Source organism: Pseudomonas sp. VMV1 (genome assembly GCF_056790235.1).
On the sequence record NZ_JBXGSE010000007.1, the window covers coordinates 110,267 to 222,387 of the forward strand.

Below are 112,121 nucleotides of genomic sequence, written 5' to 3' on the forward strand. Positions count from 1 at the left end.
CAGCAGGGCACTCACCGGCACCCCGTGCTCGTGCAGGGTACGCATGGCGCGCAAGCGAGCCTGGGGCGCCGCGGTGCGGGGTTCGAGGACGCGCTTGAGGTCATCGTCCAGCGTGGTGAGGCTGAAGGCGACGCAGACCAGATTTCGCTCGGCGAGCTGCACGAAGAGATCCAGATCACGCAGGATCAGCGCGCTCTTGGTGATGATCGTCACCGGATGGCGATAGCGCAGCAGGATCTCCAGCGCCTGGCGGGTCAGCTGGTACTCGCGCTCGATGGGCTGGTAGCCGTCGGTGTTGATGCCCAGGGCGATGGGTTGCGGCTGGTAGCCCGGCTTGCTCAGCTCCGCCTCCAGGCGCTCGGCCAGGTTGGTCTTGGCGATCAGCTGGGTCTCGAAGTCGATGCCTGGCGAGAGATCCCAGTAGGCGTGGGAGGGGCGGGCGAAGCAGTAGATGCAGCCGTGCTCGCAGCCACGATAGGGATTCACCGAGCGATCGAAGCCGACATCCGGGGACTGGTTGCGGCTGATCACGGTCTTCGCCGTTTCCTGGCGGACGCTGGTGGTGAAGGTCAGCGGGGTGGCCTCTTCGTACCAGCCGTCATGCTCGGCCTCGCTGCGGGTGGCGGCGAAGCGATTGTGCGGATTGCTGGCGGTGCCGCGACCCCGTGGCGGGCGCTGGGGCTGGGTCATGTGGAGGCCTCGAAAGCTGTATCTTTGTACAGTATAAGGCCTGAGGGATCGGGGCAAGGGTGCAGCGGTCGGCTGGACTGTAGGAACGGCTACCAACGAGTCCAGTCGGCGCGAGCGGCGGCCACCCGGGCCGCCGCCGAAACTGCGCCCTACAACACCGAGATCGGATAGTTGAGGATGATGCGGTTCTCGTCGAAGGAGCCGCTGGCGCTGTAGTCGCGTCTCATGCTGGAGTTGCGCCAGCGAATCAGCAGCTTCTTCAGCGGACCGCTCTGCACCTCGTATTGCACCTCGGACTCGCGACCCCATTCCTTGCCGTCGGTGATGGTGCCGGTGTGCACGTTGTCGCCGCTGATGTAGCGGTTCATCAGGGTCAGGCCCGGCACGCCGAAGGCGGCGAAGTTGTGGTCGTAGCGCACCTGCCAGGAGCGTTCCCGGGCGTTGTCGTAGCTGGAGTTGTAGCTGTCGTTGCCCAGGGTGCCACCGCTGGTGCCGTTGACCCTCATCCAGGGGCTGTCGCCGCTGACGCGCTGCAGGCCGACGTAGAAGGTGCCGCCGCCCTGCTTGGCGGAGAGCAGGGCATAGGCGGTGCGGTTGTCCAGGGCACCCGCGCGGGCCGAGCCGTCGTCGTCGCCAATGAAGTAGCCGAGGTTGGCGCCCAGGGTCCAGCTGCCCACCGGCTGGTAGTGGACCAGGTTGATGAACTTCTGGTTGTAGATGTCTTCGAGTTGGGCGTACCAGAGGCCGATCTGGGTGCGCTTCTCGTTGAACTTGTATTCGCCACCGACGTAGTTGAAGCGGTCGGACGTGGCATTGGCGCGGCCCTGCATGAACATGTCTTCCATGCTGGCATCGTTGCGCGGGCTGTTCTGGCGCATCTGGCCACCCCAGAGTTCCAGATTCTGGATCTCGGTGGAGTGGAGCTGGGCACCCTGGAAGGTCTGCGGCAGCGAGCGACCATCGTCGGATCTGAGGATCGGCAGCACGGCGAACCATTCGCCGACCTTGATATCGGTCTTGGAAACCTTGGCCTTGGCCGCCACCGCCAGGCGCCCGAAGTCCTTGGCGGGTTCGTTGCCGGCGTGGGTCGGCAGCAACCCGGTGCCATAGGTGCCGGCGCCGCCATCGAGCTTGACCGAGTAGAGACCCAGGGCATCGATGCCGAAGCCCACCGGCCCCTGGGTGTAGCCGGAGGTCAGGCCGAAGATGAAGCTCTGGGTCCATTCCTCGGCCTTGTCCTGCGCGGTGTAGGCCGGATCGACGAAGTTGCGATTGATGTAGTAATTGCGCAGGTTGAGGTTGGCCTTGGTGCCTTCGATGAAACCGTTGTCGGCGGCCCACAGCGGCGTGGTGCTGGCCAGGGCGGCGAAGGCGGCGCAGGCACGGCCGAGCCGGCCGGAAGCGAGTCGAGTGCTCATGAGGTTCCTTGTTATTGTGGGTAAGGGGTGCCCTGCCGGCACAGGGGGCGGCATCTGACGAGGGCGGGGGAGCGGGACGAGGCGAGGTGGCGCTAGGAAGGGGCAGGCGACATGACGGATTCCTTTCTTATTGGAATTATTGGAAAGCAGTGGCCGATACGAGCGGCTGAGTAGTTATATGACAACGTATGTCTTGGGGCAAGACTACCAAGGTAGCAGGCTGGAGCCCTCGGCTGGCGAGGGCTCCAAGCGGATCAGGCGCTGGCTTTGAAGCTGTCCTGACGGGCCGTGTCGTAGGCGTGCTTGTCCATCTGCTGGGCGCCTGGCTTGCCCAGGTCGCTCATGGGCACCCGGTAGGTTTCCGGCGACAGGTAGGCGGCCAGGGCCGACAGGCAGGTCACGGCGAAGGCCAGGCCACCGACCACGATCCAGATGTTGTCGGTACCGGGCGGGGCGACCAGGGCGAACAGCGCCGGCAGCAGGGCGGTGAGCATGGTGCCGATGTTCTGGGCGATGGCCATGGCCGAGACGCGATAGCGGGTCTGGAACTGCTCCGGGTAGAAGCTGGGGAACACCGCGTTGTAGCCCTGGTAGACCACACCCCACATCAGCAGCGACATCAGGAAGGCCAGCGGCATGCTGTGGATGCTGATGGCGTAGAGGTAGCCGAAGGCCAGCAGCCCCGAACCCAGGGCACCGCCGATCATGGTCGGTCGCCGGCCGATGCGATCGGAAAGGTTGCCGACCAGGGGGATCACCAGCACGGCGACGATGTTGCCCACCACCGGTATCCACAGGTAGACGCTTTTGTCGAAGCCGATGCCATAGGCCGGCTGCACCGCATAGGCTGCGCCAAAGATGGTCGCCACCACGGGGATCACGTTCATCAGCGCCATCAGGCCGACCAGGATCATGGCCTTCCAGCTGGTGGTCAGGGCTTCACCGATGGGCGAGCGTCTGGCCACGGTCTCGGTCTTGGCTTCTTCTTTGACGAAGGCGGGCGTCTCCTGGACTTCGCGGCGGATGATGAAGCCGGCTAGCAGCACGAAGGCGCTGAGCAGGAAGGGAATCCGCCAGCCCCAGCTGTTGAAGGCATCGGCGGGCATGAAGTAGGCCAGCGGCAGGAACACAGCGGCGGCCATCACCTGGCCGGCCTGCACCCCCTGCAGGGTAAAGCTCGCATAGTAGCCACGCCGGCCGAAGGGCGCGTGTTCGAGCACCATGGAACTGGCGCCGGAGATCTCCCCGGCCACGGCGAAGCCCTGGATCAGCCGCAGCACCACCAGCAGGATGGGGGCGAGGATGCCGATCTGGTGATAGGTGGGCAGCAGGCCCACGGCCATGGTGGCGATGCCCATGAGGAACATGCACAGCAGCAGGACGTTCTTGCGACCGCGGGTATCACCCCAGTGACCGAGCACGAAGGCGCCGACCGGGCGGGCCAGATAACCCACGCCATAGGTGGCGAGGGAGGCGACGATGGCCATCTTGGGATCGGTGGAGGGGAAGAAGATCTGCGGGAAGATCAGCGCCGCCGCCTGGGCGTAGATGAAGAAATCGTAGTATTCCAGCGCCGAGCCGATCCAGCCGCTGGCAGTGGCCTTCTTGGCTTGGGAGCTGGACGTGTGGGAGGCGGTATTGGCCATGGTTGTCTCCGTAATTATTGTCAGGCCAGGGGAAGCTTCGGCATGGCGTGCAGGTCCGTGCGGGCTGCCGTGGGCCGAAGGTGCGAGGGGGTGGATGACCTAGCCTGACCGTCGCCGACTGAGCGCCAGGGGGCTACAGACGAGACGGGGGGCGGAGGATAGCGTGGATAGCAGAGGCATGGACGCACACTCTTGTTTGTCTTGTTATGGTCGACGCGGTGGAAGCAAGCACGAGGGCTCTGCAATCCATAGTGCGAGGCGCCACGGCGGTGGGTCAATTCGCCAGAGACCCATTTGTTCGATCAGCGAACAGAAACTAACCAGTTCGTACATAATCCGTTGTTGGCCTGGCCGGCGCCAAGAATAATCGTCTCCAGACCCGACGAACCAGAGCCGCTCCGCTACAGTCAGCCAGTGGAGACAGCCGTTCAACACAGGAGCACCGGCATGCAGCGTTCCATCGCGACCGTATCCATCAGTGGCACCCTGACCGAGAAGCTCGAAGCGATCGCCGCGGCGGGCTTCGACGGTGTGGAGATCTTCGAGAACGACCTGCTGTATTCCGGTGCCAGCCCGCGCGAGATCCGCCAGCGTACCCAGGACCTGGGGCTGGCCATCACCCTGTTCCAGCCGTTCCGCGACTTCGAGGGCGGACGCCGCGAGCGGCTGCAGCGCAATCTCGACCGCGCCGAGCGCAAGTTCGACCTCATGCAGGAGTTGGGCACCGATCTCATCCTGGTGTGCAGCAACACCGCCGCCGACAGCCTCGGCGATGAGCGTCTGATCGCCGATGACCTGCAGCTGCTGGCCGAACACGCCGCCCGGCGCGACCTGCGCATCGGCTACGAAGCCCTGGCCTGGGGGCGCCACGTCAACAGCTGGCAGCAGGTCTGGCGCCTGGTGAAGGCGGTCGACCACCCCAATCTCGGCGTCTTGCTCGACAGTTTCCACACCCTGTCCATAGGTGGCGATCCGGCGGGCATCGCCCAGATTCCCGGGGACAAGATCTTTTTCGTGCAGATGGCCGATGCACCGCTGCTGCAGATGGACGTGCTGGAGTGGAGCCGGCATTTCCGCTGCTTCCCGGGGCAGGGTGAGTTCGACCTGGCCGGCTTTCTCGCGCCCATCCTGCAGACCGGTTACCAGGGGCCGCTGTCGCTGGAGATCTTCAACGACGGCTTCCGCGCCGCCCAGACCCGTGCCACCGCCGCCGATGGCCTGAGATCCCTGCTCTACCTGGAAGAGCAGACCGCGGCTCGCCTGCAGCGTGAGGAAACGCCGGTGGCGGCGCCCCTGTTCGCCCCGCCCGAGGCGCCGCGTCTGGAAGGCACCGAATTCCTCGAATTCGCCGTGGACGACGCCCACGGTGCCGAACTGGCCCGTTGGCTGGGCAAGCTGGGCTTCGCCCAGGCCGGGCGGCACCGCTCCAAGAACGTCACCCTGCTGCGCCAGGGCGAAATCAATCTGGTGCTCAACGCCGAACCCTATTCCTTTGGCCACAACTTCTTCGAGGCCCACGGTCCCTCGCTGTGCGCCATGGCGCTACGGGTGCCCGACAGTCACGCGGCGTTGGAACGCGCCCAGCAGTACCGGGCACAGCCCTATCGCGGCCTGGTCGGGCCGAACGAACGGGAGATCCCCGCGATGCGAGCGCCGGACGGCAGTCTGATCTATCTCGCCGATCGCGGCGCCGACGGGCGCAGCCTCTATGACACCGACTTCGATGTCAGCGCCGGCGCCAGCGGTGGCCTCGGCCTGACCCACGTCGACCACGTCGCCATCGCCCTGCCGGCCGATGCGCTGGACAGCTGGGTGCTGTTCTACAAGAGCCTGTTCGACTTCAGCGCCGATGACGAGGTGGTGGTCCCCGACCCCTATGGCCTGGTGAAAAGCCGTGCGCTGAAGAATCGCGAGAGCAACGTGCGCCTGGCGCTGAACATCTCCGAGAATCGCAACACCGCCATCGCCCGGGCGCTTTCCAGCTACCGGGGCTCGGGGGTGCACCACATCGCCTTCGCCTGTCGGGACATCTTCCAGGCGGTGGAGCAGGCCAAGGCCGCCGGGGTGCCCTTGCTGGAGATCCCGATGAACTACTACGACGACCTGGGGGCACGCTTCGATTTCGACGACGACTTCCTCAGTCGCCTGGCCTACTACAACGTGCTCTACGACCGCGATGCCCAGGGTGGCGAGCTGTTCCACGTCTACACCGAATCCTTCGCCGACCGATTCTTCTTCGAAATCCTGGAGCGCAAGGATTACAGTGGCTACGGCGCCGCCAACAGTCCGGTACGCCTGGCCGCCATGCTGCAAGCCCGCCAGGGTCGCCCGGCACCCCTGGAATTCTGAGCCAGGCGGGTACCTGCGGGTACCCGCGTCTCTCCCCAGCCAAGAGTCAGACCCGATGCAGGAAACCCCGGCGCTCGCGCCCGCGCTCCGTACGCCGCGCAAGAACAATCCCGAAAAGACCCGCCAGGCCATCCTCGCCGCCGCCGTGGCCGAGTTCGCCGACCTGGGCCTGAGCGGTGCGCGGGTGGACGCCATCGCCGAGCGCACCCATACCTCCAAACGGATGATCTACTACTACTTCGGCAGCAAGGAGCAGCTCTACCTGACGGTGCTGGAAAAGCTCTACAGCGATGTACGCGGCGACGAAGCCGAGCTGCCGCTTGATCGTCTGCCACCGCTGGAAGCGATTCGCACCCTGGCCGAGTTCCTCTTCGAGCACCACCGCAGCCACGACGACTTCATCCGCGTGGTAAGCATCGAGAACATCCATCGCGGCCGCCACCTGGCGCAGTCCGAGACCATCTCCAGCCTCAACTCCTCGGCCCTGGAGGCTCTGCGCCGCATCCTGGCGCGCGGCGAGGCGAGCGGTGACATCCGCAGCGGTCTCGACGCCGTGGATGTGCACCTGCTGATGTGTTCGTTCTGCTTCTACCGCGTCTCCAACCGCCACACCTTCGGCCGCATCCACGACATCGACATGGAGGCACCGGCGGTGTTGCGGCGGCACAAGAACATGATCGGCGATGCGATGGTGCGCTACCTGCAGCCGTAGCGTGGAAAACCGCATGGCGTTTTCCACCTGGGCGTTCGGGCGGCCCTCACCCCGACCCTCTCCCAGAGGGAGAGGGGGCGTTTGACCAATGCGTTCGGTTGCCGGCATAGATTCGTAGGGTGGAAAACCGCATAGCGTTTTCCACGCGAGTGCCTGCGCGATCTTTTCATGGAGAAGAAGGACAAACCTCGTAGGTTGGGTTGAGACAGCTTCATCGTCGAAGCCCAACGCTGCTGGCTATCCCATGTTGGACTTCGCTGCGCTCAACCCAACCTACGGACCCGCCAAGCCCTCTCCCTTGGGGAGAGGGCTGGGGTGAGGAGAAACTCAGATTCGTAGGGTGGAAAACCGCGCAGCGTTTTCCACGCGATGCCTGAGCGGGCCTCATCGTCGAAGCCCAATGCTGCTGGCTATCCCGCGTTGGGCTTCGCTGCGCTCAACCCAACCTACAGACCTGCCAAGCCTTCGCGCCCAACCAACCCCTCTCCTTCTGGGAGAAGGCTGGGGTGAGGAGAAACTCAGATTCGTAGGGTGGAAAACCGCGCAGCGTTTTCCACGCGGTGCCTGAGCGGGCCTCATCGTCGAAGCCCAACGCTGCTGGCTATCCCGCGTTGGGCTTCGCTGCGCTCAACCCAACCTACTGACCCGCCAACCTCCTCTCCCTTGGGGAGAGGGCTGGGGTGAGGAGAAACTCAGATTCGTAGGGTGGAAAACCGCGCAGCGTTTTCCACACGGTGCCTAAGTGGGCCTCATCGTCGAAGCCCAACGCTGCTGGCTATCCCGCGTTGGGCTTCGCTGCGCTCAAACCAACCTACGGAATTTCCAACCCCTCTCCCTTGGGGAGAGGGCTGGGGTGAGGGCAAACCCGGGCACCCCAGCAAACCGTTAAAGTACCGGCATCCCGCCCGTCACCGGCAGCATGGCGCCGGAGATGTAGCTCGCTTCATCCGATGCCAGCAGCACATAGGCCGGTGACAGCTCCACCGGCTGGCCGGGACGCCCCAGGGGCGTGCTGCTACCGAATTGCTCCGGCTCGTCCGGCTTCATGGTGCTGACGATCAGCGGCGTCCAGATCGGGCCGGGGGCGACGCTGTTGGCACGGATACCTTTCTCGCCGAGCAGCTGCGCCAGACCGGCAGTGAAGTTGGCGATGGCGCCCTTGGTGGCCGAATAGGCCAGCAGGGTCGGGGGCGCGATGTCGGCGTTGATCGAGGCGGTGTTGATGATGGAGCCGCCACGCGGCATGTGCTTCAGCGCCGCCTGGGTGATGCGGAACATCCCATGGATGTTCACGTTGAAGGTATGCACCCATTCCTCGTCGGGAATCTCGTCGAGGCTGTCACGTACCTGCTGGAAGGCAGCGTTGTTGACCAGTACGTCGATGCGGCCAAAGGCCTCGACGGTCTTCTGCACCACGTCCAGGCAGGTCTGGCGCTCGGCCAGATCGCCGGGCAAGAGCACGGCCTGGCGACCCGCCTCGGTGACCAGGCGGGCGGTTTCCTGGGCATCCTCGTGCTCGTCCAGATAAGCGATGGCGACATCGGCGCCCTCTCGGGCGTAGGCGATGGCCACGGCGCGGCCAATGCCGCTGTCAGCGCCGGTGATCAGCGCCTTCTTGCCTTGCAGGCGACCTGAGCCGTGGTAGCTCGCGGCACCGCTGTCGGGCTGTGGCTCCATGCGCGCTTCGGAGCCGGGAAAGGTCTGGGGTTGGGGTTTCAATGGGGGCTTGGGATGCTCGCTCACGGAGGGCTCCGATGCAAAAAAGGGGAAAGGCGACCCCGGCTCGCGCCAGGGTGCAGGTACTTCGCGGGCGCTTAGAGGATCGGCTTGCCACCGGTGACGGCGATACGCGCACCTGAGGTGTAGCTGGATTCGTCCGAGGCCAGCATTACGTAGACCGGCGCCAGCTCCACCGGCTGGCCGGGGCGGCCGAGCGGGGTGTTGCCACCGAATTCCTTGACCTGCTCAGGCGGCATGGTGGCGGGAATCAGCGGGGTCCAGATGGGACCGGGTGCCACGCTGTTGGCGCGGATACCCTTCTCACCGAGCAGCTGGGCCAGTCCCGCGGTGAAGTTGGCGATGGCGCCCTTGGTGGTGGCATAGGCCAGCAGCGTCGGCCGCGGCATGTCCGAGTTCACCGAGGTGGTGTTGATGATGGAGCCACCCTGGCCCATGTGCTTTATCGCGGCCTGGGTGATGCGAAACATGGCGGTGATGTTCACATCGAAGGTGTAGACCCACTCGTCGTCGGGAATCTCTTCGAGGGTCTCGTGGGTCATCTGGAAGGCGGCGTTGTTGACCAGCACATCTATGCGGCCAAAGGCGGCCACGGTCTCGTCCACCACCGCCAGGCACTGCTCGCGCTTGGACAGGCACCCCGGTAGCAACAGGGCCTCGCGGCCGGCTTCGCGCACCAGGCGGGCGGTGTCCTCGGCGTCTTCGTGTTCGTTCAGGTAGCTGATGGCGACATCGGCGCCCTCGCGGGCGAAGGCGATGGCCACGGCGCGGCCGATGCCACTGTCGCCACCGGTGATCAGGGCCTTCTTGCCCGTCAGGCGGCCGGAGCCCTTGTAGCTCTGTTCGCCGCAATCCGGGACCGGATTCATGCGCGATTGCAGGCCGGGAACCTCTTGCTGCTGTTCCGGCATGGGGGATTTGGGGAAATCGGTCATGGGAGAATCCTCGTCGCTCTTGAAACGTTTGCGGGCCTGTCAGTACCGACAGGCCACAAGCGGCGAGGGTTCTAGATCCGGGACGGGCGGTGTAGTCGAACTAGCGCGGCGCGGGTTCCGCCCAGCGTGGCGGTGCGGTGGGCTGCCAGGCGGCGAGGGCGTCCAGCAGGGCGGTCGGCGAGTCTTCCACCTGCAGCATGGCGCGATGCGGCGCGGCGACGAAGCCCTGGGCCACCAGGTGATCGAGGAAGCCCTCCAATTGGGCATAGAAGCCGTCGACCTCCAGGAGGCCCATGGGCTTGGCATGGTAGCCGAGCTGGCCCCAGGTCCAGACCTCGAAGAGTTCTTCCAGGGTGCCCAGGCCACCGGGAAGGGCGATGAAGGCATCGGCCAGCTCGGCCATGCGTGCCTTGCGCGCGTGCATGCCGTCGACCACTTCCAGACGGGTGCAGCCGGTATGGCCCAGCTCGGCGGTCTTGAGGCTCTGGGGAATGATGCCGATCACCTCGCCACCGGCGGCCAGGGCGGCATCGGCGACCACGCCCATCAGGCCGACCTTGCCACCGCCGTAGACCAGGGTGAGACCCCGTTCGGCGAGGGCACGGCCGAGTTGCGCAGCGGCTTGCTCGAAGACAGGCGAGGCGCCGGACTTGGCGCCACAGAAGACACAGACGGCTTTCAGCGACATGAGGACTCCTAGGCAGGCAAAACGCCTAGCCTAGCCGTCCGTTCCGCCGGATCAAAGCTTCGTCATCGCGCGAGGAACGCTTCCTCCGGCGCATTGCCACTGGCGGCCTGGGCATAGCTGGCGAACAACTCGTGCAGCAGGGCGGTAAGGGTCATGGCGGGCGTCCTTGGCTGGCGGATGATGGGAGCATGGTACGCAGAGATTGGGCACGGCCACCTGGCAAAGGTTTCGATGGGGGCGATAGAGCGAAGCGCAGCGGCCTGCTTGCCAGCGCGCTCGGAACCCGCCACCCTCGCATCGGTCTGACTGGCGACTTTCACGCATCCGGAGGGTTCATGAAATCCAAGCTTTTTGCCGCCGCGCTGTTCGCCCTGGGAAGTACCGGCGCCTGGGCCGCCGACAGTTGCACCACCCAGATCGAAGCCGGCGACCAGATGACCTACAGCCGCGCCTCGATCCAGGTCCCGGCCTCGTGCAAGACCTTTACCGTCGAGCTGATCCACAGCGGGAGCCTGCCCAAGAACGTCATGGGCCACAACTGGGTGCTGACCCGCTCCACCGACGCCTCGGCCGTCGACGCCGCTGGCATGAACGCAGGCGAAGACAAGGGCTACCTGCCCGAGGGCGACGAACGCATCATCGCCCACACCCGCATGCTGGGCGGTGGCGAGAAGGACTCGGTGACCTTCGACACCGGGGTCCTGGAAGCGGGCAAGGAATACACCTTCTTCTGTTCCTTCCCGGGGCATTTCGGGTCTATGCGCGGGGTGTTGCAGCGGGGGTAGACCTGCTGTCATAGCCCGATCGCGCAGGAGCTCCAGGCACTTACCGTAGGTTGGGCTGAGCGTCAGCGAAGCCCAACATTTTGGATATCAGGCGCCTTAGCGGGTTATCGAGTGTCCTGATGGCTTTTGTTTCGCCCAACCGGGCGAGTCACTTTTTTCAAACGCGGCTGCGCGCCCCGAAAAAAGTAACCAAAGACGCTTGTCCCCACGTTTCGGCCCTCCGCTACGCTCCGGGTGATTCGCTTCGCTCACCCTTCGGGCCAGCTTGCGGCTGTTACTTCGCTTCGCTACGTCTCCCTCGCTCCAGCGCCGCTCCGAGGGCACGGCACGAAGGGGCCTCCTGCCCCTCGCGCCTTGCTCGGCGTCCTGCCTTGCATCCCCCTGCGCGACACCTGCACTCGGCCTCACTGACGGGGACGAAGCGCAAGCCTGATGCTTGGGTGTTCAGGTGTAGTGTGGAAAACCGCGCAGCGTTTTCCACTTGAGGAGCAACGCTTAACGCGTGGACAAGGCTGCGCCGTTGTCCACCCTACCGGCTCTTCAGCCAAAACTTTCAGGCTGGCGAATCGCCCCGTTCAGGAGGGCGAACGCCAGTGTCGTGGAGTGGGTCGAGCCGCATGGAGGCGGCGAGAGGTCTAACGGGCCATGGACGGCCCGTGTAGGCCGACCCCGGAACGGCGCTGGCGTGAGTGGCTCCGAAGCGCAGCGTAGGGCCGGATGTCCGGGGCAAGCGTTTTTGCTTACTTTTTTCGCGATTGAAAAAAGTGAGTCGCTCGGGTGGGCGAAACAAAAAACATCAGCAGAACTCGGTAAGTAGCAAGGCACCGATCAGCCCAAGCATGCGGGCAAACCCCGGCATCGTTGGGCTTCGCTAACGCTCAACCCAACCTACTGGCACCCCGACTTCACCCCTTCGCCAACTCCCTCTCGATGGCCTCCAGCAACCGCGGATCCTCCGCCGTCACGTCGGGCGCGAAACGACCCACCACCTCGCCATTGCGCCCAATCAGGAATTTCTCGAAATTCCACAGCACCTCGGGCTTGGGATTGGGGGTGCCCCCACGGCTCAGCATGCGCTCGCGGAAGGGGCCATCGCCAGTCGTCTCGGGCTGCGCCTGGGTCAGCTCCGCATAGAGCGGATGCTGGTCTTCACCCACCACGCTGAGCTTGGCGAACAGCGGAAATTGCACACCGTAGGTGAGGGAGCAGAATTCCTTGATCTCGGCATCGCTGCCCGGCTCCTGCTGCTTGAAGTCGTTGGCGGGAAAGCCGAGCACCTCCAGGCCGCGCTCGCGCTGGGTCTCGTAAAGGCGTTCCAGGCCTTCGTACTGGCTGGTAAGGCCGCACTTGGAGGCGACGTTCACCACCAGCAGCACCTTGCCCAGGTAGCGTTCCAGGGTCAGGGTTTCGCCGTCGATGGATTGCAGCGGGAGTTTCATCAGGGTCGCGGTCATGGTCGGCTTCCTCGGGGAGAAGTTGCCAGCCTAGCGCAAAAACGCCGCCCGGGTGGGCGGCGCCTGTCGGTCGCGGAAGGCTCAGCGCTTGAGCTTGACCACGTCGCCGGAAACGGTGGTGGTGTAGCCGTTCAGGACATAGGCCCAGAACCAGTTTTCCTGCACCTGGGCGTTGATCAGGGCATCGCCGCCGCGGGACTTGATGGCGGCCTGCTGGGCGCGCACGAAGCGGTCGTTCTGCTGGACCGGGATGAAACCCAGGATCATCAGACCGGTGGCCTTGCCTTCGCCATGACCGACGACGGTGTACTGCGACGGATCCAGGTTCTGCGTCTTCATCGCGGTGCCGGTGCAGCCAGCGACGGCGGCGGCGAGGGCGAAAGAGGCGGCGAGCTTGGCGAAACGTTGCATGAGGTGACTCCTTTTCTGGTTGGCAGGGTCGGGCTTCGTTTCCCGACGCGGCGCACTCTAGCAGTGCAGAGCACCGCGGAAATACCGTTCGCTCCGGCGATAGAACCGCTCCGCCCAGGGTCCCAGGGTTATCAGGTGATAGCGCCTCGATCTAAGCCCGGGCGGCCTGAACTGATACCATCGCCCGCCTCTCGTCCGGCGGCCGCGCCGGGCGCCGTTTCGGAGACCTCGTGTGAATCTGCCTCTCGTCCTCAACCTCGTCGCCTTCGCCGTGCTGCTCGGCCTGCTGGCGCGTACCCGCAATACCGGCTGGAGCCTGGCCGTGCGCGTCTTCATCGGCCTCGCCCTGGGCGTCGCCTTCGGCCTGGTGCTGCAACTCGTCTATGGTCACGACGCCCCGGTGCTCAAGACCTCCATCAGCTGGTTCAACCTGGTCGGCAACGGCTATGTACAGCTGCTGCAGATGAGCATCATGCCACTGGTGTTCGCCTCCATCCTGGCGGCCGTGGCGCGGTTGCGCGAGGCCTCGTCCATGGGCCGCATCAGCCTGCTGACCCTGGGCACGCTGCTGTTCACCACCGCCATCGCCGCCCTGGTCGGGGTGCTGGTGACCTGGCTGTTCGGCCTGAGCGCCGAGGGCCTGGTGCAGGGCGCCCAGGAGACCGCGCGCCTGACCACCCTGCAGAACAGCTATGTCGGCAAGGTGGCGGACCTGTCGGTGCCCCAGCTGCTGCTGTCCTTCATTCCGAAGAATCCCTTCGCCGACCTCACGGGCGCCAGTCCCACCTCCATCATCAGCGTGGTGATCTTCGCCGCCTTCCTCGGCGTCGCCGCCTTGCGCCTGCAGCGCGACGATCCGGTCCGCGGCGAGAAGGTGCTGGCTGGCATCGACGTGCTCCAGGCCTGGGTGATGAAGCTGGTACGCCTGCTGCTGCAACTGACCCCCTATGGCGTGCTGGCGCTGATGACCAAGATGGTCGCTACCGCCAGCCCCCAGGACGTGCTCAAGCTGGGCACCTTCCTGATCGCCTCCTACCTGGGCCTGGCCATCCTCTTCGGCGTGCATGCGCTGCTGCTGACCCTGAGCGGCCTGTCGCCAGCGCGCTTCTTTCCCAAGGTCTGGACGGTGTTGAGCTTCGCCTTCACCAGCCGCTCCAGCGCGGCGACCATCCCGCTGAACATCGAGGCCCAGACCGAGCGCCTCGGCGTACCGCCGGCCATCGCCAGTTTCGCCGCCTCCTTTGGCGCCACCATCGGCCAGAACGGTTGCGCCGGTCTCTATCCGGCCATGCTGGCGGTGATGATCGCGCCCACCATGGGCATCGATCCCTTCGATCCGCTATGGATCGCCACGCTCGTGGGCATCGTCACCCTGAGTTCGGCGGGCGTGGCGGGCGTAGGTGGTGGTGCCACCTTCGCCGCCCTGATCGTATTGCCGGCCCTGGGCCTGCCGGTCACCCTGGTGGCGCTGCTGGTGTCCATCGAACCGCTGATCGACATGGGCCGCACCGCGCTCAACGTCAACGGCTCCATGACCGCCGGCACCCTGACCGCGCGCTGGATGGGCCAGCTGGACAAGGCCGCCTACGACCGCGACGACCGCGCGGAAGCCCCGGCGGCGCCAGTCAGTCGCGGCTGAGCGCCGGCGGGTTTCGTGTAGGTTGGGTTGAGCGAAAGCGAAGCCCAACGGTGCCCATGCTTGCCGTGGTGTGTTGGGCTTCGGCGATGGAGCTGCCTCAGCCCAACCTACGGGTGCCCCATGTTGATTGGGTACAACGTGGATGGTTGAGCCGCGCAGGTTGGCGCTGAGCGCAGCGAAGCCCAACACGACCAACCCCAACGATGCCCATGCCTGCTACGGCATGTTGGGCTTCGGCGATAGAGCCGCCTCAGCCCAACCTACGGGTGCCCAATGTTGATTGGGTACAACGTGGATGGTTGAACCGCGTAGGTTGGCGCTGAGCGCAGCGAAGCCCAACACAACCAACTCTCACCGCTCGCCCACCGCCCATTCCTCATCGCGCTGTCCTGCCCACTCCGCTGGCAGGACGCCTGCTCGCACATAGCGATGGATGGACGAATAGGGCCACTCCACCGCGCTTCGCGCATGACCATGCTTCACTGGATTGAAATGGATGTAGTCGAGATGCCGCTGCAGATCCTGCTCATCCCGGATCTGGTGCTCCCAATAGCGTCTTTGCCAGACGCCGCGTTCGCGTTTTAGCCGTCGCGACAGGTTTACCGTCTCAAGCGGCGGTAACTGACGGGAGAAGCCTGCCTTGATCAGGCTCCAGCGCAGGGGATAGTTCCAGTCGCCCTCCGGCAGGCACCAGAGCGCGTGCAAGTGATCGGGCAGGACCACCATGGCAAGAATGTCGAAGGGATGCTGGGCTTTCACCTGGCGTATCGCCTGCCGCAGCGCGCCGATGTGATCGACGAGTAGAGTAGAGGAGCGGTCGTTGAGGTTGACCGTGAAGAAGAACGTACCACCCGCGGCACGGTTGCGTCGATAGTCCAAGATCACCGTCCTTGGTGAATGGAAAGTCGCAGTTTAGAGGCTTTGGCTACGCCTGGCATAGCCATGCGCATCGTTGGGCTTCGGCGATGGAGCTGCCTCAGCGCCAACCTACGGAGCGCGCAATGTAGGTTGGCGCTGAGCGCAGCGAAGCCCAACAGGCCGTGCCGTTGGAACAGGCCCTCTAGAAAAGAAAATACCGCTGCGCCATCGGCAGGACCTCGGCCGGTTCGCACCAGAGCAGCTGGCCGTCGGCCCTGACCTGGTAGTTCTGCGGATCGACCTCGATGGTCGGCAGATAGTCGTTGTGGATGAGGTCGCTCTTCTGCGCGGTGCGGCAGCCCCTGACCACGCCGATGCGCTTCTTCAGCCCCAGTTGCTCGGGCACCCCCGCCTCGAAGGCGGCCTGGCTGATGAAGGTCAGGCTGGTGTCGTGGAGCATGCCGGCGTAGCTGCCGAACATGGGGCGGTAGTGCACCGGTTGCGGGGTGGGGATGGAAGCGTTGGCGTCGCCCATCAGACTGGCCGCGATGGCGCCGCCCTTGAGGATCAGCGTCGGCTTCACACCGAAGAACGCCGGGCGCCAGAGCACCAGGTCGGCGAACTTGCCCACCTCGATGGAACCCACCTCGTGGCTGATGCCATGGGTGATCGCGGGGTTGATGGTGTACTTGGCGATGTAGCGCTTGACCCGGAAGTTGTCGTTACCGGCGCCATCCTCGGGCAGCGGGCCGCGCTGCTTCTTCATCTTGTCGGCGGTCTGCCAGGTGCGGGTGATGACCTCGCCGACGCGGCCCATGGCCTGGCTGTCGGAGCTGATCATGGCGAAGGCGCCGAGGTCGTGGAGGATGTCCTCGGCGGCGATGGTTTCGCGGCGGATGCGGCTCTCGGCAAAGGCCACGTCCTCGGCGATGCTCGGGTCCAGGTGATGGCAGACCATGAGCATGTCCAGGTGCTCGTCGATGGTGTTCCTGGTGAAGGGCCGCGTCGGATTGGTGGAGCTGGGCAGTACGTTGGGGAAGCCGCAGGCCTTGATGATGTCCGGCGCGTGGCCGCCGCCGGCACCCTCGGTGTGATAGGTGTGGATGGTGCGGCCCTTGAAGGCGCCCAGGGTGGTCTCGACGAAACCGGATTCGTTGAGGGTATCGGTGTGGATGGCTACCTGGATGTCGAAGCGATCGGCCACCGCCAGGCAGTTGTCGATGGCGGCGGGGGTGGTGCCCCAGTCTTCGTGCAGCTTTAGGCCGATGGCGCCGGCGCGCACCTGTTCCTCTAGCGGTCCGGGCAGGCTGGCGTTGCCCTTGCCGGTGAAGCCGATGTTCATCGGGAAGGCATCGGCGGCCTTGAGCATCTGCGCCATGTGCCAGGGACCGGGGGTCACGGTGGTGGCATAGGTGCCGGTGGCCGGGCCGGTGCCGCCGCCGATCATGGTGGTGGTGCCGCTCATGAGCGCCTCTTCGATCTGCTGCGGGCAGATGAAGTGGATGTGGGAGTCGATGCCGCCCGCGGTGAGGATCATGCCTTCGCCGGCGATGACTTCTGTGGCCGCGCCGATGGGTACGCTGACGCCGGGCTGGATGTCCGGGTTGCCGGCCTTGCCGATGGCCTGGATGCGCCCGTTCTTGAGGCCGACATCTGCCTTGACGATGCCCCAGTGATCGACGATCAGGGCGTTGGTGATGACGGTGTCGACCACCTCGGCCGCCAGCAGCTGGCTCTGACCCATGCCGTCGCGGATGACCTTGCCGCCACCGAATTTCACTTCTTCGCCGTAGACGGTGTGGTCCTCTTCGACCTCGATCCAGAGCTCGGTATCGGCCAGGCGCACCCGGTCGCCGGTGGTGGGGCCGAACATGTCGGCATAGGCTTGGCGGGAGATTTTCATAGGCGTTGATCCCGAATAGAAATGGTCCGGTTTGCCCTCACCCCCGCCCTCTCCCGGAGGGAGAGGGGGAAGAGCGGGTGTTCTGGTTGGGGCCTTCACGCCCACCATTTCTCAGGCAGAAAAGGGAAGGGCGAAAGGCATGGTGTCTGCTTTTGGCCCCCTCTCCCTGAGGGAGAGGGTTGGGGTGAGGGGCTGTCCCTACAACCTGCCCATCACCCGCCCGGCGAAGCCGTAGACGGTGCGGGCGCCGGCCAGGTCGACCAGCTCCACCTCGCGGCTCTGGCCCGGCTCGAAGCGCACGGCGGTGCCGGCGGCAATGTTGAGGCGCATGCCACGGGCCAGGGCGCGGTCGAACACCAGGGCGTCGTTAGTTTCGTGGAAGTGGTAGTGCGAGCCCACCTGGATCGGTCGGTCGCCGCTGTTGGCAACGGTCAGGCTCAAGGTACGGCGGCTGGCATTGAGTTCGATGTCGCCGTCCTGGATCTGGTATTCGCCGGGGATCATGGGCGCTGCTCCAGCATCAGTTGCATGAAGGTGAGGTCCAGCCAGCGTCCGAACTTGATGCCGACCTGGGGCATCTGCCCAGTGGTGATGAAGCCCAGGCGCTCGTGCAGGCGGATCGAGGCCTGGTTGCCACTCTCGATGGCGGCCACCATCACGTGCTTGTCACAGGCGCGGGCACGTTCGATGAGCGGCATCATCAGCTGCGGGCCGATGCCCTGGCCGCGCTGGTCAGGATGGATATAGACCGAGTGCTCGACGGTGTGGCGAAAGCCCTCGAAGGGCCGCCAGTCACCGAAGGAGGCGTAGCCCACCACCGTCCCTTCGGCGTTCTCGGCGACCAGGATCGGATAGCCCTGGGTAGCGCGTAGGTCGAACCAGGCCTGGCGGTTGGCCAGGTCCACCGGGGTTTCGTTCCAGATCGCCGTGGTGTTGCTGACGGCGTCGTTGTAGATGTGCAGCACCGCCGGCAGGTCGGCAGGGGTGGCGTCGCGGACGATCAGACTCATGGTGGTCTCCCTAGGCAATCGGCTGGTGGACGGTGACCAGCTTGGTCCCGTCGGGGAAGGTGGCTTCCACCTGGATCTCCGGGATCATCTCCGGAATGCCTTCCATCACCTGGTCGCGGGTCAGCAGGGTGGTGCCGTAGTGCATCAGGTCGGCCACGGTGCGACCGTCACGGGCGCCTTCGAGCAGGGCGGCGGAGATCAGCGCCATGGCTTCCGGGTAGTTGAGCTTCACCCCGCGCGCCAGGCGGCGTTCGGCCACCAGGCCGGCAGTGAAGATGAGCAGTTTGTCTTTTTCGCGGGGTGTCAGGTCCATGGGTGTTCCGGTTGGCAGATGCGGTCAAGGGATGTCGGTCGATCATCGCGGCCATGGGCCGCGCCTACAAGGGCGGCGCTGCCTCAGGTACTCCAGATCCGTGGCGGCATGGCCACGCGGCCGAGCAGGGCCGGGCGCAGCAGGCGCCACACCTCGATCAGCCAGGCGCGGGCCTGAAGGGATTCGGCGGCCAGGCAGCGGGCGACCACCAGGCCGGGTAGCTGGGTCAGGTCGCCGCGTACCGGCAGGGCGAGGTCACGGCAGCGCGCCAGGGTGTCGGCGTCCAGGGTGCCGGTGATCAGCAGGGTAGCGAACACCGGCTGGCCGGCCAGGCCGATGGGCGAGTCCAGCAGGCGGTCCGCGCCGACCAGGCGCTGGCGCTCGTGCCACAGCGGGGTGCCGTCGCGACGGATGTCCAGGTGTGCCTGGAACAGGCCTTCGGTGAAGCGCTCGGCACTGGCCGGGCGGCCCAGGGCGACGATGTCCCAGTAGCAGAGGCGGGCATCGCCTTCCAGCTCGATGCGGGTGGCGAGATGGGCCTGGGCGCCGGAGAAGACGATGGTCTCCTGGGGCAACCATTCCAGGGTGGCGCCAGCGGCCACGCGCAGGTCGATCTGCTGGTGGGCCGCGCTGTCAGCGCGATACCACTTGGCTGCCCCAGGGCTGGTGAGCTGAGCCCAGGCGTTTTCGCCGACGCTGACGTCGATGTCCAGCCGATCCCCGCCAGCGATGCCGCCCGGTGGATGCACCAGGATGTGCTGGCAGACTTCGGGGCCTTCGGCGTGCAGATGCTTCTGGACGCGCAAGGGACCGAGGTGGCGGCGGGTGGTGGGCCGGGTCCAGTCGCCCTGGCGGGCATAGGCCAGCTCCAGGCGCGCCGGCCAGGCCGGGGTGAAGAGGGCAGGGGGCAGGGCAGAGGTCATCGGGCGGTCGTTGTTCTGGTTGGGGCTGTTTGGGGCAAGGCCTTGCAAGAATCTGACCGGCTAAGCAGGAGTTGCCGTTGGGCTTCGCTACGCTCAACACCAACCTACCGATGCCGGTGCTTGGATGGCCGCTCGACGTAGGGCTTCGCTGGCGCTCAAGGATCCAACCTCTACGAAAGGCCCCGCCATTGCCGCGGACTCACCTGAAACCACCGCCGAAACGCCCGCGAAAAGGCACTCGTCTCCGAGTAGCCCAGCAGCGGCGCCAGGTCGGTGATCGGCAGCCGCTGCCGCAGGTAGTGCTGAGCCAGGTCGCGGCGGACGCCTTCGACCAGCGCCGAGAAACTCGCGCCCTGGTCGCGCAGGCGGCGTTGCAGCTGGCTGGTGGACAGGTCCAGGCGCTGGGCGATGGTCTCCAGGCTGGGTTCGCCCAGGGGCAGTGCCAGGCGTACCGAGGCGCGGACCTCTTCGAGCAGTTCCAGCTGCGGCAAGCGCTGGCCGAGTTGGCGAATGGCGTCCTGCACCACCAGCAGGAGCAGTGGGTCGTGGTCGGGCATGGTGCGGTCGCGCAGGTCGGCCTTGGGCACCAGCATGGCGTTGTAGGGGTGACCGAAGCTTACCGCGGCATCGAACAGCCGGCGATGCTCGTGCCAGCCCTCGGGCCGGGGATGTTCGAATTGCACCGCCCGCGGCGCCCAGGTCGGGCCGAGCACATGGCGCAAGAGGTTGAGCAGCATGCCCAGGGTCAGCTCGGCGTCCTGGCGGCGGGCAACGATGGCGCCGTGGCGCACCTGGTAGTCGAAGCGCCAGCAGTCACCGGCGTCCACCAGCTGGATCAGGGTGCTGTGCTGGTGGAAGGGAAAGGCGGCGGCGAAGTTCTGCAGCGCTGCCTCGGCGGTGGGCGAGCAGAGCCCCACGTAGCCCAGCAGGCCGAGCATCTGCGGTTTGAATTGCTGCCCGTAGTGCAGCCCGAAATTGTCGCAGCCGGACTGGGCGGCGGCTTCTTCGAGGACCCGGCAGTAGTTGCCCAGCCCCAGGCTCAGGGTGGGGTGCTGCAGCTGTTCGGGGTCGATGCCGGCGGTGCCGAAGATGCGATCGACATCGCCGCCGTGGCTGGTGATGACGGTATCCAGCCCGCTGGCGGCGGCAGAGAGCACGCCGAGGTTGCGCGACGGTGAGGTCAGGGCGGCTAAGCCGGAAGCGGCCAGGGGCATGGGGCGGGTCCAGGGAGGGGATCGGCATGAGTGAAGCAAAGGCTGTGCCCCGGGCCAGACGTCGACCCGGTACAGGTGCCGTAACGTCGAGGGCTTCACGGTATTCGGCCCTTGGCATGCCTCATTGCGGGGCGCGAGGGTGGGTGTCGCACCGAGCTGGTGCGGTCGCGGGTAGCAGCCTGGGAAGAGGGGTAACGCCGACTTGACCCTGGGTCGCACCGGCCGTGCCGAGCGGTCAAGTCGGCGCGGTCCTGGTCTGTTTAAGCTCGAAAAAGCCGGGCATCGCGGGATCGCGGTCGCCCATTCGGATCACGTCGCTACAAGGGGAGTGGCCTGTCATGACCAACGAAAAACTCAAGCCGACCCTCGGCACCCTGCACCTCTGGGGTATCGCCGTGGGTCTGGTGATCTCCGGGGAGTACTTCGGCTGGAGCTATGGCTGGGGCGTCGCCGGGACCCTGGGCTTTCTGGTCACCGCGCTGGTGGTGGCGGTGATGTACACCTGCTTCATCTTCAGCTTCACCGAGCTGACCACCGCCATTCCCCATGCCGGCGGCCCCTTCGCCTACAGCCGCCGCGCCTTCGGTCCCCGGGGCGGTACCATCGCCGGGATCGCGACGCTGATCGAGTTCGTCTTCGCGCCACCGGCCATCGCCATGGCCATCGGCGCCTACCTCAATGTGCAGTTTCCCACCCTTGATCCCAAGCTGTGCGCGGTGGCGGCCTATTTCATCTTCATGACCCTGAACATCCTCGGGGTAAGCATCGCCGCGACCTTCGAGCTGGTGGTCACGGTGCTGGCGGTGATCGAGCTGCTGATCTTCATGGGTGTGGTAGCGCCGGGCTTCAGTGTGGCCAACTTCACCAGTGGCGGCTGGGCCGGGCAGGACCAGTTCTCGCTGGCGGCGGTGGGCGGCATGTTCGCCGCCATCCCCTTCGCCATCTGGTTCTTTCTCGCCATCGAGGGCGCGGCCATGGCGGCCGAGGAAGCCAAGGACCCCAAGCGCACCATTCCCAAGGCCTATATCGCCGGCATCCTCACCCTGGTGACCCTGGCCATCGGCGTGATGATCTTCGCTGGCGGCGTGGGCGACTGGCGGGCACTGTCCAACATCAACGATCCGCTGCCCCAGGCCATGAAGGGGGTGGTGGGCGAAGGCTCCGTGTGGCTGCACCTGCTGGTGGGCATCGGCCTGTTCGGGCTGGTGGCCAGCTTCCACGGCATCATCCTTGGCTATTCGCGGCAGTTCTTCGCCCTGGCCCGCGCCGGCTTCCTGCCCCACGGCCTGGCCAAGCTGTCGCGCTTCCAGACGCCGCACCGAGCGGTGCTGGCCGGCGGCGTGGTGGGCATCGCCGCCATCTTCAGCGACGGGGTGATCAGCCTGCAGGGCATGACCCTGACCGCCGCCATGATCACCATGAGCGTGTTCGGCGCCATCGTCATGTACATCATGAGCATGCTCAGCCTGTTCAAGCTGCGCCGCAGCGAGCCCCACCTGGAGCGTACCTTCCGCGCCCCTGGCTATCCGGTGGTGCCAGCCATCGCCCTGGTGCTGGCGGTGGTCTGCCTGATCGCCATGGTCTGGTACAACCCGGTGATCGCCAGCGTCTTCGTGGTGCTGATGGTGATAGGGGCGCTGGTCTGCGGTCTCAGCCGTAGACAGGGCGACATTGCACCCGACGCTGCCTTCGGCGAGGCCTGAGCAGCGCAACCCGGGAGGTAGCATGAGCGGTTTCCAGCACAGTGTGGGCGGCCAGACCTGGCGTTTCGCCGATCTCAAGGCGCTCATGGCCAAGGCCACTCCAGCGCGGTCGGGAGATGTTCTGGCCGGAGTCGCCGCGAGTAGCGATGTGGAGCGGGTGGCGGCGCAGATGGCCCTGGCCGAGCTGCCGCTCAAGCACTTTCTCAGCGAGGCGGTGATTCCCTACGAGGCCGACGAAGTCACCCGGCTGATCGTCGACAGCCACGATGCCGAGGCCTTTGCCCCGGTCGCCCACCTCACCGTGGGCGGCTTCCGCGACTGGCTGCTAGGTGCGGCGGCCGACGAGACCAGTCTCGCTGCGCTGGCCCCGGGACTGACCCCGGAGATGGTCGCCGCGGTGTCCAAGATCATGCGCATCCAGGATCTGATCCTGGTAGCCCAGAAGGTCCGCGTGGTGACCCGTTTCCGCAACACCATCGGCTTGCGTGGGCGGCTGTCGACCCGGCTGCAGCCCAATCACCCCACCGACGATCCGGCCGGCATCGCCGCCAGCGTCCTCGACGGCCTGCTTTACGGTAACGGCGACGCGGTGATCGGCATCAATCCGGCCACCGACAGCACGGGCGGCATCTGCGAGCTGCTGAAGATGCTCGATGCGGTCATCCAGCGCTACGAGATCCCCACCCAGTCCTGCGTGCTGACCCACGTCACCACTAGCATCGCCGCCATCGAACGCGGCGCGCCGGTGGACTTGGTGTTCCAGTCCATCGCCGGCACCCAGGGCGCCAACGAGAGCTTCGGCATCAGCCTGGCGCTGCTGCAGGAAGGCTATGAAGCGGGGCTGTCGCAGCGTCGCGGCACCCTGGGCGACAACCTCATGTATTTCGAGACGGGGCAGGGCAGTGCTCTTTCTGCAGGCGCCCACCATGGCGTCGATCAGCAGACCTGCGAGGTGCGCGCCTACGCCGTGGCGCGCAAATTCCAGCCGCTGCTGGTGAACACCGTGGTCGGCTTCATCGGCCCCGAGTACCTCTACAACGGCAAGCAGATCATTCGCGCCGGGCTCGAAGATCACTTCTGCGGCAAGCTGCTCGGCGTGCCCATGGGCTGCGACATCTGCTACACCAACCATGCCGAAGCGGACCAGGACGACATGGACATGCTGCTGACCCTGCTGGGCGCGGCGGGCATCAATTTCATCATGGGCATCCCGGGCTCGGACGACGTGATGCTCAACTACCAGACCACCTCCTTCCACGACGCCCTCTACGCCCGCCAGGTGCTGGGCCTGCAACCGGCGCCGGAATTCGCCGCCTGGCTCGATCGCCTTGGCATCCTGCGCCTGGAAGACGGTCGCTTCCGCCTCGGCGAGGGCTTGCCCGCGCCGTTCCAGCAGGTGTTGGCGCAGATTTGAATGGTTTTTCGTAGGTTGGGCTGAGCGTTAGCGAAGCCCAACGTTGCCAGGCTCGACTCGTGCCTGTTGGGCTTCGACGGTGGAGCTATCTCAACCCAACCTACGAAAGGGCCGAGTGCCAGCCCCAATCCTTGCTTGTCGGGCTTCGACGATGAAGCCGTCTCAACCCAACCTACCGAGGAGGTTGCCATGAAGGACTCCGACACCGCCCGCCCCGATCCCTGGGCCGAATTGCGTCGCCTGACTCCGGCGCGCATCGCCCTGGGCCGCGCCGGCACCAGCCTGCCCACCGCTGCCCAGCTGGACTTCCAGGCCGCCCATGCCCAGGCGCGCGATGCCGTGCACCTGGCCTTCGATCACCAGGCGCTACGTGAAGGCCTGACCGCCCAGGGCCGCGAGACCCTGGTGCTCAAGAGCGCCGCGCCGGATCGACACACCTATCTGCAGCGCCCCGACCTGGGACGCAAGCTGTCGGAGGAATCCGCCCGCGAACTCCAGGCCTATGCCGCCGAGCATCCGGATGGCTTCGACGTCGCCGTGGTCATCGCCGACGGCCTCTCGGCCCTGGCAGTGCATCGCCATGCCCTGCCGTTCCTGGAGCGGCTGGCCGACCAGGCCAAGGCCGACGGTTGGCGCTGGGCGCCGGTCACCCTGGTGGAACAGGGCCGGGTGGCGGTGGGTGACGAGATCGGCGGTTTGCTCAAGGCGCGGCTGCTGGTGATGCTGATCGGCGAGCGCCCCGGTCTCAGCTCACCCGACAGCCTCGGCCTCTATTTCACCTATGGTCCGCGCCCGGGCCTCAACGATGCCGGTCGCAACTGCATCTCCAACGTGCGCCTGGAGGGCCTCGCCTATGGCCTGGCGGCGCACAAGCTGCTTTACCTGATGCGCGAGGCCGATCGCCGTAAGCTCTCCGGGGTTCAGCTAAAGGACGAAGCCGAGGTGCCCCTGCTGGAGGGTGGGGAAGAGAACGCCCGGGTGGGGAATTTCCTGACCGCGTTCTAGCGACTTCAGGGGCGCGCGGCGCGCTGGCGATGCTCGTCCAGCAAGCGGTCGATGGCACTGCGATCAAGGGGCCGCTTCTGCTTCAGGAAGGCCTGGAGCTGGTAGGCATTCCAGCCGTCCGATGCCTTGCCAGGTCGCTCGATACGTCGCTCCGGATCGGCGCCGTAGCGCAACAGCAGGGCGACCAGGTCCGGCCGATTGAACAGGATGGCGGCGTTGAGCGGCGTCAGGCCTCCGGCGTCGACAGGTTCGTCGGCCGGACAGCCGGCGGCCAGGGCGGTCTGCGCCATCTGCAAGAGCACCTCCCGGCGAATTTCTGGCTTATCGTACAGGGCGCCGACGAAGGCCAGCGTCGGCTGAGTCTGGGTCTGCTCACCCGTGGTGAGGCCCAGCAGGCAGCCGCGCCCGTCGATGACCCTGAAGCCTGGTTCGGCCCGGCTGTTGCCCGCCAGCGCCAGCAGCGCTACCAGACCCATCGTTCGAAAGGATAAGGCTCGCATGGTCCCTCGGTAGCCGGCCGCTCAGACCAGCGCCTTGCGCAGGAAATACCGCGCAAAGCCCGGCGGATAGTCTGCCAGCTCGCCGAACACTTCATAGCCCAGGCGCTCGTAGAAGCTGCGGGCCTGGAATTCGTGGGTGTCGAGCCAGGCACCGTGGCAGCCGCGGCTGCTCGCCTCGGCCTCGGCGCGCAGCATCAGCTCGCGGCCAGCACCCTGACCGCGGGCGGCTTCGTCCACCGCCAGCAACTGCACATAGAGCCAGCCATAGCTGGTGTAGCCCCAGAGTCCGCCCAGGGGCTGGCCGTCGCGGCTCAGGCTGATGACCAAGGCCCGATAACCGCTCGGGCCGACCTGGGCTTCGTTGTACTGTCGCAGCGGCACACCGATGGCCTGGCGCAGCTCTTCGCGCGCCTCATCGGTAAGGTGGTACTCCAGTGGCGCTGCAGGCATGGCCGTGGTCTCAGGTAGAGGGTCGCCTGAGCATAGCGCACCGCTGCTGCGTGACCGTCGGGTTCTACCGCTTTGCTCGCGCTGGCCTTGGAGTAGCATGAACCTTTACCGATTTCGCGGGGGAGCCATGGACATACGTGAAGGTCGCGCCCGGGTTGGCGCCCTCGAACTGGCTTACGAAGACTGGGGCGATCCCGCCGATCCGGCGCTGCTGCTGATCATGGGCTTTGGCGCCCAGCTGCTGCTCTGGCCGGAAGGCTTCTGCGAAGCCCTGGTCCGGCGTGGACTGCGGGTGATCCGCTTCGACAATCGCGACGTCGGCCAGTCTTCGCGGCTGAGCTGGCCCGGTGGGCGACCGCCGTCGTTGTGGCCCGTGCTGGGCCGGGCGCAGCTGGGCAAGCCCAGCGCGGTGCCCTATCGCCTGGAAGCCATGGCCGCCGATGCGGTCGGGCTGCTCGATCACCTGGGGCTGGAGCGCGCCCATGTGCTGGGCGGCTCCATGGGGGGCATGATCGCCCAGATCCTCGCCGCCGACTGGCCGCAGCGGGTCGCGCGCCTGGGTATCCTGTTCTCGTCCACGAATCAGCCGCTGTTGCCGCCGCCCTCGTTCAAGCTGCTTGGCAGCCTGCTGCTGCGGCCGCCGACCGACCTGCCGGCCGATGCGGCGCTCGCCCGACAGAAGAACCTGCTGCGCGGTATCGAGAGCCCCAGCTACCGCCAGAGCGACGCTGATCTCGAACGCCTGGTGCAGCGTATCCTGGCGCGCGGGGTGGACGTGGACGGGGTGCAGCGGCAGCTGTTCGCCCTGCTGGGCAGTGGCGACCTGCGCCCCTTCGCCCGGCGCATCCAGGCGCCGGCTCTGGTAGTACATGGCGCGCGGGATCCGCTCCTGCGCCCAGCCTGTGGGCGCGCCGTGGCCAGGGCCATTCCCGGTGCCCGCTTCGAGCTCATTGCCGAGATGGCTCACGATCTGCCGGCACCGCTCTGGCCCTTGCTGAGCGAGTTGTTCGCCGACTTCTTCCTGACGCCCTGAGGCGTGCTCAGGCGGCCGGACGTGGACGCAGGCCGTCGATGATCAGGGTTTCCAGGCCGCGCAGGACCTCGTCGAAGAAGACCGGATCCTTCAGCGTGCGGCCGCACAGGGCCTGTACCTGTACCCGGAAGTCCGCATAGTGCTGGGTGGTGGCCCAGATACTGAACATCAGCTGATGCGGATCCACCGGTGCCAGGCGGCCGGCGTCGATCCAGGCGCGGATCACCCGGACCTTCTCGTCCATCAGGGCGTGCAGGCTGCTGCTCTGCAATTCGGGCAGCAGCAAGGGTGCGCCCTGGACCATCTCCAGGCAGAACAACCGGGATTCGGCGGGGTGGTCGCGGGACATCTCCAGCTTCTGCCGCAGATAGTCGCGTAGGGCGTCGAGGGGCTCCTGGTCTTCGCTGAAGATGCGCAGGGGCCGCAGCCAGGTGGCGAGCAGCTGGCGCAGCACCGCGAGATAGAGTTCTTCCTTGTTGCTGAAATAGTAGAGCAGGTTGGTCTTGGAGACGTCCGCCTGCAGCGCCACCTGATCCAGGCTGGCGCCATGCAGGCCGAAGCGGGAAAAGATGTCGAGGGCGGCGCTGAGGATCTGGGTACGCTTGGCCTCGATCTGGCGCTGTCGTCGCAGCTGGGCGGCGGGACTGGGTTGACGAGGTTTGCGTGGCGGGGAATCGCTGGCCTGATTCACGAACTGCTCCTTGGGCCTTTTCAGCGTCTGATCCGTGCCGACTGCGCCGGAACGCGAGCGGCTCCGGCAGCACGGTCGTTCGGGTTCGCACCGTCCTGGTCGACGAACCTTCGGTCGAGCGTCGCAGCGTCGATCCGTTTTTTTCACTCTAGCATGTCAAGAGCACAGCCATGGCCCGGGCACGGCCGTCTGGCAGCGCAGAGCCGTTTCGCCTGAAATCCGCAGGCTAGAGCTTGTCGTGGCAAGGTTAAACGATTCAGCTCGCCTGTCCAGGGCTACGGGTTTTTCATGTTCGAGCGGGCCCTTCACGGCCTCGACCGCCTGCCCGGGTAGCGAGCCGAGACTAGGGGCTGAGCCGAAAGGCGCGAAAGCGCTCCTTGCGATTGCCGGGGCGGGCGCCCTGCCAGAGCTCCTGCCAGCCCGTGGGCATGGCCACCGCTTCGTGTCTTTCGTCCTGGACCACCAGGACTCGACAGGGCACCTGGGCGAGGTCGGATATCTCCTGCGGCGGATAGCCGGTATAGACATGCACCATGGCGCGTTCCGACTCGCCCAGGCCATAGCTGGCCAGGCAAGCCGTGGGCGGGAGTACCCGCTGCAGCTCGCTGAAGGGCCGCGCATAGCTGTTGCCCAGATCGACCCAGGGTAGCCAGAGGCTGTTGGCCAGACTCCAGCTGACGGTCAGGCCGACGAACCAGACACTGGCCGGCGTCAGTCGACGGCACACACCCAGCACCAGTCCCCAGGCGACCAGGGCCAGCAGGGCCAGGGTCCAGGCCAGAAGACTCACCGGCAGGCGTTCTCCTATCGGCAGGTGATCGCGGATCAAGGCTGGCCAGGGCAGCGGCCAGCCCCGCGCCAGGCCGAGGCCACCCAGGGCCAGCAGGGCGATGAGAGGCGTCCAGACGCCCAGGCCAAGAACGCGCCCGAACCGAGCGAGAGGGGGCGGCGGCTGCAGGCGTGCCGCCAGCAGCGCCAGGGCCGGAAACAGCGGCAGTAGATAGAGACTGCGAAACACCGCTGATTTGAGCAGGACCGCCAGGCAGACGATCGTGTAGAGCACCACCGTAGCCAGGCCGGGATGGCGGCCCAGCCGTCGCAAGGGGCTGCCGCCGCGGTGGTGCAGTTGCCAGAGCGTGGCGCCGAGCAGGATCGGTCCGGTGGGAAAGGACAGCGCCACCAGGTCCGCCAGGCTGGAGACCAGGCCGTCGCTGTCGCTGTTGCGTGCTTCCAGGCCGAAGAAGCGGCCGATATTGTTGGTCCACAACCAGGTATGGAACAGTTCCGGAGCCCGGTGCCAGAGCAGCCATGGCCAGATTAGCAGCCAGGGCAGGGCGGCCAGGCTGGCGGCGAGCAGCCAGCGGCGACCTTCCGGCTCGACCAAGCGCCTGGGCCAGCAGAGCGCGCAGAGTCCTCCCGTGAGCCCCAGTACCCCAGGTACCAGCAGGCCCTTGCTCATGAAGGCGATGCCGAGACCGCTGCCACACAGCAGGCCATGACGCCAGGGGTGGCGCCGGTCGTGCAACTGCGCGGCGAGGCCAGCCAGGCCGAGGGTGGCGCCGGCCAGCTGGGGCACGTCGGCGATCAGCAGATGGCTGTGCTGCACGATGCCGAGCATGCCCAACAGGGCGAGTACGGCCTGGCGCCTACGCCCGGGCAGCACCCTCTGGGTAAGCCAGGCCAGGGCGGCCAGGGTCACCAGCATCCAGGCCAGCACCGCCAGCCGGGCACCGTCCGGTGCACTCAACCAGGGCGAAGGCAGCCGCGCGGCCAGGGCGCCGGTCCAGTACATCAGCGGCGGCTTTTCCATGAAGGGCGCGGTACCGACCCGCGGGATCAGCCAGTCCGGCGTGGTGAGGAAATTCCACACCATGCCGAAGGAGTAGGGCTCGTCGGCCTTCCATAGGCCACGGCCGAATAGACCGGCGAGCAGGTAGGCAACCAGGCAGCAGAGCAGCAGTACCCGCTCCAGACGCGCGGCGCGTGGCGAGGCAGGGGAGGAGGAGGGGAGCAAGGCAATGACTCTTGGCGGAATCCTGCCGGTATACGGGGTTTGGCTTAGAGGGGGCTTAAGGAGGTTATCCGAGGCGACGTGCATGGGTACGGCGGGGCTGACTGATTGTCCGCCGATATCGCCATTCCTACGGAAAATGGAGCATCGCCAATCGCGGCCATGGGCCGCTCCTACAGGTCTAGTCCTAACCTGTAGGAGCGGCCCATGGCCGCGATTGCTGAGGATTAGCTATAGGGCCCTGGTGGGTTATAGGGGCTGCCGGTGGTTCTAGCATCTCCCCCCAAACCTCGCTAAGCAGCCAGAGCGCCCATAAGCCAGGCTGGACGCACTGTAATGTTGGGCTTCGCTGCGCTCGGCGCCAACCTACGAAAGTGGGCGTCCTAGGCCAGGTGCTTGAGCCGCTCCACCAACTGCGCATGCAGCGCCGGATCACCGCAGGCGAGGATGGCACCACCCTGCTGGGCATCGCCGCCGTCCCAGGCGGTCATGCGGCCGCCAGCGCCTTCGATGATGGGGATCAGCGCCTGGACATCGTAGGGCTGCAGGCCCGCCTCGATGATGACGTCGACGAAGCCCGAGGCCAGCATGCAGTAGGCGTAGCAGTCACCGCCGAAGCGGGCCAGCTGCACCTCGGCGGCCACGGCGTCGAAGGCCGCCAGGCGCTCGGGGGTGTCGAAGATGTCGCGGCTGGTGCACATCAGCCGGGCCTGGGCCAGGCTGGCGCAGGCGCGGGTGCGCAGGGCCGCGCCGTTGCGCCAGGCGCCGGCCGGGGTGCCCAGGTAGCGTTCGCCGGTGAAGGGCTGGTTCATCACCCCGATCACCGGGCGGCTACCGTCGTTGAGCGCCACCAGGGTGCCCCACAGCGGCAGGCCGGTGATGAAGGCACGGGTGCCGTCGATGGGGTCCAGCACCCAGCTCAGGGGACTGCTGCCGGCGACGTTCTCTTCTTCCTCGCCGAGGATGCCGTGATCCGGGTGTTCGGCCTGGATGAGTTCACGCATGGCCCGTTCGGCGGCCTTGTCGGCGATGGTCACCGGGTCATAGCGGCGGCCGGCGATGGCGGCGTCGCCCTTGTCGTCCACTGCCAGCTGGGCGCGGAAATAGGGCTGGATGGCCACGGCGGCGGCATCGGCCAGGCGCTCGGCGAAGCGTTCGTAGTAGGAGATCTCGGCAGCGGTCAGGCTCATGCTCATTTCACCAGGCGGGCGTCGAGGCTGTTCTGCGCCAGACGCTGGGCCTGCGCCTGGGTCATGCCCAGGCCTTCGTGCAGGGCCATGAAGTTCTCGGTGACGTAGCCACCGAAGTAGGCCGGATCGTCCGAGTTGACGGTGACCTTGAGGCCGCGGTCGAGCATCTTGAGGATGGTGTGCTGGCTCATGTCGTCGAACACGCAGAGCTTGGTGTTGGACAGCGGGCACACGGTGAGCGGGATCTGCTGGTCGACCAGGCGATCCATCAGGCGCTCGTCCTCGAAGGCGCGCACGCCATGGTCGATCCGCACCACGCCGAGCTGGTCCAGGGCTTCCCAGATGTACTCCGGCGGGCCTTCCTCGCCCGCATGGGCCACGGCCGGGAAACCCTCGGCGCGAGCTCGGGCGAAGACGCGCTTGAACTTGCTCGGTGGATGCCCCTTCTCGGAGCTGTCCAGGCCGACGGCGACGAAGTGGTCGCGGAATGGCAGCGCCTGGTCCAGGGTGGCCTGGGCGGCGTCTTCGGAGAGGTGACGCAGGAAGCTCAGGATCAGCCCGCTGGTCACGCCCAGCTGCTTCTCGCCGTCGGTCAGCGCCTGGGTGATGCCGCGTACCACCACCTCGAAGGGAATGCCGCGATCGGTGTGGGTCTGGGGATCGAAGAAGGGCTCGGTGTGGATGACGTTCTGCTCCTTGCACTTGAGCAGATAGGCCCAGGTCAGGTCGTAGAAGTCCTGCTCGGTACGCAGCACGTCGGCGCCGGCGTAGTAGAGGTCGAGGAATTCCTGCAGGTTGCCGAAGTTGTAAGCGGCGCGCAGGGCCTCGACGTCCGGCCAGGCCAGGGCGACGCCATGGCGCTCGGCCAGCTTGAACAGCAACTCGGGCTCCAGGGTGCCTTCCAGGTGCAGGTGCAGTTCGGCCTTGGGCAGGGCATTGAGCCAGTCGTACATGGGATCCTCGGGATAGCTTGAATCGGAAAAAGATGGACGATTGTCGCACGCTTTGCACCGGTTTCCGCAGGCATCCGGGTTCCCGCTGACCGATGTACGGTGGTTTGGGCGGTCAGAAATTCCCAGCATTCCACGCTTTGGGCCAGCAAAGGGCCATAAGGCCTGCATTGGGTCTGGATCTGACTACAATCGGGACGCATGGCTCCAAACACCAGACGTGAGGTATCCGTGCAGACCGTTCAGGATTACGTTGGCGGCAAGAACAACAATCTCAATTTGATTCGCATGATCGCGGCGCTCGCCGTGGTCTTCAGCCACAGCTTCGCCATTTCCAGCGGCACCGCCACGGCAGAACCCGGACGCGAGAGCCTGGGCATGACCCTGGGCGACATCGCGGTCGACATCTTCTTCATCACCAGTGGCTTTCTGGTCACCAAGAGTCTGCTCAGCCGCGCCGACATCATCGACTTCGTCTGGGGCCGTGCCCTGCGCGTGGTGCCAGGGCTGCTGGTGATGCTGGTGCTGACGGTGCTGGGCCTGGGCGCCTGGCTGACCCGGGCACCGTTGCACGACTATCTGAGCGATCCCCAGACCTGGTTCTATCTGTTCAAGAACACCGGCCTGATCGCTGGCGCCGAATTCGACCTGCCCGGTCTGTTCGAGGGCAATCCGCTGCAGGCCATCGTCAATGGCTCGCTGTGGACGCTGCCCTTCGAGGTGGGCATGTACGGCGCCCTGGCGCTGCTCTGGTTGTTCGTGCTCTGGCTGCGGCTGGACAGTCGCCACTTCCAGCGCGCCATCCTGCTGTTCGCCGCGGGCGCCGCGCTGTTCAAGCTGTTCGCCTACTACTTCTTCGCCAGCGAATCGCACCTGCTGCGGCTGTTTCAGATGTTCTTCCTGGGCGGTGCCTTCTATGTGCTGCGTGGCTACATCCCCCTGTCGCGGGCGGCCTTCGTCGCCGCCGTGGCGCTGCTGGCGGTGGCGATGCCCGACCGCGACAGCTTCTACCTGGTCTACAACCTGACGTTGGGCTATGTGCTGCTCTACCTTGCCTTCGTGCCGGCCGGGCGCATCCGCGCCTTCAATGAAGTAGGCGACTACTCCTACGGCCTCTACATCTATTCCTTCCCGGTGCAGCAGACCCTGGCGGCGGTGATTCCCGGCATCGAGGCCTGGACCATGGTGCTGCTCTCCATCGGCATCACCCTGCCGCTGGCGGTGGTGTCCTGGTTCCTGGTGGAACGCCATGCCCTGGGCTATCGCCAGGCCTGCGCGACCGGCACCAAGGCGGTGTGGAAGCGGCTGGTGCCGCCTGCTCGCGTGGGTTGAGCCCGCCTGGGGCGGCGATCTCCGGCTGGATGCAGGTGCCTGCGAGCGTTTTGCCGTCTACGGCGGTCGTAACAAGGCATTGCTCAACCAAGGACGCCCTTTTCCATGCTCGCCGCTCTCAAAGACGAAACCCTGCTGCTGGTCGCCATTGGCGCCACGGTGCTGGCCTATGTGTTCGAACACGCGCTGCTCGGCGGTGGCCAGACCCTGGCGCTGATCGCGGCAGGCGGTCTGATCGCCGCCATCATCTGCGCGGCCATGCGTGTGGCCCACCACGCCGAACTGCTGGCGGAAAAGGTCGGCGATCCCTATGGGACCATGATCCTGACACTCTCCGCCGTGCTGGTGGAGGTGATCATCCTGGCGATCATGATGAGCCACGACCACTCGCCGACCCTGGCCCGCGACACCATCTATGCCGCGGTCATGCTGGACATGAACGGCATCATCGGCCTGGCCGCGCTGCTCGGGGGCCTCAAGCACGGCGAGCAGGCCTACAACGATGACTCCAGCCGCAGCTACGGGGTGATGATCATCACCGCGGTGAGCATCTCCATGCTGGTGCCGGAATTCATTCCCTCGGCCCAGTGGCACGTCTATTCCTTCTTCACCATCGGTGCCATGGCGCTGCTCTATGCCCTGTTCCTGCGCATGCAGACCGGCCCGCACAGCTATTTCTTCAGCTACAACTACCCGGACAAGAAGCGCAAGCGCCCGGTTGCCGAGGGCGAAGCTGCCACCGCCGGCCATGGTGAAAGCAGCGCCACCCTGTCCATCGCCATGCTGATCGTCGGCATCGTCGCCACCGGAGCCCTGGCCGAGGTGATGTCCAAGTCGCTGGATACCGGGCTGGAAGGTCTGGCTGTTCCCGCCCTGGTCCCAGCGCTGGTGGTGGCGGTGATCTCCGCCAGCCCCGAGATCCTCACCGCCCTGCGCGCGGCCATGGCCAATCGCATGCAGTCGGTGATCAACATCGCCCTGGGCGCCAGCCTGTCCACCGTGATCCTCACCGTACCGGTGGTGGAGGCCATCGCCCTGTACAACGGCCAGCCGATCCAGATGGCCATGACGCCGGTGCAGACGGTGATGATGGCCGTGACCCTGATTGTCGCCGCCATCAACCTCAACGACGGCGAGACCAACGCCATCGAGGGCATGACCCATTTCGTGCTGTTCGGCACCTTCATCATGCTGACCATCCTCGGTCTCTAGGACGGCCCCATGATCGACAGCGAGGTGATCAGCAACTACGGCTACGGCGCCGCCGTCCTGGGCGCGCTGGTGGAGGGCGACGGCGTCGCCATCCTGGCCGGCATCGCCGCGCGACATGGCTACCTGCTGTTTCCGCTTACGGCGCTGTGCGTGGCCCTGGGCGGCTTCATCGGCGATCAGACGCTGTTCTATCTCGGCCGTCGCTATGGCGACAGCATCCTCAGCCGCTTCAAGCGCCAGCAAGCGCGCATCGACTGGCTGCGCAGCCGCATCCATCGCCACGAGGCGTTGTGGATCATCGGCATCCGTTTCGCCTATGGCTTCCGCCTGATCGGCCCGCTGCTGATCGGTGCCAGCGGCGTGCGGCCGCGGCGGTTCCTGTTCTTCAACATCATCGGCGCCCTGCTGTGGGGCTTCGTCATGACCGGCATCGGTTATGCGGTAGGGGAGATCCTGCGAGATTTCTTCGCCGAGCATCATGTGTCGAAGCGCTGGCTGGTCGCGGCGGCGATCTGCGTGGTGGTGCTGTTCATTGGCGCCCGCGCCATCCTGCGGCGGCGAGACGGGGCGTAGGGGGAGGGCTGCGTAGGTTGGGTTGAGCGGAGCGAAGCCCAACGGTGCGTAGACCTAGACCTCGCTGGAATCGCGGCCATGGGCCGCTCCTACAGCAGCCGGCTATCCGTAGGAGCGGCCCATGGCCGCGATAAGGACGGTTGCTCCTATGGATGTTGGGCTTCGGCGGTTAAGGGTTGCCAGTGGGAAACGCTCTGCGGTTTCCCACGCTACGGCCTGAGCCTTTGTAGGTTGGGTTGAGCGCAAGCGAAGCCCAACGTTGGATAGACCTGAGCCTTGCTGAAATCGCGACCATGGGCCGCTCCTACAGCAGCTAGTCATCCTGTAGGAGCGGCCCATGGCCGCGATAGGTGAGTTGCTGGCGAGGCGAAATAAGTTTCGGCAGATCGCTCGATAAGCAGTTGTGTCAGCAATCCGGTCTACCCAAACGAAAAAGGCGCCCTGAGGCGCCTTCTTCACACTAAACCAACCTCAAGTCAGACCTTGACGATCCAGCCCTCCGGAGCCGGCTTGTCGCCGGTCTGGATGCCGGTCAGTTCCTCGTACAGCTTGCGCGTCACCGGGCCGACGTCGGTCAGGCTGTGGAAGACGTGCAGCTTCTCGCCGTACTGGATGCCGCCAATGGGGGTAATGACCGCCGCGGTGCCGCAGGCGCCGGCTTCGACGAACTGGTCGAGCTGGTCGATATAGACGTCGCCCTCGACCACTTCCAGGTTCAGCCGCTCGCGGGCCAGTTCCATCAGCGACATGCGGGTCACGCCCGGCAGCACGGATTCGGAGCGCGGGGTGACGAACTTGCCGTCGCCCGTGATGGCGAAGAAGTTGGCCGAGCCGACTTCCTCGATCTTGCGATGGGTCAGGGGATCCAGGTAGATGCAATCGGCGAAGCCTTCGGCCTTGGCCTGGGCGCCGGGCATCAGGCTGGCGGCGTAGTTGCCGCCGACCTTGGCGGCACCGGTGCCCTGGGGCGCGGCGCGGTCGTAGCCGGAGATGACGAAGTTGTGCGGGGTCATGCCGCCCTTGAAGTAGGCGCCGACCGGGATGCCGAATACCACGAAGTGGAATTCGGGGGCGGTGCGCACGCCGATGTTGTCACCGACGCCGATGACGAAGGGTCTCAGGTAGAAGGCGCCGCCGGTGCCGTGGGGCGGAATCCAGGCCTCGTTAGCCTTGACCACCTGCTGGCAGGCATCGATGAACATCTCGGTGGGGACCGGCGGCATCAGCAGGCGGGCGCAGCTCTTGTGCATGCGCGCGGCGTTGCGGTCGGGACGGAACAGGTTGATGGAGCCGTCCTGGCAGCGATAGGCCTTGAGGCCCTCGAAGCACTGCTGGCCGTAGTGGATGGCCGTGGAGCCTTCGCTGATGTGCAGCTGGTTGTCGCGAGTCAGCTCGCCGGGTCCCCAGCTGCCGTTGCGATAGGTGGCGATATAGCGGAAGTCGGTCTTGATGTAGTCGAAACCGAGGGTCTTCCAATCGATGTCCGCAGCGCTCATAGATCCTCGCAGTGCTCTCCGGCGGTTTGGCCGGTCGTTTCGTGGTCGGGCCGTACGCCTCGCTGGCGACGGTTCAAGGGATGGACGAGCCTGGCTCGTCGCTAGACTGTGAAAGATACCGCTTATCCGGACCGCTGGGGGCACCTTTCAGCCAATCGGGTCTCCAAAGACTGAAGCTGGCCCTTTGCCGCCTCTGCCTGTTGCTTCAGGCTGGGTGTGCGGGTCGCCACCAGGAGTCTGTTTTGAAAACAATGATGGCGTTGCTGGGTGCCCTGACCCTGCCAACGCTCACGGCGCAGGCCGCCGGCATCTTCACCGACAAGTTCGACACGGCGCTCAATCGCCGGGTCATCGAATGGCGTGGGGCGCCCTCGCCCGATGGGATCGTCTTCAGCGTGATCGCCAGCCAGTTCAAGACCAGTGCTGGCAACGCCACCACCGATTTCCGCACCCAGCTGTCCACCTTTGGCGACAAGGTGCGCTTCCATGGTTGCAGCGCCAGTCGCTGGGAAATGAACGGTCAGCTCTACCTGCCGCTCAAGGGCCAGTACCGCATGGCCGGGCTGGATGAGCGCTACGGCGAGTACTTCATCGGCCAGCCTAGCCGCCAGGACCTGGAATGGGTGGCGATGAATACCCGGGTCAATTATCGCCTCTGCCGTCTGCGCGCAACCCTGTCCGCCGAGGACCTGCAGGGGCTGCGCTGGGTGTTGCAGGCGGCGGAGTCCGGCTAGCGCCCTAGTCGAAGCGGGTGATGACGGTCACGCCGGTACCCTCGAACCTGTCCATGTGCATCAGGGCTTCGCTGGACTCGGCCAGGCTGATTTCGCGACCGATCAACCGCTCCGGTGCCAGGGTGCCCTGGCGCAGCATGTCCATCAGCACGTCGTAGCGATGGGCCTGCATGCCGTGGCTGCCGAGGATTTCCAACTCCTTGGCGATCACCAGGTTCATCGGCAGCGCCGGCGTCGCCTGGTCGCCCAGCAGCAACCCGACCTGAACGTGCTTGCCGCGCTTGCGCAGGCTGGCGATGGAATTGAAGCAGGTGGTGGGATGCCCCAGAGCGTCGAGGGAGACATGGGCACCGCCGCCAGTGATCTCCTGCACCGCCTCGGGCACGCTGGCCACCTGGGTGGCATCGAGAGTGGCCACGGCCCCGAGGCTGCGGGCCAGGGCCAGCTTGTCGGCGGTGATGTCGATGGCCACCACCTGGGCACCCAGAGCGCTGGCGATCATGATCGCCGAGAGCCCGACGCCCCCGCAGCCGTGTACCGCCACCCATTGGCCGGCGCTGACCTTGCCCTGGTCGACCACGGCGCGAAAGGACGTCACGAAGCGACAACCCAGGCTCGCCGCCGTGGCGAAATCCAGCTGCTCGGGCAGCCCGACCAGGTTGAGATCGGCCTGGTGGATGCCGACGTACTGGGCGAAGGAGCCCCAGTGGGTGAAGCCGGGCTGGAACTGATGGTCGCAGACCTGCTGGTGGCCGGCATGGCACTGCGGGCAGGCGCCGCAGCCACCGACGAAGGGCACCGTTACCCGGTCGCCGACCCGCCAGCGCCTGACGTCCTTGCCTACCGCCTCGACCACCCCGGCCAATTCGTGGCCCGGCACATGGGGCAGTTCGATGTCGGTGTCATGGCCGACCCAGCCGTGCCAGTCGCTACGGCAGACGCCGGTGGCCATGACCTTGAGCACCACGCCGTGCGGCTCGGGGGTAGGGTCCGGCACGATGCACAGGCGGGGTGGCGCGGAAAAGGCTTCGTAGACGACGGCTTTCATGGCGGGGCCTCGGGTGGGATGAGACCTCCAGTATGGCGAGCCGCGCGGAATTAGCCTGTCTGATTGGCTTCTCGGAAGTCGCCAAGTTGAAATAGTCTTTCGTGCCAGCAACCTAATTAGAAAGGATCCTTCCATGCCTCACTTCGATCGTCAGGATGTCGCCATCGTCGAGCGCCTGCAGCGCGATGGCCGGCTGTCCAATGCACGGCTGGCCGAGCAGCTGTCGATGAGCGAGGCCTCCTGCTGGCGGCGGCAGAAGCGCCTGGAGGAGGCAGGGGTGATCGAGGGTTATCAGGCGGTGCTCAATCGCAGGCGGCTGGGCATCGGCGTCATGGCCTTCGTGCAGATCGGCTGCACCCAGCACAGTGAAGAGGTCACGGCGCAATTCGAGGCCATCATCGGTGCCTCGACCCATGTACTCGCCTGCTACAACGTCACCGGGGAAGCGGACTTCCTGCTGCATGTGGTGGCGCGGGATCTGGACGACTACAGCCGCTTCGTCGAGCAGGTGCTGCGCAAGCTGCCAGGGGTGTTCAACATCCGCTCCAACCTCTGCCTGCGGGAGATGAAGCTCGACCGCCAACTGCCGGTGGACTACCTGCTCGGTTAGCCGGCCAGGGCCTGCACGCCATGCCAGGTGGCCGGCGCTTCGTCGGCCAGGGCCTGGACCAGGGCGGCCTTGAGGCGACAATCGGGCAGGGCGCGGTGGGTCTCCTGCACGGCGACGCCCTGCTGGCGCGCAGCCGTGGCCAGGGACTTGCGCCGCCAGCCGTCCTGGCTCCGGCTGTCCAGGCTCGGCTCCTGCCAGAACTGGGCATAGAGCTGCATCAGGCAGTGCAGGCGGGTGCCATCCACCAGTTGCACCGGCGGCGTCTCCCGCTCCAGTTCCGGCGGCAGTGCCTGGCCATGCAAGCCCGCGTTATGGGCCAGCAGGCGATAGTCGAAGGCCATGCCATAGGCCAGCACGGTGCGGCCCTGCAGCAGCGACCAGAGCTGGGCGAACACCTCGGGAAAGGACGGCGCCTGGCTCAGGTGGGCATCGGTCAGGCCGTGGATCAGGGTCGCCTCGCGCGGTACGGCGATGCTAGAGCGGACCAGGGTATCGAGCAGCACCCGGCCGCTGAGGGTCATCACCGCCACCTCGATCAGCTGGGCGTCCTCGCCCAGGCCGGTCGCCTCGGTATCCAGCACCAGCACATCCTGCTCCAGCCAGCGGCGCGCCTGTTCGCGCACCCGCACTTGCTGGGCGTTGTAGCCGGGGACGGCAGTGGCAGGAAAAGACGACGACAACAGGTTCATGACACGGCCTGACAGGTGAAACCAAGGAGGCGCCCAGAAGCCGACAGGGTCGGCTCTACGACGGGTGTGGGCATTCGATGCAAGATCATCGCCACAGGACACAGGCCGTTCGGCGGTGGCGACGAGCGGACCATCTGGCGCGCCGGGGTCGCCGGTCGTAGCCGGTCTTGCGAGAATGAGCCCTTCATTCACGTCGAGGAGCGCTGCTGCTTTGGTCGCCGCCCAGGGTTTCTTGCTGACACGCCTCTGGCGCGAGACGTCCACCGGGATGGAGCTGGTGTTCTGGTTCGCCACCGACAGCGGTCCGCGCCAGCTGCGGGTGCCGGCGCAACAGGCCGTGGCCTTTGCGCCGGCCGCGCGACGGGCGGACATCGAGCGCCTGCTGCCGGCCGGGGTGGAGATTCGCGAGCTGGCGCTGCAGGACTTCCAGCGGCGCCCCGTCCTGGGGCTCTATGCGCCCCGCTATCGCACCCTGCGCGAACTGGAGCAGCGCCTCCCCGCCGCCGGCATCGACCTCTACGAAGCCGATATCACCCCGGCGGATCGCTTCCTCATGGAGCGCTTCATCACCGCGCCGGTGACGCTGCCCACGGCAGACGGCGGGCCACTGCGGCCCGATCCCGACTATCGCCCCACGCTGCGCACCCTGTCGCTGGACATCGAGACCAGCGAGCGCGGCGAGCTCTACAGCATCGGCCTGCACGGCTGCGGCCAGCGCCAGGTGTACATGCTCGGCCCGCCCACTGGCGAGGACGCGGCCGTGGACTTCGACCTGGAATACGTCGACGACCGCGCCACCCTGCTCCAGCGTCTCAACGCCTGGATGGCGCGCCATGATCCCGACGTCATCATCGGTTGGAGCGTGCTGCAGTTCGACATCCGCGTGCTCCACGAACACGCGCGCAAACTGGGCGTGCCCCTGCACCTGGGGCGTGGTGCACTGGAGGACGATCGCTACGAACCCGGCGGCCAGGGCCGGCAATTCCACGCCCTGCTGGCCGGACGGCCGATCATCGACGGGGTGGAGGCGCTCAAGTCGGCGACCTGGGTGTTTCCTTCCTACAGCCTGGAGAACGTCAGCCGCAGCCTCCTGGGCGAAGGCAAGGCCATCGACAATCCCCACGACCGCATGGCCTCCATCAACCGCATGTTCGCGGGCGAGAAGAGCGCCCTGGCGCGCTACAACCTGGTGGACTGCGAACTGGTCACCCGCATCTTCGCCAAGACCGAGCTGCTGCGCTTCCTGCTGGAGCGCGCCAGCGTCACCGGCCTGCCGCTGGAGCGCCACGGCGCGTCCATTGCCGCCTTCTACCACCTCTATCTGCCGCTGATGCACCGCCAGGGCTTCGTCGCCCCCGGTCTCGGTGCCCAGCCGCCCGAGGCCAGCCCGGGCGGCTTCGTCATGGATTCCCGGCCCGGGCTCTACGATTCGGTGCTGGTGCTGGACTACAAGAGCCTCTATCCCTCACTGATTCGCACCTTTCTCATCGATCCGGTGGGCCTGGTGGAAGGACTGGCGCTACCCGAGGACGAGACCGTACCGGGCTTTCGCGGCGCGCGCTTCCATCGCACCCGGCATTGCCTGCCGGAGATGGTAGCGCGGGTCTGGGACGGCCGTGACGCCGCCAAGCGTGCCGGCAACGCGCCCCTGGCCCAGGCGCTGAAGATCATCATGAACAGCTTCTACGGGGTGCTGGGTACGCCGCACTGCCGTTTCTTCGATCACCGCCTGGCCTCGTCCATCACCCTGCGCGGCCACGCGGTGATGCACCAGACCCGCGAGCTGATCGAGGCACGTGGCCATCGGGTGATCTATGGCGACACCGACTCCACCTTCGTCTGGCTCGGAGCTGCCCATGAGGAGGCCGAGGCCGAGCGTATCGGTCGCGAGCTGGTGGCGGCGGTCAACACCCACTGGCGCGAACGGCTACAGGCGGAGCTGGGGCTGGAAAGCCATCTGGAGCTGCAGTACGAGACCCACTTCAGCCGCTTTCTCATGCCTACCATCCGCGGCGCGGAAGAGGGCAGCAAGAAGCGATACGCCGGGTTGCGGCCCGGGGCGGACGGCGCGCCCGAGCTGGTGTTCAAAGGGCTGGAAACGGTGCGCAGCGACTGGTCACCGCTGGCCCAGCGCTTCCAGCGTGAGCTGTACCTGCGCATCTTCACTGGCGAACCGCACGAAGACTACGTACGCGACTTCGTGGCCCGGACGCGCGCCGGCGACTTCGACGACCTGCTGGTCTATCGCAAGCGCCTGCGCCGACCGCTGGAGGAGTACCAGAGCAACCTCTCGCCCCAGGTCCGCGCCGCGCGCCTGCTGGAGGCGGAAAACGCCCGGCTGGGACGCCGCAGCCGCTTTCGCCGCGGCGGTTGGATCAGCTACCTGATCACCACCGCCGGCGCCGAACCGGTCGAGCTGCCCCATGCGCCGCCCGACTATGACCACTATGTACAGCGCCAGCTGGCGCCGGTGGCCGACGCCATCCTGCCCTTCGTCGGCGACCGCTTCGACCGACTGCTGGATCGGCAAATGGGGTTGTTCTGATGCGGGAAGCCAACGATGGAGTGGATGCCGAAGGTTTTATCCGACAGGTGCCCAGGGTGCCATTCCAGGTGGAGTATCGGGCACTGCTGGCTACCGTGCGGTGCCAGTTGCCAGCCCTTCTGGGCCGCCATCTGATAGCCCTCTATGTCTATGGCAGCGTGGCCGAAGGCCGCGCCCGACCGGGGCAATCGGACCTGGATCTCACCCTGGTCCTGAGCGATGCCTGCCCCGCAGGGCTGCTGGTACAACTGGAGCGGCGTCGCCGTCTGCTGGAACGCTGCCATGGCGAGGTCAGTAAGATTGACTTCGATATCGGCCGCCGGGCCGAAGCCCTGGCCCCCGGTAACCGTCTCAGCTGGGGCTTCTGGCTCAGACATCACTGCCGCTGGCTGTGGGGCGAAGACCTGGCGCGGCGCTACGCGCCCTTCAAACCGGAGGTCGGCATCGCCCAGGCGGTGAATGGCGACGTGCTGCCCGTGATGCAGCGCTACCTCCTGGCCCACGCCAGCTGTGCGAGTCCGGTCGAGCGCCTGGGCATACAGCGCGAGGCGGCGCGGCGGCTGCTCCGGGCGATACAGGTGCTGCGCCGGCCAGACGAGATGGTCTGGCCCTGGACGCTGGAAGACCATTACAGCCGAGCCCGGCGGCTGCATCCCGAGCAGTGCACCGCGTTGGATTTCTTCTATGCCGAAGCCCGGCAGCCTCAGGCGGCAGCGGTCGAGTTCGCGCAGCAGCTGGGCGCCGTCCTGCTCTGGTTCGAACGCCAGCTTCGGCAGGGGTAACCCCAGGGGGATGACGGCGCAGAAGAACAGACTCGTTGGCGTGACCACTTTCTTCCGCGGCCGTGAGGCCTCCATAAGCGCCAGGTTGGTCAATTCGAGGCGCTGATCGCCGTGCTGCACGCCTTGTGGCGTCAGGGAGAGTCGGTGGCATAGTCTGACGATTCGCGGCACACTCGGGAGCCACCGGGGCGCCTACCCAGCTGGGTCGAGCGCTCCGTTTCCCGCCAGAGGAGCGCCGCGATGACCCGTCTCACCGCCAAGGATTTCTCGCCCGAACTGCTCGAACTCTATGACTTCTATGTCCACGGTCGCATTAGCCGGCGCGACTTCCTCGACCGCGCCGGGGCCTGCGCCGCGGTGCTGGGGCTGTCGGCCACCGGGGTGCTGGCGGCACTGAGCCCCAACTATGCCCTGGCCAGCCAGGTGGAATTCACCGATCCGGATATCGTCGCCGAATACGTCTACTACCCTTCGCCCCAGGGCCATGGCCGAGTGCGCGGCTACCTGGTGCGCCCGGCCAAGGCCAGCGGCAAGGTACCGGCCGTGGTGGTGGTGCACGAGAACCGCGGCCTCAATCCCTATATCGAAGACGTGGCGCGGCGTCTGGCCAAGGCTGGCTACCTGGCCCTGGCGCCGGATGGCCTGACGTCCATGGGCGGCTATCCCGGCAACGACGACAAGGGGCGCGAGCTGCAGCAGCAGGTCGACCCCGAAAAGCTGATGAACGACTTCTTCGCCGCCGTGGAAACCCTGATAAGCCATGAATTCAGCACCGGCAAGGTCGGCATCACCGGCTTCTGCTATGGCGGCGGCGTGGCCAACGCGGCTGCCGTCGCCTATCCCGAGCTGGCCGCTGCGGTGCCCTTCTACGGCCGCCAGGCGCGGGCGGAGGAGGTCGCGCGCATCAAGGCCCCATTGCTGATCCACTACGCCGAGAACGATCCGCGCATCAACGAAGGCGCCGCCGCCTACGAAGAGGCACTCAAGGCCGCGGGCAGGACCTACGAGGTGCACCGCTATCCCGGCACCAACCACGGCTTCCATAACGACTCCACCCCGCGCTACGACGAGGCGGCCGCCCAGCTGGCCTGGCAGCGCACCCTGGACTGGTTCGGCCGCTATCTCGCCTGATTCCCTCACCGGAGAAACCGATGCCGCAACTGCGTATTCCTGCCGTCTACATGCGTGGCGGTTCCAGCAAGGGCGTGTTCTTTCATGCCCGTGACCTGCCGCCCGCCGGTCCAGCGCGTGATGCCCTGCTGTTGCGGGTGATCGGCAGTCCCGATCCCTATGGCAAGCAGATCGATGGCATGGGTGGCGCCACCTCCAGCACCAGCAAGGTGGTGGTGATCACGCCCTCCTGTCGGCCGGACTGCGATGTCGACTACCTCTTCGGCGCTCCGGCCATCGAGTCGCCGGTAATCGACTGGTCGGGCAACTGCGGCAATCTCAGCGCCGCCGTCGGTCCCTTCGCGATCAGCGAAGGCCTGGTCGAGGCGCCCCGCGACGGCCTGGCCATGGTGCGCATCTGGCAGGCCAATCTCGGCAAGCGCATCCTTGCCCACGTTCCCATGGTCAATGGCGAGGTGCAGGAGGAGGGCGATTTCCGCTTCGACGGCGTGGCCTTTCCGGCCGCCGAGGTGGTGCTCGACTTCCTCGATCCCGCCGGCACCGATGGCAGCGTCTTACCTAGCGGGCAGCTGGTCGACGAGCTGGATGTCCCCGGGCTGGGCCGGCTGCCGGTGACCCTGCTCAAAGCCGGCAACCCCACTATTTTCGCCTATGCCGAATCGTTCGGCCTCAGCGGCACCGAGACCCAGGCGCAGGTCAATGGCGATGCGGCGCTGCTGGAGCGCCTGGAAGCCGTCCGCGCCACTGGCGCAGTAGCCATGGGCCTGGCCAGGACCGCGGCTCAGGCCACCGCCGAACGTCCGCATACACCCAAGTTGTGCCTGATCGCGCCGCCCCAGACCTACCAGGTGGCGGGTGGCAAGCAGGTGCCGGTCGAGGCTATCGACGTCATCGCGCGGATGATCTCCATGGGCAAGCTGCACCATGCCATCCCCGGTACCGGCGCGGTCGCCGTGGCGGTGGCCGCTGCGCTGCCGGGGACCCTGGTCAATCAGCTGACGGGTAACCTGGGCGGCCGTCAGGTGCGCATGGGACATACCGCGGGCGCCGTGGCTGTCGGTGCCCAGGCGCGCGAGATCGACGGCAGCTGGCAGGTGGAAAAAGCCAGCATGAGTCGCAGTGCCCGGCGGTTGATGGAAGGCTGGGTACGGGTACCGGCGGCGGTTGAGTAGGACGGATGTTGGGCTGAGCCCAGCGTATCCTGGCCCCTCACCCCAGCCCTCTCCCGGAGGGAGAGGGGGCGATTTAGCCCAGTGCAAGTTGTGGCGCGATGGTGTGAGCCGGAACGAGCGCTTCCATCGCTCCCGTAGGAGCGGCCCATGGCCGCGATCCAAGCAAGGCCATGACGTAGCGTGGAAAACCGCGCAGCGTTTTCCACTGTTTAAACCCGGCGCACCCGCGTGGAGGTAGGTTGGGCTGAGCCCGGCGAAGCCCAACAAAAAGCGACCCCCCAGCGCATCCTGGCCCCTCATCCCAGCCCTCTCCCGGAGGGAGAGGGGTCGATATAGCCCGGTGCAGGTTGTGGCGCAATGGTGTGAGCCTACGTGAGCGCTTCCATTGCTCCCGTAGGAGCGGCCCATGGCCGCGATCCGAGCCATGACGGAGCATGGAAAACCACGCAGCGTTTTCCACTGTTTAAACTCTGCACACTCGCGTGGATAAGGCTGCGCCGTTATCCACCCTACGCCTGGAGGTAGGTTGGGCTGAGCGCAGCGAAGCCCAACAAAAAGCGACCCCCGGCGTATCCTGGCCCCTTACCCTAGCCCTCTCCCGGAGGGAAAGGGCGCGATTGAGCCTGGTGCAAATTGTGGCTTGATGGCGTGAGCCGGAGTGAGCGGTTCCATCGCCCCGTAGGAGCGGCCCATGGCCGCGATCCGAGCAAGGCCATGACATAGCGTGGAAAGCCGCGCAGCGTTTTCTACTGTTTAAACCCGGCACACCCGCGTGGATAAGGCTGCGCCGTTATCCACCCTACGGCTCCTGCCACCCCACGGCTTCACGTGCCCTCGATCAGCTCGCGGATGCGCAAGGCGAGGGCGTCCATGGCGAAGGGCTTGGTCATCACGTGCATGCCTGGTTCCAGGTGGCCGTTGCCGACCACGGCGTTCTCGGCGTAGCCGGTGATGAACAGTACCTTCAACCCCGGGCGGCGCTGCCGCGCGGCGTCGGCCATCTGCCTGCCATTCATGCCGCCAGGCAGGCCGACGTCGCTGACCAGCAGGTCGATGCGCACGTCGGACTCCAGCAGTCGCAGCCCGGAGCTGGCATCCGCCGCCTCCAGGGCCGCGTAGCCCAGCTCTTCCAGTACCTCGACGACCAACATCCGCACCGTGGGCTCGTCATCCACCACCAGCACCGTCTCGCCATGACCGACTCGGGGCAGGGCCGGCTGGGCGATGGCGGAGTCGGCGCTGGCTGCGGCTTCGCGATGCCGTGGCAGGAACAGGGTGACGCTGGTGCCCTGGTCGACCTGGGAATGGATGCGCGCCTGGCCACCGGACTGGCGGACGAAACCATAGATCATCGACAGGCCCAGGCCAGTGCCCACGCCGATCGGCTTGGTGGTGAAGAAGGGATCGAAGGCCTTGGCGATCACCTCGGGTGGCATGCCGCAGCCGTTGTCGGTCACGCTCAGGGCGATGTATTCACCCGGCTCCAGATCACGCACCCGGGCCATGCGGGAATCCAGTACCCGGTTGGCGGTTTCGATGAAGATGCGCCCGCCTTCGGGCATGGCGTCGCGGGCGTTGATGCAGAGGTTGAGCAGGGCGTTTTCCAGCTGAGGCGGATCGACCAGGGTTGACCAGAGATCGCTGCTGGCCACCACCTCGATCTGGATCGCCGGACCCACCGTGCGGCGGATCAGGTCTTCCATGCCGGCCACCAGGCGATTGACGTCGGTGGGCTTGGGATCCAGCGTCTGCCGGCGGGAAAAGGCCAGCAGGCGGTGGGTCAGGGCGGCGGCGCGGATGGCGGCGCCCTGGGCCGCCGTGGTGTAGCGCTCGAGATTGTTCAGCCGACCCTGGCCGATGCGCAGCGTGAGCAGATCCAGGCTGCCGACGATGCCGGCGAGCAGGTTGTTGAAATCGTGGGCCAGGCCACCGGTGAGTTGGCCGACCGCTTCCATCTTCTGCGACTGCCGCAGCTGCTCTTCCAGCACGGCCTGGGTCTCCATGGCCTCCTTTTCCCGGGTTATGTCGCGACCGGCCCCGGTAAGGTGCTCCTGATCGAGGTCCAGCGACAGGGTCCAAGCCAGCCAGCGCCAGCTGCCATTCGCCGCCTGGACCCGATTCTCCACCCGGGTCGGCAGCCCGCTGCGGCGCAGTTCATCCAGCGCTGCCAGGACCCCGGGAAGATCGTCAGGATGGATGAGCTCGGGATAGGGACGGCTCAGCAGATCGGCTTCGGAATAGCCCAGCCCGCGTGACCAGGACGGACTCACCCGGAGCAGTTGCCCGGTGAAGTCGGCGGTGAGCAGCAGGTCCTCGCTGAGCGCCCAGAGGCGGTCACGCTCGGCGGTACGTGCCTGGACTTCCTGGCTGAGGCTGAAATTCTGCGCCTGGATCAGCGCCTGGGCGTCGCGCTGGACAGTGACGTCCTGGGCGAAGACATAGAAGCCATCCACCGCGCCCCGGGCGTCGCGCCGTGGGCGATAGTGGATGTCGGCGATGCGCCGGCGGCCGTCTGGCCAGGCCCAGGGCAGGTCGAGCCGTGCCGGGGTACCGTCCAGCGCGGCCTGGATGGCCGGGCGGCGGGCGGCGAACAGCTCTGGCGCGAAGACCTCCGCCATGCTGCGGCCGAGGATGCTGTCCGGGGCGTTCTTGAACCACTTGGGCGCCTCGGCGTTGGCGAAGCGATACACCAGCGCACGGTCGACGAAGGCGATCAGGCAGGGCAGGGTGTCGGCCACCAGGCGCAGGTTGAGCTCACTGTCGTGCAGGGCATGTTCGGCGGTCAGCCGTGCCGTTGCCGAGCGAGTGCGATTGGCCACCTCGCCGATGAAGCGCAATTCGGCCGCCGTCCAGCGCCGTGGATGGCGGGAGCTTACATAGAGCAGGGCGACGAAGTGCCCGTGTTCGAACAGCGGGGTGTTGACGAAGGCACGGGTGTCCAGCTGCTCCAGGGCCGCGAGATTGGCCCGGGTGCGCGGATCTTCGCGGACCTCTTCGATCACCACGGTTTCGCCGCGTTTGAAATCCTCGATGCAGCTGCCGTAGTCGCGGAAATTCAGGGTGCCGATCAGGCTGCGGGTGCCCGGCGCCGTCCAGTCGCGTTCCACCCGGATGGTTTCAGCGTCGTCATCCACCAGCCCATAGCCCACCAGATGGGCATCCAGGGTAGTGCCCAGGGTGGCACAGGCGAGTTCGGTGACGGCGTCGGTGTCGTTCAGGTGGCTGAAACCTTCAGCCAGTTCGGCGAGCGCCCGGCGATAGCCTTCTTCGTCGTGCTTGGCCTGGCCCGCCAGGTGCTGGGCGGTGCGGTCCCGCAGGATCTTGACGTAGCCGGTATGACGCCCGGCGTCATCGTGCAGCGGATGCATTTCGCCGCTGGCCCAGAAGCGGCTGCCGTCGCGCCGCAGATGCCAGCGTTCGTCTTCGGCGCGGCCATCTCGCAGGGCCAGTTGCATTTCCAGCGTCGCCCGGCCGATCTGGTTGTCTTCCGGGGTGAAGAAGCGCTCGGCTGGGGCGCCGCGGATCTCCTCCGCCGTCCAGCCCAGCAGGCGTTCGGCACCGCTGTTCCAGTCGCTGATTATTCCGGCCGAGTCGAGCACGACCATGGCGAAGTCGATGGCGCCGTCGAAGATCGCCAGGCGCCGCTGGGCGTCCTGGGCGGGCAACGCGGTGCACTGGTCGAGCGCGGCACGGAGGCGGCGGACTTCAGCCTGGAGTTCAGCGTAGGACAGATCGGATTCAGCCATGAGGTCGTTCGAACGCGTTAGCAGCAGAGGGAGGACGCCAACAGCGTCCAGCGAGAGCCTTAGAGTTAAAGAGTCCGAGGACGGCCAGGGATTCACTGACTCTTTTTTCGAGCGACTGGGAATTAAGTCGTCGCGCGGGCATCAGACAAGTGCTAGCGGAAAGCGACCAGCCGCCTATCCGAGTGTTGTGATCCAATTCGAGTAAATTCGGTCTAATTAGTCGTACTAATGAAGTAGCGTTGCCATGACCGATGTAGTTTCTTCCGCAGCCGTTACCACTGTGCTGGTCGTCGAAGACGATCCCGTACTGCGATCGCTGGCGACGGAGGTGTTCGAAATGGAAGGTTATGCCGTCCAGTCGTTCGACACCGCCGATGCCGCCTGGTGCTGGTTCGAAGCCGACCCGCTGCCACCTGATCTGCTGTTCACCGACGTGCGCATGCCCGGTCAGCTGGACGGGCTCGCCCTGGCCAAACAGGTCCGCCAACGGTTTCCGCAGTTGCCCATCCTGGTGTCCTCCGGGTATACCGGCCAGCAATATGCCGAACGTGAAGACCGGGCGCTGTTCCTGCCCAAGCCCTGGACCATCGACCAGTTGCTGAAGGCCTGCGGCCAGTTGGGCGTCTAACCGACCGCCTGACGCGCTCGTGCGAGGCGTACCGCCGAATCCACTTCATCCAGCGTCCAGGGCTTCTGCAGGAAGATCACCTGGGGTGGCAACGCCGTGGTGATTTCGTAGCCATAGCCGGACGTGATCACCATCGGCAATTCGGGCCAGCGCTGCAACAGCATCTGCGCCAGTTCGCCGCCGCGCAATTGACCGGGCATCAGGTGATCGGTGATCACCAGGGCAGGAGCGTCCTGCTGCTGCAGTAGATGCACCAGGGCATCGTCGGCATTGTCGAAGCGCGTGCAGGCCCACTGCAGTCGTTCTTCGAGATGGCTGCCCAGCAGTTCGGCGAGCATCCCGTTGTCTTCGATGACGACGACGTAGGGCGGGGAGGAGGGCAGGGTCATCGGGACTTCCGGAACACGCGATGCGGCGGTTCCGGAAGTCTAGCAGAGCTGTTTCACCTTACGCCCTGCATTCGTCTGACGATTTTTAGAACTCCAGAACGATCTTGCCGAAATGGCTGCCATCCTTCTGGAAGGCGAAGGCCTGGGCGATCTCCTCCAGCGGGTAGCTGCGATCGATGACCGGCTTGATTGCGGTGCTTTCCAGCGCGCGGATCATGTCCTGCTGGTGACGGCGGCTGCCGACGATCAGGCCTTGCAGTCGCTGGTGACGGCGCATCAGGTTGGCGGTGGGCACCTGCCCCTCGACGCCGGTCAACACGCCGATCAGCGCCAGGTGACCATGGATGCGCGCGGCCTGGATGGATTGCGCCAGGGTTGCAGGACCGCCGACTTCCACCACGATGTCGACGCCGCGTCCGCCGGTGATGGCCTGGACCTTGGCGCCCCACTCGGGTTCGCTGCGATAGTTGATCAGGTGATCGGCACCCAGGGCATAGGCGCGCTGCAGCTTTTCGTCCGAGGAGGAGGTCGCGATCACCGTGGCGCCCATGGCCTTGGCGATCTGCAGGGCGAAGATGGAGACGCCGCCGGTACCCATCACCAGCACGCTGTCACCGGCCTTGAGATTGCCGTCCACCACCAGGGCGCGCCAGGCAGTGAGACCGGCAGTGGTCAAGGTCGCCGCCTCGGCATGGCTGTAGCCCTTGGGCGCTCGGGTGAAGGCGGTGGCCGGTCGCACCACTACCTCGCAGGCGAAGCCGTCGACGCCATCGCCGGGGGTGGTGGAAAAGTCGTCGATGGGCGGCTCGCCGTCCAGCCAGTGCGGAAAGAAGGTCGAGACCACGTGATCGCCCACGGCGAACTCACTGACGTCGGCGCCCACCGCCTCGACGACACCGGCGCCATCGGACATGGGAATGCGACCGTCGGCAGCGGGCATCTTGCCCAGCACCACGCCCAGGTCATGGAAATTCAGCGAGCTGGCCTTGATCCGCACACGGATCTCGCCGGCTCCGGGCTGACCGGGATCGGGCAGTTCACAGCGTTCCAGCTGGTCCAGACCGCCGGGTTTGCGTAGGCGTATGGCGTGCATCAGGTGAGATCCTCCAGAGCGATGGCGAGCAGAGGGCTCGCGGGTCTGTAGAGGACCACGGTAGGGGGTGCAGGATTCCCGTAAGGGTCCTGCACCCGTCGGCCTTACTTGATGGCCTTCTGCAGTTGCTGCAGCTGCTCGGTGCGGGTGTTCAGGCGGGTTTCGCCGCGCTGGGCGTCGACCTTCTTCAGCTCGGCCTCGGCCATGCGCAGCTTGATGGTCTGCATGGCGGTCTGGATGCGTTGCTGGGTCAGGTAGGCCAGCTGGTCGACGGTACGTTCGTTCTCACCGTCCTTGTAGGCCTTGTCGGTCTTGGCCAGCCAGGTGCCGGCGTCCTTGGTTTCCAGAGCCGCCAGCTGGGTGGCCTGCGGCTGGGATTCCAGGGCGGCATAGTCGTTGCGCGCCTTTTCCAGGTTGGGGTTGGGCGGGGTGGCGCAGGCGGCCAGGGTAAGGGTCAGCGCCGACAGTACCGGAAGCAGAAAACGTTTACGCATGGGTTTCGTCCTTCAAGAGAGCGGGGCAGCCTTACTGCTGCACCTTTTTCTGGAGATTCTGTTGCAGCTGGAGGTTGATCTGACCTTCCTCACGAATCTGCTGGATGCTGTTTTGCGCATCCTGGAGTGCCGCACCGGCCTTGGCGGCCTGGGTCTTGCGGGTCGCCAGGCGGGCGTCCCACTCGGCTTGTTCGGCCAGGCGCTTGGCGTCGTCGTATTTCTCGTTGGACAGTGCCGCCTGGGCCTGGGTCCACTTGTCCTGGGCGGACTTGGTCTCGACCGGGGCGAACTGGTTGCCGCCGCTGCTCACGGCTTCGTCGACGGCGGACTGGGTCACGGCCATCTGCTCGGTCGGCGGATTGCCGGCGCAGCCTGCGAGCAGCAGACCGCCACCCAGGACCAGGCTGGCGAGCAGCGCACGGGGCGCGGAGAACGGGGAGGCGCGAGAGGGACCGGTTTTCATCCGTACATTCCTGGCAGGTCGCCCGGAATGGGCGACAGTGCCTGTGAGACGGCGAAAACGCGGCGAGGTTCGCTGCAACCGCTGCGCTAAAGAGCAGGGTGTCCTGGCCGATATACGTTGTCAGACAACAACAGGGCCAGCGGCCACGGAGATTTCCATGCTGTTACGCAACTGCAACATCGCGCCCCGCGCGGCCTTGGGCTTCGGCCTGATCGCCCTGATGGTTGCCTTTCTCGGCTTGTTTTCCCTGGCACAGATGGCCGGCATCCGCGAACGTCAGGTGCTGGTGGAGCGCGACTGGGTGCCGAGCATCCGTGCGGTGGATGCCATCCGCGAAAACATGCTGCGGGTGCGTACCATCTCCCTGCGCCTGGCGCTGGACCCGGATCCGCGCAATATCGACACCTATGTCGGCCAGTACGAGGCGCGCAACAAGGTGCTCATGGAGGGCATCAAGGCCTATGAGGCCTTCGTCGACACCCCCGAGGAGCACCAGCGCTGGGACCTGTTCAAGCGTGACTTCGCCACCTATCAGCAGGGCATGACCTCTTCCTTCGCCCTGGCGCGCCAGGGTGACACGGCCGCGCTCAACAAGCTGACCCTGGTGGACATGAAGCCGGTGGTCGACGGCACCGGCAAGCAGCTCGGCGAGCTGGGCGACTTCTATGCCGAAGGCATCGAGCGGGATGGAAAGGTCTCCGCGGACCGCTACGAGGCGTCGCGGCTGATCGTCATCGCGGTGATCGCCCTGGCCGCCCTGGCCACGGTGCTCATGGCTTGGCTCCTGACCCGCAGCATCGTCGGACCGTTGCGTGAAGCGCTACTGGCCGCCCGCCGGGTCGCCCAAGGTGACCTGACCCAGACCCTGGCGGTGCAGGGGCGCGACGAAGTGAGCGAGTTGCAGCGCGCCTTGCAGCAGATGCAGGGGCAGCTGCGCGAGACCCTCTCGCGCATCGCCGGCTCTTCCACCCAGCTGGCCACCGCCGCCGAAGAACTCAATGCGGTCACCGAAGCCGCCGGACAGGGCTTGCAGCGCCAGAACGACGAGATTGAACAGGCTGCCACCGCCGTCACCGAGATGAGCACCGCGGTGGACGAGGTGGCGCGCAACGCCGTCTCCACCTCCGAGGCCTCGCGTGCCTCCAGCCAGGCGGCGCAGCAGGGCCAGACCCGCGTCGCCGAGACCCTGGGCGCCATCGAGGCGTTGTCCGACGAGGTGGCGGCCACCGGGACGGTGGTCCAGCGCCTGGCCGAGCAGTCCCAGGACATCGGCAAGGTGCTCGACGTCATTCGCGCCATTGCCGAGCAGACAAACCTGCTGGCGCTCAATGCCGCCATCGAGGCGGCGCGGGCGGGCGAGGCCGGGCGTGGTTTCGCCGTGGTGGCCGACGAGGTGCGTGCCCTGGCCAGCCGCACCCAGCAGTCCACCCACGAGATCGAGCAGATGGTCTCGGGCATGCGCAGCGGTGCCAGTCAGGCCCTGGGCTCCATGCACAGCAGCAGTGAACGCGCCCAGGCCACGCGCGCCCTGGCAGAAACCGCCGGGGTGGCGCTGGAAGAGATCAATACCCGCATTGGCGAGATGTACGAGCGCAACCTGGTGATTGCCAGCGCGGCCGAGGAGCAGGCCCAGGTGGCCCGCGAGGTGGATCGCAACCTGGTCAACATTCGCGATCTTTCCACCCAGTCCGCCGACGGTGCCCACCAGACCAGTGCCGCCAGCCAGGAATTGTCACGGCTGGCGGTGGATCTGCAGGGCCTGGTGAACCGCTTCCAGGTCTGAGCCCTAGACGCGCACCGCCTGGTACAGCGCCCGGATCAGATCCGACTGGGTGATGATGCCCACCAGGCGGCGCGAGCCGTCGATGATGGGGATGTGGCGGTGGCCATTCTCGGAAAACACCGGCACCAGGTCGATCAGCAGGCGATCGGCGCTGGCCACCCGCACGGTGCGGGTCATGATGTGGCCGACGGTATGGTCGTCCTGGCGTGCCTTCGGCCGGACCAGGGTGCGCAGGCGCCAGCCGAGGCCTTCATGAACGTCCAGGTCGATCTGCCGCATGAAGTCGGCCACGGTGACGATACCCAGCAGGTAGCCCTGGCGATCGATCACGGGCAGCGCCTTGATGCGGCGGGCGCGCATCAGTGCCCAGGCTTCCTGCAGCGGCATCTCGGCGCGGGCCGTCACCGGCTCCTGGCTCATGACGTCGGCGCAGCGCAACTCGCCCATCTTGCGCTGGTAGGCCAGGGCTTCCACCTGTTCGAGCAGTTCGGCCAGGTCGTCGCGGCTGATGTCCAGCACCTGGTTGTAGCGCGCCAGCACGGCATCCAGGTCGGCCCGCTGCAGAAGGGTCTCGCCGCCTGGTTCGGCGGGGCGCGGCACATGGGGCCAGGGGCGGCGGGTCAGGTTGTTGTAGATCAAGCCGGCGGCGACCAGCAGCAGTGAATCCACCGCCACCGGACTCCAGGCATAGCTGAAATCCTGGGCGCCGATGAGCACCATCAGCAGTGCCGAGGCGCCGCCCGGGGGATGCAGGCAGCGCAGGGTGAACATGGCGGCGATGGCCAGGGCGACCGCTGCGGCGGCGGCCAGGTTGGCTTCGGGAATCCACAGCGCGCAGGCGATGCCGATCAGCGCCGACAGGGTGTTGCCGCCCACCACCGACCAGGGTTGCGCCAGGGGGCTGGAAGGCAGGGCGAACACCAGCACCGCACTGGCGCCCAGCGGGGCCACCAGCGCCAGCGCCAGGGCACCGTGCTGATGCACCGGCTGGCCCTCCAGCCACCAGGCCGCCAGCAGGGCGGCGAGCAGGATGCCGATCCCGGCACCCAGGCTGGCACGCAGCCGCTCGCGGGCGTCGATGGGCAAGGGGGCCGGCCAGAAGGCACGCAGGCCCTGGCCGAGGCGGGTAAGGGGGCTGGAGGAGGGGGGCGTGACGGGTTCCTGGGACATGCGAAAGGCAGCTGCTGGGCAGAACGGGGGAGTGATGGTCCTCCGTGCGCAAGTCACTGGCAAGACCGGAACAGATCGGGCGTGGCCCTGCGAGTGAGTGGGCGGGCTGGCATTTTCTGCTGCGACGGGCGGGGAGGCCGTAGTAACATCGAGGGCTGGGTGTCGCCGCAATAGCGCGGTAGGACAGGTTGAACAGAGCGCAGGTCGGGCCGCCGCGCGGAGTGCTGCTGCCCATGCCAACCCCGGTTTCCCCTGCCAAGGCCCTGGCCTATCTCAATCGCTTCGTCGCCGCCGAAGCGGCCAGTGGCGTGGTGCTGATGATCGCCGCGGCCATCGCCATCATCGTCGCCAACTCACCGCTGGCCGAAGGCTACTTCGCCAGCCTGCACTGGTACATCGGTGGTCTGTCGCTCGGTCACTGGATCAACGACGGCCTGATGGCCATCTTCTTTCTGCTGGTCGGCCTGGAGATCAAGCGCGAGATGGCGGTCGGCCAACTCTCCAGTTGGGGTGATCGCGCCCTGCCGGGCCTCGCGGCCCTGGGCGGCATGCTGGTGCCGGCGCTGCTCTATGTCCTGGTCAATCGCCACGATCCCCAGACCCTGTCGGGCTGGGCGATTCCCGCCGCTACCGACATCGCCTTCGCCCTCGGCGTGCTGTCGCTGCTGGGTTCGCGGGTCCCGGTATCGCTCAAGGTCTTCCTTTCGGCCCTGGCGATCCTCGACGACCTCGGCGCCGTGCTGATCATCGCCCTGTTCTATACCAGCGATCTCTCCACCAGCATGCTGCTGGCCGCGGCTGGGCTGGTGGCGGTGCTGTTCGTGCTCAACCGCCTCAAGGTCACCGCCTTGCTGCCCTATCTGCTGGTCGGGGCGCTGCTGTGGTTCTGCATGCTGCGCTCGGGTATCCATGCGACCCTGGCCGGAGTGATCCTGGCGCTGTTCATTCCCCTGGGTGATACCGAGGCCGACGACGCCTCGCCGCTGCTCAAGCTGGAGACCACGCTGCATCCCTGGGTGGCCTTCCTCATCGTGCCCGTGTTCGGTTTCGCCAATGCCGGGGTCTCCCTGGCCGGCATTTCTCCTGGCAATCTGCTGGACCCGGTCCCGCTGGGTGTCGCCTTGGGGCTGTTCCTCGGCAAGCAGGTCGGCATCTCGCTGATGGCGATGCTGGCCATCCGCAGTGGCCTGGCGCGCCTGCCGGAAGGCGCCAACTGGATGCAGCTCTATGGTGTGGCCCTGCTTTGCGGGATTGGCTTTACCATGAGCCTGTTCATCGGCGCCCTGGCCTTTCCCGGCGCGCCCTTCCTGGTCGACGAGGTCAAGATCGGTGTGCTGCTGGGCTCGCTGCTGTCAGCCCTGGCCGGCGTCGCCGTGCTGCTCCTGGCTGCCCGTCGTCGTTAAGAGGAGTTCGAGATGCCCTATGCGCTGTTCGCGGTGATGTTCGGCGGTGCCCTGGGGAGCGCCTGCCGCTGGTGGGTCGGTCTGCGGCTGAATGCGCTGTTCCCGCTGCTGCCGATGGGCACGCTGCTGGTGAACCTGGTTGGCGGCTTCGTCATAGGTCTGGCGCTGGGGCTGTTCGCCCGCTATCCGGAAGTGGATGTGCAGTGGAAGCTGCTCCTGGTGACCGGCTTTTGCGGCGGTTTCACCACCTTCTCGACCTTTTCCGCAGAGGTGGTGACGTTGCTGCAGAGCGGTCGCCTGGGCTGGGCGGCACTGACCATCACCATCCATGTGCTGGGGTCGTTGCTGCTGACCCTGGCCGGTTTCGCCCTGGCCGGCCGACTCGGCTGAGTCGACCGGCCGCCGGCATCAGGCCGGTGCCACGGGGGCGGTCGGAACCTTGCGCCGCGGCTTGAACTTGAGCGCGGGCGCCTCGATCAGGTGCCACGACAGTATCGCGATGCCCAGGGTGAGCACATAGCTCACCACCAGGAAGCCACCCAGCGAGAAGCTGTCGGGAAACCAGTGCATGAGCAGCTGCTGGACCGGGAAGTTGAACAGGTAGAGGCCGTAGGAATAGTCGCCGAAGCGGCCAAAGCCATGCAGCACCGGCACCTGCACCTGGGCCAGGTAGATGATCACGTAGGACAGCGACACCAGGTGGATCACCGGCGCGATCTTCCAGACGATGGCCGATAGCGACAGCAGGCACAGCGCCAGGGCCAGATCCAGCCGCCAGGGGATGCGCGGCCCCGCCAGCTGCAGCAAGGCGCCGGCGAAAAAGAACATGCCCAGGCTGAACACCTTGTGCAGCACGAAGCTGGCGACGCCCATCTGCGGCAGCAGCAGGAAGTTGCCAAGCACCAGCACCACCAGGGTGGCCATGACCACCGAGCGGGTCAGCAGCCCCAGCACCCCGATGATCAGCAGCGACAGGTACATGAACACCTCGTAGGGCAAGGTCCAGTAGCTGCCGTTCACCGTGTCGGGATAGGGATTGCCGGTAAAGACGCCGGGCAGTTCGAAGCGCGTCATCAGGAAGATGTTCTTGAAGAAGCCCAGGGTCTGACGGTCGCTGAAATATGCGCCGGTCTCGCGACTGGTGGCGAGCCAGCCCACCACCAGTACGGAGAAGAGTACCGAAACGATCAGGGCCGGAAAGATCCGCAGGGCGCGCTTGGCGAGAAAGTCCAGCGGATTGCGACTGCGCTGGAAGGAGGCCGTGATCAAAAAGCCGCTGATCACGAAGAACACATAGACGGCGATGTTGGCCGCGTCGGTGAAGCCGGTGAAGTTGAGGATGGGTTCGGCGCCGATGTGCCCCGAGAGCCAGAAGCCGTGGCCGATCACCACGGTGGAGGCCGCGGCGAATCTCAGGAAATCGAAGTTGTTGCGTCCATGGGGGACGTGAGCGGTGGTCATGTCTGCTCCTCGCAGCCGTGGCCCATGCCGCGGCCACCACCCTGGACGAACGCCAGGCAGGCGGTGACGCGGACGGCATTGGCAGGAACGCCCGTCAGCGAGACGGACGCAGGCAAAGGCCGCTGCCGGATCTACCGGCAACGAAGGGGCGGCAGCCAGCGCGATCCACAGGATCGTCCGGCCGGCCAGCGAGGGCAGGAGCTATGGGGGGCTGAGCGGGGCGAAAGCGGGCGTCATGCGCCAGGACTCCGGAAAAGCACTACCGCGGGGACGAGCAGGGACGGGTGACGCGCGCAGGCGAAAGGGGACTGGGGCCTCCCGGCCGCCCCTTTCCCTGCGCACGTCACGCGCATCAGGCGCTGGCCTGCAGCGGCTGGTCTTGCAGGTCTTCCTGCGGATGTTCCTGGGCGAAATAGAGCGCGGCGCTCTGGCGGGCGTGGTCGCCGAATTCCTGGGGATGACGCATGACGATACGCTCGAAGGCACCAGGCTCCAGGCCGTCTTCATAGAAGCCGTTATGGCACTGCAGGATGCCCGAGGCGCAGACGCTGCGCTCGACGGCGGCGATCAGGCCACCGGCGCGGAGGCTCTTGACGATGTTGTGCGGCAGGCGGTGACGGCGACGCAGATTGGCGGCGGTCTCGCTTAGGGTATCGAGGATCTCGGTCTCGGCAGGCGTCAGCTTGCGCACATCCAGCTTGGACTTCTGCACCAGATAGCGACGGGAGAGCAGGCGGGCCTGGTCATTGAGTGCCTTGAGCACCACGCCGCTGAGTTCACCACGGGTGAACAGGCCGGTTTCCAGAGCGATCAGGTAGGACCAATCGTTGATGAGCGGGATCTTGCTGATGTCACGTTCCATGTGAATGCCTGCGTCCATATAAGTTGGCTAATTGAGGATGAGACGCCTCAATGGTTCCAGTTCGCCAGTATAAGGTGACGAATGGCATGAAAATTGACGCTCCTGACAAGAATTGTCGGTTTTTTGTCGAAGTGGGTCACGAGTTGGAGATGCAACCTCAACGCTGCGCTTGGGGTCCCTAACTAGAGCCTGGCGTGAGTCGGGTTAACCCTTCGCAACGTCAGGTGATGTGATGAGTGACCCCGCACAGCGTTCGACTTCCCCGGATCTTTATTGCGACGTCGCCGTGATCGGTGCCGGGACCGCTGGCCTCGCCGCCGAACGCGCCGCCCGGCGCCAGGGTGCCCGCACCCTGCTGATCGACGACCACTGGGCCGGCACCACCTGTGCCTCGGTGGGTTGCATGCCGTCTAAGCTGCTGATCATCGCGGGGGAGGCCCATCATGCCGTCCAGCGCGCCGCGACCTTTGGCATCGAGGTGGGCGATGTCCACGTCGATGGCGCCGCCGTCATGGCGCGGGTGCGCCGCGAACGCGATCACTTCGTTGCGGCGACCAAGCAGGGTTTCGAGAAATTACCCGAGGGTGTGGCTCAGCGCGCCACCGCCCGCTTCATCGCGCCAGATCGACTTCAACTGAATAATGGTAAAACTATTCAGGCCAAAAGTATCATCATCGCCACGGGCTCCTATCCGCTGGTGCCCGCGCCCTTCGACGCCTTGGGCGACCGCGCCCTGACCAACGAAACGATCTTCGAGCTGCCCGACCTGCCCCGTTCGCTGGCGGTGATAGGCACCGGTCCTGTAGGCCTGGAACTGGCCCAGGCCATGGCCCGCCTGGGCGTGGCCGTCACCCTGTTCGGTCAGGATGATGGCCTGGGTGCGCTCCAGGACACCGAGGTCAAGGCCGAGCTGCGCAAGATCCTGGAGCAGGATCTGACCCTGTACCTGAATGTCGAGGTGGATGCCCGGCGTGAAGGCGAGGGCGTCCGGCTGTCCTGGTCCGGCGCCACGAGCGGCGAGGGCGATTTCGATTACGTGCTGGTGGCGGCCGGGCGACCGCCGCGCCTGAAGGGCCTGGGCCTGGAAACCACCGGCATCGAGCTGGACGACCATGGCACTCCGGTCTACGACCCCCAGACCCTGCAATGCGGCTCCTCGTCGATCTTCATCGCCGGCGATGCCGACCACGACCGCCCCATCCTCCATGAAGCGTCCGACGAGGGCGCCATCGCCGGGCACAACGCCGCCTGTTATCCCGAGGTTCGACCCACGCCACGCTCGCCGCTGTTTTCGCTGATCTTCACCGATCCGCCGGTGGCCGTGCTGGGCAGCCCGCCAGACGCGGGCAGTCTGATTGGCACCTCTTCCTATCAGGATCAGGGCCGTGCCCGGGCCGAGGCGCGCAACCAGGGCGTCGCTCGTTTCTATGCCGAGCCGGGTACCGGCAAGCTCACTGGCGCGGCCATGGTCGGGCCGGGCATGGACCATATCGGCCACCTGCTGGTACTGGCGCTGATCCATGGCGAGACCGCCAGTTCGCTGCTCGACATGCCCTTCTACCACCCCACCCTCGAAGAAGGTCTGAAGTCCGGTCTGCGCGAGATCTGCCAGGGGGCCCACAGCAGCCTGCGCGGCGACCGTGACCAGGGCTCGCCTTCTGGCGCCTGACATCCTAGGAGATCCCATGATCAAGCTGCATCACCTCGATTATTCCCGTTCGCACCGCGTGCTCTGGCTGCTCGAAGAACTGGGCCTGCCCTATGAGCTGGTCCGCTATCCGCGTACCGAGACTTTCCAGGCACCTGAGGCACTCAAGCGCGTTCACCCGCTGGGCAAGTCGCCGGTGCTGGAAGATGGCGAGCTGCAACTGTCCGAGTCCTCGGCGATCCTGCGTTATCTCAACCAGCGCTATGGCCAGGGGCGCTTCGCGCCGGAGCCAGGCACCGCCACCTGGGCCCATCACGAGGAATGGCTGGACTTCGTCGAAGCCTCGGCCTGGCCGCCGGTGCTGATCCTGATCTTTGGCAAGCGGGGCGACGTTGGTGTGCTCGAACCTCGCGGCAAGCCGGAGCTGGACAGGGTGCTTGGCTATTTGAGCGACCACCTGCGCGGCAAGACTTATATCGTCGACGACCGCCTGACCCTGGCCGACATCCAGCTTTCCTACCTGGGCGCCATGGTCGCCATGGCGGGGGTGCTGGACGACTATCCGGTGTTCAAGACCTATTTCGAGGGCCTGCGCCAGCTGCCGGGCTGCCAACGCGCCGAAGCCAAAGGCGGCAAGATGCTGCCGGACAAGCCGTAGTTCGGGTGCAGGGTTCTGTTGGGCTTCGACGATAGAGCCGTCTCAGCCCAACCTACGGAGTGCACGGTCGTAGGTTGGCGCTGAGCGCAGCGAAGCCCAACAAGGGCTCACCTGATGCCAGGAGTGGCAAAGGCTGCGCCGTTTTCCACGCTACGGCCCTCTCTTGCACCTGCCGTCCTAAGCGGGAAAGAGAGCCATACGGTGCGGCGGGGACATTCAGCGTGAAGAGCCGACCTCGTAGTGTGGATAACGGCGCAGCCTTATCCACGCGACCCAGCCCTCCAACGCTACCCAACAAAAAAACCCTAGACCTTTCGTGTCAGGCAGCGCGATCAGCCCGGTAGGTTGGGCTGAGCACAGCGAAGCCCAACAAAGGCTCACCTGATGCCAGGAGTGGAAAAGGCTGCGCCGTTTTCCACGCTACGGCCCTCTCTTGCATCTGCCGTACTACACGGAAAAAAAGCCATACGGTGCAGCGCGGACATTCAGGGTGAAGAGCCGACTTCGTAGTGTGGATAACGGCGCAGCCTTATCCACGCGACCCGGACTCCCCAACGCCGCCCAACAAAAAGCCCCGCCGGGGTTACCGGCGGGGCTTTCGCTATCTCAACCAGTCATCAGGCCTTGAAGCGTCTTACCAGGCCATCCAGCTCACCCGACAGCTGCGACAGGCGCGAGGAGTCGCGGGTGGTGGACTGGGCCAGGCCTTCCACCTGTTGGGCGTCGTCCTGGATCTGGGCGATGTGGCGGTTGATGTCCTCGGCCACCTGATGCTGCTCCTCGGCGGCCGCCGCGATCTGCAGGGCCTGGTCGCGGATCTCGTCCACCGACTGGCGGATGCCTTCGAAGCTGCCACGTGCCTCGCTGATGGACGTCACGCTGGTCTGCGACAGCTCCAGGCTGGTCTCGATCTGGCGGGTGACCTCCTGGGTCTTGCGCGCCAGGTTGCCGAGCAGGCCGTCGATCTCGCCGGTGGAATCGGCGGTACGCTTGGCCAGGGCCCGGACCTCGTCGGCCACCACGGCGAAGCCGCGGCCTTGCTCACCGGCGCGGGCCGCTTCGATGGCGGCGTTGAGCGCCAGCAGGTTGGTCTGCTCGGCGATACCGCGGATGGTGTCGAGAATGGTGTTGATGTTGTGGCTGTCCTGCTCCAGCACCGCCATGGCCTGAGCCGACTGGGTGAGGCTACCGCTGAGCTGGTTGACGTTGCTGGTAGCTTTTTCGATCTGGCCGTAGCCCTCTTGCACCCTGTGGTGGCCGGCATCGGCGGAGGCCGCGGCGTGGCTGCAGGAGCGCGCCACTTCGTTGGAAGTAGCGACCATCTCGTTGAAGGCGGTGGAGACCATTTCCACGGCTTCGCGTTGGCGGCCAGCCACGTCGTTCATGCTGGCAGCGGCCTGGGTGGTCGCCTGCGAGGCCTGTTGCAGGTCATTGGAAGCCTGGCCGATGCGCTGCACCAGCTGGCGGATGCTGGCGAGGAACTGATTGAACCAGCCGGCCAGGGTGGCGGTTTCATCCTTGCCCTGGACGTTCAGGCTCTTGGTCAGATCGCCTTCGCCCTGGGCGATGGATTCGAGGCCCGCGGAGACGCCGCGGATCGGCCGCACGATCATGCCAGCGAAGGCCGCACCGAGTACGGCGAACAAGAGCGCCAGCACGGCGGTGATGCCGGCGATCTGCCAGGTCAGGGTGGTGGCCTTGCCCATCACCTCGTTGCGCTCGATCAGGCCGATGAATTTCCAGCCCAGCTCCTTGGCGGGGTAGACGTTGACCATGTAGTCGGTGCCATTGAGATTGACCTCGCCCAGCCCGTTCTGGATGCCGCTGAGCGTCTGGTAGGCGTCACCCAGTTCCTTGAGCTGCTTGAAGTTGTGCTTGGGATCGCGGGGGTCGACCAGCACGTTGCCGTTGTCTTCCACCAGCATCAGGTAGCCGCTCTGGCCGAGGGTGATGCTCTTGACCAGGTCGGTGAGCTGCTTCAGCGAGATGTCCAGGCCGACCACGCCACGCACCTTGCCGGTGGCGTCTTCCATGGTCCGGACGATGCCCATCAGGGCCACATCGTCCTGGGCCCAGTAGTAGGCCGGGGTACGGACCACCTTGCCCTGATTGGCCATGGCGGTCTGGTACCAGGGGCGCACGCGCGGATCGTAGTTGGCCAGCTTGGCGTCGTCCGGCCAGCTGATGTAGCCGCCATCGGCCAGGCCAACCGACAGGTAGGCGGTGGTGGGGTGGGTCTTGGCGAAGCGGGTGAAATAGCTCAGCGCCTGCTGGCCGGTTTCGGTCTGCGGCTGCTGGGCAGCATCGGCGCCCTGGTAGTTCTTCAAGCCATCCAGAGCGATGACGTTCGGCTCCTTGGCCAGGTAGTCGACGTTCTGCTGGATGCCGGCAAAGAACTGCTGGATGTTGCGATCGATCTGACGGATTTCGCGCCCGCTGCCGTCGAGGAAGTCGCCGGCAGCCTGGCTGCGAACGTTCATGATGACCACGCCTGCCACCAGGATCACCGGAAGGCAGGCGGTTACCGCGAAAAGCGACGTGAGTTTTTGTTTGATGTTCATCGAATGCCCCGGTCGCGCGCTGCGCGAAGAGTGACGGCAACATGCCTTCACTCTGCATCGGCCCGGATAAGTCCGACTTGATACGGAATGAAAAATTATTCCATTTGGTCCGCAGCAGGCCGGAAAATCGCCGATCGGTCAGCTAACGACCCGCTATAACTCTTTCTTCAGATGGCGTTCGATTTCTTCCAATGACTTGCCACGGGTTTCCGGTAGGCAGAAATAGACGAACAAAAGCGACCCCAGGTTGATCGCGGCGAAGCCATAGAAGGTGTAGTTGCCGATCCACTCCAGCGCGACCGGAAAACTGAAGGCCACGGTGGCGTTGCACAGCCACTGTACGGCCACGGCCACCCCGGTCAGCAGGCCACGGACCTGATTGGGGAACAGCTCGGACATCAGCAGCCAGTACACCGGGGCGATGCACATCTGCATGAACAGCAGGAACACCAGGATGCAGGCCAGCGCCAGGTAGCTCTGGGTCAGGTTCTGCGGCAGCCATAGCAACACGCTGCCCAGCGCCAGTTGCGCCAGCACCACGATCACCAGTCCGGTCAGCAGCAGGGTGCGCCGGCCGGCGCGGCCGATGGCCCAGATGCCCAGCAGGGTGGCGATCACCGAGACCACACCATTGCCTATGGTGGCGGTGAGGGCCGCGCTGGTGCCCATGCCGGTGCTCTTGAGGATGATCGGGGTGTAGTACATGAAGGCGTTGACCCCGGTGAACTGGGCGACGAAGCCCAGGCCGATGCCCAGCAGCAGCAACTTGACCACCCAACCCTGACTCAGCAGCTCGCGCAGGGGTGGTCGATGTTTGGCCTGCTCCTCGCTCTCGCGCATCTCCTCGACCTCCCGCTCCACCTCCTCGGGGGTGTCGCGCAGGCGTTCCAGCACCGTTTCGGCTTCTTCGAGTCGCCCCTTGGCCGCCAGCCAGCGCGGGGAGGTGGGCAGCAGGAAGGTGCCGGCGAACAGCAGGATGCCCGGCACCATGGCGATGGCCAGCATGTAGCGCCAGATGCCGTTCTCGTGCACCAGCCAGGCGAGCAGGGCGCTGAGCACATAGGCCAGCAGCTGGCCGCTGACGATCATCAGCTCGTTGCGGCTCACCAGGCGGCCACGGCGCTTGGGTCCGGCGATCTCGGCGATGAACACCGGCACCGTGGCCGAGCCACCGCCCACGGCCAGGCCGAGCACGAAGCGCGCGGCCACCATCAGCTCCACCGAGGGCGCTACCGCGGTGCCCAGGGCGCCCAGGACGAAAAGGATCGACAGCAGGCGCAGGGTGGTGCGCCGGCCATAGCGATCGGCGAGATAGCCCGCCGCCAGGGAGCCGAAGGCCGCGCCGACGATCAGGGAGGCAGTGACCAGTCCCTCGGTGTAGGCGTTGAGGCCCAGGCCGCCCTGGTCGGCGGGCAGGGTCATGAAGGGCAGGGCGCCGGCGATGATGCCGGTGTCGTAACCGAAGGCCAGGGCGCCCATGGTGGCGACCAGCACGGTGATGAAGATCAGTCGCCGGGCCGAGGCCTTCTGGTCAGGGTCGGCGGCGGGAGCGGTGGAGCGGGAGGAAGACATAGCGAACGCGGGTATCCTGAAAACCTGAGGGGTAGGCGAGGTCGCACCGCCCCCGCGCCTCTGGCGACAGAGGGCGGTCGGTCCGACCTGGCTGGATAGGACAGGCGTCAGCCCCAGGATTTCCCGCCAGGGGCGCAAACCGTGGTCAGGGACGCTCGCGACGGTCCTGCAACAGGCCCTGGATACGCTCGCTGAGCACCTCGATGGCGAAGGGCTTCTGCAGCAGCTGCATGCCCTGACCGAGGAAGCGCTGCACGTCCATGGCCTCTTCGGCGTAGCCGGTCACCAGCAGCACGGCGATACCAGGCCGTTGGCGGCGGATCTCTTCCACCAGCTCGCGCCCGGTCAGGCCCGGCAGCCCCACGTCGGACACCACCAGGTCCAGTTGCGGCTCGCGCTCCAGCAGCGCCAGGGCGGTGGGGGCGTCTTCGGCCTCCAGGGCGGTATAGCCCAGGTCACGGAGTACCTCGACGATCAGCAGGCGTACCCCGGGTTCGTCTTCCACCACCAGCACCCGCTCGCCGCGACCTGGTTGCAGCGCCACTTCCTCCGGAACCCCTTCGCTGGCGATGCCCTGGTGGCGCGGGAACAGCAGGCTGACCCGGGTGCCACGGCCTTCCTCGCTGTGGATGTCGATGTAGCCACCGCTCTGCTTGATGAAGCCATAGACCATCGACAGACCCAGCCCCGTGCCCTTGCCCTGCGGCTTGGTGGTGAAGAAGGGCTCGAAGACCTTTTCCAGCACGGCGGCCGGGATGCCGCTGCCGGTATCGCTCACGGCCAGTTCGACATAGTCGCCGCTCAGCTGCTCGGGCAGCATCAGCAGCTGCGGATCGCACAGGTTGCGGGTGCCGATCGCCAGCTGGCCGCCCTGGGCCATGGCATCCCGGGCATTGATGCAGAGGTTGAGCAGGGCGTTTTCCAGCTGGTTGGCATCGCTGCAGGTGGGCCAGGTGGCCGCGTCGAGCCGCAGGTGCAGCCGGATGTTCTCGTTGAGGGTGCGCTGGATCAGGGTCTCCATGCCGGTGACCAGCCGATTCACGTCCAGGGGTTGCAGATCCAGGGCCTGGCGCCGGCCAAAGCTGAGCAGGCGCTGGGTGAGGGCGGCGGCCCGCTGCGCCGAGGCGATGGCGATGCCAATGTAGCGCTCGGCACGCGGCTGTTCGCCGTTCAGATGGCGCTGCAGCAATTCCAGCGAGCCGGTGATGGCCGTGAGCAGATTGTTGAAGTCATGGGCGATGCCGCCGGTGAGCTGGCCGATGGCTTCCATCTTCTGGCTCTGACGCAGGGCGTCCCGCGCCTGCTCCAGTTCCAGCGCCCGTTCGCGCTCCACGGTGACGTCACGGGCCACGCAGTAGAGCAGCCCGCCCTCGGGCACGGCGGTCCAGGACAGGTGGCGATGGGTGCCGCCGCGGGTGCGAAAGCGATTCTCGAAGTTGAAGGTGGCGGCGCCGGCGGCCAGTTGGGCGATCTCCTGGCGGGTGCGCTGCCGGTCTTCGGGGTGCTCCAGCCATTCCGAGGTCTTGCCGACGATCTCGTCCACCGGCCAGCCCAGGGTGCGGGTCCAGGCCGGGTTGACGCTGACCCAGATGCCCCGGCTGTCGGCGATGCCGATGAGATCGTGGCTGTAGGCCCAGAGCTGGTCGCGCTCGCGGGTGCGTTCGCGGACGCGGATCTCCAGCACCTCGTTGGCCTGCCGCAGGGCATCGGCGGTCTCGCGCCTGAGTCGCGCCAGGCGCATGGCGCCTTCCACCCGGGCGATGAGCTCCCGGGCGCTGAAGGGTTTGACCAGATAGTCGTCGGCACCGGCGGCGATGCCCTCGATGGAGGCCTCTTCGCCCGCTCGCGCCGACAACAGGATGATGGGCACCTGGCCGGTGCGCTCGTCGCTGCGCAGGGCGCGCAGCACGCCGAAGCCATCCAGCACCGGCATCATCACGTCGGAGAGCACCAGCGCGGGCAATTGCCGCTGCACCGCCTCGACCGCGGCGCGGCCATCGGCCACGGCGTCCACCTGGTAGCCGGACTCCTGCAACAGCCGCTCGACATAGCCGCGCATGTCGGCATTGTCGTCGGCCAGGACGATGCGCTCGCCGCGCCCCTGGCCACCACCGGCATGCTCGTCGAGCCCCGTGGGGGCGGAGGGGGTCGGCTCGTCCGGCAGCCAGCGCAGGGCCTCGGCGACAAAGGTGTCGGCGCGGGTGGCGGTGGAGACCTGGTTCGTGGCGCCCACTCGGTTGGCCTCGGGCAGATGGGCATGGCCAAAGGGCAGCCGCACCTCGAAGGTGGTACCCACGCCGATCTGGCTGGTGACCCGCACCTCGCCGCCGTGCAGCTCGGTGAGGTCCTTGACCAGCGCCAGGCCGATGCCGGTGCCCTCGTGGGTCCGGCCGATCTGACCCTCGATGCGGTGGAAGCGGTCGAATACCTTGCCCAGTTCGCTCTGCGGGATGCCCACCCCCGTGTCTCTCACTGCCAGCACGACGTGCGCGTCCTGGCGGTGCAGGCTGACCCGCACCTCACCTTCCAGGGTGTACTTGAAGGCGTTGGAGACCAGGTTCAGGACGATCTTTTCCCAGAGGTCGCGATCCACCCACACCGGCTCGTCCAGGCGGGCGCAGTCGAGGGTGAAGGTCAGGCCGGCGCGAGCCATGGCCGAACGAAAGCTGCTGGCCAGCTCCGCGGTATAGACCGCCAGGTCCAGGGGCGCGAAGCTCGCGCGCATCCGGCCCGCTTCCATGCGCGAGAAATCCAGCAGCGAATTGACCAGCCGCAGCAGGCGCTGGCCGTTGCGCTGGATGAGTTCCAGCTCCTGGCGACTCACCGCGGGCTCGCCGTCGGCGCGGTCCGGCCGCGCCAGCATGTCTTCCAGGGGGCCGAGCATCAGCGTCAGCGGCGTGCGGAATTCATGGCTGGCGTTGGAAAAGAAGGCCGTCTTGGCCCGGTCCAGCTCGGCCAGTTGCTCGGCACGGCGGCGTTCTTCCTCGTAGCGCCGGGCATTGGCGATGGCGGTGCTGAGGTGCCCGGCAGCGCGGACGAACAGGCTTTGGTAGTCGGCATCCACTCGCCGCCGCGGGCTGATGCCGGAGACCAGATAGCCATAGGGTTCCTCGCCCAGCGGTCCGGGAATCGGCACCACCAGCGCCTCTTCCAGGGGCTCCGGCCAAGGGGTCCCGGCGAGCCGGCCGCCATGGCGCTCGTTGAGACCGGTCACCAGGGTCGGCGCGCTGCGCGCCGTGGTGAAGGCCCAGGGCAGGCCGGCGGCCTCCGGGGTGACTTCCAATGGGGCAAGGACATCGTCCGGCGCCAGGCCGGCCAGGGCCACGCGCTGCAAGGTGCCGGTCGCGGCGTCGCGCAGATAGGCCAGGCAGAAGGGCGATTCCTCCGGCACCTCGTGCAGGCAGCGCACCCCTTCGCGGCAGGCGTCTTCGGCGACGCGCGTCGCCGAAGTGGCCTCGGAGACATTGCGCAGCAGGCGCTCACGGCGTTCCGTGAGCACCCGGTGCGTGGTTTCGGTCACCGCGGTGAAGATGCCCTCCACCTCGCCGGTATCGCCGCGTACCGGGCTGTAGCTGTAGTAGAAGTAGCACTCCTCCACGTAGCCGAATCTGTTCAGCGGCAACAGCTGGTCCTCGGACCAGGTGGCCTCGCCGGTGGTCATCACGTGGTCGAACATGGGGCCGATGATGTCCCAGATTTCCGCCCACACCTCCCAACCGGCACGCCCCAATGCCCAGGGATGCTTGCGCCCCGGCACCGCGCTCCAGGCATCGTTGTAGATCAGGGCGCGGGTCTCGCCCCAGTAGAGCACGATGGGGAAGCGTGAGCCGAGGCAGATGCTGACCGCCGAACGCAGGGCGGTCGACCAGGTTTCCAGGGGGCCGAAGGGCGTCTGGGACCAGTCCTTCTGGCGCATCAGCGCGGCCATTTCACCGGGGACGTCGAGAAAGGCCAGCTGCGAGGGAAGGTTGGACAAGAGGGCTCCTGCGGGACAAGGAAAGAGGGGCCTGGGACGTACCGCCGTCAGCAGCGACAGCGACAGGCAGGAGGGCCGCGACCTAAGCATGTTGATTGCTCAGACTATTACAAGCGGACCGGCTTGGCGAATGACGCGGGCGGCAGAGCGCCGGCCCGTAGCGCGGTGACGGCGGTCGGATGACGCGTCAGCGGCCCAGGCGTTCCACCAGGAAATCCACGAATACCCGCACCCGCGCCGGCATGGTGGTACCTCCGACGAAAACGGCGTGGATCGGCTCCAGATCGCCCGGATTCCAGGCCTCCAGCAGCGGCACCAGGGCACCGCTGCGCAGGTCGTCGGCCACGCTGAATTCACCGATGCGGGCGATACCGGCGCCTTCGCGGGCCAGCAGTGCCAGGGCCTCGCCGCTGTTGCATTCGATGTTGCCGGCGATCTTCAGGGTGAATTCGCGACCATCGCGCACGAAAGGCCAGTCCGGCGCGGCGCGGCGAAAGTTGAATCTCAGGCAGTTGTGGCCGAGCAGGTCTTCCGGCACCAGGGGCGTGCCGTGGCGGGCGAGGTAGGCGGGCGAAGCTACCACCACCTGGCCGGTGACGCCGATGGGCCGGGCGGTGAGAGGGCTGTCGGCGAGCTGGCCGAAGCGGATCGCCACATCGGCCTGGCCGGCGAGGATGTCCACTACCTCATCGCCCAGCGCCAGGTCCACCAGGATGTCGGGATAGCGGGCGCTGAAGGCCGCCACCAACGGCACGATGGTCATGCGGCCGTGGCCGAGGGCGGCGCTGACCCGCAGCCGTCCCTGGGGCACGCCCTGGTCGGCGATGGCCTCTTCCACCTCGGCCAGATCCGCCAGGATGCGCCGCGCGGCGCGTAGATAGGCCTCGCCCTCGGCGGTGAGGGTGATGGCCCGGGTGGTGCGCAGCAGCAGCCGCGTACCCAGGCGCTGCTCGGTGCGAGCGATGGAGCGACTCACCGCCGAAGGCGTCAGGCGCAGGGCTCTGGCCGCTGCCGAGAGGCTGCCAGCCTCGACCACCTGCGCGAACACCGCCATCTCTCCCGAGCGACCTGCTAGATCCACTTGTGCCTCCAGGGCAAAGGTGCATGCCAGAACCGCCGTCTACCGGCTCATCGAGCAGGAGCTTAGCATTCAAGGCATAGATAAGGAGCCTTTCCCATGCGTATCAATCCCCCTCTGCTGGCCCTGGCCACGGGTGCCTTCGGCATCGGTGTCACCGAGTTCGCCCCCATGGGCATGCTGCCCGGCATCGCCGCCGACCTCGGCGTCTCCATCCCGGCGGCGGGTCTGCTGGTCAGCGCCTATGCCCTGGGCGTGCTGATCGGCGCACCGCTGATGACCCTGACCACCGGCCGCATTCCACGTCGCCAGCTGCTGATCGGCCTGATGGCCATCTTTACCCTGGGCAACCTGATGTCGGCACTGGCCACGGACTACACCAGCCTGCTGATCGCCCGGGTGGTGACCTCGCTCAACCATGGCGCCTTCTTTGGCGTCGGCGCCCTGGTGGCGGCTAGCGTGGTCGCTCCGGATCGGCGCGCCGGGGCGGTCGCCGCCATGTTCATGGGCCTAACTCTGGCGACCATCGGCGGGGTGCCCCTGGCTACCTGGTTCGGTGAACTGCTCGGCTGGCGCCAGGCCTTCTGGGGCATCGCCGGACTCGGCCTGCTGACCATGGCCGCGCTCTGGTTCGCCCTGCCCAACGTGGCCCTGCCACCCAGCGACGGCGTGCTGGCCGAGATCCGCGTGCTGGGCCGCCCGCCGGTGTTGGCCGCTCTGGGCCTGACCGTGGTCGGCTCGGGCGCCATGTTTACCGTCTTCACCTATATCGCGCCCATCCTCGCCAGCGAGACCCATGGCTCCACCGCCTTCATCACCGCCATGCTGGTGCTGTTCGGCGTCGGCCTGACCCTGGGCAATTTCTGGGGCGGCAAGGCCGCGGACAAATCCATCGACCGCACCCTGATCGCCTCCCTGAGCCTGCTGATCCTGGTGCTGCTGGCCTTTACCGTGCTGATGCGCTGGCCGCTGCCGGCCGCCGTGGCCATCCTGCTCTGGGGTATCGCCAGCTTCGCCCTGGTCCCGCCGCTGCAGATGCGGGTGATGGACGCCGCCAAGGACGCCCCCAACCTGGCCTCGGCGGTCAACATCGGTGCCTTCAACCTGGGCAATGCCCTGGGCGCGGCCCTGGGTGGCGCGGTGATCAGCGCCGGTCTGGGCTATCCGGCGATTTCCCTGGCCGGCGCCGGCATGGCCGCCCTGGGGCTGCTGATGGTGCTGGCCCTGGCCTGGCGCGGTCGGGCGACCGGTACAGCAGTGGCAGGGTAGCCACGAGCAGGTCGGCCTTACTCGGCGAAGGGGAGGGGCGCGTCGCCGCCCCGGTCCACCGCGAAGGCGTTGAGGGTCATGGCGACCAGGCTGTAATAGCCATAGACACCCACCAGCTCGACCATCCCGGCTTCGCCGAACAGCGCCACGCCCTGCTGGTAGAGGTCATCGGGGATGCGCCGGGTGTCGTAGAGCGCCACCCCGATGGCATGGACGCAGGCGTCCTCAGGCGTCTCGAAGGACGGCACGGCGCCTTGCCGGAGTGCCTCTATCACCTGATCCGGCAGCCCCGCCTGACGGGCGATGGGCTCATGGATCTGCCATTCTGCCTGGGCGCGCCACCAGGCGGCGGTGGTGAGGATCGCCAGCTCGGTAAGGCGCAATTCCAGCCGAGTACCGTAGCGGCAGAAGGCACCCAGCCGCTGGGCATGATCGGTCAGCGCCGGACTGTGGATCCAGGCCAGGAAGGGCCCATCGAGATTGCCCCGCGGACCGCTCTGGATCTCGGCCAGTACGCGCTGCTGTTCTGCCGTCGTGTTCTGTTCGGACAGGGGCGTCAGCCGCGATGAGAGGGGCATGATGGTCATCCTCGATACAGATAGGGGCTCATCCAATACCACCGCCTGTCCCCAGGGCAAGTCTCCATATCGCGCTCAAGCAACCTAGTTAGACGTCGCAATCAGGCTGGCGGCATCCCCCTGGCTCTGATCACAATCGGGCCTAGGGTTACCAAGGAGCCAGCCGATGACGCAGAGCTACACCACCTTTTACTTGGAGATGACCGCGCCGACCGAATTGCGCGAGAAGCCGCCACGGCCTGACCTGCAGATCGTCGAGTGCGAGGTGCCGCAACCCGAACTCAATCGCTTTCTCTATGCCCTGGTCGGCCAGGCGTGGGACTGGAGCGATCTCGACAGCTGGAGCGACGCCCAGTGGCGCGAGCTGGTGGAGCAGGAAGGCCACCGCACCTGGGTCGCCTATCACCGCGGCGCCATCGCCGGTTACTACGAGCTGTACCGCCCGGATGGCCGCAACGCCGAGATCCGCTACTTCGGCCTGGCTGGCGCCTTCATGGGCCTTGGCTTCGGCGGGCCGCTGCTCAGCCATGCCCTCCGTTCCGCTTGGGACTGGCCTGGCACCGAGCGCGTTTGGGTGCACACCTGCACCCTCGATCACCCAGCCGCCCTGGCCAACTACCAGGCGCGTGGGCTGCGAATCTACCGGCAGGAAGACACCCCGTTCTGAGACGCCGTTGTAGCCGCTCACCCGCTAAACACCAGAGCGCGGTCTTCCAGCGCCTACTCAACGGCTAGGGCGCTTCCGCCGTCGCGGGCGTCACCGCCGAACCGGCCAGCAGGCCGCCGTCCAGATTCAGCTCGCTGCCGGTCATGTAGCCGGCGTCGTCGGAGGCCAGCAGCAATGCCACGGCGGCGACTTCCTCGGGCCGGCCAAAGCGCCGCAGCGGCGTATCCCGCACCAGCGCCGCCATGCGGGCCTCGCGGTCCGGGCCGTCGCCCAGCATGGGCTCCCACATCGGCGTGAGGATGGCGGCGGGGTGGATGGAGTTGCAGCGAATAGCGAGGCCCTGCTCCGCGCAATAGAGGGCGACCGTCTTGCTGTGGTTGCGCACGGCGGCCTTGGACGAGGCATAGGCCGCCGCGCCGGGGATACCCACCAGCCCGGAGCGCGAGGAGATATTGATGATGGCGCCAGCCCCTGCCGGCCGCATGGCGCGGATGCCGTATTTGCAGCCGAGAAAGACGCCATCGAGATTGGTGCGATGCACCGCGTGCCAGTCTTCGAGACTGGCGTTTTCGGGATCGTGGGCCACCATGCCCTGTTCGAAGCCGGTGATCCCGGCGTTGTTCACCAGCACGTCCAGCCCCCCGCGCTCCGCGAGGATCTGCCGCGTCACCTTCTGCCAGTCGTCTTCCAGGCGCACGTCCAGATGCAGGTAGCGGGCGCTGTCGCCCAGCTCGGCGGCGACGGCGCGGCCGAGGTCATCGTTGAGGTCGGTGATATAGACGAAGGCACCCTCCGCCACGAAAGTCCGGGCGATGGCGGCGCCTATGCCCTGGGCCGCGCCGGTGACCAGCGCGGTCTTGCCGCTGAGTTTGGCTGCCATGCGAGTACGCCCTCCAGATCTTGAATAGCATCAGAGAGTAGCCCAGGCCGTCCAGTCAGGGGGCCAGCATCACGCCCGGGCGCTGACACCACCGGTGCTGTCGCCAGCCTTCTTCAGGGCTTCGGTATAGGCGGCGTAGGCAGTCGTCAACGCCTCGCTGGCGGCGGCCACATTGGCCTGGGCGGCTTCGCGCGCGGCCTGGCTGGCCTCGTCAGCCTTGCCCTCGCCCTTGCTCTGAGCCTCTACCGCGCGCAACTGCTTTTGCGCCAGCTCCAGTTGCCGCTTGGCCATGTCGATGGCCTTCTGCAGGGTATCCAGGGTCTTGTTACCGGTGCTGCCTTTCTCGCTGGCAGGGGCGGCGTCGGCTTCGGCCTGGTCCTTGATCTGGTTCAGTGGGTTGGGCTTGCCGATGCCCTTGGGCTTCTTGGCTTGCTCGGCCTGGGCGGCCGCCTGGTCTTCGGCGGTGGGCTTGGCAGTCGCGCCACCCAGCCTGAGCGTGGGCGCGCGCAAGATGCCGTGGCCAATGCCATTCACCGACAGCGTGCTGGACATCGCGGACTCCTTGAAAGGTACATCTCAAGGATAACGGCCGCGTGGGGCAAAGATTGAGAGCGGGCGGGGCAGAGGGAACCCACATACGTTGCCAGCGCGCACGGTGCCCGGCCCCGCTGATCACCAGTTACTGGGTAATGACGGCGTGGTTGGAGAAGCCGCTCTGGGTGATGTTGATGGCATTGCCCGCCGTGTTCTGGGTCAGGTCGGCGGTGTGCTGGCTGCCGGTCTGGGCGACGGTGATGCTGGAGGCATTACCTGTGACATAAGCCGTCACCCCGAGATTGTCGCCCTGTTGATCGACCTTCAGCTGGCCGTCGTTACCCAGGTAGTAGGCCGAGACGCCGTTGCTCTCGCCGTTAGATACCAGATCCAGCTGATTGCCCTCGCCCGAGGCGATAACGTCGGCGTTATTGCCATTACCAGTCTGCGCCAAGGTCAGCTGGTTGCCGGCGCCATAGACATTGACGTCGGCGCGGTTGAGATCGCCGCGCTGGGCGATATCGACGTTACTGGGCCGCGAATAGGCGCTGGAATGCCGGACCCGGGCATCGTTGCCGTTACCCTGTTGCACCACAGTGGAATCGGTTCGCTCGCCGGCCTGCTTGAGGCCGATGTAGTTGTCGTTGCCGCGCTGTTCGATGAGGGTGGTCGAATCGTTGCCGTTCTGGCTCACCCAGGCGCTATTGCGCAGCCCGAAGCTGACCACTTGCAGGTCCAGCGCATCGCCGCTCTGGCGCAACTCAAGGTTACCGTTCAGGCCGTCCTGCCGCGCCGTCAGGGTGTTGCCACCTGCCCGGTCGCTGGTCTGGTCGATATCGATGCGGTGAAAGCCACCATCCTGCTGCACAAAGGTGTCCAGCCGCAGACCGCTTTGCCGCACCACCGTCTCGTTGCCACTGCCCGGCCCCTGATCGACCTGCACCCGCCCGTAGCCCGCATTGAGCTGCTCGATATCCACCCGCCGCTGCGAACCCAAGGTCTGGTTGACCTCGGCATAGCTCCTGGCACTGTCCTGCACCACCCGCACGCTGTCATCAGCATCGTCTTGCTGGGTGACCTGGGTAGTCAGAAAGATGCCGCTCTGCTGGATATCGGCCTTGTTACGCGCCGATAGCTCGCTGCCCTGGTTCAGGTTAACCCTGTTGAAGCCACCGTTCTGCTGGACGTTGGCGGTATTGGACTCGGCCCAGGCGGCACCGGTATTGGCCAAGAGCAACGCGATCATGAGGGAGCGGGAGGTTGGCATGGGGACGGTCCTTGTGAGGGGTTGGTCGTATTAATGGGAGGAGCATAGGAATTCCTTAGGGATCAATTTAACGGGTGGGGCTAAACGCACAATCGGTAGGAGTAGTGATTTTAAAATCGAGATTTTTTGGGGGTGGGTTGCAAGGTTTTAAAGGTTTACTTTCGTTCTGTCTGGTTATGGATCAATTGGTTGTTTTTATTTTAGCTGGCTGGTTATTGCTTTTTTGCAGTCTATAAAAGTCTCCAGTTTTCGAGTCTTTTTTTGATGTGGGCAATTGGTGATATAGGGTGCAGGGACTGACTCTCCAATCAATTCATTGCTCCAAACCCCTCTGCTGCAGAGCGATGCGTTTCTCTCAATAGTCCCCGCTCCTTAACACTTTTATAATTTTATATATTCATATTTGAACCACTGCTTCGCCCCTTTCCTACACTCCCGATACTCAATCGAACCCTTGCGGTGGTTCCTAGCAAGACTGCCGTAGTGAATTCAGTTGCCATGCACATCCCAAACAGCCAAACAGGAACCACTGCCGTCCGACTTAGGAACCCGATGGCTTTCGCTGAAGGAGAATGAAGAAGAGGTACGCACGGGAGTTAGCTCTCGCCCTGCCTTGTACTGGGTGAGATAGGCGGCCGACACCATGCCCCGCGGAGCCGAAGCCAGCTCTTGTGCTCGAGGCACGGCACCATAGTGGCAGCGCATCCGGCGTTAGCGCGAAGGCTGGCGCTCGTCACGGAGGATCTGGGTGACGCTGCATGAGAGCGTCAACGCGCGTGGTCAGGGCGCTTCTTTCCCGTGTGCGCTGACGCCCTTCAGGGACGCACGGCAATCGCTGGTCAGGGTATTACCTGGCGGTGGCGCTGGATCTGCCTATCCGTGGGCTGGGCGCTGCCGGGCAAGCCGCATGCGGCGCTGGCCATCGAGGCTTAGGCAAGGCTTTCGAAACGCCTGGTGGGCCTGCAGAGCTACAGAGTCACTCGGACGCGATCTGCACCTTGGTAGCGCCTGTTTCTTTCCGATAGGAGCCAGGTGCTACCCCGACATGACGCCGGAAGGTTTTGCTGAAGCTGCTCAGCTCGGCATAACCCACCCGCAGGGCGATTTCTTCGAGCCGCAGGGACGAGCCGCGAAGTAGTTCGATGGCCAATCGCATTCGACGCCGCGTCACGAACTGCATGGGCGAGCAACCGACCAGCGTCTTGACGGCCACGAAGCTATGGCTCTCGCTCAGACAGAACGCCGCTGCCAGATCGATGACACCTATAGGTTCGGCTAGATGGGCATCCACCCAGGCATGCAGCGCCTCCAGGCTGATCCTGGAACGTTGCAGGGTTTCCCTCATCGGAAGGCTATCGCCCACGACGATTTCGGTCAGCAGACTCGCGATCAACTGGTTGCGCACCGCCGGTACCTGCAGCCGGTCGAAGCGGCCCTGAGCGGCATTCCAGTCCAGCAAGCCGATCAAGGCGGCGGATGGCCTGGACAAATTCGCCTCGGCACGCAGGCCCAGGCATTCAGCCGAAGCGCCGGACGCCTGACACAGCGCACTGATGAAAGGATCATCCAGGTGGTAATCCAGCACCAGCACGCGGCAGTCGGCATCACGTCCTGCATAGCGATGTCGCGCTCCCTGGGGCAGGAAACCCACGGAGCCACGCATCAGAGGGGCTGACGCGGTGGACAGCTCGCAATCCATCCGTCCGCTCAAACCGATCATCAGCTGCTGGTAGTCGTGGACGTGCTCGCCCGAGGTCTGGGCAATGGCGTTGATGTGAAGCGAGGTCTGCACGATGCACCTCATGGAGAGCGAAAGGCCCGGACCGCACTATAGCCAACCTGGGTCAGCCAGGTCATCCGCGCCATGCCCCAGGTCAATAGCCGTGGCGCGCTCCGCTGAATCGTGCCACCCGGAACGGTCGGCAATCGACGGCTGACGGCGTTGCCAATAGCCTGCTGACGATCAACTCGGCCGTGATCGCTGCCTGAGTGAGGCCCAGATGCTGGTTCCCGAAGGCGAGGCCCAGTCGGTCCGCCACCACATCGATGACCGGTAGCGAGTCCGGCAGGGTAGGGCGCATGCCCATCCAGGGTGTGGCATCACGCAGTTCCTCCTCGAGTTGTGGCAGCAAGGCCTGGCCATGGTGTCTCAGCGTATCCAGCCGCGCCGGCTGCGGGGGCAATCGCGTCCCCCCCAGCTCGCTGATTCCCACGACGCGGAGTCCACTGTCCAGGGGGCTCAGAAAGATCCTTCGCTCCACGGGACAGATGGGGCGATTGATGACGCCCTTGCTCGTGCACTGCAGGTGATAACCCCGTTCGGCCATCAGGGGGACCTGGATGCCCAGCGGTGACAGTAACGAAGCGCTCTGGGCACCTGCGCAGAGCACCACCTTGGCGTAGGGCTCCCAGCGCCCATTCAGGTACAGCCGTGGCGCCGCCGTTCCGAGCTCCAGCCGCTCCACCCGCTGCTGCAGCCAGGTTCCGCCATGCCGAATGAAGGCCTCGAACAACACCGTGCAGAGCCAACTGGGATCACGCATCCGCCAGGCCTGGCGAAAGTGCAACCCGTGGTGAAAGCGCCCCGCCATGGCGGGCTCCAGCATGTCGATGGCCGAAGCCTCGACGAGCTCCACCTCCAGGCCCCAGCGCTGCAGATGAGCGCATTCGCTGCGGGCAGCGCTCATTCCTTGGGCCTTCTCCCACGCCAGCAGATAGCCTGACTGCACGAGCAGATCCTGGCGCCCGATGAAGGTCAAGCAGTCGATCCAGCTCTGGACCGCCCTGCTGTTCAAGGCGGCCAGGGCGTCTCGGTGCGCAGCCACCCGCTCTCCCTGCGCCGCCTGGAGAAAGCGTGCCAGCCAGGGCAAGGCCGCCAGCCGGTTGCCGGGCGGCACTTTCAAGGGGCCGTGCGGATGTAGCAGGAGCCCTGGTGCTGCCTTGAGCGTCGTCCAGGTCGACAAGGGATCGATGGATTCCGTGGCCAGAAAACCCGCATTGCCGGACGACGCCCCGGAGCCCGGCGCATTGACATCGATCAGGACGACGTCCTGGCCGTGTCGACGCAGTTGCAAGGCCGTACAGAGCCCCAGGAGTCCGGCACCGATCACCGCCACCGCATCCGTCGAGGTCGGGTTCATGGCGTGGGCTCGCCGGTACTGCGCTGGTAGGCAAGGATGGCGGCAGCCAGGTCTTCCAGGCTGGCGCCTACGGACTTGAATAGGGTCAGCGCCGTGTCTGGGTTCGTCAAGGCGGGGCGCCCGAGATGGCGTCCACCGCATAGCTCGCTCAATTCCGCCCGAATGTGCTCAGGTCCTATTATCCCCGCCGCGAGTGGAATGATGAGGTCGCCCGTCTCAGCGAGGGCGCCTTCGCGGGTATCGACGAAGAGGACGCATCGCTGGATGGCGGTATCGTCCACCTCGCGCATCCGGGGCGTGAAGCTGCCGACGAGATCCAGATGCACACCCGGTTGCAGCCACTCACCCTGGATGATGGGATCGGTCGCCAAGGTCGCACAGCTGATGATGTCAGCGGTCCCGACGGCGGTGGGCAGATCGTCCTGCTCGACGGCCTGTGCCTCGATACCCTCACGCTGCAGCTCCTGCACATAGGCCTGTGCCGCTACCGCTGAACGATCGTACACGGCAACCTTGTCGAGGGTGCGAACGGTCCGGTGAGCGCGCACCAGGTAGCGACTCATCCGCCCTGCACCCACCATGAGCAACCGACTCGAGTCCGGTCGGGAAAGATAGCGTGAGGCCAGGGCTGAGGCCGCCGCGGTACGGCGCGCCGTAAGCTCGTTGCCCTCGAATTGCGCCAGCGGACGGCCGTCGACCGCACTGCTCAGCAGGTAGTGGCTACTGAGACCTGGCTGGCCGCGCGCGTTGTTGCCGGGGAATACCGTGACCTGCTTGACACCCAGGTAGGCACCTTCTATCCAGGCTGGCATGAGCAACAGCATCGCATCAGGTTCGCCAGGAACCTCGATGCGGTGGTGATGACGAACAGGAGATTCGACGGTTGTGGTAAAGGCGTTCGCCAGAGCGTCGATCAATTCCGGCCAGGGCAGCGCCTGGGCAAGTTCTTTCGCATTGAGGTACATGGGGTTCGTTTTCCAAAGCCGAGGAGTCACGCCTACCCTCCCATTCAAACCCCAGTCATGCGTTGTCCAAACCTATGCTGTTTGCGTACAGAACTATGACAAGTAGCGTTTTGATCCTGCGACCGCATGCCGCTTACTGCTAATTGAGCAAGGCGTAGTGGTCCAGCGAATCCGGGCACCCGGGCCGAGCAAAACCCAACGGCGTTTCCAGCTCGGTTGGCCACTGCACTGGGCAATGACGGACGGATCGTGAAACGCGCGGTGGCTTTGGCTTGCCAATGGGTAAAGAGCGGAGAGGGTTGAGAGCTCTCTGGAAGAGAAACGGCTCGCATCCCGCTCGAATTCCGCGTCGCCGCCTGAGGAGCCAGGTCACCAAATGGCGACCCACATCCCCTAGTCGACCGCCTTGACCATCTCCTCGATGACCTTCTTGGCATCGCCAAAGACCATCAGGGTCTTGTCCAGGTAGAAGAGTTCGTTGTCCAGGCCCGCGTAGCCGCTGGCCATGGATCTCTTGTTGACGATGATCGTCTTGGCCTTGAAGGCTTCGAGAATGGGCATGCCGGCGATGGGTGACTTGGGGTCGTTCTTGGCGGCCGGGTTGACCACGTCGTTGGCGCCGAGCACCAGCACCACGTCGGCCTGGCCGAATTCGGAGTTGATGTCGTCCATCTCGAACACCTGGTCGTAGGGCACCTCGGCCTCGGCCAGCAGCACGTTCATATGGCCGGGCATGCGGCCGGCCACCGGGTGGATGGCGTATTTCACCGTCACGCCGTTATGGACCAGCTTCTCGGTCAGCTCCTTGAGCGCGTGCTGGGCGCGGGCCACGGCCAGGCCGTAGCCGGGAACGATGATGACGCTGTCGGCGTTGCCCAGCAGGAAGGCGGCGTCGTCCGCAGAGCCGGATTTGACCGGGCGTTGCTCCCCGCTGCCGCCACTGGCCGCCGCTTCCGTCGCCCCGCCGAAGCCGCCGAGGATGACGTTGAAGAAGGAGCGGTTCATCGCCTTGCACATGATGTAGGAGAGGATGGCGCCGCTCGATCCCACCAGCGAACCGGCGATGATCAGCATGGAGTTGTTCAGCGAGAAGCCGATACCGGCGGCGGCCCAGCCGGAGTAGCTGTTGAGCATGGAGACCACCACCGGCATGTCGGCGCCGCCGATGGGGATGATGATCAGCACGCCGATGACGAAGGCCAGGGCCACCAGCACGGCGAAGGCGCCGAGGTTGCCACTGAAGGTGAACATCAGGCCCAGGGCGAGAATGGCCACGCCGATGGCCAGGTTGAGAATGTGCTGGCCGGCGAACTGCACCGGGGCGCCCTGGAACAGGCGGAACTTGTATTTGCCGGAGAGCTTGCCGAAGGCGATCACCGAGCCGGAGAAGGTGATGGCGCCAATGGCCGCGCCGAGGAACAGCTCCAAGCGGTTACCGCTGGGGATCGGCTGGCCAAAGGTGGCGACGATGCCTAGGGACTGGGGCTCGACCACCGCGGCGATGGCAATGAACACCGCGGCCAGGCCGATCATGCTGTGCATGAAGGCGACCAGCTCGGGCATCTTGGTCATTTCCACGCGCTTGGCCATGATCGCGCCGGCACTGCCGCCCACCAGCAGGCCGACGATGACGTAGCCGATGCCCTGCACCGTCAGCTCGCTGCCGAGCTTGTGGATCAGCGCCAGGGTGGTGAGCACGGCGAGGGTCATGCCGGCCATGCCGAAGGCGTTGCCGCGGCGTGAGGTGGTGGGGTGGGAAAGGCCCTTGAGCGCCTGGATGAAGCACACCGAGGCGACGAGGTAGAGCAGGGTGATGAGGTTCATGCTCATGTCAGGGCTTCTCCGCCTGGGCCTTGGGAGCCTTCTTCTTGAACATTTCCAACATGCGGCGGGTGACCAGGAAGCCGCCGAAGACGTTGACCGCCGCCAGGGCCACGGCCAGGGTGCCCATGGTCTTGCCCAGCGGGGTGACGGTGAGGGCGGCGGCGAGCATGGCGCCGACGATGACGATGGCGGAGATGGCGTTGGTCACGGCCATCAGGGGGGTGTGCAGCGCGGGGGTGACGTTCCAGACCACGTGGTAGCCGACATAGATGGCCAGCACAAAGATGATCAGGTTGTAGATGCCGTCGGAAATCAGATCCATGGGGGCAGTCCTTTAAAGGCAGAGGGGCCGGGCTGGGGCTCAGGCGTTCTTGCGGCGCAATTCACCGCCGTGGCACATCAGGCAGGCGGCGACGATGTCGTCCTCCAGGTCGAGGTGGAAGGCCCCGTCCTTGAGCACCAGCTTGAGGAAGTCCAGCAGGTTGCGGGCATAGAGCGCCGAGGCGTCCGCCGGCACCCGGGCGGCCAGGTTGCCGTAGCCCACCAGGGTGACGCCGTGCTTGACCACCACCCGGTCCAGCTCGGTCAGCGGGCAGTTGCCGCCCTGGCTGGCGGCCAGATCGATGACCACGGAGCCGGGCTTCATCTCGGCCACGGTGGCTTCGTGCAGCAGGGTGGGCGCACGACGACCGGGGATCAGCGCGGTGGTGATGACGATGTCGGCCTGTTTGGCGCGCTCGTGCACGGCCTTGGCCTGGCGCTCCATCCAGGTGGCCGGCATGGGCCGGGCATAGCCGCCGACGCCTTCGGCGCACTGGCGCTCCTCTTCGGTCTCGAAGGGCACGTCGACGAACTTGGCGCCGAGGGATTCGATCTGCTCCTTCACCGCCGGACGCACGTCCGAGGCCTCGATCACCGCGCCGAGGCGTTTGGCGGTGGCGATGGCCTGCAGCCCCGCCACCCCGGCGCCGAGGATCAGCACCCGCGCGGCTTTCACCGTGCCGGCAGCGGTCATCAGCATGGGCATGAAGCGCGGATAGTGGTCGGCCGCCAGCATCACCGCCTTGTAGCCGGCGATGTTGGCCTGGGAGGAGAGCACGTCCAGGCTCTGGGCGCGGGAGGTGCGCGGCGCCGCTTCCAGGGCGAAGGCAGTGAGGCCGCGGGCGTTGAGCTGCTCCAGAGTCTCCTGAGAAAAGGGGTTGAGCATGCCGATCAGCACGGCGCCAGGCTTCATCAGCGCCAGCTCTGCCGCATCGGGCGCCGCGACCTTGAGCACCAGGTCGGCGCCCAGGGCCGCGGCGGCATCGCCGAGCTGGGCGCCAATGGCGGCATAGGCCGCGTCGGGCACGCTGGCGCGTTCGCCAGCACCCTGTTGCACCACCACCTGGTGGCCCTGGCCGATCAGTTTCTTGAGGGTTTCGGGGGTCGCGGCCACGCGCGTTTCCCCTGCACCGGATTCCAACGGGACGCCGATCAGCACGGGTGTCACTCCTTGTTATTCGTGCCGCCACAATGGGACCTGGGGCAGCGGAGTGGCTGTCCGGAAACGACGGGTAGCTTTTGGAAAAGCGACAGGCGCACCGCTGGGGCGGCCTGTTTGGGACTCAGCTCAGCTCCGGTGAGCGGGGCAGGGCGGCGAACCAGTCCAGGGCGCGGTCCCACAGGGGCTGGGCGTTGGCGCGGAAGTAACCCATGTGGCCGATGGCGCCGCCGTGCTGGCGAGGGTCGAGGTCTTCGCGCTGCAGGTCGACGTTGCGATAGGCCTGCATGAAGGCATCACGCGAGCGTGGCGTGGCCCAGAGATCGTCCAGGGCGTTGACCGCGACGATGGGCGTGCGCACCTCGGCATAGCCCGCTTCGATGCCCCGCATGGCCGGGTCGTCGAAGAAGTAGTGGGGATAGCTGCACCAGTGCCGCCACTGGCGATAGACGTCGCGCGGCAGGTCTTCGCCCAGGCCCAGGGCGCTCCAGGGGCAGTAGCCCTTCCACCAGGTCAGCACCGGCAGCACCAGCTTCCACATGGCCAGCACCTTGAGGCGTTCGAGCGGCGGCATGTAGCCGTGCCAGCCGGCGCTGGTGCCGAAGACATAGAAGCCGGCGACCTTGGCGTGGTTGGGCAGGAGGCCGAAGGCGTGACCGCCATAGGAGTGGCCGACCAGGTAGAGCGGGACGTCGCCCTGGGCCATGGTGTCCACGGCGGCGGCGAGGTCCTGGCGCGCCCAGTCCAGCAGGTCCATGCGAAAGCCCTTGAGCGAGGCGGGTGCCGAGCGGCCGACGCCGCGATAGTCCAGGGTCAAGGTCTCGAATCCGCGGGCCGCGGCGTGTTGGGCGAAGCGCCGGTAGAAGCCCTGAGGCACGGCGGTGGCGCCGGCGACGATCAGCCGTCCCTGCAACGTGCCCTCGGCGGGAAAGCGACTGGTGCTGAGGCGATAACCGTCCGCGGTGATCAAGTCCTCGACGAGGGCGTCGCTGGGCATGGGGTGGTCCCTATGACAGTTGTTATAATGCCTGGACGGTAGATTATGACGACTGTCATAGCAAGGAGAATGGATGACCGAGCAGTCGACGGTGCGGGAACGGGTGGTGGTAGCCGCGTCGGCCATGCTGGCGCAGCACGGCCTCAATGCCACCAGCATTCGCGAGACCATCAAGCGCGCCGAGGCGCCGCTGGGGTCCACCTATCATCACTTTCCCGGCGGCAAGCACCAGCTGGTGGTGGAGGCGGTGGAGCTGGCCGGTGCCCAGGTCAGTCGTGATCTGGAGCGGCAGCTGCAGGCCGGGGCGCTGGCGGGGATTCAGGGCTTTTTGCAGCTGTGGCGCAACATCCTGCTGGACTCGGACTTTCGCGTCGGCTGCCCGGTGATGGCGGTGGCGGTGGAAGAGCCGGTGGACGAGATCGCCCAGCGCGAGCTGGACGCGGCGGCGGGCATCTATCGTCGCTGGGAGGCGCGCTTGCAGGTGGCGTTGGTCGAGCATGGGCATTCGGCCGAGGCGGCGACGGGGCTGGCCACTCTGCTGGTGGCGGCGGTGCAGGGGGTGATTCCGCTGTGTCGCGCCCAGCGCAGCATCGAACCCTTCGACCGGGTCGCCGAACGTCTGGTGGCGCTGGTCTAGCGGGAACGCCGCAGGGGCTGGCGGACTCCACCGAAGGCACTTCTTTTATTGGAGTACCTCATGAATCCCGAACCCGCGGACGACAAGCAGACCCCCCACGACTACGACGAATACGGCGACGTGCCGGATTCGGCGAACACCACCACCACCGAAGAGCGCGAGGACCAGGACGACAGCCCCTTGAGTCCCAAGCGGTAGCGGATTCGGTGTTTAGCGCGTGGACAAGGCTGCGCCGTTGTCCACCCTACGAGGCGCCACGATGGCGGATCCTTGTTGGGCTTCGCTGCGCTCAGCGCCAACCTACGTCGAGCCTGGCGTAGGGTGGAAAACCGCATGGCGTTTTCCACGCGTTGCTGTGCTCGGCTAACGCCAAACCTAAAGGCTATCCATTGAACCGCCCCCTCTCCCTCTGGGAGAGGGTTGGGGTGAGGGCGGCCGCCCTCCGTTGGGCTTCGTTGCGCTTAGCGCCAACCTACGTTTAGTCTGGCGTAGGGTGGAAAACCGCAGGGCGTTTTCTACGCATCGCTGCGCTCGGCTAGCGCCAAACCTAAACACAATCCACTAAACCGCCCCCTCTCCCTCTGGGAGAGGGTTGGGGTGAGGGCGGCCGCCCTCCGTTGGGCTTCGTTGCACTCAGCGCCAACCTACGTCGAGCTGGCGTAGGGTGGAAAACCGCAGGGCGTTTTCCACGCATCACTGCGCTCGGCTAGCGCCAAACCTAAAGGCTATCCACTGAACCGCCCCCTCTCCCTCTGGGAGAGGGCTGGGGTGAGGGTGCCTGCCTCCTGTTGGGCTTCGCTGCGCTCAGCGCCAACCTACGTTTAGTCTGGCGTAGGGTGGAAAACCGCAGGGCGTTTTCCACGCATCGCTGCGCTCGGCTAGCGCCAAACCTAAACACGATCCACGGAACCGCCCCCTCTCCCTCTGGGAGAGGGTTGGGGTGAGGGCGCCCGTGTCTTGTTGGGCTTCGCTGCGCTCAGCGCCAACCTACCTCCACGTCTTCACGTCAGCGCCCGGTCCAGATGCAGGTAGCCGCCGTCGACGCTCAGCCACTGGCCGGTGGTGTGACTGGATCGTGACGAGAGCAGGAAGGCCACGGTATCGGCGATTTCTTCCGGGGTGGTCATGCGCCGGCCAAGGGGGATGCGCGCAGTGATGGCGGCGAGCTTGGCCGTCGGATCGGGGAAGCCCTGCAGCCAGCGCTCATAGAGCGGCGTCATCACCTCGGCGGGGATCACCGCGTTGACGCGGATGCCGTCGTCCAGCAGCGAGGCGGCCCATTCGCGGGTCAGGGCCAGCACGCCGCCCTTGGCCGCGGTGTAGCCGCTGGTGTCGCCCTGCCCGGAGAGGGCGGTCTTGGACGCGATATTGACGATGGCGCCGGTACTGGCGCGCAACGCCGGCAGGCAGAGGTGCGCCAAGTGGTAGTAGTGCACCAGGTTGCGTTCCAGGGAGGCAACGAAGGCGGCACGACCGGCAGCCAGGCTCACGCCATCGTTCACCCCGGCGTTGTTGACCAGTCCATCGATACGGCCGTAGGCCTCCTGCACGGCGGCCACGGTCCGCTCGCAGGCGGCTTCGTCGCACAGCTCCACGGTGAAGGCCCGGGCCTTTGGCTGCTCTTTGGCCAGGCGTGCGGCAAAGTCGGCCGCCAGCGGTTCGCGGGCGAGGATCACCGGGATGGCGCCCTCGGCGGCCAGGGCCAGGGAGATGGCGGCGCCGATGCCGGAGCCACCGCCGGTGACCAGGATCGCCTTGTCGGTCAGCTGCAGGTTCATGCCACGGCCTCCCGCGGCTGGGTGCCCAGGCCATAGAGGCGGGCTGCGTTGCCGCCAAAGACCGCCGCGCGCTCATTGGCCGTGAGGTCCATCAGGGCCTGTTCGGCCAGGTCGACCACCTCGGCGTAGCTGGCGGCCAGGGTGCAGACCGGCCAATCGGAGCCGAACAGCAGCCGCTCCGGCCCGAAGGCCTCCAGGGCGATGCGCGCATAGGGCAGCAACTGCTCTGCCTGCCAGCCGTGCCAGTCGGCCTCGGTGACCAGTCCGGAGAGCTTGCAATGGACGTGGGGCAGCCGGGCCAGGGGTGCCAGCAGCCGGGCGTAGTCGGCGGGGGCGACCCGTCCCGGCGGCTTGCCCAGGTGGTCCAGTACCAGCACGCCGTGGTCGTGACGCGCAGCGAAGGCGGTGGCGGCGGGCAGCGTCTCGGCATGGATCAGCAATTCGTAGAGATAGCCATGGCGCTGCAGGGTGGCGACGCCCTGGTTGGCGGCGACATCGGCCAGCCAGGCGCCGGGATCGGCCTCGTCCTGCACCGGATGGCGAAAGCCGCGCAGGTGGCGACTGCCCTGGCGGCGCTCCAGGCGCGCCACCAGGTCGGCGGCGCGCAGATCGGTCCAGCCGACCACCGCCTGTACCCAGGGCGTCTGGGCGGCGAGGTCGAGCAGAAAATCCGTCTCCTCTTCCTGGGTGCGCGCCTGGACGGCGACGCAGCCGTCGAAGCCGGCGCGCTGCAGGTGCGGCTGCAGATCGGCCGGCAGGTGGTCGCGTTGCAGCCCTGGCATGCGCCCGTCGATCCAGCCGAATTCGGCCGGGCGGTAGCGCCAGAAATGCTGGTGGGCATCCAGGCGCAGGCTCATGACGGCTGCTCCGCGGCGTGGCGATAACGCGCGCGGGAGGCCGCCTTGATGGCGATGGAGAAACCTGGCGCCTGGGGTGTTAGGTAGGCCGCGCCGCGCACCCGGCAAGGGTCCTCGAAGTGTTCGTGGAGGTGGTCGACGTATTCCACCACCCGGCCCTCGTGGGTGCCGGCGATGCACAGGTAGTCGATCATCGCCAGGTGCTGCACGTATTCGCACAGGCCCACGCCGCCGGCATGGGGGCAGACCGGCAGGTCGTACTTGGCGGCCATCAGCTGCACCGCCAGCACCTCGTTGAGGCCGCCCAGGCGGCAGGCGTCGAGCTGCACCACGTCCAGGCCGCCGCGCATGATGAATTGCTTGAAGAGGATGCGGTTCTGGCACATCTCGCCTGTGGCCACCTTGACCGGCGCTACCGCCTCGCGGATGGCGCGATGGCCTTCCACGTCATCGGGGCTGGTGGGCTCCTCGATGAACCAGGGCTTGGCGAAGGCCAGTTCGCGCACCCAGTCGATGGCCTCGCCGACTTCCCATACCTGGTTGGCGTCGATCATCAGCTGGCGCTCGGGGCCGATCACCTCGCGGGCGATGCGCACCCGGCGGATGTCGTCGGCGAGGTCGCGACCGACCTTGAGCTTGATGTGGGAGAAGCCGGCGTCGATGGCCTCCTGGCAGAGGCGGCGCAGCTTGTCGTCGGGATAGCCGAGCCAGCCGGCCGAGGTGGTGTAGCAGGGATAGCCCTCGGCTTCGAGGCGTTGCAGCCGCTCGGCCTTGCCCTCGGCGCGCTGGCGCAGCAGGGCCAGGGCCTCTTCTGGGGTGATGCAGTCGGTGAGATAGCGGAAGTCGATGCAGCGCACCAGCTCCTCGGGACTCATGTCCGCCACCAGGCGCCAAACCGGCTTGCTCACGGCGCGCGCCCAGAGGTCCCAGGCGGCGTTGACCACCGCGCCGGTGGCCAGGTGGATGGCGCCCTTGTCCGGGCCGATCCAGCGCAGCTGGCTGTCACCCGTGATGTGCCGCCAGAAACGCCCTGGGTCTTCCTGGATCCATTCCAGGGTCAGGCCGCGCACCCGTGGTTCCAGGGCACGCAGGGCGGCGCAGCAGATCTCGTTGCCGCGGCCGATGGTGAAGGTGAGGCCGTGGCCTTCCAGACCCGGCTGGTCGGTCTGCAGGATGACGTAGGCGGCGGAGTAGTCCGGATCCGGGTTCATGGCATCGGAGCCATCCAGCGCCTGGCTGGTGGGAAAACGGATGTCTTCGATCTGCAGGCCGGTAATTGTTATTGGCATGGCGCTGTCCTCGAGGGTTTTCGCGGGATGAGCGAACCCGGCCCCGTGCGCGCTCGATGAAAGCGGGCACGGGGGGTTGCTGGAAAAAGGGTGGAGGGGAGGTGCTTAGTCTGCGGCGACGGTGCGCTGGTGCTGCTCGCCCAGGCCCTGGATGCCCAGGCGCATTTCCTGGCCGGGCTTGAGGTACACCGACTGCGGCTTGACGCCCATACCCACGCCCGGCGGGGTGCCGGTGGAGATGACGTCACCCGGCTGCAGGCTCATGCAGCGGCTCAGGTAGGCGATGATCTGGGCCACCGTGAAGATCATGGTGCGGGTGTTGCCGTTCTGGTAGCGGTGGCCGTCCACCTCCAGCCAGAGGTCGAGGTTCTGCGGGTCGGCCACTTCGTCGGCGGTGACCAGCCAGGGGCCGAGCGGGCCAAAGGTGTCGAAGCCCTTGCCCTTGTCCCAGGTACCACCGCGCTCGATCTGCCACTCGCGCTCGGAGACGTCGTTGACCACGCAATAGCCGGCCACGTGGTCCAGGGCATTGGCCTCGTCTATGTAGCGTCCGGCCTTGCCGATCACCACGCCCAGCTCCACCTCCCAGTCGGTCTTGGTCGAGTCGCGGGGAATCTGCACGGCGTCGTTGGGGCCGCAGATGGCGCTGGTCCACTTGTTGAACACCACCGGCTCCTTGGGCACGTCCAGCCCGGATTCGGCGGCGTGATCGGCGTAGTTGAGGCCGATGCAGATGAACTTGCCGACCCGACCGACGCAGGGGCCCAGCCGCGGTGAGCCGTCCACCAGCGGCAGACTGTTCGGGTCCAGCTGGCGCAAGCGGGCCAGGGAATCGGCGCCGAGCACCTCGCCGGCAAGATCGGCCACCTGGCCGGAGAGGTCGCGAAGCCGGCCCTGGGCATCCAGCAGACCGGGTTTTTCCTGGCCCTGGGGGCCGTAGCGCAAGAGTTTCATCGGAGCTCCTATGAGGGGAAAAGGGTGCGGACGAAAAGCGGCGTCAGACGCTCCAGCCACCATCGATCACCTGGGCGGTCCCGGTGACGAAGGCGGCGGCGTCGGACGCAAGATACAGGGCGAGGGCGGCGATCTCTTCCGGGCGGCCCACGCGACCCATCGGCTGGCGGGCGGCGAAGGCGGCCTGCACCTCGGCTTCGCTGCGGCCTTCACGGGCGGCCTGGTCGGCGATGCGCTGGTGCAGCGAAGGGGAATCCACGGTGCCGGGGCAGATGGCGTTGCAGCGGATGCCCTGGCCGACATAGTCGGCAGCCACCGACTTGGTCAGGCCGATCACCGCCGCCTTGCTGGCGCCATAGGCGCAGCGATTGGCCACGCCCTTGAGGCTGGAGGCGATCGAAGCCATGTTGATGATGCAGCCGCCGCCCTGGGCCAGCATGCCGGGCAGCACGGCGCGGATCATCCGGTACATGGCGGTGGCATTGAGTTCGAAGGAGAAGCGCCAGGCCTCTTCGTCGCAATCGAGGATGCTGCCGGCATGGACGTAGCCGGCGCAGTTGAACAAGACGTCGAAGCTGCCCAGCTCGGCGACCAGGGCCGAGACGGCCGCGGCATCGGTGACGTCGAGCACCCGGGTCTGCAGCCCATCCAGGCTGTCCAGGGCGGCGGCATTGATGTCGGTGGCGATGACCTCGGCACCGGCGCGATGGAAGGCGAGGGCGGTGGCCCGACCGATCCCCTGGCCGGCGGCGGTGACCAGAACGCGTTTGCCTGCATGACTCATGCGAGAGACCTCTTGGCTGTTTATTGTTGTGAGTCGCCTGACCGCCAGCGGTCAATGGTCAGGCCATTGGTCCTATTGTTTAGACCCTGCTAGGCTCTCAGGCAAGGATTTTTTCGCGGCAAACTGCGCGACCTGCATGAGACGAGACCGCCATGCCCCTTCAGGTAATTGAAAAACCACGGCTTTACCGGCAGATCGCCGACCAGTTGCGCGCCCTTATCGACGGCGGCGAATACCCGCCGGGCAGTTGCCTGCCCGCCGAGCGCGAACTGGCCAAGCAGTTGGGTGTGAGTCGGGCCTCGGTGCGCGAAGCCCTGATCGCTCTTGAGGTGATCGGCCTGGTGGATGTGCGCGTCGGCGACGGCGTACGGGTCTGCGCGCCCAGTGCTCCGCCACCACCGGATACCCCGGTGCTGGAGCTGGCCGGGCGTGGTCAGTGGGCGGAGATGGATCCGGAACTTAGCCTGGCGCTGGATCTGGACGCCGAGATCCCGCCCTTCGCCCTGTTGCAGGCGCGCTGCCTGGTGGAACCGGAAGCTGCCGCCCTGGCCGCCCGGCACGCCAGCGACAGTGATCTGGCCGGTATCCGCGCCGCCTATGTTCGCAACGTCGAGGACAATCGCCTGGGCTCCACTACCCATCCGGGTGACCGGCTGTTCCATATCCGCATCGCCCAGGCCAGCGGCAACCCGGCCTATGCCCTGTTGCTGCGCCATCTGCTCGGCCATCGCTACGGCAGCATGTTCCAGCTCCTGCAGCGCCGCTACACCCCGGAAGACATGCCCGACCGCTCCCAGCAGGAGCACCTCGCCATCCTCGAAGCCCTGGAAGCCCACGACCCCGACGCCGCCCGCCAGGCCATGGCCGAGCACCTGGATGCGGTGACCCGGATCTTCGCGCGGCCGGCGGCGGAGTGAGGGGGCGGACGTGCCTCGGCTTTTCCCCCTCTTCCTCTGGGAGAGGGATTGGGTGAGGGTGTCGTGCCCGCGTTGGGCTTCGCTGCGCTCAGCGCCAACCTACGGGTGACCGGTGATTCGTTCGCGGCGCCGCCCTGCGCTCGGAACCGCCCCCTCTCCCTTGGGGAGAGGGCTGGGGTGAGGGCAAGCCCCGCGTCGATGACGTAGGACGACACCGTAGAGTGGAAAACCGCGCAGCGTTTTCCACGCGAATCCCACGCGCAACACCCTTCTGTACGGCCCCTTAGCCACCTGGCTGTGGCTGTTCCTAGCGCCTGCCGACCGCGGACAATCGGCTCTTTGCCCCAGGAGTCCGCCGCCATGTCCCTCGTTTTTCATCAGGTCGATGTCTTCGCCCAGCGCCCCCTGGAGGGCAATGCCCTGGCAGTGGTCTGCGGTGCCGATCAGCTTTCCACCGAACAGATGGCCGCCCTGGCGCGCTGGACCAATCTGTCGGAGACCACCTTTCTCCTCGAACCCACCGATCCGGCCGCCGACTACCGGGTGCGCATCTTCACCCCGGTCCGCGAGCTGCCCTTCGCGGGCCATCCGACCCTGGGCAGCTGCCATGTCTGGTTGCGCGAGGGCGGCCAGCCGCGCGGCGGCGAGGTGATCCAGGAATGCGGCGCGGGCCTAGTGCCGATCCGCGCTGCCGGCGAGGAGCTGGCCTTTGCCGCGCCACCGCTGCTGCGGGGCGGGCCGGTGGCGCCCGAGGTGCTGGCGTGCATCGCCCGTGGCACGGGTCTTTCGCTTGAGCGCTTCCAGGCCAGCCAATGGGCCGACAATGGCCCCGGCTGGGTCGCCGTGCTGTTGGAAAGTCGCGAGGAGCTGCTGGCGATCAGACCGGACTACACGGCGCTGGAGGGTCTCAATGTCGGCCTGATCGCACCCTGGACGGGCAGCGCTGCCGAGGCGCAGTTCGAGGTACGTGCCCTGATGGGCGAGGAGTTCGCCGAAGACCCGGTCACCGGCAGCCTCAACGCCAGCCTGGCGCAGTGGCTGATCCCGGCGGGCCTGGCCCCGGAGCGCTACCTGGCCAGCCAGGGCACGGCCATGGGCCGCCGCGGCCGGGTGCGGGTAGCACGCATCGCCGACCGCATCTGGGTGGGTGGCGCGGTGCAGGACTGCATCTGCGGCACCCTTACCCTCTAGCTGCGGATCAAAGCCCGACCGAGCGTCCCTTGAAGCCGGCGGCATCGAAGTAGCGGGTGCTGCCGACATTCTGGGTCTTGAGTTCGGTGACCAGCCCGCCCGCTGCCGATGCGGAGCGCTGCACCTGGTGGCTGGCCTTGACCGGCTTGCCGCTCTCCAGGCTCTCGCCGATCACCCGGCCGACCAATTGCCCCTTGGCCGGGATCTCCAGGTGCAGCAGGTGGGCCAGGGTCTGGCCGACGTCGGCGTTGCTGACCGGGCTCAGGTCGACGAAGCCCTTGCGGAAGTCCGGACCGATGGCCGCCATGAAGTTGTGGGTATCGCCCCGGCTGAAGCTGCCGTGCATGCCCTGGCCCTGCTGCAGGCCGGTATCGGCTACCTCCACGGCGCAGACGTCGGGTTTGCCGCAACCGCTGTCATAGGAGCGGAAGTTGACCACGATAGCCGGGTATGGGGTGAGCGCCGAGCCCTTGAGGTTGATCGCCGACAGCGGCAGGGTGCCGGGGATCTTGCCCAGGTCGTCGTCGACGAACAGGCCGCTGACATAGTCCTGCTTGAGCAGTGCCGCGACCACCTTGGGCGCCAGGGCCTTGGCATCGCCCTGGGGCAGATAGACCAGGTCCGAGCCGCCGTTGGCCGCCACCACCACCTCCGGCTTGGCCGGATCGGGACCGATCAGGCCGTTGGCCTTGCTCGGGTGCTGGCCCTTGTCCATCTCTACCGCGGCGCCCTTGGCGTCCGGGTCGAGCAGCGGCAATTCCAGCGCGGTGGCGAGATCCAGGGCGAGGAAGCCGGGCGGCAACAGCCCCTTGGGTACGTCGGGGTAGCTGGCTTTGGCCGCCGGGCTGGTCTTGCTCTCCTTGGAGATGGTGGAGAAGCCGTGGTCGGCACTGACGAAGATGTCGGTATTGCCATCCAGGCCCAGCTCTTTCAGGCGGGCGCGCAGGGCGCCGAGGTTGGCGTCGACGTTGCGGATGGCGGCCAGGCTGGTGGGGCCGTTGATGCCCGGAGTGACCTTGCCCAGGCTGTCGCCCTGGTTATGCTGGGTGCCGTCGGGATCGCGCGACCAGAACACCAGCACGAAGGGCTTGCCGCTTTCCTTGAAGCGCGGCAGCAGCACCTGGTTGGTGACGTCGAGGAAGTAGCGCTGCTGCTCGACGTTGGCGCTCAGGGTGCCCGGCGTGGTGGCGTTGCCGGCCTTGCCATTGGCGCCCCGGCTCGGGGCTTCCAGCGGCAGGCCGGCCTGTTTCAGGGCGTCCTGCATGGCAGCGCTCAGGGGGATGCCGGTGGGGTGGCCGGTGGAATCGTCGACGATCACCGTCTTTTCCCCATCGCGGGCGGTCACGTCCTGGATGGCGACGGGGCCGAGCTTGCCGACGGCAGCGGTGGACAGCCCGGCCTGGCGCGCAGCGGCCAGCAGGGTTTCCTCGTCTAGGTAGTTGCCGGCGAAGTGCTCGTCGACATCGCCCAGCACCTCGTCGTTTTCCAGGAAGGGCGTGACGCTGTTGCTGGCACCCGGAACCGGGAAGCCGGTGTAGATCGTGTTACCGAAATCCCCGGTGTCGCCCAGGTAGTGCCCGGTGGCCATGGCCGAAGCGTTGGGGGTGGTGAAGGTGGGAAAGAGCGAATGGCTGTTCTGGAAGTTCACCCCTTCGCGTCGCAGTTGCGCCAGGTTCGGCGCGGTCTGCGCATCGACGATGCCCGCCCGCAGGCCATCGGGGATGAAGAGGATGACGTTGCGCGCCGGTTCGGCGGCCATGACCGCCGAGCTGGCAAGGAGGGCGAGGCTGCAGGCACGGGCGAGAAGGGTGGGGATGAACGCCATGAAAGGATCTCAGCAGGAAAGGAGGCCACTAGATGTAACAAGGTATTGCTGCAATTTGATGATGACAGCGGGGTGACAACCCTCGGCATCCTTTGTGCAGTGCCTAGGCTCCCCGTTCAAGGAGCCGCCCATGGCCCACGCCTTCGAACCTGCCGCCTCCATCGCGACCAGCCCTCGCACCCTCGATACCCCAACCATCCGCCAGGCCCGCCTCGATCTTGCCGCCTGCTTCCGCATGGCCGCGCGCCTCGGGCTGGGCGAGGGGATCTGCAACCACTTCTCCTTCGTGGTGCCGGGTCACGACGATCTCTTTCTGGTCAATCCCTATGGCCTGGCCTTTGCCGAGGTGACGGCCTCTTCCCTGCTGATCTGCGACTTCGACGGTGGCGTGGTCATGGGCGAGGGCGCACCCGAGGCCACCGCCTTCCACATCCACGCTCAGCTGCACCGGCTCAATCCCCAGGCGCGGGCGGCCTTCCATACCCATATGCCCCATGCCACGGCGCTCTGCCTGCTGGAAGGCGAGCCTTTCGTCTGGGCCGGCCAGACCGCGCTGAAATTCTATGATCGCCTGAGCGTGGACGAGGACTACAACGGTCTGGCGCTGGACGCTGCCGAAGGCGAGCGCATCGCCCGGGCGGCCGGCGAGGCGGCGGTGGTGATGCTGAAGAATCATGGGCCGCTGGTGCTGGGGCCGAGCATCGCCGAAGCCTGGGACGATCTCTACTACCTAGAGCGCGCCGCCGAGGTGCAGCTCAAGGCCATGGCCAGCGGCCGGCCGCTCAAACCGGTAGACCCGGTGATCGCCCACGCCGCCTGCCAGCAGATGCTGCAGGGCAATGCCGACAGCGCGCGGCTGCATCTGGAGAGCGTGAAGCGTCAGTTGCTGCGGCTGGAGCCGGACTATCAGGACTGAAGCAGGCGCTCACCCGCCGTGCGTGCGGCGCTGCTGCCTGGGCAGCTGCTGAGGAAGGGCGCGTTCCAGGGTGTCGACCACTACCTTGGGCAGTTGGGCATCGACGGCGTCGACCAGGCGCGCCCGCAGCTGGCGCTTGATGGCGCGACTCGTGTCGAGCTGGCCGTGATGATCCAGGGCCAGGAACCCTTGGCGGAGGATATCGAGGGACAGCGAAGCGGTTTCCGCACCCAGGGGGCAGACATCGAAGGCGAGCGACGGAGCGATAACGGACGGCATCCTGGTGATCATGGCGTGTCCCTCCTGGACAGGAGCCCCATCATGCCGGGCCCTCATGGCCCACCGCAGGGGTAACACCTCGACTCGTGGACTGCTGCGCATTTTCTCCGCACAAAAAAGAGCCCGGATCCTCCCGGGCTCAAAAGCGCAGATGTCAGCTTCTACGATGCCTCTTCGGCACAGGGTAGAGCGTGCCACCACCAGGCTTATGGCTGGCTTAACGTCGCTAGCGGATGAGCGACGCCAGCAGGGCCATGAAGGCGATCATGGCGAAGATCAGCAGCAGGTGGACCAAGGATCGCTTGTCCATGGGCGTCTCGGCGGAAAGGACACGGGAAGGGATTCGATTCGCCAATGATAGCAAAAGGCTATCTATTTCGCTGTCGGACCTGGATCAGGGTGGGGTCAGCATCAGCTGGATGCGCCGTTCCAGGGCATCCAGGGTGAAGGGCTTGGTCAGCACCCGCATGCCGGCTTCGAGATCGCCGTCCCCGATGATGTGGCTTTCGGCGTAGCCGGTGATGAACAGCACCGGCAGGCCCGGACGCAGGCCGCGCAGGGCGTCGGCCAGCTGGCGACCATTGAATGTCCCGGGTAGGCCGACATCGGTGACCAGCAGGTCCAAAGGGGTGTCGGGCAGCAGCAGTGCCAGTGCCGTGGCGGCATCGGCCGCTTCCAGTACCTGGTAGCCCTGGGCCGTCATGACGTCGACCAGCAGGGCGCGGATGGTGGGTTCGTCGTCGACCACCAGGATGGTCTCGCCCTGGCCGGGAAGGTTGGGCTCGGGTTCGACATGGGCTGTGGTGTCAGCGATCGGCACCCGATGATGGCGCGGCAGATAGAGGTGGACCCAGGTACCCGCCTCGGGCGCGGATTCGATCTGGATCTCGCCACCCGACTGCAGCACGAAGCCATGCACCATGGACAGGCCCAGGCCGGTGCCCTGGCCCAGCGGTTTGGTGGTGAAGAAGGGATCGAAGACCCGGGCGCGCACCTCGTCGCTCATGCCGCTGCCGGTATCGCCCACGCTCAGGCGCACGTAGTCGCCCTGGGGCAGGGCGCAACGCTGGGCACGCGCCTCGTCGAGACGCTCGTTGCTCAGGACGATGCGGATGCGACCGCCCTCGGGCATGGCGTCGCGGGCATTGAGGCAGAGATTGAGCAGGGCGTTTTCCAGTTGCAAGCCGTCGATATGGGTCAGCCAGAGGCCTGGATCGGCCTCGCGCTCCAGGGCGATCTGCGGACCTATGCTGCGCTGGATGAGGTCTTCGAGGCCGATCACCAACTGGTCCAGGGCCACCGGCTGGGGGTCCAGGGTCTGGCGACGGGAAAAGGCCAGCAGGCGGTGGGTCAGGGCGGCGGCGCGCTGGGCGGCGCTGCGGGCGGTGCCGGTGTAGCGATCCAGGTTCTGCAGGCGGCCCTGCCGCAGACGCACGTCGAGCATCTCCAGCGAACCCAGGATACCGGTCAGCAGGTTATTGAAGTCATGGGCGATGCCGCCGGTGAGCTGGCCGACCGCCTCCATCTTCTGCGACTGGCGCAGGGCTTCTTCCATGAGGCGGATGCGCTCTTGCTCGTTGAGCCGCTCGGTCACGTCATAGGCGAACTGGTAGGCGCCGATGGTGCGGCCTTCGGCATCGTGCAAGGGGCTGAACTGCAGCTCGTAATGGCGCAGGCCTGGCTCCTCGCCCACCGAGATGATCTCGCTGAAGGTCTCGCCGGCGAAGGCGCGGCGCCAGTGAGCGAGGATGCCGTCGCGCAGTTCGGGACGGTGCCTGAGGCTTTCGCTGAAGGAGGCGCCGATACGGGGGCGGACCCCGATCACCTGTTCGAAGACATCGGCACCGGAGCCGTTGATCGCCAGCCAGCGGAAATTGAAATCCAGCACCTGAATCAGGGCGGCGGCGCCGTCCACCACGTTGGCCAGGATACGGTTGGCGGCCAGGGCGGCCTGCACCCGTTCTTCGAGGGTCTCGTTGAGTTGGCGCAGGGCGGCTTCGGCGCGCTTGCGTGGGGTGATGTCCTGGAACAGCACCGCGACCTGACGGCGGCTGGCCGGCTCCACGCGAAAGGCGGTGACGTCCAGGTAGCGCCCGGTGGCCACCAGCTCCTGTTCGAAGCGGATGGATTCGCCCGTCCGCAGTACGTGGCCGTAGCGGTCGAGCCAGGCCTGGGCCTCGTCGCCGACCATGTCGCGCAACTTCTGGCCCACCACATTGGGAATGCCGGCATGGGCGGCATAGGCCGGATTGGCCTCGACGTGAAGGTAATCGCTCAGGGGGCCATGGGGACCATCGAGGAACTCGATGATGCAGAAGCCTTCGTCCATGGCGTTGAAGAGGAACTGATAACGCTCGCTGGCCAGGGTGGCGGCGCCCTCCGACGGCATGGCCTGGTCGTCGAGCTGATGGCGCAGCTGCTGACTATGCTGCTCCAGCTCGGCGATGCGCGCCAGCAGGGAAGGGATATCGGCGAGGGGCACAGTGGACTCGTCAGGCCAGGATGAGGCGACGGCTTCGCTTCAAAGTCCGTATTAGATGTCTTTAGGCGGAAAAGTGCCACCCACGTCACGGATTGCCGCCCTGCTGATATCGCCCCCGGCGCTGGCTGCCTGGGGCTCGCCGTTACGGATCTCCTAGCCCTAACAAAGATGTCTGACCACTCTGCTTTGGGCGCATTGACACCTAGGGAAGTCACTCATACGATGTCATATGAATATCTAGTAACAGCTTTCCAACGACCCCGGTTCACCCCGGTCAATAACAACAAGTCAGGAAGCCTATTCGATGACTATCCAGGTCACTCCCGAGACGGAGTCCGTCTCGCGGCCGCAGGTCCCGCCCGTCGCCGCTACCCAGCAAACCTCCCGCTTCACGCGCTATCGCTGGCTGATCTGCGCCCTGCTGTTCGTCGCCATCGGTATCAACTACATCGACCGCCAGATGATCGGCATCCTCAAGCCCACGCTGCAGGCGGACCTGGGCTGGACGGAGACCGACTACGCCACGATCGTGTTCTGGTTCCAGTGCGCCTATGCCATCGGCTTCCTGACCTTTGGCCGCATCATCGACAAGGTCGGGGTACGCATCGGCTACGCCCTGGCCTTCACTATCTGGACCATCGCCAGCATCGGCCATGGCATCGCCCATACCGTCACGCACTTCGTGCTGGTGCGCTTCACCCTCGGCTTCGGCGAGTCCGGCAGCTTTCCGGCCAGCCTCAAGGCGGTGTCGGAATGGTTTCCGCAAAAGGAACGCGCCCAGGCTACCGGGCTGTTCAACGCCGGCACCGCCATGGGGCCAATCATCACACCTTTGCTGGTGCCGGCCATCACTTTGGCCTGGGGCTGGCGTGCGGCCTTCATCTCCATCGGCATCGTCACCGCGCTGTGGCTGATCGCCTGGTTGCTGATCTATCGTCGCCCTCACGAACACCCCAAGGTGAGTCGTGAAGAGCTGGCCTACATCCAGGCGGACGATGGCTCCCCGGTGGCGGCGACGCCGGCCACCCAGACCAAGATCTCCTGGTTCAAGCTGCTGACCTTTCGCGAGACCTGGGCTTACGCCGCGGGCAAGTTCCTTACCGATCCGATCTGGTGGCTCTACCTGTTCTGGCTGCCGGACTTCCTGGGCAAGACCTATGGCCTGAATCTGAAATCCTTCGGTCCGCCGTTGATCGCCATCTATATCCTGGCCGACATCGGTTCGGTGATGGGCGGCTGGGGCTCTTCCAAGCAGATGAAGCTCGGCCGCAGCGCCAACCTGGCACGCAAGACCACCATGCTGCTCTGCGCCCTGGCGGTCATTCCAATCGTCACCGCCCAGTTCGTCTCCAGCCTGTGGCTGGTGGTGGGCATCATCGGTCTCGCCGCCGCGGCACACCAGGCCTGGTCGGCCAACCTGATGACCCTGCCGTCGGACCTCTTCCCCAAGGAAGCCGTGGCCTCGGTGATCGGCATCGGCGGTACCGCGGGTGCCATCGGCGGCATGCTGATGACCACCTACAACGGTTACATCCTGCAGATCTTCAAGTCCTACCAGCCGATCTTCATCGTGGCCGGCAGCGCCTACCTGGTGGCCATCGTGGTCATCCATGTGCTCACGCCGCGGCTGAAGCCGGTACCGCTGGAGCGCATCTCGGTAGACTGATCGCCCTGCTGTTGAGGTCAAGAAAGCCGCCGGGTGCTCCCCGGCGGCTTTTTTCATCCGGTGGCTGTCCGGATCGCGCAGGGGGCTGTCCTGCTCGCAAGCGCAGCGGGGGGCGGCGCCGGTCAGACTCAAGGGCCCAGCCCTGGAGTCCCCCATGCTCAAGCAACCTCAGACCAAGTACCAAGCCTTCGCCGCGCCTCACCTGCCCGATCGCCAATGGCCGGGTCGCCAGCTGACCCAGGCGCCGCGCTGGTGCTCCACCGACCTGCGCGATGGCAACCAGGCCCTCATTGAACCCATGGGGTTGGAGCGCAAGCGGCGCTTCTTCGCCCTGCTGGTGGCGGTGGGCTACCGGGAAATCGAGGTGGCCTTTCCGGCGGCCTCGCAGACCGATTTCGCCTTCGTGCGCGAGCTGGTCACGGCGGACGGGCTGCCCCAGGATCTCTGGCTGCAGGTGATGACGCCAGCCCGCGTCGAACTGATCGACCGTACCTTCGAGTCTCTGGTCGGCGCGCCGCGCGCCATCGTGCACCTCTACAACGCCACCGCGCCGCTGTTTCGCCGGGTGGTGTTCGATCAGGATCGCGCCGCGACCCAGGCCATGGCGGTGGCCGGTACCCATCGGGTACGCGCCCGGTGCGATGCCCAGCCTGATACGGCCTGGACCTATCAGTATTCGCCCGAGACCTTCTGCTTTACCGAAGCGGACTTCGCCCTGGAGATCTGCCAGGCAGTGCTCGAGGCCTGGCAGCCCTCGGCCGAGCGACCGCTGATCCTCAATCTGCCGGCAACGGTGGAGGTGGCGACACCCAACGTCTATGCCGATCAGATCGAAGGCTTCATCCGCGGCCTGGGCCCGGCTCCCCATGTGACCATCAGCGTCCATCCGCACAATGATCGCGGCACCGGTGTCGCCTGTGCCGAGCTGGCCCAGCTGGCCGGCGCGACGCGGGTGGAAGGCTGCCTGTTCGGCAACGGCGAACGTACCGGCAACGTGGATCTGGTGACCCTGGCGCTGAATCTCTACAGCCAGGGCATAGCGCCGGGCATCGACTTTTCCCGGCTGGAGGAGGTGGCCAGCGTGGTGGAGGCCTGCAATCAGCTGGCGATCCATCCGCGTCATCCCTATGGCGGTCGCCTGGCGCTGGCCGCTCACCCGGAGCGGGGCGCGGCCCTGGGCCTCATCGATCCGGCGGACGTGGGCCTGGAAGCGCGTCTGGGCTAGGGGCGTCGGGCAGTCCCGCCTGGCCGCGATAGGCCGAAGGCGACACGCCCAGCACCTGGCGGAAGCGAGTGGCGAAGGCGCTCGGGCTGGCGTAGCCGTGATCCAGGGCCACGTCGACGATGGTGTGGCCGGCGGCCAGCGAGGTCAGGCTCGAATCCAGTCGCGCCCGCTGCAGCCACTGGCCGAAACTCAGGCCGGTCTCGCGGAGAAACAGCCGGCTCAGGGTGCGTTCGCTGACCGCCAGCCGGGCGGCAGCCCGGGTCAGGGTCCAGCGCTCGCCGGGATGCTGGCGCAGGTGGCGGCAGAGCTCGGCGAGCAGGGCATCGTTCGGCCAGGGCAGGTGGAGCCCGGCGGTGGGCGAACCCTGCAGTTCGTCGAGCATCAGCTGCAGGATGTACCGGGCGCGGCCCTCGGCCGGTCGGTCGACTGGCAGGGGCAGGGCGGCCAGGATGAGTTCCCGCAAGAGCGGTGAGACGGCGATCAGCTGGCAGCGCGTCGGCAGATCGGCGCGCACCTGGGGGTCGACGAACAGGGTGCGTACCTCGACGCGTCCCAGCAGGTGCAGGTCGTGCTCTTCGCCAGCGGGTACCCAGACGCCACGCTCCGGCGGCACCACCCAGCGTCCCTGGGCGGTGTTGACGATCACCACGCCGCACAGCGCATGGATCAGCTGCGCCTGGCGATGGCGGTGGGGCGGCACCCGGTCGCCATGGGCGAAGTCCTGGGCCACGGCGTGCAACCCGTTGCATGAGCTGAAGTCGATGAACATGGCCGTCAGGACGGCGCGCGGCCGGCCAGCCATTTGCCCAGCAAGGCATCCAGCTGCTGCTGCTCGGCCTCGCTGAGGGTAGCCAGGGCGCGGCGTTCGTTGTCGACATGGGCGGCCATCAGGCCGTCGATCAGGGCGAAGCCCGCGGCGGTGAGCGCCACCAGGGTGCTGCGGCGGTCCTCGGGATTCTTGCGGCGCTCGATCAGGCCTGCGCGCTCCAGGCGGTCGAGGCGATTGGTCATGCCGCCCGAGGAGATCATGGCCGACTCATAGAGCACCGTCGGGCTCAGGGCATAGGGCTCGCCAGCGCGCCTCAAGGTGGCCAGCACATCGAACTCGCCATAGTGCAGGCGGTGCTCGTCGAAGAAGGGCTGCAGGACATCGCGATTGAGCACCTGGGCGACCTCGCCGAGACGACCGACCAGGCGCATGGGCAGGGCGTCCAGGTCGGGGCGTTCCCGGTGCCACTGGTCCACGGCGAATTCGGCGCGATCGGCCATCGGATTACCTCGCGAATATGTCTTGATGTTAAGATACTTCTCGTCAAGAGAAATATCGCGTCACTCTGGAGATTGTCCATGCTTTCCGCGTCATCATCATCCCCGACTGCGCCCGCGCCGCGCCAGGATGCTTTCCTCGCCGTACTGCTCGTGCTGCTGGTCGGCCTCAACCTGCGGCCGATCCTGGCCGCCATCGGTCCGCTGCTGGATGGCATCCAGGCCGCGACCGGTCTGGAAGGCAGCGGCGCCGGGGCCCTCACCACCCTGCCCATCGCCGCCATGGGGCTCTGCGCCCTGGGCGGTGCCCGCTTGCAGGCCTGGCTCGGTGAGCGCCGTGGCATCGCCCTGGGCCTGTTGCTGCTGGCCCTGGCCAATGCCTTGCGCTGGGAGGAGCCAAGCGGCCTGGGGCTGATCCTCACCGCCGGCCTGGGTGGTGTCGGCATCGCCCTGGTACAGGCGCTGATCCCGGCCTATATCCGCCGCTGCTATCCGCAGCGTACCAGCACCCTGATGGGCCTCTACACCACCGGCATTATGGGCGGTGCCGCGGTGGCGGCGGCCAGTGCGGCGCCCCTGGCCGAGCACTGGGGCTGGGCCCAGGGCCTGGCGCTCTGGACCCTGCCGGTGCTGCTCGCCCTTGGCACCTGGCTGGCCCTGGCGCGCCCCGATGCGCCGGCGCAGACCATCACCCCCCGCGCCCAACCCTGGCGTCAGCGCCAGGGTTGGCTGCTACTGGCCTTCTTTGGCATCGGCACTGCGGCCTACACCCTGGTGCTGGCCTGGCTGCCGCCGTACTACACCGGTCTCGGCTGGCAACCGGCCGACAGCGGTCTGCTGCTGGGCGGCGTGAGTCTGGCCGAGGTCAGCGCCGGTCTGCTGCTGTCGGCCACCATCGCCCGGCTGCGCAATCGCCGTCCGCTGGTGCTGGGCGTACTCGGCGTGGTGCTGATCGGCTTGCTGTGCCTGGCCCTGGCGCCGCTGCAACTGGCGGTGCCCATCGCCATCCTGCTCGGCCTGGGCATCGGCGCGCTGTTTCCGCTGTCGCTGATCCTGGCGATGGACAAGGTCCGCGACCCGGCCGAGGCCGGTGCACTGCTCGGTTTCGTCCAGGGCGGCGGCTATCTCATCGCCAGCCTGGCGCCCCTGGCCGCCGGCATCCTGCGCGACTACCTGGACAGCCTGGCCAACGCCTGGCTGCTGATGGCGGTGGGTGTGGTGCTGCTGATGGGGCTTGGCCTGCGCCTGACCCGGCCCGCGCAGCCGGCCAAGGTGGCTGGCTACCAGCAGGCCTAGGCCGCGCGTGGCAGGTGCAGCTCCACGCAGAAGCCGCCCCGTGCTCGGTTGCTGAACCTCAGGATGCCGCCCAGGCGGCGGGTGATGGTCTCGACGATCGCCAGCCCCAGCCCGGCGCCCTGGGGATTGCCGGCGCTGTAGAAGCGATCGCACAGTCGCGCCAGGTCGGATTCGTCCACCCCGGGGCCGCGATCCTCCACCCGCAGCAGGACCCCGTCGTCCTGGCTGGCTTCGATGCCCACCTCCACTGTGCTGCCGGCTGGTGCGAAGGCCAGGGCGTTGGTCACCAGGTTCTGCAGGGCGATGGCGATGGCGTCCGGATCACCGAGCACCGCTGGCCCGGCCTGGGCCGCCAGCACCAGCTCCACCTGCCGCTCCAGCGCCAGCGGCGTCAATTCCGCCAGTTCTTCGCGCACCAAGGGTTCCAGGGTCAGCAGCTGGCTGGCCAGGCGCGTGGCCCGGCTGACGCCCTGGCGCAGATAGCCCAGGGCTTCCTCGCGTTCCTCGGGCGTCTCGGCGCGTTGGGCGTTCTGCGCGTGCAGATCGAGGATCGCCAGGGGCGTGCGCAATTCGTGAGCGGCATCGGCGATGAAGCGGCGCTCGCGATCGAGCAGGGTGCGCAGCTGGGCGAGCAGATGATCCAGGGCGCCTCGCATGGGCTGCAGTTCCGGGGGTAGCGTCGCCTCGGGCAGTGGCGCCAGGCTGTGCGGGTCGCGTTCGCGCAGGCCGCGGGCGAACTCCTGCAGGGGCCGCAATCCCCAGCCCAGCAGCAGCCAGAGCACCCCGACCAGCAGCGGCAGGCCCACCAGGGTCGGCCAGAGGGTATGGCTGACGATGCGCTGGATCAGGTCCTGGCGCAGATCCTCGCGCTCACCGACCCAGATGCGCAGGCCGCTGTCGGCGGTCCGCACCAGCATCCCGCACCACTCGCGACCGTTCTCGAACACCTCGTGCAGCCCCTCGGGCGGCACCTCGGCCAGCCGCGGCGCGTTGCCGGAACGAACCAGCAACTGGCCGTCGGCGGTCCAGACCTGAAAGGTCAGCTGGTTCTCGTAGGGGTGCGCCGGCACGTTGCCGGGACGGGGTTGCATGGCCTGGTCGAACACCCTGACCAGTTCGGGCCCGGTATCCGCCGCTGGAAGGCCGGCCTGCAGTAGCCCTTCCAGTAGCCGCGCGCCCTGTACCAGCTGGGCGTCGTAGATGCCCTCGATCTCGCGGTGACTGTCGCGCAGGGCCAGCAGGGCGAGGACCAGACTGCCGGCCAGCACCAGGGCCAGGGTAGGGGCGAGGATGCGGGTGCGGATGGCGATCACGGCTGGCGCTCCAGCAGATAGCCCACACCGCGTACGGTGCGGATCAACCCGCTGTCGAGCTTCTTGCGCAGGTTGTGGATGAGCACTTCAAGAGTATTGCCCGAGGCCGCTTCCTGCCAGCCATAGAGGGCGTTGCTCAGCCGCTCGCGGGTGATGACGGCGCCCGGTCGCAACAGCAGCAGATGCAGCAGTCGATACTCCATGGGCGTCATCACCACCTCGGCGCCGCGATAGTGCACCGTCAGGCTGGCCGGGTCGAGGCTGATGCCGGCGTGCTCCAGCAAGGGGTGCGCCCGGCCGCAGCTGCGACGGATCAGGGCGCGGATACGCGCCTTGAGTTCGTCCAGGTCGCACGGCTTGACCAGGTAGTCGTCGGCGCCGGCATCCAGGCCCTGGATGCGATCGGCCTTGGCGTCGCGGGAGGTGAGCACCAGTACCGGCACCTGACTGTCAGGCTGGCTGCGCAGGCGGCGCAGCAGGTCGAGGCCGTCGAGGCGCGGCAGGCCCAGGTCCAGCAGCACCAGATCGAAACGCTCGAGCGCCAGGGCGTGCTCGGCGGCCAGGCCGTCGGCCACCCAGTCCAGGGTATAGCCCTCGCCGCGCAGGGCCATGTGGATGCCCTGGGCCAGGGCCGCATCGTCTTCCACCAGCAGTACTCGCACGGCCGCGTTCCTCTCCGCTATGCCTCTAGCCCGCCATCATCGCCGGCGTCCTGGCGAAGCGGCAGGCGCATCTGTTACCGGGCGTTGCATCCTAAGATTGCATTAAGCTTCGGCGTCGAGTCTGGCCACTCCAACCACGAGGAGTGTCGCCATGCGCCGCCTGCTGCTGCCGTTGCTGTTCGCAAGTCCCCTGGCCCTTGCCGCCGAACCCCAGTGCACCCAGGCGGACAAGTCCACCTGGCAAGACGCCGAGAAATTCCAGGCGCAGCTGCGTGACCAGGGCTACGAGATCAAGAAATTCAAGATCACCAAGGGCAACTGCTACGAGATCTACGGCTTCGACAAGGACAAGCGCAAGGTCGAGATCTATCACGACCCGGTGAGCGGCAAGGCGGTCAAGAGCGAGATCGGCAGCTGATGAAGACGGCGACCGTGCGGCTCTGGGACCCCCTGGTACGGCTGTTCCACCTGTCGGTCGCCGCCGCCTTCTTCGCTAACTATTTCTTCAACGAGAAGGGCGCCTTCTGGCACCGCTGGATCGGCTACTACGCCAGTGCCTGGCTGCTGGTGCGGCTGGTCTGGGGCTTCGTCGGCCCGCGCAGCGCGCGCTGGAGCGACTGCTGGCCGACCCGTGCGCGGCTGAGCGCCCATCTGCGTGATCTCTGGCAGGGTCGGCCCCATCATCGCCTCGGCCATTCGCCCCTGGGCGCCCTGGTGATGCTGCTGATGATGGTCGCCATTGGCGGCCTGGGCGTGACCGGTTTCCTCATGCACGAGGTCGATGCCCTCTGGGGCGCCGACTGGCCCGAAGACCTGCACGCGCTCTTTGCCAATGGCCTGCTGGCCCTGGTCTGCCTGCACGCCCTGGCGGCGGTGGTGGAAAGCCTGAGGATTCGCGACAACCTGCCGCTGTCGATGCTGACCGGTCGCCGCCGCCCGCTGGATGAGTCTTCCCCGCGTGACTAGGCGCAGTGCCCGTCGAGGGTACCCGGCGGATCCACCTGCACCGTCACGTGCTGCAGGCCATGACGACTGCGCAGCAGCTCACCCACCAGGGTCGGCAACCGCAGCGGATCGCTGCCCGGTGCCGGGGTGATGTGCAGGGTGGCGATGCGGGTTTCGTCGGTCAGGGTCCAGACGTGCAGGTGGCCCACCTCGGCCACCTCCGGCAGGGCGCGCACCTCTGCCGTGGCGCCAGCGGTATCGAATTCCCGCGGCGCCGCCTGCAGCAGGACGGCACCAGCGTCACGCACCAGGGTCCAGGCCGATTTGACGATGAGCAGGGCGACCAGGATCGACAGCGCCGGATCCAGCCAGGTCCAGCCAGTCCAGAGGATGCCCAGGGCGGCGACGATGGCGCCTACCGACCCCAGCAGGTCGCCGGCCACGTGCAGCAGGGCACCACGTAGATTGCTGTCGTCCTTGTGCCCGCCGTTCAGCACCAGGAAGCCGACGATGTTGACCACCAGGCCGATCACCGCCACCACCAGCATGGGGCCGGACAAGACCTCGGTGGGCTCGCGCAATCGCATGATCGCTTCCCAGCCGATCCACAGGACCAGCAGCAGCAGGGCGACGCCGTTGGTCAGGGCCGCGAGGATGCGCACCCGGTGGAAGCCATAGGTGAAGCGGGCATTGGCGGCCTTGGCCGCCACCCGGTAGGCCACCAGCGCCAGCAGCAGGGCGGCGGCATCCGAGACCATGTGCCCCGAGTCGGCGATCAGCGCCAGGGAGCCGGACCACCAGCCACCTACGGCCTGGACGATGGCGTAGCCGAAGGTCAGACAGAAGACCAGCTTGAGCTTGCGCTCGTTGTCGGCGGTTACCCGCGGGGCATGGGAGTGACCATGGCCGTGCTCGTGGCCATGCTGATGATCGTGATCGTGATCGTGATCGTGGTGACGGGTGGAGCCACTCATCTCTAGGTCTCCGGCTGAAAAGAAGGCGAGGCGTGCAAGCGCCTCTCTATCTGACCATCCTGAAGCCTGAAGTGACTTCAGGGTCAAGCCAGCCTCACCTGCTGGATGACCGAGCGGTCATCTGTAACCGCGGATGAGCCACTAAGACTCCATTAAGGTTCGCCCTCCAGGGTGGCGGCTTCCTGTCGCCGGAGCCCGCCATGTTCGTTCGCCGCTGCCTCTCCATGCCCTCGCGCAGGGCGCCCTGATGCTGCTCGCTGCGCGCACTCGTCCCCAGGCCCGAGGTTGGCGACCCTGGTGCAACCTGTTGGCCTTGAGCAGCCTGAGTGGCCTGCTGTTGCTGGCCGACGACTTCCTCCAGCAGCTCTTCACTCCGAACAACCGCGCCGAACTGGAAGCGGGCTATGTCGCGGCGCTCTGGGTGTTCAGCCTGGCGCTGTGGCTGTGCAACCTGCCGCGCCTGGCGGCTGCCCTCCTGCTGCTGTTCGCCCTGATGCAGCTGCTGCAGCTGGGCAACCTGAGCTTTTTCGGCGAGCCGCTCAGTGCCATCGATATCCAGGCGCTGCTGGGCGATACCGCCGAGGTCCGCCAGACACTCTGGGTCAGCCTGCCCGAGCACTGGCCGGTGCTGCTGTGCGTGGGGCTGCCCTATGGCCTGCTGATCGCCCTGCATCTGTACCTGCCGGGCCGGGTGCCGCTGCCCGCCAGTCGCTGGGCGCTGATCCTGATCGCCGCGGTGCTGCTGTCCAAGCCCTATCGCGCCACCTACCGCAATCTCGACGCCTTCGTGCCCAGCCCCAGTCGCAGCGGCCTGCACAACAGCCTCAATGCCTTTTCCGCCTGGGCGGTGCGTCTGGCCGGGCGTAGCGAGGTGACCCTGCCGCCCACGGCCTATGCGCCCTATGACCTCGTCCAGGTGCCCAGCACCGCGCGACACGTCTGGCTGGTGGTGGCCGATTCCCTGCGCAGCGATCGCCTGGGCGCCTTCGGTTACCATCGCAATACCACCCCAAAGCTATCGGCCTATCTGGCGGGCAATCCCCAGGCGCTGATCCGGCCCGGGGTAGCGGCAGGGGTGGCCACCGACGTCAGCCTGCCCTATCTATTGAATCCCATCCGCGAGCCGGGCCAGGACCAGCGATTGCGCACCGGCGAGATCAACCTGTTCCGCTTCGCCCAGGCCGCCGGCTTTCGCACCCACTGGCTGTCGTCCCAGGAATCCAAGTTGCTGGCGCATCTGGGCAGTCGCTATCTGGACGTCTCCATCACCCGAGAGGACCATCCGCTGCGTTTCCTGCAACGCCAGGATCGTGCCCTGCTGGCTATCCTCGACGAACAGCGCTGGGCGCCGCGCAACTTCGTGGTGCTCAATCTGCGTACCGCGCACCTGCCCTATGCGCAGAACTACCGGCACGAGGCCACGCCAGCCCCCTGGCCGGACAGCGGTACCGAGGGCCAGGCCAATGCCTACGACAATTCGCTGCATTACCTGGATGGCCTGCTCGCCGAGATCCTCGCCGACTTCGACCGCCTGGAGGGTGAGCGCTACCTAATCATCACGGGCGATCACGGCCAGCGGCTGGGGGAGGGCGGTCACTGGGGGCACAACGACCTGGTGCCCGAGGTCAGCGATGTGCCAGTGATCGTGGTGGCACGGGACGCGCCGACCAACGCCCTGGCCAGTCTGCAGGGCGAGCGCTGGATCAGCCATTACGAAGCCGGCAGCTGGCTGGCGGAGCGCCTGGGTACCCGCATCGACAATCCCAATCGCCGCCCGGAGGAACACTTCGTCCATGGCAAGCTGCTGTTCAGCGATAATTTCGTGCAGCGCGTCTGCGAATCGCCCACCGGGCTGGTGCACCAGCCGCCGCAGCAACTGAGCAAGCTGCTGCTGGACAGCTCGGCAGCGCCCTGCGGTTGAGGCTGCAGCCGTCTTATCCTTGGCTCTAGGGCGCCGCTACACTGCCGGCGCCTTATCATCTCGTCATCAGGACCTCATCATGCCTTCGGCTTCATCCCTTTCCCGCTATGCCCGCAGCGCACGCCTGCTGCACTGGCTCATGGTCCTGCTGGTGCTGCTGGCCTATGTGCTGATCACCAACCGCGGTCAGTTCGAACGTGGCTCCCTGGAGCGCCAGTGGGTGACCCTCGGCCACTTCTGGGTGGGATTGCTGGTGTTGCTCCTGGTGGTGCCGCGCCTCTGGGTACGCCAGCGCCATCCGGTGCCACCCATCACGCCGCCGCTGGCCACAGGCCTTGAGCGGATCAGCCAGCTCACCCACTACGCCCTCTATGCCTTCCTGCTGGCCCAGCCGCTACTGGGCCTCTTCACCGTCTGGCTGACCATCGGCGAGGTGAAGATCCCCTCCAGCACCCTGGCGCTACCGTCGCCCTTCGCCGTGGATCGCGAGCTGGCGCAGTCGCTCAAGGGCGTGCACCTCTGGCTAGGCAAGGCCTTCTATTGGGTGATCGGGCTGCATGTGCTGGCCGCGCTCTGGCATCACCTGGTACGCCGGGACGATACCCTCAGGCGCATGCTCTAGGAGCAAGACGAAGTGGCACCGCGCGCAGGTGGCTTTAGTACGGAACCTAGCGTGGATAGAGCGCAATGATTCGGTCGCGCCCACCCTCGGCTAGCAGATAGCCGTCGCCCTTGGGCAGCAGGGCCTGGGGGGCACGTAGAAACGTCAGGATGGCGCGTGGCGCTGACTGGCGATCCCAGAGCAGCAGCCGAGCGCGGTGGGTGGAGTCTTCGCTGATCCACAGGCCGCGGTGGTCGCAGAGCAGAAAGCTCGGTTCGCGCAGCTCGCTCAGCGCCGGTGGATCGCGGCCATCGTCGCTGAGCTGACGCACCAGGCCACGGGATTTCTCGGTATAGAAGGCCGTGCCGTCCGGGCAGCGGGTAAAGGACTCCGCCTCGTCCAGGTGGTCGCGCAGCACCGTCAGGCTGCCGTCGGCGGCGTCGTAGCGCAGCAGGCGTCCCTCACCCTTGCGGTCTTCCACGGCATAGAGGTGCTCGCCTTCGACCCAGAGGCCCTGGGCGTTGATACCCATGAAGAGATCGCGACTGCCCGCGGCATCGAACCAGCGGATCGGATGAGTGCCGCCTTCCTGGCTATAGGCGAAACCGTTGCGATAGGGCGTCAGGCCATCGGGCTTGTACAGGCCCGCGCTAAGCACGCTGCGTCGGCCCTGGGCATCGATGCGCAGCAGGCGGCCCTTGCCATCCTTGAGTTCTTCCGCGGCGAGCAGGGCGTCGCCCTGCCAGGCCAGGGCGCTGGCCTTGGCGATGTCAGGATAGGCCACTTCGTAGTGCCAGCCCGTGGCGGCCTGGGCCGGCCAGAAGCGTTGCCAGGCGAGAAAGCCGACCGCGGCCAGCAGGCTCGCGGCCAGGGTGATGAGGGCGCCGCGCCAGAGCCGGGCCATCAGGCGGCGACGGAGGTCAGGTGCTCGTGGAGGATGACGGCGCCGATCACGATCAGCACCACGCCACCGAGCATTTCCGCACGCTTGCCGACCAGATTGCCCATCACCCGCCCCAGCATTACCCCGGTGGTCACCATGACCATGGTGGCGAGGCCGATGGCCAGGGCGGCAGTGATGATGTTGACGTCGATGAAGGCCAGGCCGACGCCTACGGCGAGGGCGTCGATGCTGGTGGCCACGGCCGTGAGCGCGAGCAGCATGAAGGAATGCTGGCGGGGTTTTTCTTCTTCCGCGTCGGGCGCGCCGAAGCCGGCCCAGATCATGCGCAGGCCCAGCACGGTGAGCAGGGTAAAGGCGATCCAGTGATCCCAGGGCTGGACGTACTGGGCGGCGGTCAGGCCGACGGCCCAGCCGATCACCGGGGTGATGGCTTCGATGACGCCAAAGATGGCACCGGTGCGCAGGGCTTCGCGCAGGCAGGGCTTGTGCAGGCTGGCACCCTTGCCGACGGCGGCGGCAAAGGCATCGGTGGACATGGCAAACGCCAGGAACATCAGGGAAGCGGGGTTCATCGTGACAGCGCCGGCCGGGCTCGGATCCACAAGACATCCCCGCACGCCCGGCACGGCGCGGTGATGCCCCTGGTCTCGCCAACCCTGACTGGCTGTCCTGACCACGGCGGTTGCCGAGTATGTTGATCAGGACGCTTTCCACCGTGGTGGAAGCAGGCTACTCCCCAAAGAGGCCGCCACCTTACCTAGCCGAATAGAGAAAGTCTATCTTGTAGATAGTTCTAATATATATAGCCTTGGCTAAATCTTCTGCCGTCCTGCATGGCTTGAAATCGGCCGAGGCAGCTGGATAGCGCTTGGCGACAGGGCTTTAGCCGCAGCACAGGATGCTGGTGATAGGCGACGGCGGCCTTCTACGCGTGGGCAGGGCGTCGCCAGAGGATCGCTGGAGGTCGTCTGCGAGCAGCTGAATGAGCATAGGAGCACACGACCTGAGGTGTCCCTGGAAGCAGCCATGAGCCGGTCAGAGCGGGCTGATACTGGCGCTCTGCCTTCCTCGTTTCGTCATGGCGCTGACACTTAATTGTCACATTTCGGCAATAGCCTAGCGCCAGCCCTCACTAGGTAATGGAGCAACCATGAAACGCACGTTCAGCCTCTCCCTGTTGTTGTCGGCCTTTTGCCTGAGCACTGCCGCTCATGCCGTGGATGTCACGGGCGCAGGTTCGAGCTTCGTGTATCCCGTTCTGTCGAAGTGGTCGCAGACCTTCAGCGAGAAGACCGGTAACCGCGTCAACTACCAATCCATCGGTTCTGGCGGCGGTATCGCCCAGATCAAGGCGGCCACCGTGGACTTCGGCGCCACCGACGCCCCGATGAGCACCGAGGACCTGCAGAAAGGCGGCCTGGGCCAGTTCCCGACCATCATCGGCGGCATCGTGCCGGTGGTGAACGTGGAAGGCATCGAGCCCGGCAAGCTGAAGCTCGACGGCCCGCTGCTGGCCAAGATCTTCATGGGTGAGGTCAAGACCTGGAACGATCCGGCCATCGCTGCCCTGAACCCCGGCATGAAGCTGCCCGCCAGCGCCATCACCGTAGTGCGCCGTTCGGACGGTTCGGGTACCTCCTACAACTTCACCAACTACCTGGCCAAGGTCAGCCCGGAGTGGAAGGAGAAGTTCAACTTCGGCACCACCGTCAACTGGCCGGTCGGTGTGGGTGGCAAGGGTAACGAGGGTATCGCTGCCTACGTCAAGCAGATCAAGGGCTCCATCGGCTACGTCGAGTACGCCTATGCGCTGACTAACAAGATGTCCCATGTGCAGCTGAAGAACGCCGCCGGCAACTTCGTGCAGCCTGACGCCAAGAGCTTCCAGGCCGCTGCC

Annotated in this window: 99 protein-coding genes, 2 pseudogenes and 1 riboswitch (2 of these 102 running past the window's edge); of the genes and pseudogenes, 38 read left to right on the top strand and 63 right to left on the bottom strand. The window is 66.3% G+C overall.

The window, feature by feature from the left end:
* From ACUCV0_RS19605 to ACUCV0_RS19615, 3 genes are all read right to left on the bottom strand, one after another.
* A protein-coding gene (locus ACUCV0_RS19605) for a PA0069 family radical SAM protein (protein WP_482213438.1) crosses the window boundary here: on the bottom strand, positions 1–690 show its 5' portion. It extends 375 nt beyond the left edge of the window; 690 of the gene's 1,065 nt are visible here — the first part of the coding sequence; it begins with the start codon at positions 688–690; the stop codon falls past the left edge of the window.
* 149 nt (positions 691–839) lie between these two features.
* The gene (locus ACUCV0_RS19610; RefSeq protein ID WP_482213439.1) at positions 840–2,108 is read right to left on the bottom strand and encodes an OprD family porin; all 1,269 of its coding nucleotides are present in this window, start codon (positions 2,106–2,108) and stop codon (positions 840–842) included.
* Between the two features lie 254 nt (positions 2,109–2,362).
* Positions 2,363–3,754, bottom strand: coding sequence for an MFS transporter (locus tag ACUCV0_RS19615; RefSeq protein ID WP_059316239.1), 1,392 nt, complete (start codon positions 3,752–3,754; stop codon positions 2,363–2,365).
* Positions 3,755–4,201: 447 nt separating this feature from the next.
* Between ACUCV0_RS19615 and quiC the strand changes: the two genes are divergently transcribed.
* Both quiC and ACUCV0_RS19625 read left to right on the top strand, forming a co-directional pair.
* Positions 4,202–6,103, top strand: a complete 1,902-nt coding sequence (gene quiC / locus ACUCV0_RS19620; RefSeq protein ID WP_059316238.1) for a 3-dehydroshikimate dehydratase QuiC — start codon at positions 4,202–4,204, stop codon at positions 6,101–6,103.
* Positions 6,104–6,158: 55 nt separating this feature from the next.
* Positions 6,159–6,815 (top strand): TetR/AcrR family transcriptional regulator, encoded by a 657-nt coding sequence (locus tag ACUCV0_RS19625; protein WP_482213440.1) that lies wholly within the window; start codon positions 6,159–6,161, stop codon positions 6,813–6,815.
* Between the two features lie 885 nt (positions 6,816–7,700).
* On the opposite strand, the gene ACUCV0_RS19630 is transcribed toward ACUCV0_RS19625, so the two are convergent.
* The 3 genes from ACUCV0_RS19630 to ACUCV0_RS19640 form a co-directional block, all read right to left on the bottom strand.
* On the bottom strand, positions 7,701–8,558 hold the full coding sequence (locus ACUCV0_RS19630; protein WP_482213441.1) for a glucose 1-dehydrogenase: 858 nt from the start codon (positions 8,556–8,558) through the stop codon (positions 7,701–7,703).
* 71 nt (positions 8,559–8,629) lie between these two features.
* Complete coding sequence (locus tag ACUCV0_RS19635) at positions 8,630–9,487, bottom strand: SDR family oxidoreductase (protein ID WP_454253744.1); 858 nt, start codon at positions 9,485–9,487, stop codon at positions 8,630–8,632.
* Positions 9,488–9,587: 100 nt separating this feature from the next.
* Positions 9,588–10,175, bottom strand: a complete 588-nt coding sequence (locus tag ACUCV0_RS19640) for a cytokinin riboside 5'-monophosphate phosphoribohydrolase (protein ID WP_482213442.1) — start codon at positions 10,173–10,175, stop codon at positions 9,588–9,590.
* A 335-nt stretch (positions 10,176–10,510) separates the two neighbouring features.
* Here ACUCV0_RS19640 and azu point away from each other — a divergent pair, with 335 nt between their 5' ends.
* Positions 10,511–10,960: an azurin gene (gene azu / locus ACUCV0_RS19645; RefSeq protein ID WP_271653070.1), complete on the top strand. Its 450-nt coding sequence runs from the start codon at positions 10,511–10,513 to the stop codon at positions 10,958–10,960.
* A 905-nt stretch (positions 10,961–11,865) separates the two neighbouring features.
* On the opposite strand, the gene ACUCV0_RS19650 is transcribed toward azu, so the two are convergent.
* Positions 11,866–12,414, bottom strand: a complete 549-nt coding sequence (locus ACUCV0_RS19650; protein ID WP_482213443.1) for a glutathione peroxidase — start codon at positions 12,412–12,414, stop codon at positions 11,866–11,868.
* An 81-nt stretch (positions 12,415–12,495) separates the two neighbouring features.
* Entirely contained in the window at positions 12,496–12,825 is a 330-nt protein-coding gene (locus tag ACUCV0_RS19655) for a hypothetical protein (RefSeq protein ID WP_007163001.1), read from the bottom strand.
* Between the two features lie 232 nt (positions 12,826–13,057).
* Here ACUCV0_RS19655 and ACUCV0_RS19660 point away from each other — a divergent pair, with 232 nt between their 5' ends.
* Positions 13,058–14,464, top strand: coding sequence for an L-cystine transporter (locus ACUCV0_RS19660; protein WP_482213444.1), 1,407 nt, complete (start codon positions 13,058–13,060; stop codon positions 14,462–14,464).
* Between the two features lie 351 nt (positions 14,465–14,815).
* Here ACUCV0_RS19660 and ACUCV0_RS19665 read toward each other — a convergent pair whose 3' ends face one another.
* From ACUCV0_RS19665 to qhpR, 7 genes are all read right to left on the bottom strand, one after another.
* Positions 14,816–15,346 carry an REP-associated tyrosine transposase gene (locus tag ACUCV0_RS19665; RefSeq protein ID WP_482213510.1) on the bottom strand — a complete coding sequence of 177 codons (531 nt, stop codon included), beginning with the start codon at positions 15,344–15,346 and terminating at the stop codon, positions 14,816–14,818.
* Positions 15,347–15,524: 178 nt separating this feature from the next.
* The gene (gene ureC / locus ACUCV0_RS19670) at positions 15,525–17,225 is read right to left on the bottom strand and encodes an urease subunit alpha (protein ID WP_482213445.1); all 1,701 of its coding nucleotides are present in this window, start codon (positions 17,223–17,225) and stop codon (positions 15,525–15,527) included.
* Positions 17,226–17,423: 198 nt separating this feature from the next.
* Positions 17,424–17,729, bottom strand: a complete 306-nt coding sequence (locus ACUCV0_RS19675; RefSeq protein ID WP_482213446.1) for an urease subunit beta — start codon at positions 17,727–17,729, stop codon at positions 17,424–17,426.
* Positions 17,726–18,235, bottom strand: a complete 510-nt coding sequence (locus ACUCV0_RS19680) for a GNAT family N-acetyltransferase (protein ID WP_059316228.1) — start codon at positions 18,233–18,235, stop codon at positions 17,726–17,728. The genes ACUCV0_RS19675 and ACUCV0_RS19680 overlap by 4 nt, the downstream gene beginning before the upstream one ends.
* A gap of 10 nt (positions 18,236–18,245) precedes the next feature.
* Positions 18,246–18,548, bottom strand: coding sequence for an urease subunit gamma (locus tag ACUCV0_RS19685; protein ID WP_482213447.1), 303 nt, complete (start codon positions 18,546–18,548; stop codon positions 18,246–18,248).
* 83 nt (positions 18,549–18,631) lie between these two features.
* The gene (locus tag ACUCV0_RS19690) at positions 18,632–19,471 is read right to left on the bottom strand and encodes an urease accessory protein UreD (RefSeq protein WP_482213448.1); all 840 of its coding nucleotides are present in this window, start codon (positions 19,469–19,471) and stop codon (positions 18,632–18,634) included.
* 170 nt (positions 19,472–19,641) lie between these two features.
* Positions 19,642–20,685 carry an AraC-like transcriptional regulator QhpR gene (qhpR, locus tag ACUCV0_RS19695; protein ID WP_454253735.1) on the bottom strand — a complete coding sequence of 348 codons (1,044 nt, stop codon included), beginning with the start codon at positions 20,683–20,685 and terminating at the stop codon, positions 19,642–19,644.
* Between the two features lie 338 nt (positions 20,686–21,023).
* Here qhpR and eat point away from each other — a divergent pair, with 338 nt between their 5' ends.
* The 3 genes from eat (at position 21,024) to eutC (ending at position 24,807) form a co-directional block, all read left to right on the top strand.
* Positions 21,024–22,388, top strand: a complete 1,365-nt coding sequence (gene eat, locus ACUCV0_RS19700) for an ethanolamine permease (protein ID WP_482213449.1) — start codon at positions 21,024–21,026, stop codon at positions 22,386–22,388.
* Positions 22,389–22,410: 22 nt separating this feature from the next.
* Positions 22,411–23,802, top strand: a complete 1,392-nt coding sequence (locus ACUCV0_RS19705) for an ethanolamine ammonia-lyase subunit EutB (protein ID WP_482213450.1) — start codon at positions 22,411–22,413, stop codon at positions 23,800–23,802.
* 189 nt (positions 23,803–23,991) lie between these two features.
* Positions 23,992–24,807: an ethanolamine ammonia-lyase subunit EutC gene (gene eutC / locus ACUCV0_RS19710; protein WP_059316222.1), complete on the top strand. Its 816-nt coding sequence runs from the start codon at positions 23,992–23,994 to the stop codon at positions 24,805–24,807.
* A 5-nt stretch (positions 24,808–24,812) separates the two neighbouring features.
* On the opposite strand, the gene ACUCV0_RS19715 is transcribed toward eutC, so the two are convergent.
* The gene (locus ACUCV0_RS19715) at positions 24,813–25,307 is read right to left on the bottom strand and encodes a hypothetical protein (protein WP_482213451.1); all 495 of its coding nucleotides are present in this window, start codon (positions 25,305–25,307) and stop codon (positions 24,813–24,815) included.
* Between the two features lie 21 nt (positions 25,308–25,328).
* Complete coding sequence (locus ACUCV0_RS19720; protein ID WP_482213452.1) at positions 25,329–25,757, bottom strand: GNAT family N-acetyltransferase; 429 nt, start codon at positions 25,755–25,757, stop codon at positions 25,329–25,331.
* A gap of 127 nt (positions 25,758–25,884) precedes the next feature.
* Between ACUCV0_RS19720 and ACUCV0_RS19725 the strand changes: the two genes are divergently transcribed.
* Positions 25,885–26,790 carry an alpha/beta fold hydrolase gene (locus ACUCV0_RS19725; RefSeq protein WP_482213453.1) on the top strand — a complete coding sequence of 302 codons (906 nt, stop codon included), beginning with the start codon at positions 25,885–25,887 and terminating at the stop codon, positions 26,788–26,790.
* A 7-nt stretch (positions 26,791–26,797) separates the two neighbouring features.
* Here the strand turns inward: ACUCV0_RS19725 and rutR are convergent, their stop codons facing one another.
* The 4 genes from rutR to ACUCV0_RS19745 form a co-directional block, all read right to left on the bottom strand.
* Positions 26,798–27,481, bottom strand: coding sequence for an HTH-type transcriptional regulator RutR (rutR, locus tag ACUCV0_RS19730; RefSeq protein ID WP_323149919.1), 684 nt, complete (start codon positions 27,479–27,481; stop codon positions 26,798–26,800).
* 343 nt (positions 27,482–27,824) lie between these two features.
* Positions 27,825–29,495: an ArnT family glycosyltransferase gene (locus ACUCV0_RS19735; protein WP_482213454.1), complete on the bottom strand. Its 1,671-nt coding sequence runs from the start codon at positions 29,493–29,495 to the stop codon at positions 27,825–27,827.
* A 380-nt stretch (positions 29,496–29,875) separates the two neighbouring features.
* Positions 29,876–30,682, bottom strand: coding sequence for a histidinol-phosphatase (hisN, locus tag ACUCV0_RS19740; protein ID WP_059316217.1), 807 nt, complete (start codon positions 30,680–30,682; stop codon positions 29,876–29,878).
* A 2-nt stretch (positions 30,683–30,684) separates the two neighbouring features.
* A complete protein-coding gene (locus ACUCV0_RS19745) occupies positions 30,685–31,635 on the bottom strand; it encodes an adenosine deaminase (protein WP_160923955.1) in 951 nt (316 codons plus the stop codon).
* A gap of 228 nt (positions 31,636–31,863) precedes the next feature.
* Between ACUCV0_RS19745 and ACUCV0_RS19750 the strand changes: the two genes are divergently transcribed.
* The 3 genes from ACUCV0_RS19750 to ACUCV0_RS19760 all read left to right on the top strand — a co-directional run bounded on the left by ACUCV0_RS19750 (position 31,864) and on the right by ACUCV0_RS19760 (position 34,749).
* Positions 31,864–32,964 carry an acyltransferase family protein gene (locus ACUCV0_RS19750; RefSeq protein ID WP_482213455.1) on the top strand — a complete coding sequence of 367 codons (1,101 nt, stop codon included), beginning with the start codon at positions 31,864–31,866 and terminating at the stop codon, positions 32,962–32,964.
* A gap of 105 nt (positions 32,965–33,069) precedes the next feature.
* Positions 33,070–34,176 (top strand): calcium:cation antiporter, encoded by a 1,107-nt coding sequence (locus ACUCV0_RS19755; RefSeq protein WP_059316214.1) that lies wholly within the window; start codon positions 33,070–33,072, stop codon positions 34,174–34,176.
* A gap of 9 nt (positions 34,177–34,185) precedes the next feature.
* A complete protein-coding gene (locus ACUCV0_RS19760) occupies positions 34,186–34,749 on the top strand; it encodes a DedA family protein (RefSeq protein ID WP_482213456.1) in 564 nt (187 codons plus the stop codon).
* A gap of 476 nt (positions 34,750–35,225) precedes the next feature.
* On the opposite strand, the gene ACUCV0_RS19765 is transcribed toward ACUCV0_RS19760, so the two are convergent.
* Positions 35,226–36,245: a branched-chain amino acid aminotransferase gene (locus tag ACUCV0_RS19765; protein WP_059316212.1), complete on the bottom strand. Its 1,020-nt coding sequence runs from the start codon at positions 36,243–36,245 to the stop codon at positions 35,226–35,228.
* Positions 36,246–36,487: 242 nt separating this feature from the next.
* Here ACUCV0_RS19765 and ACUCV0_RS19770 point away from each other — a divergent pair, with 242 nt between their 5' ends.
* Positions 36,488–36,979 (top strand): hypothetical protein, encoded by a 492-nt coding sequence (locus ACUCV0_RS19770; RefSeq protein WP_174523150.1) that lies wholly within the window; start codon positions 36,488–36,490, stop codon positions 36,977–36,979.
* A gap of 4 nt (positions 36,980–36,983) precedes the next feature.
* Here the strand turns inward: ACUCV0_RS19770 and ACUCV0_RS19775 are convergent, their stop codons facing one another.
* The gene (locus tag ACUCV0_RS19775; protein ID WP_482213457.1) at positions 36,984–38,027 is read right to left on the bottom strand and encodes a zinc-dependent alcohol dehydrogenase family protein; all 1,044 of its coding nucleotides are present in this window, start codon (positions 38,025–38,027) and stop codon (positions 36,984–36,986) included.
* Positions 38,028–38,160: 133 nt separating this feature from the next.
* On the opposite strand from ACUCV0_RS19775, the gene ACUCV0_RS19780 reads away from it, so the two are divergent.
* Positions 38,161–38,637: an Lrp/AsnC family transcriptional regulator gene (locus ACUCV0_RS19780; RefSeq protein WP_271653050.1), complete on the top strand. Its 477-nt coding sequence runs from the start codon at positions 38,161–38,163 to the stop codon at positions 38,635–38,637.
* Here the strand turns inward: ACUCV0_RS19780 and ACUCV0_RS19785 are convergent.
* Positions 38,634–39,326, bottom strand: a complete 693-nt coding sequence (locus ACUCV0_RS19785; protein ID WP_482213458.1) for a 3'-5' exonuclease — start codon at positions 39,324–39,326, stop codon at positions 38,634–38,636. The genes ACUCV0_RS19780 and ACUCV0_RS19785 overlap by 4 nt on opposite strands.
* Before the next feature lie 175 nt (positions 39,327–39,501).
* On the opposite strand from ACUCV0_RS19785, the gene ACUCV0_RS19790 reads away from it, so the two are divergent.
* From ACUCV0_RS19790 to prpF, 4 genes are all read left to right on the top strand, one after another.
* Positions 39,502–41,871, top strand: a complete 2,370-nt coding sequence (locus ACUCV0_RS19790; protein ID WP_482213459.1) for a DNA polymerase II — start codon at positions 39,502–39,504, stop codon at positions 41,869–41,871.
* Between the two features lie 56 nt (positions 41,872–41,927).
* Positions 41,928–42,653, top strand: coding sequence for a nucleotidyltransferase domain-containing protein (locus ACUCV0_RS19795; protein ID WP_482213460.1), 726 nt, complete (start codon positions 41,928–41,930; stop codon positions 42,651–42,653).
* A gap of 240 nt (positions 42,654–42,893) precedes the next feature.
* Entirely contained in the window at positions 42,894–43,784 is an 891-nt protein-coding gene (yghX, locus tag ACUCV0_RS19800; RefSeq protein ID WP_482213461.1) for a YghX family hydrolase, read from the top strand.
* 20 nt (positions 43,785–43,804) lie between these two features.
* Positions 43,805–44,956 (top strand): 2-methylaconitate cis-trans isomerase PrpF, encoded by a 1,152-nt coding sequence (prpF, locus tag ACUCV0_RS19805; RefSeq protein WP_482213462.1) that lies wholly within the window; start codon positions 43,805–43,807, stop codon positions 44,954–44,956.
* Between the two features lie 824 nt (positions 44,957–45,780).
* On the opposite strand, the gene ACUCV0_RS19810 is transcribed toward prpF, so the two are convergent.
* Entirely contained in the window at positions 45,781–48,702 is a 2,922-nt protein-coding gene (locus tag ACUCV0_RS19810; RefSeq protein ID WP_482213463.1) for a PAS domain S-box protein, read from the bottom strand.
* 244 nt (positions 48,703–48,946) lie between these two features.
* On the opposite strand from ACUCV0_RS19810, the gene ACUCV0_RS19815 reads away from it, so the two are divergent.
* Entirely contained in the window at positions 48,947–49,330 is a 384-nt protein-coding gene (locus ACUCV0_RS19815) for a response regulator (protein WP_059316203.1), read from the top strand.
* Here ACUCV0_RS19815 and ACUCV0_RS19820 read toward each other — a convergent pair.
* From ACUCV0_RS19820 to ACUCV0_RS19835, 4 genes and pseudogenes are all read right to left on the bottom strand, one after another.
* Positions 49,327–49,719, bottom strand: a complete 393-nt coding sequence (locus ACUCV0_RS19820) for a response regulator (protein ID WP_454253718.1) — start codon at positions 49,717–49,719, stop codon at positions 49,327–49,329. The two genes, ACUCV0_RS19815 and ACUCV0_RS19820, sit on opposite strands and share 4 nt — an antisense overlap.
* Positions 49,720–49,804: 85 nt before the next feature.
* Entirely contained in the window at positions 49,805–50,812 is a 1,008-nt protein-coding gene (locus tag ACUCV0_RS19825; protein WP_059316201.1) for a zinc-dependent alcohol dehydrogenase family protein, read from the bottom strand.
* A gap of 110 nt (positions 50,813–50,922) precedes the next feature.
* Positions 50,923–51,306 (bottom strand): annotated as a pseudogene (locus ACUCV0_RS19830) (DUF4398 domain-containing protein); the annotation flags it as partial.
* A 31-nt stretch (positions 51,307–51,337) separates the two neighbouring features.
* The gene (locus tag ACUCV0_RS19835) at positions 51,338–51,769 is read right to left on the bottom strand and encodes a DUF4398 domain-containing protein (RefSeq protein ID WP_271653036.1); all 432 of its coding nucleotides are present in this window, start codon (positions 51,767–51,769) and stop codon (positions 51,338–51,340) included.
* A 157-nt stretch (positions 51,770–51,926) separates the two neighbouring features.
* Here ACUCV0_RS19835 and ACUCV0_RS19840 point away from each other — a divergent pair, with 157 nt between their 5' ends.
* Positions 51,927–53,552, top strand: coding sequence for a methyl-accepting chemotaxis protein (locus ACUCV0_RS19840; protein ID WP_059316198.1), 1,626 nt, complete (start codon positions 51,927–51,929; stop codon positions 53,550–53,552).
* A gap of 3 nt (positions 53,553–53,555) precedes the next feature.
* Here the strand turns inward: ACUCV0_RS19840 and ACUCV0_RS19845 are convergent, their stop codons facing one another.
* A complete protein-coding gene (locus ACUCV0_RS19845; protein ID WP_059316197.1) occupies positions 53,556–54,722 on the bottom strand; it encodes an HPP family protein in 1,167 nt (388 codons plus the stop codon).
* Between the two features lie 233 nt (positions 54,723–54,955).
* Between ACUCV0_RS19845 and nhaA the strand changes: the two genes are divergently transcribed.
* Both nhaA and crcB read left to right on the top strand, forming a co-directional pair.
* Complete coding sequence (nhaA, locus tag ACUCV0_RS19850) at positions 54,956–56,125, top strand: Na+/H+ antiporter NhaA (protein ID WP_482213464.1); 1,170 nt, start codon at positions 54,956–54,958, stop codon at positions 56,123–56,125.
* A gap of 12 nt (positions 56,126–56,137) precedes the next feature.
* Positions 56,138–56,515: a fluoride efflux transporter CrcB gene (gene crcB, locus ACUCV0_RS19855; protein WP_059316196.1), complete on the top strand. Its 378-nt coding sequence runs from the start codon at positions 56,138–56,140 to the stop codon at positions 56,513–56,515.
* 18 nt (positions 56,516–56,533) lie between these two features.
* Here the strand turns inward: crcB and ACUCV0_RS19860 are convergent, their stop codons facing one another.
* Positions 56,534–57,586: an acyltransferase family protein gene (locus ACUCV0_RS19860; protein ID WP_482213465.1), complete on the bottom strand. Its 1,053-nt coding sequence runs from the start codon at positions 57,584–57,586 to the stop codon at positions 56,534–56,536.
* A gap of 352 nt (positions 57,587–57,938) precedes the next feature.
* Positions 57,939–58,448: a hypothetical protein gene (locus ACUCV0_RS19865; protein WP_271653032.1), complete on the bottom strand. Its 510-nt coding sequence runs from the start codon at positions 58,446–58,448 to the stop codon at positions 57,939–57,941.
* 232 nt (positions 58,449–58,680) lie between these two features.
* On the opposite strand from ACUCV0_RS19865, the gene ACUCV0_RS19870 reads away from it, so the two are divergent.
* Together ACUCV0_RS19870 and ACUCV0_RS19875 are read left to right on the top strand one after the other, a co-directional pair.
* Positions 58,681–60,117, top strand: coding sequence for a dihydrolipoyl dehydrogenase (locus ACUCV0_RS19870; RefSeq protein ID WP_482213466.1), 1,437 nt, complete (start codon positions 58,681–58,683; stop codon positions 60,115–60,117).
* Positions 60,118–60,133: 16 nt separating this feature from the next.
* Positions 60,134–60,754: a glutathione S-transferase family protein gene (locus ACUCV0_RS19875; protein ID WP_482213467.1), complete on the top strand. Its 621-nt coding sequence runs from the start codon at positions 60,134–60,136 to the stop codon at positions 60,752–60,754.
* Between the two features lie 617 nt (positions 60,755–61,371).
* Here the strand turns inward: ACUCV0_RS19875 and ACUCV0_RS19880 are convergent.
* The 5 genes and pseudogenes from ACUCV0_RS19880 to ACUCV0_RS19900 form a co-directional block, all read right to left on the bottom strand.
* Positions 61,372–62,139, bottom strand: a complete 768-nt coding sequence (locus tag ACUCV0_RS19880; RefSeq protein ID WP_482213511.1) for a methyl-accepting chemotaxis protein — start codon at positions 62,137–62,139, stop codon at positions 61,372–61,374.
* Between the two features lie 87 nt (positions 62,140–62,226).
* A pseudogene (locus ACUCV0_RS19885) lies at positions 62,227–63,315 on the bottom strand (cache domain-containing protein); the annotation flags it as partial.
* A gap of 153 nt (positions 63,316–63,468) precedes the next feature.
* Positions 63,469–64,887 carry a sugar porter family MFS transporter gene (locus tag ACUCV0_RS19890; RefSeq protein ID WP_482213468.1) on the bottom strand — a complete coding sequence of 473 codons (1,419 nt, stop codon included), beginning with the start codon at positions 64,885–64,887 and terminating at the stop codon, positions 63,469–63,471.
* A gap of 145 nt (positions 64,888–65,032) precedes the next feature.
* Positions 65,033–68,863, bottom strand: a complete 3,831-nt coding sequence (locus ACUCV0_RS19895; RefSeq protein WP_482213469.1) for an ATP-binding protein — start codon at positions 68,861–68,863, stop codon at positions 65,033–65,035.
* A 187-nt stretch (positions 68,864–69,050) separates the two neighbouring features.
* Positions 69,051–69,944: a LysR family transcriptional regulator gene (locus tag ACUCV0_RS19900; RefSeq protein WP_082696389.1), complete on the bottom strand. Its 894-nt coding sequence runs from the start codon at positions 69,942–69,944 to the stop codon at positions 69,051–69,053.
* Positions 69,945–70,040: 96 nt separating this feature from the next.
* On the opposite strand from ACUCV0_RS19900, the gene ACUCV0_RS19905 reads away from it, so the two are divergent.
* On the top strand, positions 70,041–71,210 hold the full coding sequence (locus ACUCV0_RS19905) for an MFS transporter (RefSeq protein ID WP_482213470.1): 1,170 nt from the start codon (positions 70,041–70,043) through the stop codon (positions 71,208–71,210).
* Between the two features lie 17 nt (positions 71,211–71,227).
* On the opposite strand, the gene ACUCV0_RS19910 is transcribed toward ACUCV0_RS19905, so the two are convergent.
* A complete protein-coding gene (locus ACUCV0_RS19910) occupies positions 71,228–71,788 on the bottom strand; it encodes a carboxymuconolactone decarboxylase family protein (RefSeq protein WP_482213471.1) in 561 nt (186 codons plus the stop codon).
* Between the two features lie 166 nt (positions 71,789–71,954).
* On the opposite strand from ACUCV0_RS19910, the gene ACUCV0_RS19915 reads away from it, so the two are divergent.
* Positions 71,955–72,455, top strand: coding sequence for a GNAT family N-acetyltransferase (locus ACUCV0_RS19915; RefSeq protein ID WP_482213472.1), 501 nt, complete (start codon positions 71,955–71,957; stop codon positions 72,453–72,455).
* Positions 72,456–72,519: 64 nt separating this feature from the next.
* Here ACUCV0_RS19915 and ACUCV0_RS19920 read toward each other — a convergent pair whose 3' ends face one another.
* The 10 genes from ACUCV0_RS19920 to ACUCV0_RS19965 all read right to left on the bottom strand — a co-directional run bounded on the left by ACUCV0_RS19920 (position 72,520) and on the right by ACUCV0_RS19965 (position 83,542).
* Positions 72,520–73,335, bottom strand: a complete 816-nt coding sequence (locus ACUCV0_RS19920) for a glucose 1-dehydrogenase (protein WP_482213473.1) — start codon at positions 73,333–73,335, stop codon at positions 72,520–72,522.
* A 69-nt stretch (positions 73,336–73,404) separates the two neighbouring features.
* A complete protein-coding gene (locus ACUCV0_RS19925) occupies positions 73,405–73,887 on the bottom strand; it encodes a hypothetical protein (RefSeq protein ID WP_271653023.1) in 483 nt (160 codons plus the stop codon).
* 127 nt (positions 73,888–74,014) lie between these two features.
* Positions 74,015–75,136, bottom strand: coding sequence for a hypothetical protein (locus ACUCV0_RS19930; protein ID WP_482213474.1), 1,122 nt, complete (start codon positions 75,134–75,136; stop codon positions 74,015–74,017).
* Positions 75,137–76,112: 976 nt separating this feature from the next.
* The gene (locus ACUCV0_RS19935; protein WP_482213475.1) at positions 76,113–76,928 is read right to left on the bottom strand and encodes a helix-turn-helix domain-containing protein; all 816 of its coding nucleotides are present in this window, start codon (positions 76,926–76,928) and stop codon (positions 76,113–76,115) included.
* An 82-nt stretch (positions 76,929–77,010) separates the two neighbouring features.
* A complete protein-coding gene (locus tag ACUCV0_RS19940; protein WP_482213476.1) occupies positions 77,011–78,276 on the bottom strand; it encodes an NAD(P)/FAD-dependent oxidoreductase in 1,266 nt (421 codons plus the stop codon).
* Positions 78,273–79,241, bottom strand: coding sequence for a bifunctional Delta(1)-pyrroline-2-carboxylate/Delta(1)-piperideine-2-carboxylate reductase (gene lhpI, locus ACUCV0_RS19945; RefSeq protein WP_482213477.1), 969 nt, complete (start codon positions 79,239–79,241; stop codon positions 78,273–78,275). Before lhpI ends, ACUCV0_RS19940 begins: the two co-directional genes overlap by 4 nt.
* A 393-nt stretch (positions 79,242–79,634) precedes the next feature.
* A complete protein-coding gene (locus tag ACUCV0_RS19950; RefSeq protein ID WP_482213478.1) occupies positions 79,635–81,071 on the bottom strand; it encodes an NAD(P)(+) transhydrogenase (Re/Si-specific) subunit beta in 1,437 nt (478 codons plus the stop codon).
* A 1-nt stretch (position 81,072) separates the two neighbouring features.
* Positions 81,073–81,387 (bottom strand): NAD(P) transhydrogenase subunit alpha part 2, encoded by a 315-nt coding sequence (locus ACUCV0_RS19955; protein WP_059316180.1) that lies wholly within the window; start codon positions 81,385–81,387, stop codon positions 81,073–81,075.
* Positions 81,388–81,426: 39 nt separating this feature from the next.
* Positions 81,427–82,545 carry a Re/Si-specific NAD(P)(+) transhydrogenase subunit alpha gene (locus ACUCV0_RS19960; protein WP_482213479.1) on the bottom strand — a complete coding sequence of 373 codons (1,119 nt, stop codon included), beginning with the start codon at positions 82,543–82,545 and terminating at the stop codon, positions 81,427–81,429.
* Positions 82,546–82,669: 124 nt separating this feature from the next.
* On the bottom strand, positions 82,670–83,542 hold the full coding sequence (locus tag ACUCV0_RS19965; protein WP_482213480.1) for an alpha/beta hydrolase family protein: 873 nt from the start codon (positions 83,540–83,542) through the stop codon (positions 82,670–82,672).
* A gap of 73 nt (positions 83,543–83,615) precedes the next feature.
* Between ACUCV0_RS19965 and ACUCV0_RS19970 the strand changes: the two genes are divergently transcribed.
* Together ACUCV0_RS19970 and ACUCV0_RS19975 are read left to right on the top strand one after the other, a co-directional pair.
* The gene (locus ACUCV0_RS19970; protein ID WP_482213481.1) at positions 83,616–84,179 is read left to right on the top strand and encodes a TetR/AcrR family transcriptional regulator; all 564 of its coding nucleotides are present in this window, start codon (positions 83,616–83,618) and stop codon (positions 84,177–84,179) included.
* 60 nt (positions 84,180–84,239) lie between these two features.
* Positions 84,240–84,377, top strand: a complete 138-nt coding sequence (locus tag ACUCV0_RS19975; protein WP_167348568.1) for a hypothetical protein — start codon at positions 84,240–84,242, stop codon at positions 84,375–84,377.
* 803 nt (positions 84,378–85,180) lie between these two features.
* Here ACUCV0_RS19975 and ACUCV0_RS19980 read toward each other — a convergent pair.
* The 5 genes from ACUCV0_RS19980 to ACUCV0_RS20000 form a co-directional block, all read right to left on the bottom strand.
* Positions 85,181–85,957, bottom strand: a complete 777-nt coding sequence (locus ACUCV0_RS19980; protein WP_482213482.1) for an L-fucose dehydrogenase — start codon at positions 85,955–85,957, stop codon at positions 85,181–85,183.
* Positions 85,954–86,814: an amidohydrolase family protein gene (locus ACUCV0_RS19985; RefSeq protein WP_059316175.1), complete on the bottom strand. Its 861-nt coding sequence runs from the start codon at positions 86,812–86,814 to the stop codon at positions 85,954–85,956. The genes ACUCV0_RS19980 and ACUCV0_RS19985 overlap by 4 nt, the downstream gene beginning before the upstream one ends.
* The gene (locus tag ACUCV0_RS19990; protein ID WP_482213483.1) at positions 86,811–88,103 is read right to left on the bottom strand and encodes an L-fuconate dehydratase; all 1,293 of its coding nucleotides are present in this window, start codon (positions 88,101–88,103) and stop codon (positions 86,811–86,813) included. The genes ACUCV0_RS19985 and ACUCV0_RS19990 overlap by 4 nt, the downstream gene beginning before the upstream one ends.
* Positions 88,104–88,208: 105 nt before the next feature.
* Positions 88,209–89,057, bottom strand: coding sequence for an ureidoglycolate lyase (locus tag ACUCV0_RS19995; protein ID WP_231355927.1), 849 nt, complete (start codon positions 89,055–89,057; stop codon positions 88,209–88,211).
* Positions 89,058–89,100: 43 nt separating this feature from the next.
* Positions 89,101–89,841: an SDR family oxidoreductase gene (locus tag ACUCV0_RS20000; protein ID WP_017638687.1), complete on the bottom strand. Its 741-nt coding sequence runs from the start codon at positions 89,839–89,841 to the stop codon at positions 89,101–89,103.
* Positions 89,842–89,993: 152 nt separating this feature from the next.
* Here ACUCV0_RS20000 and ACUCV0_RS20005 point away from each other — a divergent pair, with 152 nt between their 5' ends.
* Both ACUCV0_RS20005 and ACUCV0_RS20010 read left to right on the top strand, forming a co-directional pair.
* A complete protein-coding gene (locus ACUCV0_RS20005) occupies positions 89,994–90,758 on the top strand; it encodes a FadR/GntR family transcriptional regulator (protein WP_482213484.1) in 765 nt (254 codons plus the stop codon).
* Between the two features lie 360 nt (positions 90,759–91,118).
* Complete coding sequence (locus tag ACUCV0_RS20010; protein ID WP_482213485.1) at positions 91,119–91,949, top strand: PhzF family phenazine biosynthesis protein; 831 nt, start codon at positions 91,119–91,121, stop codon at positions 91,947–91,949.
* Positions 91,950–91,956: 7 nt separating this feature from the next.
* On the opposite strand, the gene ACUCV0_RS20015 is transcribed toward ACUCV0_RS20010, so the two are convergent.
* Positions 91,957–93,774 (bottom strand): alkaline phosphatase family protein, encoded by a 1,818-nt coding sequence (locus ACUCV0_RS20015; RefSeq protein ID WP_482213486.1) that lies wholly within the window; start codon positions 93,772–93,774, stop codon positions 91,957–91,959.
* 130 nt (positions 93,775–93,904) lie between these two features.
* On the opposite strand from ACUCV0_RS20015, the gene ACUCV0_RS20020 reads away from it, so the two are divergent.
* Positions 93,905–94,690, top strand: coding sequence for an aldolase (locus ACUCV0_RS20020; RefSeq protein ID WP_482213487.1), 786 nt, complete (start codon positions 93,905–93,907; stop codon positions 94,688–94,690).
* Positions 94,691–94,699: 9 nt separating this feature from the next.
* Here the strand turns inward: ACUCV0_RS20020 and ACUCV0_RS20025 are convergent, their stop codons facing one another.
* Positions 94,700–94,981, bottom strand: a complete 282-nt coding sequence (locus ACUCV0_RS20025; RefSeq protein ID WP_059316168.1) for a hypothetical protein — start codon at positions 94,979–94,981, stop codon at positions 94,700–94,702.
* 382 nt (positions 94,982–95,363) lie between these two features.
* Positions 95,364–97,451 (bottom strand): PAS domain-containing protein, encoded by a 2,088-nt coding sequence (locus tag ACUCV0_RS20030; RefSeq protein ID WP_482213488.1) that lies wholly within the window; start codon positions 97,449–97,451, stop codon positions 95,364–95,366.
* 304 nt (positions 97,452–97,755) lie between these two features.
* On the opposite strand from ACUCV0_RS20030, the gene ACUCV0_RS20035 reads away from it, so the two are divergent.
* Both ACUCV0_RS20035 and ACUCV0_RS20040 read left to right on the top strand, forming a co-directional pair.
* The gene (locus ACUCV0_RS20035) at positions 97,756–99,117 is read left to right on the top strand and encodes an MFS transporter (RefSeq protein ID WP_313648553.1); all 1,362 of its coding nucleotides are present in this window, start codon (positions 97,756–97,758) and stop codon (positions 99,115–99,117) included.
* A gap of 154 nt (positions 99,118–99,271) precedes the next feature.
* Positions 99,272–100,342, top strand: a complete 1,071-nt coding sequence (locus ACUCV0_RS20040; RefSeq protein WP_482213489.1) for a 2-isopropylmalate synthase — start codon at positions 99,272–99,274, stop codon at positions 100,340–100,342.
* Here the strand turns inward: ACUCV0_RS20040 and ACUCV0_RS20045 are convergent.
* Both ACUCV0_RS20045 and ACUCV0_RS20050 read right to left on the bottom strand, forming a co-directional pair.
* Positions 100,299–101,111, bottom strand: coding sequence for an AraC family transcriptional regulator (locus tag ACUCV0_RS20045; RefSeq protein WP_059316943.1), 813 nt, complete (start codon positions 101,109–101,111; stop codon positions 100,299–100,301). The two genes, ACUCV0_RS20040 and ACUCV0_RS20045, sit on opposite strands and share 44 nt — an antisense overlap.
* Positions 101,112–101,116: 5 nt before the next feature.
* Positions 101,117–101,611 carry a MarR family winged helix-turn-helix transcriptional regulator gene (locus tag ACUCV0_RS20050; RefSeq protein ID WP_271653001.1) on the bottom strand — a complete coding sequence of 165 codons (495 nt, stop codon included), beginning with the start codon at positions 101,609–101,611 and terminating at the stop codon, positions 101,117–101,119.
* A 78-nt stretch (positions 101,612–101,689) separates the two neighbouring features.
* Here ACUCV0_RS20050 and ACUCV0_RS20055 point away from each other — a divergent pair, with 78 nt between their 5' ends.
* Entirely contained in the window at positions 101,690–102,904 is a 1,215-nt protein-coding gene (locus ACUCV0_RS20055) for an MFS transporter (RefSeq protein ID WP_482213490.1), read from the top strand.
* Here ACUCV0_RS20055 and ACUCV0_RS20060 read toward each other — a convergent pair.
* Positions 102,901–104,217 (bottom strand): ATP-binding protein, encoded by a 1,317-nt coding sequence (locus tag ACUCV0_RS20060; RefSeq protein WP_482213491.1) that lies wholly within the window; start codon positions 104,215–104,217, stop codon positions 102,901–102,903. The genes ACUCV0_RS20055 and ACUCV0_RS20060 overlap by 4 nt on opposite strands.
* Complete coding sequence (locus ACUCV0_RS20065; protein WP_482213492.1) at positions 104,214–104,879, bottom strand: response regulator; 666 nt, start codon at positions 104,877–104,879, stop codon at positions 104,214–104,216. Before ACUCV0_RS20065 ends, ACUCV0_RS20060 begins: the two co-directional genes overlap by 4 nt.
* A gap of 151 nt (positions 104,880–105,030) precedes the next feature.
* Between ACUCV0_RS20065 and ACUCV0_RS20070 the strand changes: the two genes are divergently transcribed.
* Positions 105,031–105,297, top strand: a complete 267-nt coding sequence (locus ACUCV0_RS20070; protein WP_133861367.1) for a PepSY domain-containing protein — start codon at positions 105,031–105,033, stop codon at positions 105,295–105,297.
* On the top strand, positions 105,297–105,845 hold the full coding sequence (locus tag ACUCV0_RS20075; RefSeq protein ID WP_482213493.1) for a cytochrome b/b6 domain-containing protein: 549 nt from the start codon (positions 105,297–105,299) through the stop codon (positions 105,843–105,845). Before ACUCV0_RS20070 ends, ACUCV0_RS20075 begins: the two co-directional genes overlap by 1 nt.
* Here the strand turns inward: ACUCV0_RS20075 and ACUCV0_RS20080 are convergent.
* Complete coding sequence (locus ACUCV0_RS20080; RefSeq protein ID WP_323147924.1) at positions 105,842–106,798, bottom strand: cation diffusion facilitator family transporter; 957 nt, start codon at positions 106,796–106,798, stop codon at positions 105,842–105,844. The genes ACUCV0_RS20075 and ACUCV0_RS20080 overlap by 4 nt on opposite strands.
* A 247-nt stretch (positions 106,799–107,045) precedes the next feature.
* On the opposite strand from ACUCV0_RS20080, the gene ACUCV0_RS20085 reads away from it, so the two are divergent.
* A complete protein-coding gene (locus tag ACUCV0_RS20085; protein WP_482213494.1) occupies positions 107,046–108,719 on the top strand; it encodes a phosphoethanolamine transferase in 1,674 nt (557 codons plus the stop codon).
* Positions 108,720–108,798: 79 nt separating this feature from the next.
* Positions 108,799–109,341, top strand: a complete 543-nt coding sequence (locus ACUCV0_RS20090) for a cytochrome b (RefSeq protein ID WP_482213495.1) — start codon at positions 108,799–108,801, stop codon at positions 109,339–109,341.
* Between the two features lie 46 nt (positions 109,342–109,387).
* Here ACUCV0_RS20090 and ACUCV0_RS20095 read toward each other — a convergent pair whose 3' ends face one another.
* Together ACUCV0_RS20095 and mntP are read right to left on the bottom strand one after the other, a co-directional pair.
* On the bottom strand, positions 109,388–110,224 hold the full coding sequence (locus ACUCV0_RS20095) for an SMP-30/gluconolactonase/LRE family protein (protein WP_482213496.1): 837 nt from the start codon (positions 110,222–110,224) through the stop codon (positions 109,388–109,390).
* A complete protein-coding gene (gene mntP / locus ACUCV0_RS20100; RefSeq protein ID WP_482213497.1) occupies positions 110,224–110,796 on the bottom strand; it encodes a manganese efflux pump MntP in 573 nt (190 codons plus the stop codon). Before mntP ends, ACUCV0_RS20095 begins: the two co-directional genes overlap by 1 nt.
* A 4-nt stretch (positions 110,797–110,800) precedes the next feature.
* Positions 110,801–110,969: riboswitch (yybP-ykoY riboswitch) on the bottom strand.
* A 405-nt stretch (positions 110,970–111,374) separates the two neighbouring features.
* Here mntP and pstS point away from each other — a divergent pair.
* A protein-coding gene (pstS, locus tag ACUCV0_RS20105; RefSeq protein ID WP_271652990.1) for a phosphate ABC transporter substrate-binding protein PstS crosses the window boundary here: on the top strand, positions 111,375–112,121 show its 5' portion. Its footprint extends 267 nt past the window's final position; 747 of the gene's 1,014 nt are visible here — the first part of the coding sequence; its start codon is at positions 111,375–111,377; the stop codon falls past the right edge of the window.

What these genes read in the sequence shown, in the direction of transcription:
- ACUCV0_RS19685 (WP_482213447.1), bottom strand. Translation starts at nt 18,548, where the DNA reads ATGGACCTGACACCCCGCGAAAAAGACAAACTGCTCATCTTCACTGCC.
- ACUCV0_RS19650 (WP_482213443.1), bottom strand. Translation starts at nt 12,414, where the DNA reads ATGACCGCGACCCTGATGAAACTCCCGCTGCAATCCATCGACGGCGAA.
- ACUCV0_RS19915 (WP_482213472.1), top strand. Translation starts at nt 71,955, where the DNA reads ATGACGCAGAGCTACACCACCTTTTACTTGGAGATGACCGCGCCGACC.
- ACUCV0_RS19790 (WP_482213459.1), top strand. Translation starts at nt 39,502, where the DNA reads ATGAGCCCTTCATTCACGTCGAGGAGCGCTGCTGCTTTGGTCGCCGCC.
- ACUCV0_RS19930 (WP_482213474.1), bottom strand. Translation starts at nt 75,136, where the DNA reads ATGCCAACCTCCCGCTCCCTCATGATCGCGTTGCTCTTGGCCAATACC.
- ACUCV0_RS19970 (WP_482213481.1), top strand. Translation starts at nt 83,616, where the DNA reads ATGACCGAGCAGTCGACGGTGCGGGAACGGGTGGTGGTAGCCGCGTCG.
- ACUCV0_RS19955 (WP_059316180.1), bottom strand. Translation starts at nt 81,387, where the DNA reads ATGGATCTGATTTCCGACGGCATCTACAACCTGATCATCTTTGTGCTG.
- ACUCV0_RS19990 (WP_482213483.1), bottom strand. Translation starts at nt 88,103, where the DNA reads ATGCCAATAACAATTACCGGCCTGCAGATCGAAGACATCCGTTTTCCC.
- ACUCV0_RS20090 (WP_482213495.1), top strand. Translation starts at nt 108,799, where the DNA reads ATGCCTTCGGCTTCATCCCTTTCCCGCTATGCCCGCAGCGCACGCCTG.
- ACUCV0_RS19920 (WP_482213473.1), bottom strand. Translation starts at nt 73,335, where the DNA reads ATGGCAGCCAAACTCAGCGGCAAGACCGCGCTGGTCACCGGCGCGGCC.
- ACUCV0_RS19715 (WP_482213451.1), bottom strand. Translation starts at nt 25,307, where the DNA reads ATGCGAGCCTTATCCTTTCGAACGATGGGTCTGGTAGCGCTGCTGGCG.
- ACUCV0_RS19865 (WP_271653032.1), bottom strand. Translation starts at nt 58,448, where the DNA reads ATGGAACGTGACATCAGCAAGATCCCGCTCATCAACGATTGGTCCTAC.
- ACUCV0_RS19725 (WP_482213453.1), top strand. Translation starts at nt 25,885, where the DNA reads ATGGACATACGTGAAGGTCGCGCCCGGGTTGGCGCCCTCGAACTGGCT.
- ACUCV0_RS19875 (WP_482213467.1), top strand. Translation starts at nt 60,134, where the DNA reads ATGATCAAGCTGCATCACCTCGATTATTCCCGTTCGCACCGCGTGCTC.
- ACUCV0_RS19675 (WP_482213446.1), bottom strand. Translation starts at nt 17,729, where the DNA reads ATGATCCCCGGCGAATACCAGATCCAGGACGGCGACATCGAACTCAAT.
- ACUCV0_RS20000 (WP_017638687.1), bottom strand. Translation starts at nt 89,841, where the DNA reads ATGAGTCATGCAGGCAAACGCGTTCTGGTCACCGCCGCCGGCCAGGGG.
- ACUCV0_RS20015 (WP_482213486.1), bottom strand. Translation starts at nt 93,774, where the DNA reads ATGGCGTTCATCCCCACCCTTCTCGCCCGTGCCTGCAGCCTCGCCCTC.
- ACUCV0_RS20045 (WP_059316943.1), bottom strand. Translation starts at nt 101,111, where the DNA reads ATGTTCATCGACTTCAGCTCATGCAACGGGTTGCACGCCGTGGCCCAG.
- ACUCV0_RS20035 (WP_313648553.1), top strand. Translation starts at nt 97,756, where the DNA reads ATGACTATCCAGGTCACTCCCGAGACGGAGTCCGTCTCGCGGCCGCAG.
- ACUCV0_RS19975 (WP_167348568.1), top strand. Translation starts at nt 84,240, where the DNA reads ATGAATCCCGAACCCGCGGACGACAAGCAGACCCCCCACGACTACGAC.
- ACUCV0_RS19870 (WP_482213466.1), top strand. Translation starts at nt 58,681, where the DNA reads ATGAGTGACCCCGCACAGCGTTCGACTTCCCCGGATCTTTATTGCGAC.
- ACUCV0_RS20025 (WP_059316168.1), bottom strand. Translation starts at nt 94,981, where the DNA reads ATGATCACCAGGATGCCGTCCGTTATCGCTCCGTCGCTCGCCTTCGAT.
- ACUCV0_RS20050 (WP_271653001.1), bottom strand. Translation starts at nt 101,611, where the DNA reads ATGGCCGATCGCGCCGAATTCGCCGTGGACCAGTGGCACCGGGAACGC.
- ACUCV0_RS19810 (WP_482213463.1), bottom strand. Translation starts at nt 48,702, where the DNA reads ATGGCTGAATCCGATCTGTCCTACGCTGAACTCCAGGCTGAAGTCCGC.
- eat (WP_482213449.1), top strand. Translation starts at nt 21,024, where the DNA reads ATGACCAACGAAAAACTCAAGCCGACCCTCGGCACCCTGCACCTCTGG.
- ACUCV0_RS19925 (WP_271653023.1), bottom strand. Translation starts at nt 73,887, where the DNA reads ATGTCCAGCACGCTGTCGGTGAATGGCATTGGCCACGGCATCTTGCGC.
- ACUCV0_RS20020 (WP_482213487.1), top strand. Translation starts at nt 93,905, where the DNA reads ATGGCCCACGCCTTCGAACCTGCCGCCTCCATCGCGACCAGCCCTCGC.
- quiC (WP_059316238.1), top strand. Translation starts at nt 4,202, where the DNA reads ATGCAGCGTTCCATCGCGACCGTATCCATCAGTGGCACCCTGACCGAG.
- ACUCV0_RS19640 (WP_482213442.1), bottom strand. Translation starts at nt 10,175, where the DNA reads ATGTCGCTGAAAGCCGTCTGTGTCTTCTGTGGCGCCAAGTCCGGCGCC.
- ACUCV0_RS19985 (WP_059316175.1), bottom strand. Translation starts at nt 86,814, where the DNA reads ATGAGCCTGCGCCTGGATGCCCACCAGCATTTCTGGCGCTACCGCCCG.
- ACUCV0_RS19765 (WP_059316212.1), bottom strand. Translation starts at nt 36,245, where the DNA reads ATGAGCGCTGCGGACATCGATTGGAAGACCCTCGGTTTCGACTACATC.
- ACUCV0_RS19780 (WP_271653050.1), top strand. Translation starts at nt 38,161, where the DNA reads ATGCCTCACTTCGATCGTCAGGATGTCGCCATCGTCGAGCGCCTGCAG.
- ACUCV0_RS19965 (WP_482213480.1), bottom strand. Translation starts at nt 83,542, where the DNA reads ATGCCCAGCGACGCCCTCGTCGAGGACTTGATCACCGCGGACGGTTAT.
- ACUCV0_RS19760 (WP_482213456.1), top strand. Translation starts at nt 34,186, where the DNA reads ATGATCGACAGCGAGGTGATCAGCAACTACGGCTACGGCGCCGCCGTC.
- ACUCV0_RS19880 (WP_482213511.1), bottom strand. Translation starts at nt 62,139, where the DNA reads ATGAACGACGTGGCTGGCCGCCAACGCGAAGCCGTGGAAATGGTCTCC.
- ACUCV0_RS20095 (WP_482213496.1), bottom strand. Translation starts at nt 110,224, where the DNA reads ATGGCCCGGCTCTGGCGCGGCGCCCTCATCACCCTGGCCGCGAGCCTG.
- ACUCV0_RS20040 (WP_482213489.1), top strand. Translation starts at nt 99,272, where the DNA reads ATGCTCAAGCAACCTCAGACCAAGTACCAAGCCTTCGCCGCGCCTCAC.
- ACUCV0_RS19860 (WP_482213465.1), bottom strand. Translation starts at nt 57,586, where the DNA reads ATGACCACCGCTCACGTCCCCCATGGACGCAACAACTTCGATTTCCTG.
- ACUCV0_RS20070 (WP_133861367.1), top strand. Translation starts at nt 105,031, where the DNA reads ATGCGCCGCCTGCTGCTGCCGTTGCTGTTCGCAAGTCCCCTGGCCCTT.
- crcB (WP_059316196.1), top strand. Translation starts at nt 56,138, where the DNA reads ATGCCCTATGCGCTGTTCGCGGTGATGTTCGGCGGTGCCCTGGGGAGC.
- ACUCV0_RS19815 (WP_059316203.1), top strand. Translation starts at nt 48,947, where the DNA reads ATGACCGATGTAGTTTCTTCCGCAGCCGTTACCACTGTGCTGGTCGTC.
- ACUCV0_RS19905 (WP_482213470.1), top strand. Translation starts at nt 70,041, where the DNA reads ATGCGTATCAATCCCCCTCTGCTGGCCCTGGCCACGGGTGCCTTCGGC.
- ACUCV0_RS19705 (WP_482213450.1), top strand. Translation starts at nt 22,411, where the DNA reads ATGAGCGGTTTCCAGCACAGTGTGGGCGGCCAGACCTGGCGTTTCGCC.
- yghX (WP_482213461.1), top strand. Translation starts at nt 42,894, where the DNA reads ATGACCCGTCTCACCGCCAAGGATTTCTCGCCCGAACTGCTCGAACTC.
- hisN (WP_059316217.1), bottom strand. Translation starts at nt 30,682, where the DNA reads ATGAGCCTGACCGCTGCCGAGATCTCCTACTACGAACGCTTCGCCGAG.
- eutC (WP_059316222.1), top strand. Translation starts at nt 23,992, where the DNA reads ATGAAGGACTCCGACACCGCCCGCCCCGATCCCTGGGCCGAATTGCGT.
- ACUCV0_RS19755 (WP_059316214.1), top strand. Translation starts at nt 33,070, where the DNA reads ATGCTCGCCGCTCTCAAAGACGAAACCCTGCTGCTGGTCGCCATTGGC.
- azu (WP_271653070.1), top strand. Translation starts at nt 10,511, where the DNA reads ATGAAATCCAAGCTTTTTGCCGCCGCGCTGTTCGCCCTGGGAAGTACC.
- ACUCV0_RS19820 (WP_454253718.1), bottom strand. Translation starts at nt 49,719, where the DNA reads ATGACCCTGCCCTCCTCCCCGCCCTACGTCGTCGTCATCGAAGACAAC.
- ACUCV0_RS20080 (WP_323147924.1), bottom strand. Translation starts at nt 106,798, where the DNA reads ATGAGTGGCTCCACCCGTCACCACGATCACGATCACGATCACGATCAT.
- ACUCV0_RS19845 (WP_059316197.1), bottom strand. Translation starts at nt 54,722, where the DNA reads ATGTCCCAGGAACCCGTCACGCCCCCCTCCTCCAGCCCCCTTACCCGC.
- ACUCV0_RS19745 (WP_160923955.1), bottom strand. Translation starts at nt 31,635, where the DNA reads ATGTACGACTGGCTCAATGCCCTGCCCAAGGCCGAACTGCACCTGCAC.
- ACUCV0_RS19995 (WP_231355927.1), bottom strand. Translation starts at nt 89,057, where the DNA reads ATGAAACTCTTGCGCTACGGCCCCCAGGGCCAGGAAAAACCCGGTCTG.
- ACUCV0_RS19825 (WP_059316201.1), bottom strand. Translation starts at nt 50,812, where the DNA reads ATGCACGCCATACGCCTACGCAAACCCGGCGGTCTGGACCAGCTGGAA.
- ACUCV0_RS19840 (WP_059316198.1), top strand. Translation starts at nt 51,927, where the DNA reads ATGCTGTTACGCAACTGCAACATCGCGCCCCGCGCGGCCTTGGGCTTC.
- lhpI (WP_482213477.1), bottom strand. Translation starts at nt 79,241, where the DNA reads ATGTACCTCAATGCGAAAGAACTTGCCCAGGCGCTGCCCTGGCCGGAA.
- ACUCV0_RS19835 (WP_271653036.1), bottom strand. Translation starts at nt 51,769, where the DNA reads ATGAAAACCGGTCCCTCTCGCGCCTCCCCGTTCTCCGCGCCCCGTGCG.
- ACUCV0_RS19950 (WP_482213478.1), bottom strand. Translation starts at nt 81,071, where the DNA reads ATGAGCATGAACCTCATCACCCTGCTCTACCTCGTCGCCTCGGTGTGC.
- prpF (WP_482213462.1), top strand. Translation starts at nt 43,805, where the DNA reads ATGCCGCAACTGCGTATTCCTGCCGTCTACATGCGTGGCGGTTCCAGC.
- ACUCV0_RS19940 (WP_482213476.1), bottom strand. Translation starts at nt 78,276, where the DNA reads ATGAACCCGACCTCGACGGATGCGGTGGCGGTGATCGGTGCCGGACTC.
- ACUCV0_RS20005 (WP_482213484.1), top strand. Translation starts at nt 89,994, where the DNA reads ATGCCCCTTCAGGTAATTGAAAAACCACGGCTTTACCGGCAGATCGCC.
- nhaA (WP_482213464.1), top strand. Translation starts at nt 54,956, where the DNA reads ATGCCAACCCCGGTTTCCCCTGCCAAGGCCCTGGCCTATCTCAATCGC.
- mntP (WP_482213497.1), bottom strand. Translation starts at nt 110,796, where the DNA reads ATGAACCCCGCTTCCCTGATGTTCCTGGCGTTTGCCATGTCCACCGAT.
- ACUCV0_RS19910 (WP_482213471.1), bottom strand. Translation starts at nt 71,788, where the DNA reads ATGCCCCTCTCATCGCGGCTGACGCCCCTGTCCGAACAGAACACGACG.
- ACUCV0_RS19680 (WP_059316228.1), bottom strand. Translation starts at nt 18,235, where the DNA reads ATGAGTCTGATCGTCCGCGACGCCACCCCTGCCGACCTGCCGGCGGTG.
- ACUCV0_RS19890 (WP_482213468.1), bottom strand. Translation starts at nt 64,887, where the DNA reads ATGTCTTCCTCCCGCTCCACCGCTCCCGCCGCCGACCCTGACCAGAAG.
- ACUCV0_RS19635 (WP_454253744.1), bottom strand. Translation starts at nt 9,487, where the DNA reads ATGACCGATTTCCCCAAATCCCCCATGCCGGAACAGCAGCAAGAGGTT.
- ACUCV0_RS19615 (WP_059316239.1), bottom strand. Translation starts at nt 3,754, where the DNA reads ATGGCCAATACCGCCTCCCACACGTCCAGCTCCCAAGCCAAGAAGGCC.
- ACUCV0_RS20010 (WP_482213485.1), top strand. Translation starts at nt 91,119, where the DNA reads ATGTCCCTCGTTTTTCATCAGGTCGATGTCTTCGCCCAGCGCCCCCTG.
- ACUCV0_RS19720 (WP_482213452.1), bottom strand. Translation starts at nt 25,757, where the DNA reads ATGCCTGCAGCGCCACTGGAGTACCACCTTACCGATGAGGCGCGCGAA.
- ACUCV0_RS19690 (WP_482213448.1), bottom strand. Translation starts at nt 19,471, where the DNA reads ATGACCTCTGCCCTGCCCCCTGCCCTCTTCACCCCGGCCTGGCCGGCG.
- ACUCV0_RS19775 (WP_482213457.1), bottom strand. Translation starts at nt 38,027, where the DNA reads ATGAAAGCCGTCGTCTACGAAGCCTTTTCCGCGCCACCCCGCCTGTGC.
- ACUCV0_RS19610 (WP_482213439.1), bottom strand. Translation starts at nt 2,108, where the DNA reads ATGAGCACTCGACTCGCTTCCGGCCGGCTCGGCCGTGCCTGCGCCGCC.
- ACUCV0_RS19785 (WP_482213458.1), bottom strand. Translation starts at nt 39,326, where the DNA reads ATGAACCTGTTGTCGTCGTCTTTTCCTGCCACTGCCGTCCCCGGCTAC.
- qhpR (WP_454253735.1), bottom strand. Translation starts at nt 20,685, where the DNA reads ATGCCCCTGGCCGCTTCCGGCTTAGCCGCCCTGACCTCACCGTCGCGC.
- ACUCV0_RS19625 (WP_482213440.1), top strand. Translation starts at nt 6,159, where the DNA reads ATGCAGGAAACCCCGGCGCTCGCGCCCGCGCTCCGTACGCCGCGCAAG.
- ACUCV0_RS20075 (WP_482213493.1), top strand. Translation starts at nt 105,297, where the DNA reads ATGAAGACGGCGACCGTGCGGCTCTGGGACCCCCTGGTACGGCTGTTC.
- ACUCV0_RS19980 (WP_482213482.1), bottom strand. Translation starts at nt 85,957, where the DNA reads ATGAACCTGCAGCTGACCGACAAGGCGATCCTGGTCACCGGCGGTGGC.
- ureC (WP_482213445.1), bottom strand. Translation starts at nt 17,225, where the DNA reads ATGAAAATCTCCCGCCAAGCCTATGCCGACATGTTCGGCCCCACCACC.
- ACUCV0_RS19655 (WP_007163001.1), bottom strand. Translation starts at nt 12,825, where the DNA reads ATGCAACGTTTCGCCAAGCTCGCCGCCTCTTTCGCCCTCGCCGCCGCC.
- ACUCV0_RS20055 (WP_482213490.1), top strand. Translation starts at nt 101,690, where the DNA reads ATGCTTTCCGCGTCATCATCATCCCCGACTGCGCCCGCGCCGCGCCAG.
- ACUCV0_RS20085 (WP_482213494.1), top strand. Translation starts at nt 107,046, where the DNA reads ATGCTGCTCGCTGCGCGCACTCGTCCCCAGGCCCGAGGTTGGCGACCC.